This is a genomic window from Mycolicibacterium austroafricanum (assembly GCF_902705885.1).
GTDB classification, from domain to species: domain Bacteria; phylum Actinomycetota; class Actinomycetes; order Mycobacteriales; family Mycobacteriaceae; genus Mycobacterium; species Mycobacterium vanbaalenii_A.
Genome location: NZ_CACSIP010000034.1, coordinates 171,931 through 286,195 on the forward strand (window position 1 = coordinate 171,931; position 114,265 = coordinate 286,195).

General features: G+C 67.1%; 101 protein-coding genes, 1 other RNA gene and 2 pseudogenes (2 of these 104 running past the window's edge). 41 read left to right on the forward strand and 63 right to left on the reverse strand.

Annotated elements, in window-relative coordinates:
• The 3 genes in view from BEMPMBAN_RS21575 to BEMPMBAN_RS21585 are tightly spaced (at most 56 nt apart) and all read right to left on the reverse strand, a layout consistent with a single transcriptional unit that may run on beyond the window.
• Nucleotides 1–1,337: the 5' portion of an FAD-binding and (Fe-S)-binding domain-containing protein gene (locus BEMPMBAN_RS21575; RefSeq protein WP_159233417.1), read on the reverse strand. Its footprint begins 1,564 nt before the window's first position; only the first 1,337 of its 2,901 coding nucleotides appear in the window; it begins with the start codon at nt 1,335–1,337; the stop codon falls past the left edge of the window.
• Nucleotides 1,338–1,393: 56 nt separating this feature from the next.
• Nucleotides 1,394–2,713 (reverse strand): aspartate aminotransferase family protein, encoded by a 1,320-nt coding sequence (locus BEMPMBAN_RS21580; RefSeq protein WP_159233418.1) that lies wholly within the window; start codon nt 2,711–2,713, stop codon nt 1,394–1,396.
• 38 nt (nt 2,714–2,751) lie between these two features.
• Complete coding sequence (locus BEMPMBAN_RS21585; protein ID WP_159233289.1) at nt 2,752–3,840, reverse strand: phosphotransferase; 1,089 nt, start codon at nt 3,838–3,840, stop codon at nt 2,752–2,754.
• Nucleotides 3,841–4,111: 271 nt separating this feature from the next.
• Here BEMPMBAN_RS21585 and BEMPMBAN_RS21590 point away from each other — a divergent pair, with 271 nt between their 5' ends.
• The 7 genes from BEMPMBAN_RS21590 to BEMPMBAN_RS21620 all read left to right on the forward strand — a co-directional run bounded on the left by BEMPMBAN_RS21590 (nt 4,112) and on the right by BEMPMBAN_RS21620 (nt 12,294).
• Nucleotides 4,112–4,789 (forward strand): GntR family transcriptional regulator, encoded by a 678-nt coding sequence (locus tag BEMPMBAN_RS21590; protein WP_159233290.1) that lies wholly within the window; start codon nt 4,112–4,114, stop codon nt 4,787–4,789.
• Nucleotides 4,790–4,867: 78 nt separating this feature from the next.
• Nucleotides 4,868–6,505 (forward strand): gamma-aminobutyraldehyde dehydrogenase, encoded by a 1,638-nt coding sequence (locus tag BEMPMBAN_RS21595; protein WP_234897631.1) that lies wholly within the window; start codon nt 4,868–4,870, stop codon nt 6,503–6,505.
• Between the two features lie 38 nt (nt 6,506–6,543).
• On the forward strand, nt 6,544–6,888 hold the full coding sequence (locus BEMPMBAN_RS21600; RefSeq protein ID WP_159233291.1) for a RedY/HapK family protein: 345 nt from the start codon (nt 6,544–6,546) through the stop codon (nt 6,886–6,888).
• Complete coding sequence (locus BEMPMBAN_RS21605; protein ID WP_159233292.1) at nt 6,885–8,615, forward strand: phytoene desaturase family protein; 1,731 nt, start codon at nt 6,885–6,887, stop codon at nt 8,613–8,615. The genes BEMPMBAN_RS21600 and BEMPMBAN_RS21605 overlap by 4 nt, the downstream gene beginning before the upstream one ends.
• A gap of 20 nt (nt 8,616–8,635) precedes the next feature.
• Nucleotides 8,636–10,120: an APC family permease gene (locus BEMPMBAN_RS21610; RefSeq protein ID WP_159233293.1), complete on the forward strand. Its 1,485-nt coding sequence runs from the start codon at nt 8,636–8,638 to the stop codon at nt 10,118–10,120.
• A 443-nt stretch (nt 10,121–10,563) separates the two neighbouring features.
• Nucleotides 10,564–11,913 (forward strand): NAD-dependent succinate-semialdehyde dehydrogenase, encoded by a 1,350-nt coding sequence (locus BEMPMBAN_RS21615; RefSeq protein WP_159233294.1) that lies wholly within the window; start codon nt 10,564–10,566, stop codon nt 11,911–11,913.
• A gap of 27 nt (nt 11,914–11,940) precedes the next feature.
• Nucleotides 11,941–12,294 (forward strand): Fe-S protein, encoded by a 354-nt coding sequence (locus tag BEMPMBAN_RS21620; RefSeq protein WP_159233295.1) that lies wholly within the window; start codon nt 11,941–11,943, stop codon nt 12,292–12,294.
• Between the two features lie 9 nt (nt 12,295–12,303).
• Here BEMPMBAN_RS21620 and BEMPMBAN_RS21625 read toward each other — a convergent pair whose 3' ends face one another.
• A complete protein-coding gene (locus BEMPMBAN_RS21625) occupies nt 12,304–13,101 on the reverse strand; it encodes an SDR family NAD(P)-dependent oxidoreductase (protein ID WP_159233296.1) in 798 nt (265 codons plus the stop codon).
• A 116-nt stretch (nt 13,102–13,217) separates the two neighbouring features.
• On the opposite strand from BEMPMBAN_RS21625, the gene BEMPMBAN_RS21630 reads away from it, so the two are divergent.
• The 3 genes from BEMPMBAN_RS21630 to BEMPMBAN_RS21640 are packed head-to-tail and all read left to right on the forward strand — an operon-like array spanning nt 13,218 to nt 16,901.
• Nucleotides 13,218–14,102 (forward strand): alpha/beta fold hydrolase, encoded by an 885-nt coding sequence (locus BEMPMBAN_RS21630; RefSeq protein ID WP_159233297.1) that lies wholly within the window; start codon nt 13,218–13,220, stop codon nt 14,100–14,102.
• A gap of 34 nt (nt 14,103–14,136) precedes the next feature.
• A complete protein-coding gene (locus BEMPMBAN_RS21635; RefSeq protein ID WP_159233298.1) occupies nt 14,137–16,104 on the forward strand; it encodes a flavin-containing monooxygenase in 1,968 nt (655 codons plus the stop codon).
• A gap of 14 nt (nt 16,105–16,118) precedes the next feature.
• Nucleotides 16,119–16,901 (forward strand): glucose 1-dehydrogenase, encoded by a 783-nt coding sequence (locus BEMPMBAN_RS21640; RefSeq protein ID WP_159233299.1) that lies wholly within the window; start codon nt 16,119–16,121, stop codon nt 16,899–16,901.
• Here the strand turns inward: BEMPMBAN_RS21640 and BEMPMBAN_RS21645 are convergent.
• The gene (locus BEMPMBAN_RS21645) at nt 16,898–19,666 is read right to left on the reverse strand and encodes a helix-turn-helix transcriptional regulator (RefSeq protein ID WP_234897632.1); all 2,769 of its coding nucleotides are present in this window, start codon (nt 19,664–19,666) and stop codon (nt 16,898–16,900) included. The genes BEMPMBAN_RS21640 and BEMPMBAN_RS21645 overlap by 4 nt on opposite strands.
• Nucleotides 19,667–19,730: 64 nt before the next feature.
• A complete protein-coding gene (locus BEMPMBAN_RS21650; protein ID WP_159233301.1) occupies nt 19,731–20,714 on the reverse strand; it encodes an NADPH:quinone oxidoreductase family protein in 984 nt (327 codons plus the stop codon).
• Between the two features lie 95 nt (nt 20,715–20,809).
• Here BEMPMBAN_RS21650 and BEMPMBAN_RS21655 point away from each other — a divergent pair, with 95 nt between their 5' ends.
• Complete coding sequence (locus tag BEMPMBAN_RS21655; protein ID WP_159233302.1) at nt 20,810–21,883, forward strand: alpha/beta fold hydrolase; 1,074 nt, start codon at nt 20,810–20,812, stop codon at nt 21,881–21,883.
• Here BEMPMBAN_RS21655 and BEMPMBAN_RS21660 read toward each other — a convergent pair.
• Entirely contained in the window at nt 21,859–23,202 is a 1,344-nt protein-coding gene (locus BEMPMBAN_RS21660) for a flavin monoamine oxidase family protein (protein ID WP_159233303.1), read from the reverse strand. The genes BEMPMBAN_RS21655 and BEMPMBAN_RS21660 overlap by 25 nt on opposite strands.
• Before the next feature lie 135 nt (nt 23,203–23,337).
• Here BEMPMBAN_RS21660 and BEMPMBAN_RS21665 point away from each other — a divergent pair, with 135 nt between their 5' ends.
• Entirely contained in the window at nt 23,338–24,825 is a 1,488-nt protein-coding gene (locus tag BEMPMBAN_RS21665) for a flavin-containing monooxygenase (protein WP_159233304.1), read from the forward strand.
• 91 nt (nt 24,826–24,916) lie between these two features.
• Here BEMPMBAN_RS21665 and BEMPMBAN_RS21670 read toward each other — a convergent pair whose 3' ends face one another.
• Both BEMPMBAN_RS21670 and BEMPMBAN_RS21675 read right to left on the reverse strand, forming a co-directional pair.
• Nucleotides 24,917–26,032, reverse strand: a complete 1,116-nt coding sequence (locus tag BEMPMBAN_RS21670; RefSeq protein WP_159233305.1) for an Rv3169 family protein — start codon at nt 26,030–26,032, stop codon at nt 24,917–24,919.
• Nucleotides 26,032–27,168: a phosphotransferase family protein gene (locus BEMPMBAN_RS21675; RefSeq protein WP_159233306.1), complete on the reverse strand. Its 1,137-nt coding sequence runs from the start codon at nt 27,166–27,168 to the stop codon at nt 26,032–26,034. Before BEMPMBAN_RS21675 ends, BEMPMBAN_RS21670 begins: the two co-directional genes overlap by 1 nt.
• A 44-nt stretch (nt 27,169–27,212) precedes the next feature.
• Between BEMPMBAN_RS21675 and BEMPMBAN_RS21680 the strand changes: the two genes are divergently transcribed.
• Nucleotides 27,213–27,815, forward strand: coding sequence for a TetR/AcrR family transcriptional regulator C-terminal ligand-binding domain-containing protein (locus tag BEMPMBAN_RS21680; protein ID WP_159233307.1), 603 nt, complete (start codon nt 27,213–27,215; stop codon nt 27,813–27,815).
• Between the two features lie 74 nt (nt 27,816–27,889).
• On the opposite strand, the gene BEMPMBAN_RS21685 is transcribed toward BEMPMBAN_RS21680, so the two are convergent.
• From BEMPMBAN_RS21685 to BEMPMBAN_RS21765, 17 genes and pseudogenes are all read right to left on the reverse strand, one after another.
• The gene (locus BEMPMBAN_RS21685) at nt 27,890–28,666 is read right to left on the reverse strand and encodes an enoyl-CoA hydratase (RefSeq protein WP_159233308.1); all 777 of its coding nucleotides are present in this window, start codon (nt 28,664–28,666) and stop codon (nt 27,890–27,892) included.
• A gap of 17 nt (nt 28,667–28,683) precedes the next feature.
• Nucleotides 28,684–30,285 (reverse strand): NADH-quinone oxidoreductase subunit NuoN, encoded by a 1,602-nt coding sequence (nuoN, locus tag BEMPMBAN_RS21690; protein ID WP_159233309.1) that lies wholly within the window; start codon nt 30,283–30,285, stop codon nt 28,684–28,686.
• The gene (locus tag BEMPMBAN_RS21695; protein ID WP_159233310.1) at nt 30,282–31,862 is read right to left on the reverse strand and encodes an NADH-quinone oxidoreductase subunit M; all 1,581 of its coding nucleotides are present in this window, start codon (nt 31,860–31,862) and stop codon (nt 30,282–30,284) included. Before BEMPMBAN_RS21695 ends, nuoN begins: the two co-directional genes overlap by 4 nt.
• On the reverse strand, nt 31,856–33,736 hold the full coding sequence (nuoL, locus tag BEMPMBAN_RS21700) for an NADH-quinone oxidoreductase subunit L (RefSeq protein ID WP_159233311.1): 1,881 nt from the start codon (nt 33,734–33,736) through the stop codon (nt 31,856–31,858). The genes BEMPMBAN_RS21695 and nuoL overlap by 7 nt, the downstream gene beginning before the upstream one ends.
• The gene (gene nuoK / locus BEMPMBAN_RS21705; protein ID WP_159233312.1) at nt 33,736–34,035 is read right to left on the reverse strand and encodes an NADH-quinone oxidoreductase subunit NuoK; all 300 of its coding nucleotides are present in this window, start codon (nt 34,033–34,035) and stop codon (nt 33,736–33,738) included. Before nuoK ends, nuoL begins: the two co-directional genes overlap by 1 nt.
• Nucleotides 34,032–34,814 carry an NADH-quinone oxidoreductase subunit J gene (locus BEMPMBAN_RS21710; RefSeq protein ID WP_159233313.1) on the reverse strand — a complete coding sequence of 261 codons (783 nt, stop codon included), beginning with the start codon at nt 34,812–34,814 and terminating at the stop codon, nt 34,032–34,034. Before BEMPMBAN_RS21710 ends, nuoK begins: the two co-directional genes overlap by 4 nt.
• Nucleotides 34,811–35,442 (reverse strand): annotated as a pseudogene (gene nuoI / locus BEMPMBAN_RS21715) (NADH-quinone oxidoreductase subunit NuoI). The gene BEMPMBAN_RS21710 and the pseudogene nuoI overlap by 4 nt, the downstream one beginning before the upstream one ends.
• A pseudogene (gene nuoH, locus BEMPMBAN_RS21720) lies at nt 35,334–36,557 on the reverse strand (NADH-quinone oxidoreductase subunit NuoH); the annotation flags it as partial. The pseudogenes nuoI and nuoH, both read right to left, overlap by 109 nt.
• On the reverse strand, nt 36,554–38,950 hold the full coding sequence (locus BEMPMBAN_RS21725; RefSeq protein WP_159233316.1) for an NADH-quinone oxidoreductase subunit G: 2,397 nt from the start codon (nt 38,948–38,950) through the stop codon (nt 36,554–36,556). The gene BEMPMBAN_RS21725 and the pseudogene nuoH, both read right to left, overlap by 4 nt.
• 99 nt (nt 38,951–39,049) lie before the next feature.
• The gene (nuoF, locus tag BEMPMBAN_RS21730) at nt 39,050–40,366 is read right to left on the reverse strand and encodes an NADH-quinone oxidoreductase subunit NuoF (protein ID WP_159233317.1); all 1,317 of its coding nucleotides are present in this window, start codon (nt 40,364–40,366) and stop codon (nt 39,050–39,052) included.
• Nucleotides 40,367–41,254, reverse strand: a complete 888-nt coding sequence (gene nuoE / locus BEMPMBAN_RS21735; RefSeq protein WP_159233318.1) for an NADH-quinone oxidoreductase subunit NuoE — start codon at nt 41,252–41,254, stop codon at nt 40,367–40,369.
• Entirely contained in the window at nt 41,251–42,588 is a 1,338-nt protein-coding gene (gene nuoD / locus BEMPMBAN_RS21740; protein ID WP_159233319.1) for an NADH dehydrogenase (quinone) subunit D, read from the reverse strand. The genes nuoE and nuoD overlap by 4 nt, the downstream gene beginning before the upstream one ends.
• The gene (locus BEMPMBAN_RS21745) at nt 42,588–43,268 is read right to left on the reverse strand and encodes an NADH-quinone oxidoreductase subunit C (protein WP_159233320.1); all 681 of its coding nucleotides are present in this window, start codon (nt 43,266–43,268) and stop codon (nt 42,588–42,590) included. Before BEMPMBAN_RS21745 ends, nuoD begins: the two co-directional genes overlap by 1 nt.
• Entirely contained in the window at nt 43,265–43,822 is a 558-nt protein-coding gene (locus BEMPMBAN_RS21750) for a NuoB/complex I 20 kDa subunit family protein (protein WP_159233321.1), read from the reverse strand. The genes BEMPMBAN_RS21745 and BEMPMBAN_RS21750 overlap by 4 nt, the downstream gene beginning before the upstream one ends.
• Complete coding sequence (locus BEMPMBAN_RS21755; RefSeq protein ID WP_159233322.1) at nt 43,813–44,187, reverse strand: NADH-quinone oxidoreductase subunit A; 375 nt, start codon at nt 44,185–44,187, stop codon at nt 43,813–43,815. Before BEMPMBAN_RS21755 ends, BEMPMBAN_RS21750 begins: the two co-directional genes overlap by 10 nt.
• Nucleotides 44,188–44,353: 166 nt before the next feature.
• Nucleotides 44,354–44,752 carry an Rv3143 family two-component system response regulator gene (locus BEMPMBAN_RS21760; protein WP_159233323.1) on the reverse strand — a complete coding sequence of 133 codons (399 nt, stop codon included), beginning with the start codon at nt 44,750–44,752 and terminating at the stop codon, nt 44,354–44,356.
• Between the two features lie 68 nt (nt 44,753–44,820).
• A complete protein-coding gene (locus BEMPMBAN_RS21765; protein ID WP_159233324.1) occupies nt 44,821–45,219 on the reverse strand; it encodes a nuclear transport factor 2 family protein in 399 nt (132 codons plus the stop codon).
• A 42-nt stretch (nt 45,220–45,261) separates the two neighbouring features.
• Between BEMPMBAN_RS21765 and BEMPMBAN_RS21770 the strand changes: the two genes are divergently transcribed.
• Nucleotides 45,262–45,891: a class I SAM-dependent methyltransferase gene (locus tag BEMPMBAN_RS21770; RefSeq protein WP_159233325.1), complete on the forward strand. Its 630-nt coding sequence runs from the start codon at nt 45,262–45,264 to the stop codon at nt 45,889–45,891.
• A 33-nt stretch (nt 45,892–45,924) separates the two neighbouring features.
• On the opposite strand, the gene BEMPMBAN_RS32795 is transcribed toward BEMPMBAN_RS21770, so the two are convergent.
• From BEMPMBAN_RS32795 to BEMPMBAN_RS21825, 12 genes are all read right to left on the reverse strand, one after another.
• Entirely contained in the window at nt 45,925–46,266 is a 342-nt protein-coding gene (locus BEMPMBAN_RS32795) for a DUF6285 domain-containing protein (protein ID WP_159233326.1), read from the reverse strand.
• A complete protein-coding gene (locus BEMPMBAN_RS21775) occupies nt 46,263–47,234 on the reverse strand; it encodes a phosphotransferase family protein (RefSeq protein ID WP_234897633.1) in 972 nt (323 codons plus the stop codon). Before BEMPMBAN_RS21775 ends, BEMPMBAN_RS32795 begins: the two co-directional genes overlap by 4 nt.
• Nucleotides 47,231–48,469, reverse strand: coding sequence for an acyl-CoA dehydrogenase family protein (locus BEMPMBAN_RS21780; protein WP_159233327.1), 1,239 nt, complete (start codon nt 48,467–48,469; stop codon nt 47,231–47,233). The genes BEMPMBAN_RS21775 and BEMPMBAN_RS21780 overlap by 4 nt, the downstream gene beginning before the upstream one ends.
• Nucleotides 48,470–48,505: 36 nt before the next feature.
• Complete coding sequence (locus BEMPMBAN_RS21785) at nt 48,506–49,126, reverse strand: TetR/AcrR family transcriptional regulator (protein ID WP_159233328.1); 621 nt, start codon at nt 49,124–49,126, stop codon at nt 48,506–48,508.
• 5 nt (nt 49,127–49,131) lie between these two features.
• Complete coding sequence (locus BEMPMBAN_RS21790; RefSeq protein WP_159233329.1) at nt 49,132–50,037, reverse strand: hydroxymethylglutaryl-CoA lyase; 906 nt, start codon at nt 50,035–50,037, stop codon at nt 49,132–49,134.
• Complete coding sequence (locus BEMPMBAN_RS21795; protein WP_159233330.1) at nt 50,034–51,242, reverse strand: CaiB/BaiF CoA transferase family protein; 1,209 nt, start codon at nt 51,240–51,242, stop codon at nt 50,034–50,036. Before BEMPMBAN_RS21795 ends, BEMPMBAN_RS21790 begins: the two co-directional genes overlap by 4 nt.
• Nucleotides 51,239–52,435, reverse strand: a complete 1,197-nt coding sequence (locus tag BEMPMBAN_RS21800) for an alpha/beta hydrolase (protein WP_159233331.1) — start codon at nt 52,433–52,435, stop codon at nt 51,239–51,241. Before BEMPMBAN_RS21800 ends, BEMPMBAN_RS21795 begins: the two co-directional genes overlap by 4 nt.
• Nucleotides 52,435–53,526 carry a homogentisate 1,2-dioxygenase gene (locus tag BEMPMBAN_RS21805; RefSeq protein ID WP_159233332.1) on the reverse strand — a complete coding sequence of 364 codons (1,092 nt, stop codon included), beginning with the start codon at nt 53,524–53,526 and terminating at the stop codon, nt 52,435–52,437. The genes BEMPMBAN_RS21800 and BEMPMBAN_RS21805 overlap by 1 nt, the downstream gene beginning before the upstream one ends.
• Before the next feature lie 179 nt (nt 53,527–53,705).
• Entirely contained in the window at nt 53,706–55,847 is a 2,142-nt protein-coding gene (locus BEMPMBAN_RS21810) for a hypothetical protein (RefSeq protein WP_159233333.1), read from the reverse strand.
• Nucleotides 55,848–56,112: 265 nt separating this feature from the next.
• A complete protein-coding gene (locus BEMPMBAN_RS21815) occupies nt 56,113–56,499 on the reverse strand; it encodes a nitroreductase/quinone reductase family protein (RefSeq protein WP_159233334.1) in 387 nt (128 codons plus the stop codon).
• Between the two features lie 20 nt (nt 56,500–56,519).
• Nucleotides 56,520–57,695 (reverse strand): acyl-CoA dehydrogenase family protein, encoded by a 1,176-nt coding sequence (locus tag BEMPMBAN_RS21820; RefSeq protein WP_159233335.1) that lies wholly within the window; start codon nt 57,693–57,695, stop codon nt 56,520–56,522.
• 40 nt (nt 57,696–57,735) lie between these two features.
• A complete protein-coding gene (locus BEMPMBAN_RS21825; RefSeq protein ID WP_159233336.1) occupies nt 57,736–58,296 on the reverse strand; it encodes a TetR/AcrR family transcriptional regulator in 561 nt (186 codons plus the stop codon).
• Between the two features lie 402 nt (nt 58,297–58,698).
• On the opposite strand from BEMPMBAN_RS21825, the gene BEMPMBAN_RS21830 reads away from it, so the two are divergent.
• Nucleotides 58,699–59,676, forward strand: coding sequence for an esterase family protein (locus BEMPMBAN_RS21830; protein ID WP_159233337.1), 978 nt, complete (start codon nt 58,699–58,701; stop codon nt 59,674–59,676).
• Nucleotides 59,677–59,759: 83 nt separating this feature from the next.
• Complete coding sequence (locus BEMPMBAN_RS21835; protein ID WP_159233338.1) at nt 59,760–60,758, forward strand: MDR family oxidoreductase; 999 nt, start codon at nt 59,760–59,762, stop codon at nt 60,756–60,758.
• Nucleotides 60,759–60,854: 96 nt separating this feature from the next.
• Here the strand turns inward: BEMPMBAN_RS21835 and BEMPMBAN_RS21840 are convergent, their stop codons facing one another.
• From BEMPMBAN_RS21840 to hisN, 3 genes are all read right to left on the reverse strand, one after another.
• Nucleotides 60,855–62,066, reverse strand: coding sequence for an acyl-CoA dehydrogenase family protein (locus BEMPMBAN_RS21840; protein ID WP_159233339.1), 1,212 nt, complete (start codon nt 62,064–62,066; stop codon nt 60,855–60,857).
• 30 nt (nt 62,067–62,096) lie between these two features.
• A complete protein-coding gene (locus tag BEMPMBAN_RS21845) occupies nt 62,097–63,470 on the reverse strand; it encodes an acyl-CoA dehydrogenase family protein (protein WP_159233340.1) in 1,374 nt (457 codons plus the stop codon).
• Between the two features lie 108 nt (nt 63,471–63,578).
• Entirely contained in the window at nt 63,579–64,358 is a 780-nt protein-coding gene (gene hisN, locus BEMPMBAN_RS21850) for a histidinol-phosphatase (protein ID WP_159233341.1), read from the reverse strand.
• 23 nt (nt 64,359–64,381) lie between these two features.
• On the opposite strand from hisN, the gene BEMPMBAN_RS21855 reads away from it, so the two are divergent.
• Nucleotides 64,382–64,726: a hypothetical protein gene (locus BEMPMBAN_RS21855; protein ID WP_159233342.1), complete on the forward strand. Its 345-nt coding sequence runs from the start codon at nt 64,382–64,384 to the stop codon at nt 64,724–64,726.
• A 146-nt stretch (nt 64,727–64,872) separates the two neighbouring features.
• On the opposite strand, the gene BEMPMBAN_RS21860 is transcribed toward BEMPMBAN_RS21855, so the two are convergent.
• Nucleotides 64,873–66,249, reverse strand: a complete 1,377-nt coding sequence (locus BEMPMBAN_RS21860; RefSeq protein ID WP_159233343.1) for an FAD-dependent oxidoreductase — start codon at nt 66,247–66,249, stop codon at nt 64,873–64,875.
• A gap of 198 nt (nt 66,250–66,447) precedes the next feature.
• Between BEMPMBAN_RS21860 and prfB the strand changes: the two genes are divergently transcribed.
• The 10 genes from prfB to ssrA all read left to right on the forward strand — a co-directional run bounded on the left by prfB (nt 66,448) and on the right by ssrA (nt 75,833).
• Nucleotides 66,448–67,563, forward strand: coding sequence for a peptide chain release factor 2 (gene prfB / locus BEMPMBAN_RS21865; protein ID WP_159233344.1), 1,116 nt, complete (start codon nt 66,448–66,450; stop codon nt 67,561–67,563).
• Nucleotides 67,553–68,509, forward strand: a complete 957-nt coding sequence (locus tag BEMPMBAN_RS21870; RefSeq protein ID WP_159233345.1) for a mechanosensitive ion channel family protein — start codon at nt 67,553–67,555, stop codon at nt 68,507–68,509. Before prfB ends, BEMPMBAN_RS21870 begins: the two co-directional genes overlap by 11 nt.
• Complete coding sequence (locus BEMPMBAN_RS21875) at nt 68,506–69,015, forward strand: Rv3103c family proline-rich protein (RefSeq protein WP_159233346.1); 510 nt, start codon at nt 68,506–68,508, stop codon at nt 69,013–69,015. The genes BEMPMBAN_RS21870 and BEMPMBAN_RS21875 overlap by 4 nt, the downstream gene beginning before the upstream one ends.
• Nucleotides 69,016–69,059: 44 nt before the next feature.
• The gene (gene ftsE, locus BEMPMBAN_RS21880) at nt 69,060–69,749 is read left to right on the forward strand and encodes a cell division ATP-binding protein FtsE (RefSeq protein ID WP_159233421.1); all 690 of its coding nucleotides are present in this window, start codon (nt 69,060–69,062) and stop codon (nt 69,747–69,749) included.
• Nucleotides 69,750–70,643 (forward strand): permease-like cell division protein FtsX, encoded by an 894-nt coding sequence (gene ftsX, locus BEMPMBAN_RS21885; protein WP_159233347.1) that lies wholly within the window; start codon nt 69,750–69,752, stop codon nt 70,641–70,643.
• 2 nt (nt 70,644–70,645) lie between these two features.
• Nucleotides 70,646–71,143, forward strand: a complete 498-nt coding sequence (gene smpB / locus BEMPMBAN_RS21890; RefSeq protein ID WP_159233348.1) for an SsrA-binding protein SmpB — start codon at nt 70,646–70,648, stop codon at nt 71,141–71,143.
• On the forward strand, nt 71,140–71,985 hold the full coding sequence (locus BEMPMBAN_RS21895; protein ID WP_200846080.1) for a DMT family transporter: 846 nt from the start codon (nt 71,140–71,142) through the stop codon (nt 71,983–71,985). Before smpB ends, BEMPMBAN_RS21895 begins: the two co-directional genes overlap by 4 nt.
• A gap of 103 nt (nt 71,986–72,088) precedes the next feature.
• Nucleotides 72,089–74,329: a putative bifunctional diguanylate cyclase/phosphodiesterase gene (locus BEMPMBAN_RS21900; protein WP_425295002.1), complete on the forward strand. Its 2,241-nt coding sequence runs from the start codon at nt 72,089–72,091 to the stop codon at nt 74,327–74,329.
• A 98-nt stretch (nt 74,330–74,427) separates the two neighbouring features.
• Nucleotides 74,428–75,279, forward strand: coding sequence for a maleylpyruvate isomerase family mycothiol-dependent enzyme (locus tag BEMPMBAN_RS21905; protein WP_159233349.1), 852 nt, complete (start codon nt 74,428–74,430; stop codon nt 75,277–75,279).
• 185 nt (nt 75,280–75,464) lie between these two features.
• Nucleotides 75,465–75,833: a transfer-messenger RNA gene (gene ssrA, locus BEMPMBAN_RS21910) on the forward strand.
• 1,042 nt (nt 75,834–76,875) lie between these two features.
• Here ssrA and BEMPMBAN_RS21915 read toward each other — a convergent pair.
• A complete protein-coding gene (locus BEMPMBAN_RS21915) occupies nt 76,876–77,991 on the reverse strand; it encodes a hypothetical protein (protein WP_159233350.1) in 1,116 nt (371 codons plus the stop codon).
• 1,295 nt (nt 77,992–79,286) lie between these two features.
• Between BEMPMBAN_RS21915 and BEMPMBAN_RS21920 the strand changes: the two genes are divergently transcribed.
• Complete coding sequence (locus tag BEMPMBAN_RS21920; RefSeq protein WP_159233352.1) at nt 79,287–79,967, forward strand: sensor domain-containing protein; 681 nt, start codon at nt 79,287–79,289, stop codon at nt 79,965–79,967.
• A 7-nt stretch (nt 79,968–79,974) separates the two neighbouring features.
• On the opposite strand, the gene BEMPMBAN_RS21925 is transcribed toward BEMPMBAN_RS21920, so the two are convergent.
• On the reverse strand, nt 79,975–80,649 hold the full coding sequence (locus tag BEMPMBAN_RS21925; RefSeq protein WP_159233353.1) for an alpha/beta hydrolase family protein: 675 nt from the start codon (nt 80,647–80,649) through the stop codon (nt 79,975–79,977).
• A gap of 33 nt (nt 80,650–80,682) precedes the next feature.
• Nucleotides 80,683–81,849 (reverse strand): LLM class flavin-dependent oxidoreductase, encoded by a 1,167-nt coding sequence (locus tag BEMPMBAN_RS21930; RefSeq protein ID WP_159233354.1) that lies wholly within the window; start codon nt 81,847–81,849, stop codon nt 80,683–80,685.
• A 220-nt stretch (nt 81,850–82,069) separates the two neighbouring features.
• Here BEMPMBAN_RS21930 and treS point away from each other — a divergent pair, with 220 nt between their 5' ends.
• Nucleotides 82,070–84,310 carry a maltose alpha-D-glucosyltransferase gene (gene treS / locus BEMPMBAN_RS21935; protein WP_159233355.1) on the forward strand — a complete coding sequence of 747 codons (2,241 nt, stop codon included), beginning with the start codon at nt 82,070–82,072 and terminating at the stop codon, nt 84,308–84,310.
• On the opposite strand, the gene BEMPMBAN_RS21940 is transcribed toward treS, so the two are convergent.
• Entirely contained in the window at nt 84,307–84,861 is a 555-nt protein-coding gene (locus BEMPMBAN_RS21940) for a nuclear transport factor 2 family protein (RefSeq protein WP_159233356.1), read from the reverse strand. The genes treS and BEMPMBAN_RS21940 overlap by 4 nt on opposite strands.
• Before the next feature lie 30 nt (nt 84,862–84,891).
• On the reverse strand, nt 84,892–85,848 hold the full coding sequence (locus BEMPMBAN_RS21945; protein ID WP_159233357.1) for an NYN domain-containing protein: 957 nt from the start codon (nt 85,846–85,848) through the stop codon (nt 84,892–84,894).
• 90 nt (nt 85,849–85,938) lie between these two features.
• On the opposite strand from BEMPMBAN_RS21945, the gene BEMPMBAN_RS21950 reads away from it, so the two are divergent.
• Nucleotides 85,939–87,378: a DUF2252 domain-containing protein gene (locus BEMPMBAN_RS21950; protein ID WP_159233424.1), complete on the forward strand. Its 1,440-nt coding sequence runs from the start codon at nt 85,939–85,941 to the stop codon at nt 87,376–87,378.
• Nucleotides 87,379–87,566: 188 nt separating this feature from the next.
• Nucleotides 87,567–88,502, forward strand: coding sequence for a glycosyltransferase family 4 protein (locus BEMPMBAN_RS21955; RefSeq protein ID WP_234897635.1), 936 nt, complete (start codon nt 87,567–87,569; stop codon nt 88,500–88,502).
• Between the two features lie 34 nt (nt 88,503–88,536).
• Here BEMPMBAN_RS21955 and BEMPMBAN_RS21960 read toward each other — a convergent pair whose 3' ends face one another.
• Entirely contained in the window at nt 88,537–88,896 is a 360-nt protein-coding gene (locus tag BEMPMBAN_RS21960) for an Rv2640c family ArsR-like transcriptional regulator (RefSeq protein WP_159233358.1), read from the reverse strand.
• 97 nt (nt 88,897–88,993) lie between these two features.
• On the opposite strand from BEMPMBAN_RS21960, the gene BEMPMBAN_RS21965 reads away from it, so the two are divergent.
• The 3 genes from BEMPMBAN_RS21965 (at nt 88,994) to BEMPMBAN_RS21975 (ending at nt 92,115) form a co-directional block, all read left to right on the forward strand.
• Nucleotides 88,994–89,461, forward strand: a complete 468-nt coding sequence (locus BEMPMBAN_RS21965) for an ArsI/CadI family heavy metal resistance metalloenzyme (protein WP_159233359.1) — start codon at nt 88,994–88,996, stop codon at nt 89,459–89,461.
• Between the two features lie 155 nt (nt 89,462–89,616).
• Nucleotides 89,617–90,669: a phosphotransferase gene (locus tag BEMPMBAN_RS21970; protein ID WP_159233360.1), complete on the forward strand. Its 1,053-nt coding sequence runs from the start codon at nt 89,617–89,619 to the stop codon at nt 90,667–90,669.
• Between the two features lie 21 nt (nt 90,670–90,690).
• Nucleotides 90,691–92,115: an SDR family NAD(P)-dependent oxidoreductase gene (locus tag BEMPMBAN_RS21975; protein WP_159233361.1), complete on the forward strand. Its 1,425-nt coding sequence runs from the start codon at nt 90,691–90,693 to the stop codon at nt 92,113–92,115.
• Nucleotides 92,116–92,144: 29 nt separating this feature from the next.
• Here the strand turns inward: BEMPMBAN_RS21975 and BEMPMBAN_RS21980 are convergent, their stop codons facing one another.
• The 6 genes from BEMPMBAN_RS21980 to BEMPMBAN_RS22005 all read right to left on the reverse strand — a co-directional run bounded on the left by BEMPMBAN_RS21980 (nt 92,145) and on the right by BEMPMBAN_RS22005 (nt 97,692).
• Nucleotides 92,145–93,188, reverse strand: coding sequence for a cupin domain-containing protein (locus tag BEMPMBAN_RS21980; RefSeq protein WP_159233362.1), 1,044 nt, complete (start codon nt 93,186–93,188; stop codon nt 92,145–92,147).
• 141 nt (nt 93,189–93,329) lie between these two features.
• Nucleotides 93,330–93,485, reverse strand: coding sequence for a hypothetical protein (locus tag BEMPMBAN_RS21985; protein WP_159233363.1), 156 nt, complete (start codon nt 93,483–93,485; stop codon nt 93,330–93,332).
• Nucleotides 93,486–93,624: 139 nt separating this feature from the next.
• Nucleotides 93,625–94,101, reverse strand: a complete 477-nt coding sequence (locus BEMPMBAN_RS21990; protein ID WP_159233364.1) for an acyl-CoA thioesterase — start codon at nt 94,099–94,101, stop codon at nt 93,625–93,627.
• On the reverse strand, nt 94,077–95,624 hold the full coding sequence (gene mhpA, locus BEMPMBAN_RS21995) for a bifunctional 3-(3-hydroxy-phenyl)propionate/3-hydroxycinnamic acid hydroxylase MhpA (RefSeq protein WP_159233365.1): 1,548 nt from the start codon (nt 95,622–95,624) through the stop codon (nt 94,077–94,079). The genes BEMPMBAN_RS21990 and mhpA overlap by 25 nt, the downstream gene beginning before the upstream one ends.
• Nucleotides 95,621–96,559 carry a fumarylacetoacetate hydrolase family protein gene (locus BEMPMBAN_RS22000; RefSeq protein ID WP_159233366.1) on the reverse strand — a complete coding sequence of 313 codons (939 nt, stop codon included), beginning with the start codon at nt 96,557–96,559 and terminating at the stop codon, nt 95,621–95,623. The genes mhpA and BEMPMBAN_RS22000 overlap by 4 nt, the downstream gene beginning before the upstream one ends.
• Complete coding sequence (locus BEMPMBAN_RS22005) at nt 96,556–97,692, reverse strand: VOC family protein (protein ID WP_159233367.1); 1,137 nt, start codon at nt 97,690–97,692, stop codon at nt 96,556–96,558. The genes BEMPMBAN_RS22000 and BEMPMBAN_RS22005 overlap by 4 nt, the downstream gene beginning before the upstream one ends.
• 127 nt (nt 97,693–97,819) lie before the next feature.
• On the opposite strand from BEMPMBAN_RS22005, the gene BEMPMBAN_RS22010 reads away from it, so the two are divergent.
• Both BEMPMBAN_RS22010 and BEMPMBAN_RS22015 read left to right on the forward strand, forming a co-directional pair.
• Nucleotides 97,820–98,479, forward strand: coding sequence for a TetR/AcrR family transcriptional regulator (locus BEMPMBAN_RS22010; RefSeq protein WP_159233426.1), 660 nt, complete (start codon nt 97,820–97,822; stop codon nt 98,477–98,479).
• A gap of 66 nt (nt 98,480–98,545) precedes the next feature.
• Nucleotides 98,546–99,517: an LmeA family phospholipid-binding protein gene (locus BEMPMBAN_RS22015; RefSeq protein ID WP_159233368.1), complete on the forward strand. Its 972-nt coding sequence runs from the start codon at nt 98,546–98,548 to the stop codon at nt 99,515–99,517.
• Nucleotides 99,518–99,605: 88 nt separating this feature from the next.
• Here the strand turns inward: BEMPMBAN_RS22015 and BEMPMBAN_RS22020 are convergent, their stop codons facing one another.
• Nucleotides 99,606–100,079 carry an Lrp/AsnC family transcriptional regulator gene (locus BEMPMBAN_RS22020; RefSeq protein WP_159233369.1) on the reverse strand — a complete coding sequence of 158 codons (474 nt, stop codon included), beginning with the start codon at nt 100,077–100,079 and terminating at the stop codon, nt 99,606–99,608.
• Between the two features lie 139 nt (nt 100,080–100,218).
• Here BEMPMBAN_RS22020 and BEMPMBAN_RS22025 point away from each other — a divergent pair, with 139 nt between their 5' ends.
• A complete protein-coding gene (locus BEMPMBAN_RS22025; protein ID WP_159233370.1) occupies nt 100,219–103,695 on the forward strand; it encodes an indolepyruvate ferredoxin oxidoreductase family protein in 3,477 nt (1,158 codons plus the stop codon).
• Here the strand turns inward: BEMPMBAN_RS22025 and BEMPMBAN_RS22030 are convergent.
• Both BEMPMBAN_RS22030 and BEMPMBAN_RS22035 read right to left on the reverse strand, forming a co-directional pair.
• Nucleotides 103,678–104,328, reverse strand: coding sequence for a cutinase family protein (locus tag BEMPMBAN_RS22030; RefSeq protein WP_234897640.1), 651 nt, complete (start codon nt 104,326–104,328; stop codon nt 103,678–103,680). The two genes, BEMPMBAN_RS22025 and BEMPMBAN_RS22030, sit on opposite strands and share 18 nt — an antisense overlap.
• A gap of 114 nt (nt 104,329–104,442) precedes the next feature.
• Nucleotides 104,443–104,664 (reverse strand): hypothetical protein, encoded by a 222-nt coding sequence (locus tag BEMPMBAN_RS22035; protein WP_159233372.1) that lies wholly within the window; start codon nt 104,662–104,664, stop codon nt 104,443–104,445.
• Between the two features lie 235 nt (nt 104,665–104,899).
• On the opposite strand from BEMPMBAN_RS22035, the gene BEMPMBAN_RS22040 reads away from it, so the two are divergent.
• Together BEMPMBAN_RS22040 and BEMPMBAN_RS22045 are read left to right on the forward strand one after the other, a co-directional pair.
• Nucleotides 104,900–105,787 carry a universal stress protein gene (locus BEMPMBAN_RS22040; protein ID WP_159233373.1) on the forward strand — a complete coding sequence of 296 codons (888 nt, stop codon included), beginning with the start codon at nt 104,900–104,902 and terminating at the stop codon, nt 105,785–105,787.
• Complete coding sequence (locus BEMPMBAN_RS22045) at nt 105,787–106,665, forward strand: universal stress protein (RefSeq protein WP_159233374.1); 879 nt, start codon at nt 105,787–105,789, stop codon at nt 106,663–106,665. Before BEMPMBAN_RS22040 ends, BEMPMBAN_RS22045 begins: the two co-directional genes overlap by 1 nt.
• 12 nt (nt 106,666–106,677) lie before the next feature.
• Here BEMPMBAN_RS22045 and dosR read toward each other — a convergent pair whose 3' ends face one another.
• Both dosR and BEMPMBAN_RS22055 read right to left on the reverse strand, forming a co-directional pair.
• Nucleotides 106,678–107,325 (reverse strand): hypoxia response regulator transcription factor DosR/DevR, encoded by a 648-nt coding sequence (gene dosR / locus BEMPMBAN_RS22050; protein WP_159233375.1) that lies wholly within the window; start codon nt 107,323–107,325, stop codon nt 106,678–106,680.
• 90 nt (nt 107,326–107,415) lie between these two features.
• The gene (locus BEMPMBAN_RS22055) at nt 107,416–108,411 is read right to left on the reverse strand and encodes an Acg family FMN-binding oxidoreductase (protein WP_159233376.1); all 996 of its coding nucleotides are present in this window, start codon (nt 108,409–108,411) and stop codon (nt 107,416–107,418) included.
• Nucleotides 108,412–108,535: 124 nt separating this feature from the next.
• Between BEMPMBAN_RS22055 and BEMPMBAN_RS22060 the strand changes: the two genes are divergently transcribed.
• Together BEMPMBAN_RS22060 and BEMPMBAN_RS22065 are read left to right on the forward strand one after the other, a co-directional pair.
• Nucleotides 108,536–110,053 (forward strand): bifunctional aminoglycoside phosphotransferase/ATP-binding protein, encoded by a 1,518-nt coding sequence (locus tag BEMPMBAN_RS22060; RefSeq protein WP_159233377.1) that lies wholly within the window; start codon nt 108,536–108,538, stop codon nt 110,051–110,053.
• A 46-nt stretch (nt 110,054–110,099) separates the two neighbouring features.
• Complete coding sequence (locus BEMPMBAN_RS22065; RefSeq protein WP_159233378.1) at nt 110,100–110,900, forward strand: sigma 54 modulation/S30EA ribosomal C-terminal domain-containing protein; 801 nt, start codon at nt 110,100–110,102, stop codon at nt 110,898–110,900.
• A 19-nt stretch (nt 110,901–110,919) separates the two neighbouring features.
• Here the strand turns inward: BEMPMBAN_RS22065 and BEMPMBAN_RS22070 are convergent, their stop codons facing one another.
• The 4 genes from BEMPMBAN_RS22070 to BEMPMBAN_RS22085 form a co-directional block, all read right to left on the reverse strand.
• Nucleotides 110,920–111,795 (reverse strand): universal stress protein, encoded by an 876-nt coding sequence (locus tag BEMPMBAN_RS22070; RefSeq protein ID WP_159233379.1) that lies wholly within the window; start codon nt 111,793–111,795, stop codon nt 110,920–110,922.
• Nucleotides 111,796–111,884: 89 nt separating this feature from the next.
• Complete coding sequence (locus BEMPMBAN_RS22075) at nt 111,885–112,133, reverse strand: acyl carrier protein (RefSeq protein ID WP_159233380.1); 249 nt, start codon at nt 112,131–112,133, stop codon at nt 111,885–111,887.
• A gap of 9 nt (nt 112,134–112,142) precedes the next feature.
• Entirely contained in the window at nt 112,143–113,324 is a 1,182-nt protein-coding gene (locus tag BEMPMBAN_RS22080; protein WP_159233381.1) for a dihydrolipoamide acetyltransferase family protein, read from the reverse strand.
• A protein-coding gene (locus tag BEMPMBAN_RS22085) for an alpha-ketoacid dehydrogenase subunit beta (protein WP_159233382.1) crosses the window boundary here: on the reverse strand, nt 113,321–114,265 show its 3' portion. 33 nt of this gene lie beyond the right edge of the window; the window shows 945 of its 978 coding nt (coding positions 34–978); the start codon falls outside the window, past its right edge; it ends in the stop codon at nt 113,321–113,323. The genes BEMPMBAN_RS22080 and BEMPMBAN_RS22085 overlap by 4 nt, the downstream gene beginning before the upstream one ends.

Consider the following 114,265-nt stretch of genomic DNA (forward strand, 5'->3'; position numbering starts at 1 on the left):
AATGTGATTCGGATGTGCATGCAGCCGGCCCCGAAATGGCCGTACATCACACCGACGAGATGAAACTGATCGAGTAGGAGCCGAAAGTCGGCAAGGTAATCGGCGAGGTCTTTCGGGGCAACCGCTGAGTCCTCCCAGCCCGGCCACGAGGTGACGGTAGACCCGTCGGGCAATTTCAGCTGCGACGAGAGCCCGGCTCCGTCCTCGCGAACGCGCCACAGTTTCTTACGCTCGGCGGGGTCGCGGACTTCGCGGCAGTCCAGCGCCCGCCCGTTGGCCCGAAGATCACCCAGGAGTTTCTTCGCTTGTGCCGCAACGACGATGTCGTCCTCTCCGTCGAGGTCGACGTACAGCCAGGCGCGCCCGGCGGGCAGCTCGGAGACCGAGTCCTGACCGCGCCGAGCCTTCATGGTCGCCACGATCCGCTCGTCGATGCCTTCGATCGCGGCGGGCGAGTACTGCAGTATCGTCATCACGTCCCGCGCGGCATCCACGATGTCGTCATACGCCACGATGAGCAGCAACGCTGACGACGGCACCTCAACCAGCCGCATGGTGGCACCCACCACGATCGCGCACGTTCCCTCGCTGCCGACGAGTGCGCGTGCGACGTTGAAGTCGTTCTCCGGTAGAAGATTCGCTAGGTGAAAGCCTGACACCTGCCGGGGTATTCGACCCAGTTCAAGACGAAACTGCGACATGTAGTCAGCGGCCAGCGTCTTCAGACCAGCAGACAACTGGTTGGCTCGCACGGCAGCGGCCTCGTCCCCGGGATCGGTGGCCCTCAGCGCGGCTTGGGTAGCGGTCAGTCGGGTACCGTCGGCGAGAACGACGTCGAGGGACACCACATGGTCGCCGGTGCGGCCGTGGCGAACGGAGTGATTGCCGCAGGCGTCGTTGCCGATTGATCCTCCGACGGTGGCCCGGCTTCTGCTCGACGGGTCCGGCGCAAAGGTCAGCACGTTGCCCGTGTCTTGCTGGACGGCGTCGGCGAGGTCGGTCAGGATGACCCCCGGCTCGACGACGGCGGCCCGGCTTGCGGCGTCGATCGACACGATTCGATTCATGTATCGCGACAGGTCGACCACGACTCCGCTGCCGATCGCGTTGCCGGCCATCGACGTTCCGCCGCCTCGTGGGGTGACGGGAACACCCGCATGATGGCATGTCGCCACGAGGCGGCTGACTTCATCGGGATCGCGGGGAAATGCGACGGCCAGCGGCGCGACGCGGTAATTCGATGCGTCGTAACTGTACTCGGCGATGCGTCTGCTGGTCGTGTCGATCTCAATCCCACTGGTAGCGAGCAGTTCGATGACCTCAACATCGTGTCGCACCGCTGTCGTCGGGCTTCGCCGCCTGGGCGAGGCGGTGTGGAACCGGCCTTCGTCGCTCAATGAAGTTCCTCGTTGAGAACAACGGCGAGACTCTCCAACATTCGGTCAGCATCGCTGATCGAGAATGGAAGTGGCGGACGGACTTTGAGAACGCTGCCTCGAGGTCCTGAAGCGGAGATCAGAACGCGTCGACGGCGCATGTGGTTGACTACCCGCAGTGCCGCTTGCCCATCTGGAGTGTTGGAGTCTCTGTCGGTCACGATGTCCACGCCGACAAACAATCCCGCACCTCTCACCTCAGCGATCTGTTCGTAACCGGCTGCCAGTTTGGAGATCTCAGACTGAATGTAGTTGCCGACATTGTCGGCGTTGCCGACGAGGCCTTCGTCGTTGATCACGTCCAAAACCGCTTGGGCGGCCGCGATGGATACCGAGTTCCCACCAAAGGTGTTGAAATATCGGATGTTGCGACCGAACTCGACAAGCAGTTCCGGACGGAAAGCTGCCGCGGCGATGGGAATGCCGTTGCCCATCGGCTTGCCGGTCGTCACGATGTCGGGAACCAAACCGTGTCGCTGAAATCCCCACCAGTGCTGGCCGGTCCGCCCGAATCCCGGTTGCACCTCGTCGGCGATGAAGAGTCCGCCAACGTTGTGGACCTCTTCGAGAATTGGCTGCAGGAATCCCGCAGGATGGGCATAGATGCCGTCGGAGGAGAAGATCATGTCGGCGATGAACGCCGCGACCCCGAAACCGTGGCGTTCCAGATCGGAGATAGCTTCTCGGATCTCACGACGCATGACGTCAGCCACGTTCTCCTCGCCGCCGTGCCGAAGACTATCGGGTGCGCTGATCGTACGCACGTGCGCTCCCAGCGGGACACCGGCGCCCAGCGACGGCGAGAATGTCGACACGTCCGAGGTGAGGCCATGGTAAGCACCGGCCGTGACGATGATCCCTTGCTTGCCGGTGTAGTACCGGGCTACCCGCATCGCGAGATCGTTGGCCTCCGAACCGGTGCAGGTGAACATGACATGCCCGATTTCGGCGGGCATGGTGCCCAGGAACTGCTCGCTGTAGCTGAGGATCGACTGTTGGATGTACCGGGTGTTGGTGTTCAACGTCGCGAGTTGTCGATGAATCGCCTCGACGACGTAGGGATGGCAATGGCCGACGCTTGCGACATTGTTGTAGACGTCGAGGTAGTCGTTGCCGTCGGCGTCGTAGAGCAGCGTGCCCGCGGCGCGGACGATTTCGACCGGGTCTTGGTAGAACAGTCGGTATCCGGGTCCGAGAAGGCGTTCCCGCGCGTCAACCTGTTCGCGGGTCCGAGGTGGCAACTCGTCGATGCGTGACTTGTCGAAACCGTTCACCATGGGGTCGGACGCCTTAGGTCTACGAGGCTTGGTCATTGTCAGTCCTTTTCTGCCGGAGACGTTGTCGCACCGGTCTTCGCCAGCAGCGCTTCAACCGTGGGTGTGGCCACCGACAGTGCGCAGCGCAGCCTGGCCCAATCGAGCGCCGAATGTGACAGTCCGTAGTTACGGCTGTCAGGATGGACGTCTGCGCGCCAGCCGAAGACCAAGGCGCGCAGAAGGAGCCGTGCAGGGGCGGCGATCGCCAGCAGCATGATGTCGCGGTCGGCCAACGGCCGCACAGACCGATACCCACGCACGATGTGCAGAGCGCTGCTCCACGGCCGCTGCTCGTCGACGCCGATCTGATTGGCCACCGCGACAGCCAGTTCGAATATCAGGGGGCTACGCACCACGTCACCGAAGTCGATGATCCCCGTCACGAACTCCTTGGAGATCGGATCGACAACGACATTGAAGGGACTGAAATCGCCGTGAATCATCTGGGTTTCGAGCGCGTGGAATCGGGGTGCGACAACGGCTTCGAACTGGTCGAATATCCACGTAGCCATAGTTACGTCGTCCCGGTCGGTGACCAACTCCAGCAGGGGCCGCAGGTGCAAGAAGTTCTTGAGGTCCCAGATGAGCAGCCGCGACTCATCCAGATGCCGAAAGTCGGTCAGTGCGGAGTCCAATCGGGCCAACATTGCACCGACACTGGCGAACTGAGCAGACGTCGGCTTCGCTTTGGCGAGAAGGACCCCTTCGAGGAAGCTCAGCACACGCAGGATACGGACATTGCCGCGGGGGTCGACGACGGCAGACTCGACCTGGCCGTGCGTGCCGCGAATCAGCCGCTGGGCCGGGATCGCCTGGGACGAGCTCTCGAGATGCAGCATGACCGCACACTGAAGGTTGACAAGCTGGGCACTCTCCGTGGTAGGAGCGATCTTGACGAGGTATTGCCCGCTGGCCGTGGCGAGATGGAATGTGTCGTCCTTCTCCGTGGGAATGCGGGTCAGCTCACCCGTCAGGTCGTACAAGCGGCGAAGTTCGGCCGCGACCTGCTGTTCGGGGAACTTCTCGGCGATCGACTCCAGCGCGCTCTCCTTGGCGATCTGCGCGAGTTCGTCCGAACCGTTGATCACGGCGCCGACGCCTGCATTAGTTCGGCCCGCGTGGAGCGACGCCTCGCTGCGACACAGCTATCGACGGGGTTCGGCATCCGTGATCTGTTTCCTTTGTGATCGCGGGACGCGCCACCGCTGGCGATGCGCGCTCCCGAGCCAACACTCGATCGGTCATCCGGGCCGCTGCCCGGTCGGAGCAACTGTAGAACATTAGGGCAGAATAGCCAAGGCGCAGCTCCGTCGCCGCGTCTTAGCCCTGCATGCTGTTTAACAGTTGTACGCTGTAGCTATGTCTGTGGCAGATCGCATCCGAATCGTCGGGCGCAGCAGTGCGCAACAGATCGCCGACGGGTTGATGGATATGATCCTCGAGGGAGAGCTGAAGCCCGGCGAGCGCATTCGGGAAAGTGTTATCGCCGATCAGCTGGGAATTTCGCGCAATACGGTTCGTGAAGCCGTGCGGCTTCTGCAGGGGACGGGGCTGGTTCGGTACGTTTTCAATCGCGGCCTGGCGGTATGGGACCCCTCCGACGAGGAAGTCCTGGACATCTATCGCGCGAGACTTCATCTAGAGACGGCTGCCGCGGCATCAGTGGGATACGACACCGACCTGACGAAGCTCGCGACCGCCATGGAAGCCCTGAAGGTGGCGATGTCGACCGAGGATCCGCGCACGATCGTGGAGAAAGACCTGGACATTCACCGCGCGATCGTGGGGTTGATGAATAGTCCACGGCTGAACAAGTTCTATGACGAGCTACTTGGCGATCTCCGATACTTCCTTCTCATTCTGTCCTTGGATCACCACGAGTACGAGAGCGACTCGACTCTCGAAGAGGAACATCAGCGGATTGTGACAGCCTTCGCTTCCCGTGACCCCGAGCTGGCGCGCACCACAATCGCCGAGATCATCACGGAGAACCGCGACAAGGTGCGCAAGATCCTGGCCATTCGTTCGGCCGGCTGACCACGCCCATCCCGGCAGTCAGCACTCACTGAAGTCACATGACTTCGCTGTTCGCAGAACGCATCTCGGAGGAGCTGAGTGCACCCGCCGGGGGTATGCGGTAGGTCGCGCGACAAAACCGGCACGGCCGGTATTCACTCTCGGGGGTCCGCATCTGGCGAAAGCTTCACGCTGTTGTCTTGCACACCCCGTCCGCCTGTGCTTAAGTCAATAGCGCAACTGTTCAACACTAGGACACGGCCGGTTATTCAGGTCGTCGGAGCCAGTTTGGAGACATCTCACATGGCGGACGGCCATCTCATGTACGTTGCGGGCGAGCATGTTCCCGCCGCGAGCGGCGCGACCGAAGCGGTCATCAACCCTGCCACCAACGAGCAGATCGCGACCGTTCCCCTCGGCGACGCGACCGACGTGGATCGCGCAGTAGCCGCGGCGGAGGAGGCGTTCGATGACTGGGCGGCCACCACCCCCGGTAGGCGGGCCGAATTGCTGCTGAAGCTCGCCGATCGGCTGGAAGCTCATGCCGAGGAGTTCGCCCAACTAGAGTCGCAGAACGTCGGCAAGCCCGTCGCGGTGGCGCGCGACGAGGTTCCTTTCGGAGTGGACAACATGCGCTTCTTCGCCGGCGCCGCCCGCGTGCTGGAGGGCCGTGCCGCCGGCGAATACTCTGCCACCCACACCAGCATCATCCGTCGAGACCCGCTCGGCGTCGTGGGCAGCGTTGCACCGTGGAATTTCCCCCTCGTCATGGCGATCTGGAAGATCTGCCCGGCGCTGATGACCGGAAATACGTTGGTGCTCAAGCCAAGCGAGCAGACGCCACTGTCCACACTGCGGTTGGCCGAACTCGCGGCGGATCTCTTCCCACCCGGCGTCTTGAATGTTGTCACCGGCCATGGCGACACCGTCGGCGCGGCTTTGACCTCGCACCCACGGGTGCGGATGAGCTCGCTGACCGGCGACACCGCAACCGGCAAGGTGGTCGCCCGCGCCGGCGCCGATAATCTCAAGCGTCTGCATCTCGAATTGGGCGGTAAAGCACCGGTATTGGTGTTTGATGACTGCGATGCAGAACTAGCCATAACCAAGATCTGCGAAGGCGGGTACGGGAACTCCGGCCAGGACTGCATGGCTGCCTCCCGGGTGTACATCGCCGATGGAATCTACGACGAATTCGTCACCGAACTCACCCGAGCCGTATCGAAGGTCGCCATGGGCCAGCCCGAACTCGAGTCCACCGAGATGGGCCCGGTGATCTCCGAACGCCAGCGCGACCGCGTAGCGGGCTTCGTGGACCGTGCGACCGCCACCGGACCGGCCACGCTCGCCGTCGGCGGACTCGGTACCGGACCCGGCTTCTGGTACAAGCCTTCGCTGGTCATCGACGCCGCCCAAGACTCCGAGATCGTGCAGAAGGAAGTCTTCGGCCCAGTCGTCACCACCACCCGATTCAGTGACGAGGTACAGGCCTTTGCCTGGGCCAACGATGTCGAATACGGCTTGGCGGCATCAGTGTTCACGAAGGACGTCGGCCGCGCGATGCGTGCCGCCCGCAAACTCCAGTTCGGCACGGTGTGGATCAATGACCACCTTCCGATCGTGTCGGAAATGCCGCACGGGGGATTCAAGCAGTCCGGCCACGGCAACGACATGTCGATCTACTCCGTCGAGGAGTACACAGAAATCAAGCACATCATGATCAACCTCGAGTCTTGATCGCAGAACCGGTCTCACAACACTTCTGGAGCCATTTGATGACTGCCCCCAACCGCGCCGTAGTAGCGGTCAATCTGTTCTCGATGCTGCCCGGCGTGGACCCTGCCGACTTCGAACGCTTCTCCACCGAGGTCGACCGGCCGACGTGCCTGGCCCACAACGACATCGTTCGGCGGTTCGAAGCGTTTCGGGTCGACGAGGCACCCGATGGAGCTCCCGCGGACATCCTCGAAGTCATGGAGGTCAATGACTGGGCAGCATGGGAACGGCTGCGAGACACCCACCCCACCATGAAGCCCGTCACCGACGGCTTCAACGAACTCGTCGATCCCGCCACTGTTCGCACCTACTTCGCCCACGTCATTCCGGGAGAACTTCAATGAGCAACACCACCTACGACGCAATCATCATCGGTGCCGGGCACAACGGCCTGATCGCTGCCGGATACCTGGCCCGAGCGGGTAAGAAGGTTCTCGTCGTCGAGGCTCGCGACGTCGTCGGCGGTGCGTGCACCAGCGAAGAACTGATTCCCGGTGCCACCTGGTCGTCATGTGCATTCATCGCCAGCCTGCTACGACCCGAGATCATCACCGACCTGGAACTCGAACGGTACGGCCTGGAGATGTACCAGACCGATGCCAACGAAGTCAGCATCTTTCCCGACGGCAGCCATCTGTTCGTGTGGAAGGACATGGACAAGACGCTCAAGGAGATCGAGAAGTTCTCCAAGAGTGACGCCGGTGCGTTCCTGGACTTCGGCCTGCGGGTGAAAAGGTTTGCCTCCATCCTCACGCCGTTCCTGATGTCCCCTGCGCCGAGCCGTTCGCAGGTGCTGGCCGCGTTCGAGGCGGCCGGCGCTGAAGATCTGTTCAATGAAATGGTTCTGCTCTCCACCAAAGACCTGTTGGACCGATACTTCGAGAACGAGCACATCAAGGGCCTTTTCACTTTTTTCGGGATGATCTCGGTCTGGGGCGGGCCGTCGACACCGGGCACCGGGTACGTCTACGGGCACCACTCCGTCGGCGAGTTCAAGGGCACGCTCGGGCAATGGGGCTTCGTTAAGGGAGGCATGGGCGGTATCACCCAGGCGATGGCCCGTAGCGCAGAGGCCCACGGCGCTGAGATCCGGCTCAGTTCGCCAGTCGAGCAGGTGGTGGTCGCCAAGGGGCAAGCGTCCGGTGTGAGGCTGGCCAACGGTGAGATCATCTCCGCGCGAACGGTTGTCTCCAACGCTGACCCGCAGCGCTCCATGCTGCAGCTACTGCCGGTGGGCGCCATCGATGCCAAGCTCACACAAAAACTTGAGGACTACGACGTCCGCGGCTCGATGGCTCGCATCCACCTCCTGATCGACGAACTGCCCGACTACATCGGATTCCCTGCCGGCGTGCAGGGCCCACAACACCAGGCGCAGGCGATCATGGGCGCCTCCATCGAGAACTTCGAGCGCGCTTGGGAGGCGGAGCGCCGCGGGGAGATCCCCGACGACTTCGTCATCGAAGCCGTCATCCAGTCCACGCACGATCCTTCTTTGGCGCCCACCGGCAAACACACCATGACCCTTGGCGTGCAACAGCTTCCGTTTGAACTCAAGGGGACCGACTGGGACGCCATCCGCGACGACTGGGCCGACAAGGTGCTCGAAGTGCTCTTCCGTTATGCGCCCAACCTGCGCGAACATATCCAGGAGCGAGTCATCATCACCCCCAAAGACCTCGAGCGTGACTACGGCCTGACCGGGGGCAACATTTTTCACGGATCGATGTTCTTCGACCAGCTATTCAACAATCGACCGACCCCAGAGTTGGCCGACTACCGCACCACAGTTGGCAACTACTACCTGTGTGGCTCGGGCACCCACCCCGGCGGCGGTGTGATGGGGGCCAACGGCCATAACGCGGCTCAGGTCGTCATCGCCGACCTCAATGGCACGCCTGCCCCGACTGCAGAACGCGTCGGGCCGCCATCGAAAGCCGGTGTCATCGACCGAGCCATGGAAACAGTAATGGACACCAAGGTCGGCAAGAAGCTCGGATACACCGTTGCGACCAGTCCCGCACTACGCAAGGTCGTCAAATTCGCTGCCCGTAGCAAAACCACCCGTTAACTCAAGGCAAAGGACCCGCCATGCTTGATCAGGATCGCCCTCAACCGCAGGCAACCGCCAAAGACTCGCCCGATGGCTCAGCAAGCCTGGCGCGCAACCAGGTTGGTGTGCTCGGCATCGTTTTCTTCGTCGTCGCCGCAGCATCCCCACTGACGGTGGTCGTGGCACTGTTCCCGGTGATCATCGGGTCGGGAAACGGTGTCGGCATCGCCGGCGCGTTCGTGCTGGTAGCGATGGTCCTCACCGTCTTCGCGGTGGGCTACGTCGCGATGAGTAAGCACATCACCAACGCCGGAGCCTTTTACGCCTTCATCACCCGGGGCCTCGGTAGACCGATGGGCCTGGGCTCAGCTTCGCTGGCGATCTTCGGCTATAACGCCATCCAACTCGGTGTGATCGGCGGATTCGGTTACTACGCATCCGAATTTGTCAGCAGGCACACCGGAGTTGTCATCCCGTGGTGGGTGTTCTCGTTCCTGGTCATGGGCGCATCGCTGTTCCTGGGGATTCGGCAAATCCATGTCGGTACCCGAGTGCTCGCCGTACTGCTCACGTTGGAGACCGGCATAATTGCACTGCTCAACATCGGCATCCTGTTCAATTCACCGACTCCGATCAGTGACTTCTCGTTACAGCCGCTCCTCCCTTCTGCCGTCTTCGCAGGCGCGCTGGGTGTCGCGCTGATGTTCGCGCACGCCTCGTTCATCGGATTCGAGGGCACCGCCATCTACGGGGAGGAGGCGAAAGACCCCAAACGCACCGTGCCCAGGGCCACATACGGCTCGGTGATCTTCATGGGGGCGTTCTACTCCATCACCGCATTTCTGATTGTCAACGCCGTCGGCGTGGACAATGCCGTCGGCCTCGCCGAGACCGAGGGGGGCAACCTGGTTTTCGCTGTCAGCGACAGTGTGCTTGGCAGCGTCGGCACCGAAGCATTTCAGCTGCTGATCATCACAGCCCTGTTCGCTGCCATTCTCACCTTCCACAACAACGTCGCCAGGTATCTCTTCTCGCTGGGCCGCCAGGGCGTCCTCTGGTCCCGTCTGGGCACCACCCACCCAACCCGCCGGTCGCCGGCGATTGCGTGCTACGTCCAGATCGGAATGGTCGCCGTGGTGGTGGCGATCTTCGCTGCCTTCGGCCTCGACCCCTACGCCACTCTGTTCACCTGGTGGACCGGCGTCGGTGCAGCAGCCATCATCCTGCTGCAGACCCTCGCCAGCGTCGCGATCTTCGTGTTCTTCCGCCGCTCCAATGTGGACAAGCGACCCTGGAACACCTTCATCGCACCTCTGCTCGGTATCGCCGGTCTACTGCCGTTCCTCTGGTACGCAGTAACGGGAATGGACGTGCTGCTCGGTGGCGGCGGCTGGCTACAGATCTCCTTCACCGTGATGCTGTTCGCCTCGCTGGCCGTGGGCGTCATCGGCGCATACATCATCAAAGCCAGGTCGCCGCAACGGTATGAGCAGCTGAACTCGACACTAGGCGACCGCGTCTAGACGACTCGAATGGTGAGCCCGGCGGGTGCTGCGGCACTCGCCGGGTTCACCTTTTGGTCGGTAGATCTCCCTACGCCGGCCGCTGCGACGTAGACCCCTGCGGCACTGGTCAATCCGGCCGGGAGGGCGGCGGCGGGCCAGGTCGCGGGAGCGGGGGCCGGGGATGTCGGTGCGGACCCGTCGCGTCTGCCGCAGCTCGGGACCTCCGACCGGAGTGGCTGTCATGCCGCGAGCCTAAGGACACCGACCCGATCGGCTCAGGTCCACAGTGGACAACGTTCCCGGTGCAGATGTCCAGACCGGCGATTGTCTCGATCGGGTTCGGCCAACAGTCTGGTCCGTTGAACGCGGGACCGTGGTGATTCGGGACCGTAGTGTTGAAGCCGAGCGCGAGACCGAAACAGACCTGGCCCGCGGGGCCAGGAGACCAAGGAGTGGACACGATGAGCACATCTGCGTACGCGGTGGTCGACCCGTCGACAGGCGAGCTGATCCGGGAGTACCCGACTGCGACCGACGAGCAGGTCGAGCAGGCTGTCGCAGCGGCGGCGAAGGCCTTCAAGGAATGGTCCCGTGGGTCGACGGTGGCCGAGCGCGCCGCTCTGCTCCGCAAGGTCGCCGAACTGCACACCCAGCGCAAGAGTGAGCTGGCCAAGATCATCCAGCGCGAGATGGGCAAGCCGCTGGATCAGTCCGAAGGCGAGGTCGACTTCAGCGCTGCGATCTACGAGTACTACGCCGACAACGCCGAGAAGTTCCTGTCCGACGAGCCGATCGAGCTGCTCGAAGGCGAAGGCTCCGCGCTGATCCGCCGCAGCGCGGTCGGGGTACTGCTCGGGATCATGCCGTGGAACTACCCGTACTACCAGGTCGCCCGGTTCGCGGGCCCGAACCTGGTGCTGGGGAACACCATTGTGCTCAAGCATGCCCCGCAGTGTCCCGAGTCGGCGGCGGCGTTGCAGCAGATCTTCCTCGACGCCGGCTACCCGGAGGGCGCCTACGTCAACGTCTACGCCACCAACGAGCAGATCGCCGAGGTGATCGCCGACCCACGCGTGCAAGGGGTTTCGCTGACGGGATCGGAGCGCGCCGGTGCCGCCGTCGCGGAGATCGCGGGCCGCAACCTGAAGAAGGTGGTGCTGGAACTCGGCGGCTCGGATCCGTTCATCCTACTCAGCACCGACGACCTGGACTCGGCGGTGGAGGCGGCGATCGACGGACGCTTCGAGAACACCGGGCAGGCCTGCAACGCCGCCAAGCGGATCATCGTCGCCGACGACGTCTACGACGAGTTCCTGGACAAGTTCACCAAAAAGGTGCTCGGAAAGGCAGACGGCCTGGCCCCGCTGTCGTCGGTGGCCGCCGCCGAGCGGCTCGACGAGCAGGTCAAGCGCGCCGTGGACGACGGCGCGACGCTGGTGTCGGAGGGCGCGCGCAACGGCGCCTTCTACCCGCCCGGCGTGCTGACCGGCGTCTCGCCGGATTCGCCGAGCTACCGCGAGGAGCTCTTCGGCCCCGTCGCCACCGTGTTCAAGGCGACCTCCGAGGAGCAGGCGGTGGAGATCGCGAACGACACCCCGTTCGGGTTGGGGTCCTACGTCTTCACCACCGACGACGAGCAGGCCCGCCGGGTCGCCGACAGGATCGAGGCCGGCATGGTCTTCGTCAACGCCGTCGGGGCCGAAGGCGCCGAGCTTCCGTTCGGCGGCGTCAAGCGGTCAGGCTTCGGTAGAGAGCTCGGACGCTTCGGCATCGACGAGTTCGTCAACAAGAAGCTGATCCGCATCAGCTGAACGAGGTGTGGGTTGTAACCTCACACCATGGAAGTACTACGTGACGTAGTTGTACTGCTGCACCTCGTCGGCTTCGCGGTGACGTTCGGCGCCTGGGTGGCCGAAGCCGCGGCCCGTCGGTTCCGCACCACCCGGGTGATGGACTACGGGTTGCTGCTGTCGCTGCTCACCGGGCTGGCGCTGGCCGCACCGTGGCCGGCGGGAATCGAACTGAACTACCCCAAGATCGGGGTCAAGCTGGTGCTCCTGGTGGTCCTCGGCGGACTGCTGGGGATGGGCAACGCGCGGCAACGCCGCACCGGGGACGCAGTGCCGCGCCCGATCTTCGTCGGTGTCGGGGTGCTGGCGTTCCTGGCGACGGCGATCGCAGTCCTCTGGTGACGGGGCCGGCTACTGCTCGCCGAGGCCGATCAACTCGGTGACGTGGTGGTCGCGGCCGGCGGTATAACCACCGTCCACGGCGATGGCCTGGCCGCTGACGAAGCTGGCGTCGGCCGACAGCAGGAACGCCGCCACGGCGGCGACCTCCTCCGGGCGGCCGAACCGGCGCAGCTTGTGCTCGTGGCGTAGCCCCTCACGCGGCACGTCCATGCCGGGAAGCCCCATGACGGAGTCGAACAACGGGGTCCGGATGAAGCCCGGGCAGATGGCGTTGGCGCGGATGCCACTGGGGCCGTAGTCGATTGCGGCGTTCTTGGTCAGCAGCACCACCCCGCCCTTGGACGCGTTGTATGCGCTGCCGCCGGCCGTCCCCTCGAGGCCTTCGACGCTGGACAGTGTCACGATCGCGCCGCGTTCCCCGTCCACCCGGTCTTGGGTCGTCATCTGGGCCAGCGCGGCGCGCATCACCACAAACGTGCCCTTGAGGTTGACGTCGACGACACGATCCCATTCCTCGTCGGGCAGCAGGTGGATCGGGCCGCCCCCGCCCACTCCCGCCGAATGGACCACGCCGTCGAGCCGTCCCGCGGCGTCGACCACCGCGGCGACGGCGCGCTGCATCGCCCCGGCGTCGAGCACATCGGCGCGCTGATAGCCGAACCCGTTCGAAAGTCCCTCCGGCGCCTCGGGATTGAGATCCACCCCGATCACCGTGGCGCCCTCGTCGAGCAGCGTCCTGACAGTGGCCTCGCCGATGCCCGATGCCGCGCCGGTCACCAGAACGCCTTTGCCCGCAAGCCTGTGCATCGGCACAGTATTGTCTACCTCGCGGCTGGCGAGCGCGCGCTGTTGTCCGCGACTCGCCGCGCCAAGGCGGGCAGACACGCGCGCTCGACGGGCGAGGCACCTTCTACGATCCGAGGATGACGACCACGCCCTCGAAGCCGGAACCCTTCCTCACCGACGGGCACGGCGGCGTCCGGATCGCCGCCGACCGGCAGGGCGCCCCCGGTGCCCGGGCAGTCGTATTCCTGCACGGAGGCGGACAGACCCGCCGTTCGTGGAGTAGGGCGGCCACGACGGTGGCGGACCGTGGCTGGCAGGCCGTCACCGTCGACATGCGGGGTCACGGCGAATCGGAGTGGTCATCCGACGGCGATTACCGGGTGTCCAGCTTCGCTGCCGACGTGCGGGAGATCCTGTCTCAGTTGCCCCCGCGACCGGTGCTGGTCGGCGCCTCGCTGGGCGGGCTCACATCGATGCTGCTGGCCGGCGAGCTTGCCCGCGGCATCGCCGGCGCGGTGGTGCTCGTCGACATCGTCCCTGACATGGACCCGATCGGTGCCGAACGGATCCACGCCTTCATGGCCGACAAGGTCGTCGACGGGTTCGGCTCACTCGACGAGGTCGCCGACGTGATCGCCGAGTTCAACCCGCACCGACCGCGACCCGCCGACCTGGACGGCTTGCGCAACAACCTGCGCCGTAGGGGAGATCGCTGGTACTGGCACTGGGACCCGCAGTTCATCGACGGCACCGCCACCCGGCCGCCGCTCGAGGTGGCCGACACCGACCGACTGCACGCCGCCGTCGCCGCGATCCTCGCCGACGACGTGCCCATGCTGTTGGTGCGCGGGCAGGTCAGCGATCTGGTCAGCCGGGAGCGCGCCACGGCCTTCCTCGAGCGCTTCCCACAGATCGAGTTCGTCGACGTCGAGGGCGCCGGGCACATGGTGGCCGGCGACCGTAACGATCTGTTCGCAGACGCCGTCCTCGGCTTCCTCGACCGCCACGACTCCGAAGGCTGATCATCCACAGATCGCCATATGTATGGTGTGGTGCATGCCACACGTCACAGGTGCCGCGGTGCGCGATCCGGAGCTGGCACGGCTGACCGGTCTGCCCTTCGACGACCCCGACGAGGTGATCCGCGCAGCGATCGCCGAGGCCAGTGTGCCCGCGCTGCTGATGTCAATGGTGCACATGACCGGAGACCTCGCGATCCTCGACGAGCTGCCGGGCCCGTACATGCTCATCGCGATGGACCTGCAGGGCGCGATGAGCGAACCGGACAAACAGGTGGTGCGCGACCGGGCATTCGAGGTCGCCCGTGACTACCGCGACCGGGGATGCCCGCCACCGTTCATCCCCGACGAGCACCAGCTGCGGGTGATGCTCGACGTGATGTCCGCCGGGCAGGTCACCGAGGAGTTCGTCGACTACATCGCCGCCGACCTGCGGTTCACCGACAAGGACCAGGCCGGGCCGGTGCTCTCCTCGACCGCAGAGCAACGCGCCGGCTTCCCGGTGGTCGTCATCGGCTGCGGGGAGTCGGGGCTGCTGGCGGGCATCAAGCTCAAACAGGCCGGCATCCCGTTCACGATCATCGACAAGCAGTCCGGGGTGGGCGGCACATGGCTGGCCAACCGCTATCCGGGATGTCGTGTCGACATCGCCAGCCAGTACTACACGTATTCGTTCGAGCCGATCGACCACTGGCAGCACCACTACGCCACCCAGCCCGAGATCCTGCAGTACCTGGGCGACGTGATGGATCGATACCAGATCGGCGAGCACATCCGGTTCGAGACCGAGGTGATCGGCGCCGCGTGGGACGAGGCGACCTCGACATGGCAGGTGCAGATCAGGGACGCCGCCGGTGTCTGCGAGACGCTCACCGCCCGGGGGCTGATCTGCGCTGTCGGCCAGTTCAGCAACCCGGTGATCCCGGACATCAAGGGCGCCAAGGGCTTCGACTGTCCCTCATTTCACACCGCCGACTGGGACGACAGCGTCGACCTCGCCGGCAAGCGGGTGGCTGTCATCGGTGCCGGCGCCAGTGGATTCCAGTTGGTCCCCGCGATCGCCGAGACCACCGCACACGTCGACGTCTACCAGCGCACCGCGCAGTGGATGGCGCCCAACGTCAACTATCACGCACCCGTCGGTGACGGCGCCCGGTGGGCCACAAGGCATCTGCCGTACTACGGCAGATGGCTGCGGTTCGTGACATGGTGGCCGATCGCCGACGCGCTCAACGAGCAGATCACCATCGACCCGGAGTGGGACAACGGCGGGCTGTCGGTCAGCGCGGGCAACCACACGATCCGGGAGGTGTTCGTCGCGTGGATGCAGGCGTTCACCACCGATGAGGAACTGCTGGCCAAAGTCACGCCGAAGTACCCGCCGATGGGCAAGCGCACCCTGCAGGACGACGGGACCTGGCTGACCACGCTGCAGCGCGACGACGTCGAACTGATCACCGACGGCGTCGCCGAGATCACCCCGGACGGGGTCACCGACGGCGCCGGTGTGCACCGGCCCGCCGATGTGTTGTTGTGGGCCACCGGTTTCGATGTCAACCACCAACTCGGGCCCGTCGACATCCGCGGGGTGGGCGGCGTCGGACTGAACGACGCGTGGGGTGACGCCGCCTATGCCTACCTCGGTATCACGGTCAACGACTTCCCGAACTTCTTCTGCATGTTCGGCCCAGGCACCAACGCCGTCAACGGCGCAAGCCTGATCTACAACTCCGAATGCCAGATGCGGTACATCCTCGGGTGCATCGACATGGTGCTGACCTCGGGCGCCGCATCGGCGATGCCCAGGGCCGAGGTGTGCACCGATTACGACCGGCGCAGCCAGGCGCGCCTGAAAACCATGGTGTACTCGCACCCCGCCGTCACGAGCAGCTATTACAAGAACTCGGCCGGTGAACTGCCGACGCTGTTCGCGTGGCGCATCGTCGATTACTGGAAGTGGACACATCGCCCGAACCCGGACGACTACGAACTCGACAAGCCTTGACACCAGGAGGATTGATGACAGGACGGTTGGCCGGAAAGGTCGCCCTGATCAGCGGGGGCGCCCGGGGGATGGGCGCGTCGCATGCCCGTGAGATGGTGGCCCAGGGCGCGAAGGTGGTCTGCGGCGACATCTTGGACGGCGACGGCGAGTTGGTGGCCAAGGAACTCGGCGAGGATGCGCGCTACGTGCATCTCGACGTCACCCGCACCGAGGACTGGCAGGCCGCGGTCGCCCACACCGTCACCGAGTTCGGCGGGCTGGACGTGCTGGTGAACAACGCCGGCATCCTCAACATCGGCACCGTCGAGGATTTTGAGCTCTCGGAGTGGCATCGCATCCTCGACATCAACCTCACCGGTGTCTTCCTGGGCATCCGCGCCGTGACGCCGACGATGAAAGACGCCGGACACGGATCGATCATCAACATCTCGTCGATCGAAGGCATGGCCGGCACGATCGCCAGCCACGGCTACACTGCGACGAAGTTCGCGGTCCGCGGCCTGACCAAGTCAGTCGCTCTGGAGTTGGGACAGTTCGGGATTCGGGTGAATTCGGTGCACCCGGGTCTGGTGAAGACCCCGATGGCCGACTGGGTGCCCGAGGACATCTTCTCCAGCGCGCTGGGGCGGATCGCCCAGCCCAGGGAGGTCAGCAACATGGTGGTCTATCTGGCCAGCGACGAGTCGAGTTTCTCGACCGGTTCGGAGTTCGTCGTCGACGGCGGGGTGCTGGCCGGTCTGGCCCACAAGGACTTCTCCGCCGTCGACGTCGAGCAGCAACCCGACTGGATCACTTAGAGCGTGTTGCTGCGGGCCCGGTCCATCCGCCGGCCCAATTCCGCGCGGGAGCCGATGCCGAGCTTGCGGTAGATCTTCGTGAGGTTGTGTTCGACGGTCTTGGTGCTGATGAACATCGACGCGGCGATGTCCTTGTTGGTGGCGCCGGAGGCCGCCATCTCGGCGACCTGTTGCTCTGACGGGGTCAGCTGGCTGAGGTCGTCATTGGGCGTCACCACGGCGCGGGCCAGTTCGGCTTGGGCCCGTCGCGCCCACAACGGTGTGCCCAGCTGCTCGAACTGCTGCAGCGCCTCGGTCAGATTGGCTGCCGCCGTGTGCTTCTGACGCAGCCGGCGCTGCAGTTGGCCCAGGATCAGCTGGGTCCGGGCCCGTTCGAACGGCATCGGCAGGCCCTCGTGTTCGGCCATGGCCTGATGCGCCATCGTCTCGGCCGCGGTGACGTCTCCGTGCGCGGCCAGCAGCATCGCCCGGCAACGCGCTCCCACCGCCTTCATCCAGGTCCGTCCGTGCTCGAGGCCGTTGTGCTCGAGTGCGGCGGTGAGGAACTCGGCGTCGTCGAGCCGGCCCACACCGACCATCGCCTCGATCACGTCGGGCAGATGCCAGGCGTACATCAGCTCGGTGACCGGCGGGCGGCCGGTGGACAGAAACGTGCTGTCCAGCGCATCGAGCGCCTCGCGGTGATTGCCCAGCGATTCCTCCAGGAAGCACAGCGTCATCCCCGGCCAGTCGGCGACGTGCGATGAGCTGCGGTTCTTCATCGCGACCAGGACCCATCGGGCATCGGCACGAGCCTCGTCGACCCGGCCGGCGTACGCCGCCACGGCCGCTCGCACCGTCATCGGGATGATCAGCACGTCGTCGCCACCGAGTTGTTCGGCCCGTTCGACGGCTTCGGCGGCCTCCGCGGCGGCCTCGGCGAGCTGTCCGCGCCACACATGGTTGATCGCCAGGAAACCGGCGATGGCCATCATGTCGCTCTCGGCGCCCCGCTCGATGCAGATCTCCCGTGCCGCCGTCAGCTCCCGGTGGGCCTGCTCGAGCCGACCGGTCCAGGACAACGCGAGTGCGTGGACGAACGGCGCCCGGAAGATGATCGGGACGTCGAGGGTGCTGTCGTAGAGCTCACGGGCCCGATCCAATGCGGCGTGGTCCAGGCCGCGTCCGCACTGGAAGTTCACATGGACCGACCAGGACAGCGCGGCACTGGTCAGCCCCGGAATCCCGAGCTCCTCGGCGAGCTTGACGGCATCGCGGACATGCCTGCGGGCATCGTCGAGCTCGCCGGAGCTGTTGAGCGCGAAGGACAATCGCAGCAATACCGTCACGGTGATGGCCGGGTTGCCCACGGCGTCGTCGAGCGCCTTACGGAGCAGCTCGACAGCGCTGTCGTGCTCGTTCTGGTACATCCGGACCATCGCGAGCTGGCTGAACGCCATCGCCCGCAGAATCCCCGGCTCCATCGTCTCCGCGGCGGCGCTGACGATCGCTCCCGCCTGCGCGGTGTCACCGGCCAGGAAGTGGTTCTCCGCGGCTTTGATGCGCCGCAGCGGGTTGTCGCCGCCCAGCCCGATCGCCAGGTCGACCAGTTCGGCGGCAGCGGCAGGAGCACCCCGGGCCCGTGCCGCGTCGGCGGCCCGGTCGAGGGCGGTGAAGATCTCGTCGTCGGCATTCGCCGCGCCGAGCGCCAGGTGCCGGGCCTTGAGCTCCGGCTGGGTCTCCACAGCGCTCAGTCTGCGGTGCATGGCCCGCCGCACGGTCGGCCCGGCGTCGGCGTAGACGCCGCTGGCCAACAGGGGATGGGTGAAGCGGACCCGGTTCCCTTCCAGCGTGACGATGCCGTCGGCTTCGATCTGTTCGACCAGCCGGACCAGTTCCGCGGTGCTGATGCCGTTCGCATCGGCCAACAGCTCGACGGTGGGTTCGGCCACGCAGGCCACGCTGAGCAGCAGCGACCGGACCTCATCGTCGAGCAGGCCGATCCGGTGGCGGACCACCTCGGCCAGGGTGGCGGGCAGCGGCTGGTCGGCAGCGGCCGGCCCGTCGCCGATCGCGCGGGCCAGTTCGATCGCGAAAAACGGATTGCCGCCGGAGATCTCGGCGATCCGGAGCACTGTCGGGCGGGAGAACGTCCGGCCGAGCCGTTCGGAGAGCACGCCGTGCAGCTGCCGGATGGTCAAGGGGCGCACCGTGACACGGTGGAGGCCGTCCGGACGATCCAGGTGCATCCAGCCGGCGGCGGTGCCTTCGCCCGGTTCGCACCGCTCGGTGATCAGAACGCCGAACGCTCCCTTGAGTCGGCGTACGGCGAACTCGATCGCGGCGCGGCTGGAGCCGTCCAGCCACTGAGCGTCGTCGATCGCGACGAGCACCGGCGCGCCGTCGGCCAGCGTGTGCAACACGTTGAGGAATCCCGCGGCCACCACGCGCTGATCGGTCGCGGGCCCGTCGGCCCCCGCACGCAGCAGGACCCGGTCCAACGCCAACAACTGCAGCGACGGCAGCCGCGCGAAGCGCGCCGGTTCGAGGTCGCCGAGCAGGTCCGCCAGCGCCGCGAACGCCATCACCGATTCCGCCTGGCCGACGCGCGCCGTCAACACCCGGAATCCGCGGTCGCGGGCCTGCTCCAGCAGCGACATCCACAGCGTGGTTTTGCCGATCCCGGCCTGGCCCTCGATGACCAGCCCGGTGGGCCGTGACGTTGCGGCAGCAAGGAATCCAGCAACCTGCCGATCCTCGACCGATGACCCGCTAGCGCTGGACATGGGGTCCATCATCGCAGTGGGCAAAGACAAGCGCATGACTTCGGGCGGTTCCGTGGGTCCGCGGTCACCGCAGCACCACGACGACCTTGCCTTTCGCGGTCCGGTCCTCCAGCGAGGCGATCGCCTCGGCGGCCCGCTCGAGCGGATACACCACCGGCTCCGGCGCGGACACGGCGCCCGAGGCCAGCAGCGGCTCCAACTCCGCCCACTGCTCCTGCAGGTAACCGGGATGGCTCAGCGTCCACGCTCCCCAGCCGACACCGACGGCGTCGACGTTGTTGAGCAGCAGCCGGTTCACCTTGATCGTGGGGATCTCCCCGCCGGTGAACCCGACGACGAGCAATCGTCCGCCGGGAGCCAGCGAACGCAGCGAGTCGGTGAACCGGTCCCCGCCCACCGGGTCGACGACGATGTCCACCCCGCGCCCGCCGGTGAGTTCCTTGACGGCGTCCTTGAAACCGTCGGCCAGCACCACGTCGGTTGCCCCCGCCGCGCGGGCGACATCGACCTTGTCCTCGTTGCTGACCACGGCGATCACCCGGGACGCGCCGAACGGGGGCGCCAGTCGCAGGGTGGAGGTGCCGATACCGCCGGCGGCGCCGTGTACGAGCACGGTCTCACCGTCGCGGAGTCTGCCGCGGGTGCGCAGCGCGAAGTGCACCGTCAGGTCGTTGAACAGCAGCCCGGCGCCCGCCTCGAACGACACCGAGTCCGGCAGTTTGAACAACCTTTCCGGTTGCAGCGCAACGACTTCGGCCATCGCGCCGAAGAGCATCGTCAGACCGGCCACCCGGTCGCCCGGCGCCACGGGTGCGCCATCGGGTGCGCTGCGCACCACCCCGGCGATCTCGGCTCCGGGGGTGTAGGGCAACGGCGGCTTGTACTGATAGAGCCCGCGGGACTGCAGTGCGTCGGGAAACGCCACCCCCGCGGCGTGGACGTCGACGATGACCGTGTCGTCCCCGGCGGCGGTTGCGGCGGGTTCGTCGATCTCCACCACCTTGGCGGCCTGCGGTCCCTCGAGTTCGGCGATCTGAATGGCGCGCATCAGACCATTTAACTGCACCGTCGCCGGCCACCCCGGCCGGTACAGTCACCTCACCGGCAAAGTCGCCGGATCCAGGGAGTGCACAGGGAGCGCGGATGGCACGAGGCGGTAGCGCCCGGTTGCGGCGCGCGTTCGCCCCAGCCCAGGAACTGCCCCGGGGCCGTGTCGTCGACGTCCGGTCCAGGGACGGCGTGCGGCTGCACACCGAGGTGTTCGGACCCGAGGACGGATATCCGATCGTGCTGGCGCACGGCATCACCTGCGCCATCCGGGTCTGGGCCTATCAGATCGCCGACCTGGCCCAGCACTACCGGGTGATCGCCTATGACCACCGCGGCCACGGCCGCAGTGCGGTGCCGCCGCGCCGGGGCGGGTACAGCCTGGACCACCTGGCCGCCGATCTGGATGCCGTGCTCGACGCGACCCTGGCGCCGGAGGAGCGCGCCGTCATCGCCGGCCACTCCATGGGCGGGATCGCGATCAGCTCGTGGTCGGAACGGTATCCGCACCGTGTGGCGCAGCGCGCGGACGCGGTGGCGCTGATCAACACGACCACCGGTGACCTGCTGCGCAACGTCAACCTGCTGCCCGTGCCTGCGACGCTGGCAGAGGCCCGGGTACGGGCGGCGGGTTCCCTGCTCAAGACGTTCGGGGCGGCGCCGCTGCTGCGCGCCGCCGACCGTCCGAGTCGCCGTTTCGTGTCGACGATCGCGGTGGGCCGCGATGCCGACCCGGCGGTCGTGGACTTCGTCTTCGAGCTGTTCAACCGCACCGCGTCGGCCGGACGCGGAGGGTGGGCGCGGGTGCTGGTCGACCACCTCGGTCCGAGGCACATCGCGCTGACGAACCTCACGGTGCCGACGCTGGTCATCGGCAGTCAGCAGGACCGGCTGCTGCCCATGGTGTCGTCGCGCCGGATCGCGGCCACCGCGCCGAACCTGGCCCGCTTCGTCGAGCTCGCCGGCGGGCACTGCGCGATTCTGGAGCGACCGGACGACGTCAACGAACACCTGCGGTGGCTGGTGGAGGAGGCGACGGGGGAAAGTCAAGCTGGGGCGAGCGAAGCGACGGGGGAAAGTCAAGCTGGGGCGAGCGAAGCGACGGGAGAGGTTCAAGCTGGGGCGAGCGAAGCGACGGGAGAGATTCAGGAGCGGCGGATCAGCTCCTGATGCGCCTCGGCGGCCGCCCGCATGCCGGAGCGCACCGCCCCGTCCAGAAAGCCCGTCCACTCGTCGGCGGTCTCGGTGCCCGCCCAGAAGATGGCGTCCACCGGGGCGCGCAACCACCGCCCGTGTCTGGTCCACGAGCCGGGCGGGACCGCCGCGGTCGGCCCACCGGGCGCGAACTGTTCGGTGCCCCAGCAGTGGTCGAGGTAGTCCAGCGGATGCGCCGCGGCGTCGCCGAACAGCGCGGCGAACCCGGCGAGGGCGACCTCGCGCCGCTTCTCGCCGGGCAGTGAGTCGAAGACGTTGGCATCGGTGAAACCCAGCAGGATTCCGGGGCCCGCGGGGCCGGGGCTGACGTCGAAGGTGATGAACACCGGCCCCTCGTCGGACAGCGCCTCACCCGAGTGGCCGTGGTCCCGCCAGAACGGGGTCTGGTAGGCCGCGTAGGCCTTGCTCAGGCGTCCCTGCGGCCAGTGCCGCGCCAGCTCGCGGTGCTCGGGCGGGAGTGCGGGCTCGAACTCGATACCGGCGCGGTGGGCCGGTGGGATCGCGACGACGACCGCGCGGCCGCTGAACTCACCGCCTGCGGTCGCGACGGTCAGGGTGCTGTCGGGGCGGCGTTCGATGCGCTGCACCGGTGCGCCGAGCACGACACGGTCGCCGAGTTCGTCGGCCATCCGGACCGCGATCTGCTGAGTTCCCGCCGGGAAGCGGTCCTGTTGGGCGCCGCCCTCGACGTCGAGCATGCGACCCAGACCGCCCGCGGCCTTGACGTAGCGCACCGCATGCAGCAGGGAGACCGCGCGGGGTTCACAGCCCCACGTCACCCGCGCCATGATCGCCATCAGGTCACGTGTCGAGGCCCCGGCGTGCACCGAGCGCAGCCAGTCATCGAGGGAGATGGCGTCGAGATCCGCGGCGATCGGCGAGGCCCACGGCTCGGCGACCGGGACCTTCTTGCTGATCCGGTCGAACCGCCACTGGATCCGCGACACGTCGAGCAGTTCGATGATCGACAGCCGGGGGATGGTGCTGCGATAGGACCGCACCCGGCCACGCCAGCGGATCAGGTTCTTGCCGCGGCCGTAGGTGGGGACCGACTCGCAACCCAGCTCGGCGGCCAGCGCGAGCACCGCGTCCTGCGTCGGCCCGACGAACGTCGCACCGAGGTCGACGGGCACCCCGGCCAGGTCGGCGGTGTAGGACCGGCCGCCGACACGGTCGCGACCTTCGAGGACCACGACGTCGTGCCCGAGCCGGGTGAGCTCACGTGCCGCGGACAGTCCCGCGAAACCCGCTCCCACGACAACGACGTCGGCCATCTCCCCATCGTTGCGGATTCGGCGTGGAAACGTGCGCGTAGCGGCGATTCGCACGCCGAAATCGACCTGAATTCATCGACGCGGCGAGGGGTTGACCCATATCGTGGTACGTGACCGGACCAAAGGAGCTTGCGGATGCACGGGAATCATGGCGACCCGGACTACACCGATGTGCTGATCATCGGCGCGGGGATCTCCGGGATCGGGGCTGCCTACCGCATCAAGGAGCGCAATCCGGCGATGAGTTACCGGATCCTCGAGCGGCGGTCGCGCATCGGCGGCACCTGGGACCTGTTCCGTTATCCGGGCATCCGGTCCGACAGCGACATCTTCACGCTATCGTTCCCGTGGGAGCCCTGGACGCGCCCGGAGAACGTCGCCGACGGTGAGTACATCCGCGAGTACCTGACGTCGACGGCGCACAAGCACGGGATCGACCAGCACATGCAGTTCGACACGTATGTGAAATCGGCCGAATGGGACTCCGCGACCGACACCTGGACGCTGCACGCCGAGCAGGATGGCCAGGAGCGGGTATTCCGGTCGCGCTTCGTGTTCTTCGGCACCGGCTACTACAGCTACGACGACCCCTACACGCCCGAGTTTCTCGGAATCGACCGGTTCCGGGGCGAGGTGGTGCACCCGCAGTTCTGGCCCGACGACCTCGACTACTCGGGCAAGCGGGTGGTGGTGATCGGCAGCGGAGCCACTGCGATCAGCCTGATCCCTGCCCTGACGGAGAAGGCCGCACACGTGACGATGCTGCAGCGGTCGCCGACGTACATGATGTCGATGGCGCGCATCGACCCGATGGTGGACTTCATCCGCAGGGTGCTGCCGCGGAAGTTGTCGCACTCGGTGGTGCGGGTCCGCAACGCCGCCTTCCACATCCTGACCTATTTCATGTTCCGCAAGGCGCCGAAGTTCGGGCGCAAGCTGATCCGTAGCCGCGCCAAGGCCGCGCTGCCCGCCGGCTACGACGTCGACGTGCATTTCAAGCCGAAGTACGACCCGTGGGACCAGCGCATGTGTCTGATCCTCGACGACGATCTGTTCAACCGGATCAAAGACGGTCGCGCCGAGGTGGTCACCGACAACATCGACCACGTCGACGAGAACGGCATCGTGCTGAAATCGGGCGGCCGGGTGGATGCCGACGTGATCGTCACCGCGACCGGGCTGCAACTGCAGGCCCTCGGTGGCATCCGGATCGTCCTCGACGACACCGAGATCAAGATCACCGACCGATTCGTCTACAAGGAGTACCTGCTCGAGGATGTGCCGAACATGGCGTGGTGCATCGGCTACACCAACGCGTCGTGGACGCTCCGCGCGGACATGACGGCCAAGGCGTTCGCAAAGCTGCTGGCGTACATGGATTCTCGCGGCTACACCCACGCCTATCCGCATCGTGGTGACGCCCCGATCGCCGAGAAGCCGGCCTTCGACCTGCAGGCCGGCTACATCAAGCGGGCGCCGCACGCACTGCCGAGGTCGGGCACCCGCCGGCCGTGGAACGTGCGGCACAACTATGTGCTCGATGTCATCGACCACCGGTTCGACCGCATCGAGGAGTCGATGGTGTTCGGCCGCGCCCCGGTCCGCGAACCCCGCCCCGCCTGACGCACGCCCTCCCCGCCGGAACGGTATTCCAGCAGGGCTTTTGGCAGTGTAGGCCTGCTGGAATACCGTTCCGGCGGGAAGTCTCCAGGGGCTACGGGGCTAGGGTGAGCCAGTCGGCGAAGCCCGACGGGTCGTGGCGGCCCAGCGCTCCATGCTCGAACAGCCCCCAACCCTCGCGTTCGGTGCCGTCGGCGTCGCGGCACACCGCGCGGCCGACATGATCGATCACGCCGAACCCGGCCCGGCCGACGATCGCCGGGTCGGTCATGTCGTAGGTCAGGCGTTCGGTGAAGTTCGCGCCCTTCCACATTCCGTGGATCCAGTCGGAGTCGCCGCCGTAGCCGCCGCCGACGTGAATCGGCACCGCCAGCTTGGACTCGACATCAAAATGCACGGGGCTGCCGTCGAATGCGGTCGCGTCGACGGTCGCCCCGGTGGGGATACGGGTGCCGGAACGGTAGTGGATCTTCACCCGGGGCCACCCCAGCTGCTCCACCCGACCGTCCTTCCAGATCCGCGTGCAGTCGTTGAGCGACCGGAAACCACGGGGATCCTCCTGGATGATCATCACGATCCCGAAGTCGTCGAACGCCATCGGGATGTAGAGCCACCACATGCCCTCGAACGGCGGGTCATCGGGCCTGCCCGCGGGTTCGGCCTCGCCGACGGGCCGAATGCCCCAGGACCGGTCGCGGGTGCCGATCCAGCGGGCCGGGTCGATCGTGATGTCCTCACCGTCGATCGACAGCTGACCACTCCAGGTGCCGACCTGAGCGAACCGCTGGGCGTCGAGCGTGACCCGGGTGCCCCGCCGCATGATGTGCGGCTGCTCCTGGACTACGTCGAACAGGCCCTCCCAGGTGAGATCGGCAGCGATTCCGTCGGTTTCGCCGAGCACGATCCGCAGTTTGCGCAGCGGTTCGACGACCTCGACGCGGTAGTCGCCGACATGCTGGTTGAGCCGGTCCTGGTCGATCGCGTCCGACAGGTGCACCGCGGTCTGGGTGTCACCGCGCCTCACGAGCAGAAACGCGTCCTTGACACCCAGGTTCGGGTAGTAACCGATCCCGGTGATGACGAAGATGTCGCCGGTGCGGTCGTGGGCGTTGTAGTAGGACCGGTCGTAGAAGTTGCGGTCCGAGGAAGCGGGCCACGCGATCGGCTGGGGTACCTGGTGCACCGGGTATTCGTCCATCGGTCCGAGCATCAGTGGGCTTCTCCGATCAGTCTTTTCAGCAGCGACGCGTGGTAGAAGAGGCTTTCGACGTCGTCGGGCTTCTCGACCTCCCCGAAGCGCACCCGGCGCGCGCCGGTGCGCATGAACACGCAGCACCAGATGACCCCGGAGAACACGTAGAACCAGTCGAGGTCGCCGACCTCGATCCCGGTCAGGTCGCGGTAGGTGGCGCGCACATCCTCCTCGCGCATGAAGTCGGGCATGCCGGGCAACCCGGCCAGCTGGGTCAGCTCCTGGAAAACCATGTGCGCGAACCCGATCCACGCCACGTCGAACTCCCGCGGGCCGACGGTGGCCATCTCCCAGTCCAGCACGGCGACCGGGGTGAAGTCACGGTAGATGACGTTGCCGATGCGGGCGTCACCCCACACCAGCACCGGTTCGTCCGCGGCCACGTCGGCGGGGAAGCGGTCTTCCAGCCAGGCCAGCGCCCGTTCGACCAGCGGGGAGCGGCCGATGTCCGGGACGCTGAACTCATACCAGCCCTTCAGCCATCCGAAGTGGCGGTGCAGTGCGGTCTCGCCGGGTGGATCGACATCCTGCAGAAAGCCGAAGACCTGCTGTGCGTTGGGGATCGAATGCAGTGTGGCCAGCACCTCGACGGTGGTGTCCTGCAGCCGGCGTTGTTGGTCGGCGGGGGCGTCGTGGAGCCAGTTGTCCCCGAAGGTGTACGGCATGACGTCCGGTGGGACGAGTCCGTCGACCCGATCCATCAAGAAGAACGGCCGACCCAGCACGTCGCCGGTGGTTTCGAGCCAGCGGACCCGTGGCACTGCGACGTCGGTCAGCTCGCTGACCAGTCGCATCACCTCGTGCTGGTGGTCGAGGCGGTAGTGCTCGAACACCGGCACGTCGGCCTCGGTGGGCGCCACCCGGGCCACCCATTTCTGTTCGACCAGGTTGCCGGCCTGCTGCCAGCGCCCGGATACCAGGATCGTCTCCGATGACATGCCGTTGGAGTCGACACCGCTTTCCACGGTGATGTCGGGTGAGGCGTCACCCAGCACCGTGGACAGCCATTTCGACAGCGCAGCAGGAACATCCGCCATGTCGCGGCTGGAACGCTGAAGCCGCCCCACTTCCTCGACGGCTGGTTCATTCGTCACGAACAGGTCCTTCCCGCCACCGTTACGCTACCGTGGGTAGCGTTATGAAAGCAGAGCCGTTACCGGTTGACAAGGCCCCGGGCGCTGGGCGGCCCCGGGATCCGCGTATCGACGCTGCCATATTGCGCGCCACCGCGGATCTGCTTGTCGAAATCGGATATCCGAACGTCACGATGGCCGCTGTCGCCGAACGCGCCGGGACCACCAAGACCGCGTTGTACCGCCGGTGGTCGAGCAAGACCGAACTCGTCCACGAGGCCGCGTTCCCGGCCGCTCCCACGGCGATCCAGGCCCCGCCGGGGGATATCGCCGCCGATCTGCGCGCCATGATCGAAGCGGCCCGCGACGTGTTCACCAGCCCGGTGGTGCGCGCCGCGCTGCCCGGGCTGATCGCCGACATGTCGGTCGACCCCGAGCTCAGCGGACGGGTCAGCGCGCGGTTCACCGACCTGTTCGGCGCGGTGCGCGCCCGGCTGCACGACGCGGTGGACCGCGGTGAGGTGCGTCCCGGGGTGGACCCCGACAGACTGGTCGGGCTGATCGGTGGAGCCACGCTGCTGGCGCTCCTGCAAGCCCCTCACGAACTCGCAGGCGCCGCGTGGGTGGACAACACCGCGGCGATCCTGCTGCACGGTGTGGTGGCATGACCTTGTGCCGCGAGCGCGCATGTCTGTACGCCGCCGCGCCGCAAACTGTGGAATTTCGCGCGCGCTCCCGGCGATCAATCGGGACGGATCTGCTCCCGGTTGCGCCGCGACACCGCCTCGAACGCGACATCGAGGGTGTCGAGATCGCGGTGCTGGGCGAAGGCGATCTTCTCCTCGGCTGCCAGCGCCGGACCGGTGACCGCCGAGGCGCCGGTGGTGTAGATCTGCTTGAGGCCACGCATCGTCGCGCGTGGCACATCGGCGATCTGGGAGGCGATCTCGACGGCTCGCTCGAGCAGCAGGTGATGCGCCACCACCTCGGTGACCAGCCCGATGCGCTCGGCGCGTGCGGCGTCGACGACCTCACCGGTCATCGACAGCCGCCGGGCCATCGCCGCGCCGACCACTTGGGGGAGCCGGGCGGTCATCCCGCCGCCGGGCAGGACCCCCACCCGGGCGTGGGTGTCGGCGAACACCGCCCGCTCCGAGGCGATCAGGAAGTCACACCCCAGTGCCATCTCCAGACCCCCGGTGAAGGTGGCGCCGTTGATCGCGCCGACGACCGGGGTGCGCATCTTCGCGACAGCCGCGATGCAACTCTGTGATCTGAACTCTTCGAAGTACGACAACCCGTCGCGCGCCGCTTCTTTGAGGTCGACGCCGGCGCAGAATGCCGGGTCGGTCCCGGTCAGCACCACCGCGCGCACCGACTCGTCCTCGTCGGCGGTCGTCAGCGCGGCGTAGGTCGCCCGAATCAGATCCCGGCTCAGGGCGTTCCGGGCCGCGGGACGGTTCAGGGTCACCACCCGAACCGCGTCCCGGTCGAGGGTCAGCACCAGCTGCTCGGTCATCACGTCCTCATTGGGTGTCAAAAGAACCGATCCGCCGAATTGGCCAGGTCCAGCAGGGGCTGCGGCAGCGCGCCGAGTGCGAACGTGACCGCCGCGGTGACCGTGACGACGGCCGTCGTCAGCGCGCTGGGCAGCACCACCACGGGGGCGTCGTCGGGCCGCTCGGTGAAGAACATCAACACGATCACCCGGACATAGAAGTACGCCGCGATGGCGCTGGCGACCACGCCGACCACCACAAGCGGGATGGCGCCGCCCTCACCGGCAGCCTTGAACACCGCGAACTTGCTGACGAACCCACTGGTCAACGGGATCCCGGCGAAGGCAAGGAGGAACAGCGAAAAGACCACCCCGACAACGGGATACCGTTTGCCCAGGCCCGCCCAGCGCGACATCGCGGTGTCCTCCTCACCCGCGGCGTCACGGACCAGGCTGACCACGGCGAACGCCCCCACGGTGGAGAAGCCGTAGGCGAACAGATAGAACAGCGTGGACGACAACCCGGCTTCGTTGCCGGCGATCACGCCGGTCAGGATGAACCCGGTGTGCGCCACCGCCGAATAGCCGAGCATCCGTTTCACGTCGGTCTGGGTGACCGCGGTGATCGTGCCGACCACCATCGTCAGGATCGCGATCGCCCACAGCACAGGCCGCCAGTCGGCGTGCAACTCGGGCAGCGCCACGTAGAACAGCCGCAGCATCGCACCGAACGCGGCGATCTTGGTGGCCGCGGCCATGAACGCCGTGATCGGGGTCGGCGCCCCCTGGTACACGTCGGGGATCCACGAATGGAACGGCACGGCGCCGACTTTGAACAGCACGCCGACCAACACCAACCCGGTCCCGACGAGGGCCAGCGACGGTTTGCCGGCGCCGGAGGACACTGCCTCGGCGATGCCGTCGAGCGACATCGTGCCCGCGTACCCGTACAGCATCGCCGCGCCGTAGAGAAAGAAGGCCGACGAGAAAGCGCCCAGCAGAAAGTACTTCAGCGCCGATTCCTGCGAGAGCAGACGTCGGCGTCGCGCCAGGCCGCACAGCAGATACAGCGGAAGCGACAGCACTTCCAATGCGATGAACATCGTCAGTAGATCGTTGGCCGCGGGGAACAGCATCATGCCGCCCACCGCGAACAGCGTCAGCGGGAACACCTCGGTCTGGGTGATGCCCGCCCGGGTCGCCAGCTTTTCGTCGACACTTCCCGCGATCGCCGAGGCCTGTGGGGTGAACGCGTCCAACCCGCGGGAATCCGCTGTGCCCGCTGGGTCCGCTGCGCGCGCGGTGTCGTCAGCGGTGTGCCCGATCTGCCGTTCGCCGATCAGCAGCACCCCCAGCACGCCGACCAGCAGGATCGTGCCCTGCAGGAACAACGCGGGCCTGTCGACCGCGACAGAGCCCATCATCGCGGTGAACCCGTTGCCGCCGTCGAGGTCCCGCGCCACCATGACGACAGCGACGAACGCCGCGACCAGCGCAGCCAGGCTCAGGATCACCTGGGCGCCGTAGCGCTGCCGACGGGGCAGGAATGCCTCGACGAGAACACCGACGACGGCCGCGCCGAGAACGATGAGCATGGGGGACAGCAGCCAGTACTCGATGCTGGGGGTGGGGACGTTCATCGCGCCGGGCCTTCCGCCATCCGAGGTGCCGGGTCGGGCTGATCGATGGTCGTCAGCGTGTGGGTCACGGCGGGATTGATGACGTCGAGCGCCGGCTTGGGATACACCCCGAGCACCAGCAGCAGCGCGATCAGCGGAGCCACGACGACGATCTCCCGCGGCATCAGATCATGCAGCTTGCCCTCACCCTGCGCCAGTTCGTCGGGCACCGGCCCGGTCATCATCCGCTGGTACATCCACAGGATGTAGATCGCGGACAACACCAGCGCGCTGGCCGCGAGCACGGCGAACACCGGGTATCGGGTGAAGGTGCCGATCAGCACCAGGAACTCACTGATGAACGGCGCCAACCCGGGCAGCGACAGGGTGGCGAGCCCGGCCACCAGGAAGGTCCCGGCCAGCACCGGCGCCACCTTCTGCACTCCGCCGTAGTCGCTGATCAGGCGAGACCCGCGCTGGGACACCAGGAATCCCGCGATCAGGAACAGCGCTGCCGTCGAGATGCCGTGGTTGACCATGTACAGCGTCGACCCGGACTGACCCTGGCTGGTCATCACGAAGATGCCGAGGATGATGAAGCCGAAGTGTGAGATGGACGTGTAGGCGATCAGTCGCATCACGTCGGTCTGGCCGATGGCCAGCACCGCGCCGTAGACGATGCCGATGACCGCGAGGGTGATGATCAGTGGGCTGAAGAAGGCCGCCGAGTCGGGAAACAGCGGCAAGCAGTACCGGATCATGCCGAACGTGCCGACCTTGTCCATGATCGCCATCATCAGCACCGCACTGGCCGGGGTAGCTTCGACCGCCGAGTCGGGCAGCCAGCGGTGCAGCGGCCACAGCGGTGCCTTGACCGCGAACGCGAACATGAACCCGCCGAACAGCAGGTGCATCACCATCGGGTTGACCACGAACTCGCCGTCGGCCATCGCCGCGACGATCTCGCGGAAGTCGAACGTCCCCGCGGCGAACGCGTCGCTCTGCGCGGTCACCACGTACAGGCCGACGACCGCCGCCAGCATGATCAGACCACCGAACAGGTTGTACAGCAAGAACTTCACCGCGGCGGCGCTGCGGTTCGCACCGCCGAACCCGCCGATCAGGAAGTACATCGGGATCAGCATGGCCTCGAAGAACACGTAGAACAGCAGGATGTCCAGCGACACCAGCGAGATCAACACCATGCCCTCGACGGCAAGTGTCAACGCGAAGTAGATGTGCACCGAGCGGCCGCCCCAGCTGAGCCGATCGCGTGCGTCGTTCCAGCCGGCGATGATCAGCAGGGGCACCAGCACCGCGGTGAGCACCACCAGGGCCAACGCGATGCCGTCGACGCCCAGGATGTAGCCGGTGCCGAAAGACGGTATCCACTGGTGGGATTCGACGAACTGGTACTGCTCGCCGGCGGGGTCGAACCCGACGACCACCACCGCCGTGACGGCCAGCACCGCCAACGACACCGCCAGCGCGGTCCATTTCGCGAGCGCGCGCTGGCCCGATGGCAGCAGCATCACCAACGCCGCGCCCACCATGGGAACCGCCCACAGCACCGTCAGCCACGGCAACGAGCTCACCACAGGTTCACCGCCAGGATCGTCGCGACGACGAGGACCGTGCCGGCGAGCATCGACAGGGCGTAGGACCGGGCGAACCCGGTCTGCAGCCGCCGCAGACCATCGGACACGCGACCCACGACGGCCCCCAGTCCGCTGCCCGCCCCGTCGACCGCCTCGTCATCGATCTCAACCAGCCCCGCCGTGATGACCGCCCCCGGACCCATCAGCACCTTCTCGTTGAACACATCGCCGTAAAGATCCTGTCGTGCCGCCACCGTCAGCGCCGAGCCGGCCGGAACCGCTTCGGGCACCGGCCGTGAGCCGTACATGCGGTAGGCGATGATGATCCCGACTGCGACCACCGACAGCACGATCACCGTGACCACCCAGACCGGCAGCACATGGTGGATCTCTCCGGAGCCGACGACCGGCGCCAGCCAGTGCTCCAGCGTGCCACCGATGGCCAGAGCTGCGCCCGCGGTGACCGAGCCGACCGCCAGCAGGATCATCGGCACCGTCATCACCGCGGGAGATTCATGCGGGTGGATTTGCGGGTTCCAGCGTTTCGGGCCGAAGAACGTCATCAGCATCACCCGGGTCATGTAGAACGCGGTGATGCCGGCGCCCAGAATCGTTGCCCCACCGAGGATCACACCCTTGACACCGCCCGCCCCGAGCGCCACCTCGATGATGCCGTCCTTGGAGAAGAACCCGGCCAGCGGGGGGATGCCGATGATGGCGAGGTAGCCGAGCCCGAACGTCACGAACGTGATCGGCAGTGCTTTGCGCAGTCCGCCGTAGCGGCGCATGTTCACCTCGTCGTCCATCGCGTGCATGACCGAACCGGCGCCCAGGAACAGTCCGGCCTTGAAGAATCCATGGGTCAGCAGGTGCATGATCGCGAACGCATAGCCGACCGGGCCCAGGCCGGCGGCGAGCACCATGTAGCCGATCTGGCTCATCGTCGACGCGGCCAACGCCTTCTTGATGTCGTCTTTCGCGCAGCCGATGACGGCGCCGAACAACAGCGTCACCGCGCCGACGACCACGACGGCGGTCTGCGCATGCGGGGCCAGGTCGAAGACCGGGCCCGAGCGCACGATCAGATACACACCCGCGGTGACCATGGTGGCCGCGTGGATCAGCGCCGACACCGGCGTCGGACCCTCCATCGCGTCGCCGAGCCAGGACTGCAGCGGGACCTGCGCGGACTTGCCGCACGCGGCCAACAGCAGCATCAGCCCGATGGCGGTCAGCGTGCCCTCGGTGAGCACCGGCGCGGCGTCGAACACGGCGCCGAACGACACCGAGCCGACGGCGGTGAACATCACCATCAGCGCGATCGCCAGCCCGATGTCACCGACCCGGTTGACGACGAACGCCTTCTTGGCCGCGGTCGCGGCCGACGGCTTGTGCGACCAGAACCCGATGAGCAGGTACGACGCCAGACCCACACCCTCCCAGCCCATGTAGAGGCCCAGGTAGTTGTCGGCCAGCACCAGCAGCAACATCGCGGCCAGGAACAGGTTGAGATAGCCGAAGAACTTTCGGCGCCCGGCGTCCTCTTTCATATAGCCGATCGAGTAGATGTGGATCAGCGAACCGACGCCGGTGATCAGCAACACGAAGCACATCGACAGCTGGTCGAGTTGCAGGCCGAAGTCGACGCGCAGTTCGCCGACCGGGACCCAGGAGAACAGCGATTCGTGGGTCGTCCTGGTCTCGGCGTCGCGGCCGAGCATGTCGACGAACAGCACTGCCGCACAAGCGAAGGAGGCCACCGCGGCCAACGTGCCCAGCAGGTGACCCCACCGGTCGGAGCGCCGGCCGGACAACAGCAGCACCGCCGCGCCCATCAGTGGGAGCGCGATGACGAGCCACACAGGAACCGTCATCAGTTCCTCAGCAGGCTTGCATCGTCGACGCTGGCCGAGCGTCGGGACCGGAAGATGGTCATGATGATCGCCAGGCCGATCACGACCTCGCACGCGGCGACCACCATCGTGAAGAACGCCACCACCTGACCGTCGAAGTGCCCGTGCATCCGGGAGAACGCGACGAACGCCAGGTTCGCGGCGTTGAGCATCAGTTCCACGCACATGAACATGACGAGCGCGTTGCGGCGCAGCAGGACTCCGGAGGCGCCGATGGTGAACAGCACCACCGACAGGTAGAGGTAGTTCTCGGGATTCACCGGCGGTCACCGCCGCGTGCGCCGTCCTCGCCGTCCGGATCGCCGGGCACTTCGCGCAACTGCAGGATCGCGCTGACCGACAGCTCCGACGCTGACCCGTCGGGCAGCCGGGCGGGCACATCGACGGCGTTGTGGCGCGCGTAGACGCCCGGGTTGGGCAGCGTTGTCGGATGACCGCCGGGTGCGAACCGCTCGGCGGCCCGTTCGCGCTGGGTCTTGCGTCGCTCCAACCGCTCCCGATGTGCCAGCAGCATCGCCCCCAGCGTGGCGGTGATCAGCAGTACCCCGGTCAGCTCGAACGCCCACAGGTAGCGGGTGAAGATCAGCGCTGCCAACCCTTCGACGTTGCCGTAGCTGTTCGCCTCGGCCAGGCCGGCGAAGCCGCTCACCGAGAAGCTGCCGATGCCGGCGATCAACAGGATGCCGAAGCCCACGCCGCTGCCGATCGCGGCAAGGCGTTGGCCACGTAGGGTTTCCACCAGCGAATCCGAGGAGTCGACACCGATCAGCATCAGCACGAACAGGAACAGCATCATCACCGCGCCGGTGTACACGACCACCTGGACCACGCCGAGAAATGGTGCGTCCTGGGCGATGTAGAGCACCGCGAGCGCGATCATCGTGATAGCCAGCGCGATCGCCGAGTACACCGCCTTGGGCGCGGCCACCACGCCGAGCGCGCCTGCCACCGACACCACTGCGAGCACCCAGAACAGCACGGCCTCGCCGGTGGTGGTGTTGCCGGATTCGGTGATGGCAGCCAGGATCTCTGTGCTCAACGCACCTCCTCGGACGGGCTGATGTTGCCGAGGTAGTAGTCCTCGTCGGTGCTGCCGGGCGCCATCTGGTGGGGCGGCTGTTCCATGCCCGGCTGCAGCGGTGCCAGCAACTTGTCCTTGCCCAGGATCAGGTCGGCGCGGTTGTCGTCGGCCATCTCGTAGTCGGTGGTCATCGTCAGCGCCCGGGTGGGGCAGGCCTCGATGCACAACCCGCACCCGATGCAGCGAAGGTAGTTGATCTGGTACACGCGGCCGTAGCGCTCGCCCGGCGAGAACCGCTCGTCCTCGGTGTTGTCGGCGCCCTCGACGAAGATCGCGTCGGCGGGGCAGGCCCAGGCGCACAGCTCGCACCCGATGCACTTCTCCAACCCGTCGGGATACCGGTTGAGTTGATGACGGCCGTGGTACCGCGGGGCCACGGGTCCGGGTTCCTCCGGGTACTCCTCGGTGACCGGCTTCTTGAACATCGAACCGAACGTGACGCCGAAACCTGCGACGGCATCAAGGAACTTAGGCATCTGCGGACTCCTTCGCCGGCATCGGCGGCACCGGGTAGGCGCCGTCGTCGACCGATCGGACGGGTGGTGCGGGGGTCCTGCGTAGATTCCTGGCGCGCACCGCCCGCCATCCAGCGAGCAGCAGAGCGATCGTCGCCACGGCGCCCACCCCGATCAGCCCGGTGGCCCAGGCCTGGTAGCCGGAATCACGCAGAGTACGGGTCGCCGCGACGATCATCGTCCATCCGAGCGCCACCGGGATCAGGATCTTCCAGCCCAGCGCCATGAACTGGTCGTAGCGCATCCGGGGCAGGGTGGCGCGCAACCACATGAACACGAACAGGAACAGCCAGACCTTCGCCGTGAACCACAACAGCGGCCACCAACCGGTGTTGGCGCCATCCCAGATGCTGATCGGCCACGGCGCGTGCCAGCCGCCGAGGAACAGCGTGGTGGCCAGCGCCGACACCGTGGTCATGTTGACGTACTCGGCGAGCATGAACATCGCGAACTTCAACGACGAGTACTCGGTGTGGAACCCGCCGACGAGTTCGCCCTCGGCCTCGGGCAGATCGAATGGCGCCCGGTTGGTTTCGCCGACCATCGAGGTCAAATAGACCAGGAACGACGGCAGGAGCAGGAAGATGAACCACACGTCGTTCTGCGCCGCGACGATCCCCGAGGTCGACATGGTCCCCGCGTAGATGAACACCGTGACGAACGACAGCGCCATCGCGATCTCGTAGGAGACCACCTGCGCTGAGGACCTCAGTCCGCCCAGCAGCGGGTACACCGAGCCCGACGCCCAGCCGGCCAGTACGATGCCGTACACCCCGATCGACGTGACTGCGAGGATGTAGAGCACCGCGACGGGCAGGTCGGTCAGCTGCAGGGCGGTCCGGTGGCCGAACACCGACACCTCGCCGCCCATCGGGATGACGGCGAACGCCATGAACGCCGGGATCACCGCGATGACCGGCGCGGCCAGGTAGATCCACTTGTCCACCCCGGCCGGGATCAGCCCCTCTTTGAGGGCGAGCTTCACGCCGTCGGCCAGCGACTGCAGCAGCCCGGCCGGGCCGACCCGGTTGGGCCCGAGACGCAACTGCATGCGGCCCAGGATCTTTCGCTCGATCAGGATGGCCGACAATACGGTGAGCAGTAAGAAGACGAAGATGCCCAGGGCCTTCGCCAGGATCAGCCACCAGGGGTCGTGGCCGAACAGTGTCGGATCGGGATAGGTCACACCGGTCCCCGTCCGATCGACACCACAGCTCCCAGCGGCACCCCGAGGGTGCGGTGCACCGTACTGCCGGGGGAGTTCAGCGGCAGCCACACCACGCGGTCGTCCATGTCGGTGATCTCCAGTGGAAGCGTGATGGCGCCGCGATCGGTACGCACGGTCACCGGTTCGCCGTCTGCGGCGCCGATCTCGGCGGCCGTCGCCGCCGACAGCCGTACCTGCGGCGGGCGGGCGGTACCGGCGAGGTGGGGTTCACCGTCCTGAAGACGCCCGGCGTCGAGCAGCATTCGCCAGCCCGTCAGCACCGCCTGTCCGCTCTCCGGGTGCGGCGGCGCGCCACCGCACTGCGGCGGCTCGTGGCGGGTGCCCGCCCACAAACCGAGTTCGGCCCGTTCGTCTGCGGCCGCGGCGGGCGTGCGCAGACCCAGATCGACACCGATCTCGTCGGCCAGGAAGTTCAGCACCCGAAGGTCCGGTACCGCGCTGGTGTGCAGCGACGGCTCGAAGGGCCGCAGGCGTCCCTCCCAGTCGACAAACGATCCGGCCTTCTCCACCACCGGCGCAATCGGGAACACTACGTCGGCACGCTCGGTGACCGCACTGGTGCGCAGTTCCAGGCTCACCACGAACGGGGCTGCCTCGATCGCGGCCAGCGCGGCGGCGGGGTCGGGCAGGTCGTCGAGTTCGACGCCGCCGACCAGCAGGGCGCCCAGCTCGCCGTGGCGCGCGGCGTGCAGGATCGCGGCGGTGTCGCGACCCGGGACGTCGGGCAGGGCGTCGACGTTCCAGGCGGTGGCCATCTGTTCGCGGGCCGCCGCATCGGCCACCGGACGCCCGCCGGGCAACAGGTTCGGCAACGCACCGGCCTCCACGGCGCCCCGCTCACCGGCGCGCCGTGGCACCCAGGCGAGGCGCGCTCCGGTGGCCTTCGCAAGGCGGGCCGCGGCCGACAGTGCGCCCGGGCTGGCCGCCAGCCGTTCACCGACCAGGATCAGCGCCCCGGGCATCGTCAGCGATTCGTCGTCGGTCAACCCGTCCAGCGCGGCCGCCTCGCCCGCCGGGCCGGTCCTGATCAGTTGGCCCGACAACTTCGTCAGGCCGAGGCTGGCGAACGGCGCGATCGAGCGCACGCCGAGACCGTACTTGCGCACCGCCTTACGCAGCCGCAGGAAGATGATCGGCGACTCCTCCTCGGGTTCCAGCCCGGCCAACAACACCGTCGGCGCGTCCTCCAGGTCCGAATAGGTCACCGTCATCGGCCGGCCGGCGACGTGGGCGGCGAGGAAGTCGGCCTCCTCGGCGCTGTGCTGCCTGGCGCGGAAGTCGACGTCGTTGGTCCCCAGCACTATTCGGGCGAACTTGGCGTAGGCGTAGGCGTCCTCGGCGGTCGCCCGGCCGCCGACGAGCACCCCGGCCCTGCCGTGCGCGGCCGCCAGGCCCGCCCCGGCGACCGCAAGCGCTTCGGACCACGACGCCGGGCGCAACGACCCGTCCGTTGAACCGGGGTCACGCACCAGTGGCGTGGTGATCCGGTCGCCGACCGTCGCGTAGGTGAAGGCCCACCGGCCCTTGTCGCAGTTCCATTCCTCGTTCACCGCAGGGTCGTCACCGGCCAGGCGCCGCAGCACCTTTCCGCGCCGATGGTCGGTGCGCTGGGCGCAGCCCGACGCGCAGTGTTCGCAGACGCTCGGGCTCGACACCAGGTCGAAGGGCCTTGCCCGGAACCGGTAGGCCGCGCCGGTCAGCGCCCCCACCGGGCAGATCTGCACGGTGTTGCCGGAGAAGTACGACTGGAACGGTTCACCCGGGGCGATCCCGACCTGCTGCATCGCGCCCCGTTCCATCAGCTCGATGAACGGGTCGCCGGCGATCTGATCGGAGAACCGGGTGCACCGGGCGCACAGCACACAGCGCTCGCGGTCCAACAACACCTGCGACGAGACGTTGATCGGCTTCGGGAAGGTGCGTTTGACGTCCTCGAAGCGGGTTTCGGGGCGTCCGTTGGACATCGCCTGGTTCTGCAGCGGGCATTCACCACCCTTGTCGCAGACCGGGCAGTCCAGCGGATGGTTGATGAGCAGCAACTCCATCACGCCGTGCTGCGCCTTGTCGGCGGCCTCGGAGGTGAACTGGGTGCGCACCACCATGTCCGGGGTGCAGGTGATCGTGCAGGACGCCATCGGCTTGCGCTGTCCCTCGACCTCGACCAGGCACTGCCGGCACGCGCCGACCGGGTCGAGCAGCGGGTGGTCGCAGAACCGGGGGATCTGGACCCCCATCAGCTCGGCGGCGCGGATCACCAGGGTGCCCTTGGGGACGCTGACCTGCGTCCCGTCGATGGTCAACGTCACCATCTCGACGGGCGGTGCGTCGTGGCTGTGCTCAGCGAGTGTCATGCGCCCACCCCCGATCCCCTCCGCGAGCAGACACAAAGTCGCACACATTCGACCCGATCGGTGCGAGTTTGTGTCTGCTCGCCGGGGACAAACACACTGTCATGCGCCCACCCTTTCCGGAGCGGCCAGCATCGACGCGTACGGATCGAAAGGGCATCCACCGTGGAGGTGTGCCTCGTACTCGTCGCGAAAGTACTTGATGGACGACAGGATCGGGCTGGCCGCGCCGTCGCCGAGGGCGCAGAACGACTTGCCGAGGATGCTGTCGGAGATGTCGAGGAGCTTGTCGATGTCGGCCGGGGTGCCGGTGCCGTCTTCGAGGCGCTGGTAGATCTGTGCCAGCCAATAGGTGCCCTCGCGGCACGGGGTGCACTTGCCGCACGATTCGTGGGCGTAGAATTGGGTCCAACGCCGCACCGCCCGCACCACACAGGTGGTTTCGTCGAAGATCTGCAGTGCCTTGGTGCCGAGCATCGAACCGACGCCGGTCATCCCCTCGTAATCCAGTGGCGCGTCGAGGTGTTCGGCCGTCAGCAGCGGCGTCGAGGATCCGCCCGGGGTCCAGAACTTCAGCGAATGCCCGGCTCTGACACCTCCGGCATACCCGAGCAGTTCGCGCAGCGTGATCCCCAGCGGCGCCTCGTACTGGCCGGGGGTGGTGACATGGCCCGACAGCGAGTACAGCGTGAAACCGGGCGACTTCTCCGAACCCATCGAGCGGAACCAGTCGATCCCGTTGACCAGGATGGGCGGCACGCTCGCGATCGACTCCACGTTGTTGACCACCGTCGGGCACGCGTAGAGGCCCGCCACCGCCGGGAACGGCGGTCGCAGCCTCGGCTGGCCGCGCCTGCCCTCCAGCGAGTCCAGCAGTGCGGTCTCCTCGCCGCAGATGTAGGCACCCGCACCGGCGTGCACGATGAGGTCGAGATCGAACCCGGAACCGTGGATGTCGTTCCCCAGATGCCCTGCGGCATAGGCTTCGGCGACCGCGGCCTGCAGCCGCCGCAGCACCGGCAGGACCTCACCCCGCAGGTAGATGAACGCGTGGTGCGCGCGGATCGCGTAGGCCGCGATGATCGCCCCCTCGATCAGGAAGTGCGGGGTCGTCATCATCAGCGGAATGTCTTTGCACGTCCCGGGTTCGGACTCGTCGGCGTTGATCACCAGGTAGTGCGGCTTGGCCGCGGCACCCTCATCGCCTTGGGGGATGAACGACCACTTGGTGCCGGTGGGGAACCCGGCGCCGCCGCGGCCCCGCAGCCCGGAATCCTTGACCATGGTGATCACGTCGTCGGGACTCATGGCCAGTGCCCGGTCCAAGCCCTGGTAACCGTCATGGCGGCAGTAGGTGTCCAGCGACCAGGGTTGCGGCTCGTCCCAGAAGCGGCTGAGCACGGGAGTCAGTGGCGTCATTTACGAATCCGTCGCCTTCGGGTCGGTTTCGGGCGTCGACGCGCCGGCCGGGACGTCGGCCGACGGCCCCGGTGCGGGTTCGTCCTTGGCGGACTCGGCTGCGTGGGCTTCGTCGTCGCCCGCGGACTGCCCTTCGCGGGTGGTGACCGCCTCCGATCCGGACGAGTCCGGCGCCGGAGCGGCCATGTCGTGGCGGTGCGCGAACCGCAACCCGGCGAGGCTGGCGTCGCCGGGCAGTGACTGGTCTTCCTCGTGGGCGGCGGCCGGCAGTCCGGCAAGAACTCTCGCGGTGTCGCGGAACGTGCACAACGACGCTCCGCGTGTGGGTTTCGGTAGCTCGCCGGCGCGCAGCGCGTCAACGAGATCGCGTGCTGTGGAAGGGGTCTGGTTGTCGAAGAACTCCCAGTTGACCATCACGACCGGCGCGTAGTCGCAGGCGGCGTTGCATTCGATGTGTTCGAGGGTGACCTTGCCGTCGGCGGTCGTGGAACCCGCGTCCACCCCGAGGTGCTCCTGCAGGGTGTCGAGGATGGCATCGCCGCCCATGATCGCGCACAGGGTGTTCGTGCAGACGCCGACCAGGTAGTCACCGGTGGGGGTACGTCGGTACATGGAGTAGAACGTCGCCACCGCGGTGACTTCGGCGGGAGACAGGTCCAATTGCCGGGCACAGAAAGCGATTCCAGCCGGGGTCAGACACCCGTCCTCGGATTGTGTCAGGTGCAGCAGCGGAAGCAGGGCCGAGCGCGGCTGAGGGTAGCGCGCGATGATCACCGCGGCGTCGGCCGCGAGCCGGGCCGCGACGTCGGCGGGATAGCTGGCCGTCCCGTGGATCGGGGGTCCGGGTTCGTCGGGCCGCTGCCCGAGCTCGAGGAAGACGCCCGTCACCGATCCACCCCGCCCATCACCGGGTCGATCGACGCCACCGCGGCGATGGCGTCGGCGACCATGCCGCCCTCGCACATCGCAGCCACCGCTTGCAGATTCGTGAACGACGGATCGCGGTAGTGCACCCGGTACGGGCGGGTGCCACCGTCGGAAACCATGTGCACCCCCAGTTCTCCACGGGGTGATTCGACCGCGACGTAGACCTGGCCGGCAGGCACCCGGATTCCTTCGGTCACCAACTTGAAGTGGTGGATCAGGCCCTCCATCGAGTGGCCCATGATCTTGGCGATGTGCTCGGGGGAGTTGCCCTGGCCGTCGGGTCCCACCGTCAGATCCGCGGGCCAGGCGAGCTTCTTGTCCTCGATCATCACGGGTTGGCCGTCGAGTTTCTCCAACCTCTCGACACACTGTTCGGCAATCTTGAGTGACTCACGCATCTCCTTGACCCGGATCAGATAGCGGCCGTAGGAGTCGCAGCGGTCGTCGGTGATGACGTCGAAGTCGTATGTCTCATAACCGCAATAGGGCTGCGTCTTGCGCAGGTCGTGCGGAAGACCGGTGGAGCGCAGCACCGGGCCGGTGATCCCCAGCGCCATGCAGCCGGTCAGATCCAGATAGCCGATGCCCTGGGTGCGGGCCTTCCAGATGTAGTTCTCGTTGAGGAGATCCTCGAGATCGCGAAGCCGTGTCGGCAGCAACTCGAGCAGGTCTCTGACCTGAGTGAGTCCGTCGTCGGGCAGGTCGACGGCGACACCTCCGGGCCGGACGTACGCGTGGTTCATCCGCAGTCCCGTGATGGACTCGAACACCGACAGGATCAGTTCGCGTTCCCGGAAGCCGAGGAACATCGCGGACATCGCCCCGAGTTCCATGCCGCCGGTGGCCAGGGCGACCAGGTGGCTGGAGATCCGGTTGAGTTCCATCAGCATCACCCGGATCGCCGAGGCGCGCTCGGGGATCGCGTCGGTGACATCGAGCAGCTTCTCCACGCCGAGGCAGTAGGCCGTCTCGTTGAAAAACGGTGACAGGTAATCCATCCGGGTCACGAACGTCACGCCCTGGGTCCAGTTCCGGAACTCGAGGTTCTTCTCGATGCCGGTGTGCAGGTAGCCGATCCCGCAACGCGCCTCGACGATGGTCTCGCCTTCGATCTCGAGGATGAGGCGCAGCACCCCGTGCGTCGACGGGTGCTGCGGGCCCATGTTGACGACGATGCGCTCTCCGGCGTGCTCGGCGGCGTTCTGCCTCGCCGCCGTGACGACCTCGTCCCAATCCTGGCCGCCGACGACGACCACCCGTTCAGCCGGGCCGGGAGCGCTCTGTGATGTGGTCATCAGCGGTAGGCCCTCCGTTCGTCGGGCGGCGGTATCTGGGCGCCGTGGTACTCGACCGGGATCCCGCCGAGCGGGTAGTCCTTGCGCTGCGGGTGGCCGACCCAGTCGTCGGGCATCTCGATCCGGGTCAGCGACGGGTGACCGTCGAAGATGATGCCGAAGAAGTCGTAGGTCTCGCGTTCATGCCAGTCGGTGGTCGGATACACCCGGAACAGCGACGGGATGTGTGGGTCGGCGTCGGGGGCCGCCACCTCGACGCAGATGCGCCGGTTGTGGGTGATCGACATCAGTGGATAGACCGCATGCAGCTCGCGGCCGGTGTCCTCGGGGTAGTGCACCCCGCTGACGCCGAGACACAGCTCGAACCGCAGACCGGGGTCGTCGCGCAGCGCCGCAGCCACCGCGGGCAAGTGCTCACGTCGGACCTCCAGGGTCAGCTGGTCACGGAACACCACCACCCGTTCGATCGCGGCGGCGAACGCCTCGTCCCCGAGCGTGGTGACCAACGTGTCGACGACGTCGTCGAAGTAGCCACCGTAGGGCCGCGGTGAACCGCCGGGCAGTGCCACCGAGCGCACCAGGCGGCCGTAGCCGGAGGTGTCGCCGGTGCCCTCGGCGCCGAACATGCCGCGGCGCACCCCGATGACCTCGGGTTGCGAGTCCCCGTCTTCGGCGATCATGACCGCAGCAGACCCTTCAGCTCGATCGTCGGCTGGACCGCCAGCGCGGCCTTTTCGGCTTCCCGAATTGCCTCCTCCCGGTTCACCCCGAGCGGCATCTGCTGGATCTTGTCGTGCAGCTTGAGAATCGCGTGCAGCAGCATCTCCGGTCGCGGTGGGCACCCGGGCAGGTAGATATCGACCGGAACCACATGGTCCACGCCCTGGACCACCGCGTAGTTGTTGAACATCCCGCCGGACGACGCGCACACCCCCATCGCCAGCACCCACTTCGGCTCGGCCATCTGGTCGTAGATCTGCCGGAGCACCGGCGCCATCTTCTGGCTGACACGTCCGGCGACGATCATCAGGTCGGCCTGGCGCGGCGTCGCCGAGAACCGCTCCATGCCGAAACGTGAGATGTCGAAGCGTGGCCCGGCGGTGGCCATCATCTCGATCGCGCAGCACGCCAGACCGAAGGTGGCGGGCCACAGTGACCCCTTCCGCACGTAGCCGGCAACCTTCTCCACCGTGGAAAGCAGGATCCCACCCGGTAGCCGCTCCTCTAGTCCCACGCCAGACCTCCCCGTCGCCATTCGTACGCGTATGCCACCGACACGTTGAACAAAAAGAGCCCCACCGCGATGACCCCGAAGGCGCCCAGGCTGTCGAACGCCACCGCCCACGGGTAGAGAAACACGATCTCGATGTCGAACACGATGAACAGCATCGCCGTCAGGTAGTACTTGATCGGGAAACGTTGAGCGGTCGCGGCCACAGCCGGATCGGACACGTCCATCGGTTCGATCCCGCACTCGTAGGCCTCGAGCTTGGAGTGGTTGTAGCGCCTCGGTCCGATCAGCAGCGCGATGCCCACCGAGCCGACCGCGAACACGGCAGCGATCGCGCCAAGCACCAGGATCGGCGTGTACAGATTCATACGGCGCAGGCGCTCCTCGGGGGCTGTCGATGTGAGCTGCCCCACAGCCTAACCATGTTTTGGATGCAAGCCACACATTTTGGTTAGTATCGCTACTGGCGCCGGCCGGCGATCTCGCTTTGCCACGAAAATGCAAGCGCGACAAGTAATTCCGTGCCGCGTGCGATCACACGGTGGTGCGGAGCAGGGATATCACCGCGTCGCCCAGCCGGATCGGGTCGATCGGATGGGGGACCGCAGCTTCGGCGCGCGACCAGCGAGCCAGCCACGCATCGTCGGGCCGGCCTGTCAGCACCAGGACCGGCGGGCACGGATCGATCTCGTCCTTGAGTTGTTTGGCGATACCCATGCCGCCGACAGGACTGGCCTCGCCGTCGAGGATCACCAGATCGAAGCCACCCTCGTCCATCTGCCTGATCACCGTCGCGGCGGTGGCGACCTCGAGGTAGCTGAGTTCCGGAAGGTCGGGGTGCACGCGCTTGCCCAGTGCCAGGCGTACCTGCTCCCTGGTCCTCGGGTTGTCGCTGTAGACCAGGATGCGCAGGGTAGACGGAGGCGCAGCCATGCTCGCGATGGTAGCCCCGCGGGGGATCGACGGCACCGAAAACGTCTGCCTGGTCGGTGTGTCGGCTCTCAACGGCCGGCTGCCAACAGTGGGGCGATCCCGGCAGGGTCCAGGTACTCGTCGACGCTGCTGATCAGGCCGTCGGAGTCCAGTTTGATCACGATGCACACCCGCACGGCGAGCAACACGTCCGTGCGGCCGGTGGCGTGCAGGACATGCTGTTGGACGAAGCCGCCGTCGAAGAACTGGCGATCGAGGATCTCGTATCGCCGCTCGAGGGTGGCGTTGATGAACCAGGCGATGATCCGTACCGACCGGGCGCGGTCGCTGGGGCGCTCGTCGCCGGTCTTCCACACGGCCACCGCAGGGCTGAACAGCTGCTCCACCGTTGTGATGTCGCCGCGTTCGATGGCGTCGAACAGTCGGTCGGCGACGCCGGCGGTAGTGCGCAACTCGGTTTCAGACATCCTGTTGACCTCAACTCCGGTTCAGGTTGAACACTGGGGTGCATGGAACAGACGCCAACACTCTCCCGATTCGACGAGTTCTACAAGAACCAGACCCCGCCGTGGGTGATCGGCGAGCCGCAACCGGTGATCGTCGACCTTGCCACCGCCGGCGCCATCACCGGCCGGGTGCTCGATGCCGGCTGCGGCACGGGGGAGCACACCATCCTGCTGGCCCGCCGCGGCGTCGACGTGCTCGGCATCGACGGTGCGCCCACAGCTGTCGAGCAGGCCAGGCGCAACGCCGCGGACCAGGGTGTCGACGCCCGATTCGAGGTCGCCGACGCGCTGCACCTCGGAGATTCGCCCGGCTACGACACCATCATCGACAGCGCCCTGTTCCACATCTTCGACGACGGTGACCGCGCCACGTACGTCCGCAGCCTGCACACCGCGACCCAGCCCGGCGCGACCGTGTTCGTGCTGGCGTTGTCCGACGCCGGACGCGGCTTCGGGCCCGAGGTCAGCGAGACGACGATCCGGGACGCGTTCGGTGCGGGGTGGGAGATCGAGGACCTCTCCGCGACGACCTACCGCGGCGTCGTCACCGAGCTGCACGCCGAACAGTTGGGGTTGGCCGTCGGCAGCCGGGTCGACGAGCCCGCCTGGCTGGCCCGGATCCGCAGGCGCTGACACCGCGGTCATCCGGGGTACGGGTCCACGGATCTAGCGCTGGGAATCGTATCCGGGATGGGCGATGGACAAGCGGTGTCGCACAAGTAGGCGCAGTACTGCCATCACCTCGTCGCTCCGGTCATCCAACTCGCCTCTCCGGATGGCGTCGGACAGCGCGGACTCGTCGGGGAATCCGAGATCCGCCAACGCCTCACGCACCTCATCCGCCGTCTCGTCGAGCAGTTCACGCTCGACGATCCGCAGCACGTTGGCCGCGACGCGGGCGTGGAAACCGACCTGCCCGTCACACGCGTTGCGGACCTCGTGGTCGAGGAAGTCGGCGACGGCCGCGACGAGTTCGGCGGTGGTGGGCCGCCCGGACAGTGCACTCATCGCGGTCCTCCTCCGGACAGCAGATCCAAGATGTCCCATTCGGTTTCGCTGACCCGACGGCCGATGGCCGCGAGCTCGACCGAACGCTGCTCGCCGGAGAGGTGTCGCTCGGCCTGGTGCCTGCAGATGACGCCCCACCGCAGTGTCGCCACGGTCAGCCACCACCGGAACGCGTCGCGGTCCACCGCTGTCCCCGACGCTTGTTCATAGGCCTGCAGGAACGTCTCGACACTGCCGAGACCACCGGCGCCCAGCGTCTCCGGCGCGCCGAACCGCCACGCCCGGATACAGAACCACGCCAGATCCTCGTACACCTCACCGATATGGGTCAGCTCCCAATCCAGCACCGCGGCCAGTCCTGAACCGTCGACGATCAGGTTGCCCATCCGGAAGTCGCCGTGCACCAACCGCATCGGCGACGGATCGGGGCGCCGGTCGGCGAGCCGACGAAACGCCCACTCGAAAGTGGCGGTGGTGTCGCCGATCTCGTCGAGTCGGCTGCGCCAATCCGCGAGGTCGTCGGGCGCGGTCAGCCCGATCCCGTCCGGATCGGCGCGGTGGATCGCCGCCAATGCCGCGGCGCACTGTCCGAGCATCCGTGACCTGCCGGCGTCGTCGAGTCCGCGCAGGATGCGCCGCACGATGGTCTCGCCGGCCACCGCGTCGCAGATCAGGTACGGGTTGCCCAGGGCGGCAGGCGAGTTGTCGGCCGTCAGGATGTGGGGGACCGGTGCGCCCGCCGCGGCGGCCCGCTGCTGCGCCAAGGCCTCCAGTTCCATGCCTGCGTGGATGTCGTCACCGGCGCCGGTGCGCAAGATGAGGGCACGCCGTCCGTCGGCGTGCGCAGCGGTGAACGCCCAGGTGATCCTGCTCGCGCCGCCGGTGAGCGGTTGCAGGTCCTCGACGCTCACCTCACCCAGGACCGGCGCAAGCACCTGTTCGAGAGCCCGCGCCAGGGTGTCGCTCACTTCCGCCCGAACCCGAACAGTCGCTGCGCCACCCGGCGGATCTGGATCTCCTCGGCGCCCTCGGTGATCCGGTAGCGGCGGTGGTGCCGGTAGATGTGCTCGAACGGTTCATGCCTGCTGTATCCCACGCCGCCGAACACCTGCATCGCCCGGTCGGCGGCCTCGCACACCAGCCGGTTGGCGCGGTAGTTGGCCATCGACACCTTGTCCGAGACCTCCATGTGGTGGTTGCGGTCGAGTTCGGACGCGGCAAACCGCACCAGCAGCCGCACCATCTGAGCCTCGGTCTGCAACTCGACCAGCGGCCACTGCACCGCCTGGTTGACCGCGAGCGGCTTGCCGAACACTGTGCGTTCGCCGGCGTACGCGACCGCACGATCGATGCAGTGCTGGGCAGCCCCGAGACTGCTCGCCGCCTGACGAATCCGGTTCTCGTGCAGGAAGGTCTGTCCGACCTCCAGGCCGCGGTCCACCTCGCCGAGGATCGACTCGGCGGGGACCCGGACGTTCTCCAGCACCACCTCGCCGTGATCGGTGGGCATGTTGAACGTCCACCAGTAGTACGGCACCGAGAACCCCGGGGCGTCGGTCGGCACCAGGAACGCGCTGATGCCCCGGGCCTGACCCGGATCGCCCGACGTGCGGGCGAACACCAGGTCATGGGTGGCGCGATGCACGCCGGTGTTGAACCGCTTGGCGCCGTTGATGATCCACTCGTCGCCATCCTGCACGGCGGTGGTCTCGAGCCAGGTGGCGTCAGATCCGTGGTTGGGCTCGGTGAGCCCGAAGGCCATCGACCGCTCGCCGGTGATCAGGGCATCGGTCCACTCCTTCTTCTGCGTGTCGGTGCCGAACCGGTCCATCATGATCACCTGGGGGAAGTTGCCGACGATCGAGGACTCGTCCTGCAGGTCGTTGTGCAGCCCGAGCCCCTTGTGGGCCAGATGTTCACGGATCACCGCCATGTCGATGTTGCTGCCGTCCCGACCGCCGAACCGGGACGGCAGCCCGTACCGCAGCCAGCCCGCCTTGTCGGCACGCCTGCGCATCTCGCCGAGCAGATCTTCCCACTCCCGCCGCGGGATGCCGCCGTTGTCCCAGTCGGTGCGGGCATGTTCCCGGCGGTGGTCGAAGTACTGGATATGTTCGCGTTCCAGCGGTTTGATCTCCGCCTCGATGAACGCGTCCATCTCGTCGAGCAGCCCGGGAAGATGGTCCGGCAGGCTGAAATCCACAGTGCTCTCCTTTGGCGGCCTTCGTTGGCGGTCCTGTCAGAACCCGTACAGCGTCTTCTTCCAGATGCGTGACAGCGTGGTGATGGCGTCCTCGTCGCCGATGTCGATGCCCAGGCCCGAGGTGCCGACGAAGACGGTGGTGAAGTTCTCGAACAGCAGCGCGATCGCCGCGGCGGTGTATTCGGGGTTCAGCTCACCGCCGTAACCCTGGTCCTGGGCGCGCCGTACCGACGCGGCGACGATGTCGACTCCGAAGCGACGGAACTCGTTCTGGACGGCGGCGAAGCGTGGTTGGGTGGTCGCGAGCTGGGCCACCGCGATCATGATCCCGATGTTCTGTTTGAACATCGTCCAGTATCCGGTCACCACCGCGGTGAAGAAGGCGTCGTCGTCGGGGGAGTCCGGCAGCTGCAGGCTCAACCCCGACGGTGTCACGACCTCGCGCAGGAACGACTGGGCGAGTGCCGCCAGCAGATCCTCTTTGTCGGTGAAGTACCGGTAGAACGCGGCGGGTGACTTGCCCGCAGCGGAGGTGATGTCACCGAGCGTGGTGCCGTGAAAGCCCCGTTCGGCGAACAGTTTCCGCGCCGCCTGCTCGATGGCCAGCCGCGTCTGCTGACCTTTCGCGCTCAGCGTTGCGGAAGGGAGGGCGGGCACGTTCGCTAACCCAGGATCCGGTCACCGGCGCGCAACAGCGCGCCGGGCAGTTCGTGCCTCACGGCATCCTGGGCGATGCGGGCTGCGGCGATCGCTGCCTGCAGATCAACATCGACGTGAACTCCGCTGTCCCGCAACAGGTACACCAGGTCTTCGGTCGCGATGTTGCCGCTGGCACCCGGCGCGAACGGGCAGCCGCCGAGCCCTCCGACAGAGGCGTCCAGCCGGGTGACACCGGCGCTGACCGCGGCGTATGCGCTGGCCAGGCCGGTGCCACGGGTGTTGTGGAAGTGTGCGCCCAAGGGTAGATCACCGATTCTCGGACGGACGAGGTCGATCAGCTCGCCGACCCGCAGAGGTGTGGCGGTGCCGATGGTGTCGGCGATCGCGAGCCGGTCGACCCCGGCGTCGGTGGCGGCGGTGACGATGTCGACGACCCGTTGCGGCGGTGTCGGTCCGTCGAACGGACAGTCCCAGGCGGTGGCGACGATGACCTCGACGCTCACCCCGCTGTCATGGGCGATCGCCACGATCTCGGCGATCTGGGCGGTCGCTTCCGCCGACGTGCGGCCCACATTGGCACGGCTGTGCCCGTCTGCTGCGGAAACCACGAACTCGAGGGAGCGCAGCCCCGCGGCGACGGCGCGCTTGGCCCCGTTCGGACTGGCCACCAGTGCGGAGAACTCGATGCCGGGGAAGTTGGGCAGTTCGGCGGCGAGCTCGGCGGCGTCGGCCAGTGCAGGCACCTTCGAGGGGGAGACGAAGGCCGTCGCCTCCATCTCGCGAACCCCGGTGGCGGCGATCGCGGCGAGGAGGTCGAGCTTGGCCGACAACGGAATCGGGTCCTCGATCTGCAACCCGTCCCGCAGCGAAACGTCACGGATGTCGACGTGGACGGCTGGCCTGGTCACAGGATCCCCTCCGAACGCAGTGCCGCGATCTCGGCTTCGCTCCTGCCGAGCAGGCCGCGGTAGATCTCGTCGTTGTGCTGCCCCGGGCGCGCCGACCCGGCATGGCGGATGGTGCCCGGGGTCTCGGACAGCACGGGAACCACACCGGGCCCCTTGACATTCCGTCCGATCCGTTCGTCCCAGTGGTCGGCGATCATGCCGCGGGCCTGCAACTGGGGATCCTCGACGACTTCGGCGACGGTGTTGATGGGGCCGCTGATCACCCCGGCCTCCGAGAGGGTCGCGATGATGTCGGCTGGTTGGCGTTCAGCGGCCCACGATCCGATGATCTTGTCGAGTTCGTCCTGGTTGCGTCCTCGCGCCAGATGATTGGCGAAGCGTTCGTCGGCGGCGAGCTCGGGCTGGCCCATGGCCCCGCACAACCGCCGGAACACGGTGTCCTGGTTCGCCGCGATCACCACCCAACTGCCGTCGGCGCTCGGGTAGATGTTCGACGGGGCGATGCCCTCCAGGCGGGTACCGGACGGGCCCCGCACCACCCCGCCGACGTCGTAGTCGGGGATCGTGGATTCCTGCACCGCCAGGCAGGATTCGGTGAGCGCGGCGTCGACCACCTGGCCGTGTCCGGTCACCGAGCGGCGGTACAGCGCGGCCAGCGCCCCCTGCGCGGCGAACATTCCGGCCAGGCTGTCACCCAGTGACAGCGCCAGCCGCGGGGGCGGGCCGCCGGGGAACCCGTTCATGTGCCGCAGGCCGCTGGCGGCCTCGGCGACCGACGCGTAGCCGGCCCTGTGCGCTTCCGGGCCGGTCTGGCCGTATCCGGAAACCCGCACCAGGATGATGCCGCGATTGCGTTCGCGGAGCACGTCGTAGCCGAGCCCCCATTTCTCCAGGGTGCCCGGCCGGAAGTTCTCGACGATGACGTCGCTGCGTTCGACGAGGTCGAGGAAGAGGTCGCGCCCCTTGCCTTCACGCAGGTTGAGGGTGACGGCTTTCTTGTTGCGCGCATGAACCGTCCAGAAGAAGTGGTGCCCGTCGAGCTCGGCCTGTCCCCAGGTCCGCAGCGGGTCCGGTGACCCGGGGGGTTCGACCTTGATGACCTCGGCACCCATATCGCCGAGGAGACGACCGGCGAAGGGCCCGGAAATCAGCGTCCCGACCTCGATGACCCGGATTCCGTCGAGCGGCCCCGTCGTTGTCGTCATCGGGCTGCCGCGAAGTCGTGGCGGACCAGCCAGTCGGTGACGATGCCGACGGCCCCGCGCAGCTTGTCGCGCTGGTCGGCGCCGGCGTAATAGTGATTCGCGCCGGGGATCTCGTGCATCTCCTTGTCGGGATGCCCGATCGCCTCGAAGATCCGGCGGGTGTGGCTCGGTGTGCAGGCGTCGTCGGCGAGGTTCCCGATGACCAGCGCGGGCACCGCGATGTCGGGTCCACACTTCACGGCGTCGCCGTTGGCGTCGTCGTAGCTCCACTGCGATAGCCAGCTGCGCAGTGTGCAGAACCGCGCGAGGCCCACCGGGCTCATGTTCACCACCTGAGGATCGCCCAGATAACAGGTTCCCGGGGTGCGTTCGTTGGGATCGACGGACGGATCCAGCCACCGCGGGTCCGCCATCGTGCCGTGCACGACGAACGCGAACTCGTCATCGGGCCTGCCTGCCGTCTTGAGTTCATCGAGTTTGTCTTTGACCCACTTGGTGATTCGTCGGTTCCGCGCGATCTGCGCCTGGTGATAGCGATCGAGGAATTCCGGCGGGTACGGCGGCTGGTTGGGGTTGTCGGGGTTGTAGAGATCCAGCTCTGGATCCCGATTGCCGGGATCGTTCTCATCGAGGATCGAGGCGTCCATCCACTCGGTCATGGTGCCGTGCCTGCTGATGTGGGCGGCCAGCAGCATGATGCCGTCGGCGGGGATCAGCCCGAGCCCGGTCAGGTCAGGTCCGTCGCCGGACGGGCTCGAGGTCACCGTGGGATGCTGGGCCTGCTGCTGGTAGAAGACCGACAGCGAGCCGCCGCCGCTCCAGCCGGCGAGCACGACTTTCGAGTAGCCGAGCCGGTTCTTGGCGTCCTTGATGCATTCGCCGAGGTCCTCGACGACCTTCTCCATCAGCAGCGCCGAGTCGGTGCCACGGAAGCGGCTGTTGCAGTAGATGACGTGGTGGCCGGCGCGGGCCAGCGCGTTGATCATCGGCAGGTAGGCGCCGCCGCCGATCGGGTGCATGAACACCAGCACGGTGTCGGACGGCACCGTCTTCGGTTTGAGTAGGTAGCTTTCCAGCACCACCAACTCGGCTACGCCGCCGTAGACGTCACGGACTGCCGAATTGTTCTGATAGGCAACCAGATAGGGAATGCGATCGTACTCGTACCGGACCGGTGTCTGCTGGTGCGGCATCAGTGCTGCCCGAGGTCGTTGGCCAGGATCTCCGCCGAGGGGACCAGCCGGCGACGGGTGTCGATCGCGATCACCCGCCAGTCCACGGAGTGGAAGTCGTCGAACTTGCGGCGTGCTCGCTCGCGGGCCTTCTCCGGCGCACCGTGGTGGACCCCCTGGGGTGCGTGGGAGATGAGACCCGGCGGCATCGGGATACCGTAGAGCGAACCACCGTGGAAGAACGCGATCTCGTCGAAGTCGACGTTGCGGTGATACCACGGCGTGCGTTCGGTGCCCGGCACCCCTTCGGCGGGCTTGGGCAGGAAGTTCATCACGTACACCCCGGTGGCCTGCATGAACAGGTGCACCGTCGGAGGCAGGTGCACGCTGTCGGAGGTCACCACGTTGTAGTCGGCGATGTTGAAGGTGAACGGGAAGTTGTCGCCGCGCCAGCCTTCGACGTCGAGTGGATGATGTTGGTAGTACAGGGTTGTCGGGCCGCCGTCATGCACCAGCCGTACCTCGTACTCGTCGCGGCCGTCGTCGTCGTACGGATGCGGTTCCGGGATGACGGCCTGCGACGGGTCGAAGGGGAAGTGGCGGCCGAGTGGTCCGGGCGGCGGCACCCGGAACTCATCGGTGGCCTGGATCATCAGCCACGTGCACTGGTCGTCCGGAACGTGCCGCCACGTGCAGGCCTTCGGCAGATACAGCCAGTCACCCTGCCGGTAACGCAATGGACCGAATTCGGTCTCGACGAGGCCCGCGCCCTCGTGCACAAAACACAGCAGGTCTCCGTCGATGTGACGCGTGAAGTGCGGCATCGGCGCAGCGCGCCGGGATAGCAGCACCTCGCAGTCGGAGTTGGAGAACATCAGCAGGGGACCACCGTGTGCATCGGTGGCATCCGCGGGTTTGAGCTCGCTCGACAGCACATCCAGTGGCCGCAGCGGGCCGACGGTGCGGTACGCCGTGGGGTCGTGGCGCCGGTAGAGGTTGGCAGTGCGGCCGGTGAAGCCGCCGCGGCCGAGTTCATCGTCTTTGAGTCCGTCGAGGTCGGCGTGCAGCCGTCGGGGGGTGACCCCTTTTCGCAGATGCACGAACGATTCCATGGAGGCCCTTCCGACGACTGAAAGTAAAACTGACTTTAGTTTTAGCTTTGACGGGCGTCAATAGTGGAGGTGATCCTCGAGAAGCGGTCAATTTCGGCCGCCGGTGACTCAGGCGGCGCCGGGTTCGCGGTTGGTCATTCCAATGCGCGCAAGATCGGCGACGCGTCGCTCAGTCTTCGTCAGCTGGAGATGTACTGGGTGATGGCGTTCATGGCCTTGTCGGCGAGCTGGGCCTTGAGAACCGTCACCCTCGCGGTCACCTCGAAGATGGCTGTCTGCAACGCCGCTCCACCACTGCCATCGGTAGCCAAATCGCTGACTACGGAACCGTCGGTGGCCGCCGCCTCGGCGAGGTTGTCGTCACCGAGGACCAGGCTGCTGGCCCAGGCGTCGTCGCTGGTGGCCAGGGCAGCGCTGCGGTTTCCGACGACGACGGCTTTGGCCAGTCCGTGGTCGGTGGTGGCTTGGGCGGCGTTGCCCTCGCCGAGGAGGAAGCCGCGGCTGTGGCCACCGTTCTCCGCCTCGCTGGCGATCACGCTGTCCGCGCCGATCATCTTGGCCGACGCCACGCTGCCAGATCCCTCGGCCTGCGCGACAAGGGTCGAAGCGTCGCCGCCCACGACGTGGGCGAGCGCACCGTTCTCGGCGGCCGCGCTTCCCGAACTGGAGTCGGCGACGGCGACGGTGGACCAACTGTGATTCTGTGCAAACGCGAGGCCGTTCGAGTTCTCGCGCACCCGCGCGGTGGCCCAACTGTGATCGATCGTGACGGCGTTGCTGATACTGCTGTCGCGGGCGACGGAGCTGGCCACGCTGGCTTCCGCGGCGAAAGCGGTGGCGGCGCTGGAGTCTCGGGCCACCGCGCGGGCCGTGCCGCCGTCGAAGGAGACCGCGGTGGCAACACTGCTGTCGCTGGCAGAGGCACTGGCCCGGCCGGTCTCGCTGGTGGCTTCGGCGGCGCTGTCGCCGTCGGCGAAAGCGTTGGCCAGGCCGCGGTCAGCGCCGGCGGCGGCGACGCTGGAACCGGCAGCGCTGGCGACGGCGACGCTGGAACCGGTGGCGGAGGCAGTGGCGAGGCTGGAGTCGTAGGCAGCAGCTCTGGCCAGGCCGCGGTCGGCGGAGGCAACCGCGGTGCTCTCCGTGCCGGCGATGGCTCTGGCCGCACCGTTTACCGCGTTGGCTTCGGCTTGCGCGCCAGTGCCGTTGCTGTGGGCGCGGGCACTGCTGAACCATCCTCGGGCGGTGGCGTCGCTGTTGGTGCCGTAGGCGTGGGCTTTGTTGAAGTTGCCGTCATCGGCGGTGGCGGTGGAGTCTTCGCCGGTGCTGATGGCGGCGTTGAACCAGCCGTCGGCGATGGCGACTGTGTTGGCGCCGTACGCGATCGCTAGGGAGCCGAAACCAGAGGAGGTGGCTGTCGCAGAACCGTTCTGAACGAGTTGCACACCGCTGAAGGACACACTGAAGTCGTCGAAAGACACCCCGACCTGCTGGCCGATCCAGCTGAGCGCGCCCACCAGCCCCGAAACCTGAGCCGATGCAGGTGCGGGGGTGGTCAGTGCGTTGACCTGCTGGGCGACCAGAGTGCTCGCCACCTGGGTGAAAGCACCGGGCGCGTATTGGAACGCCGCCGCCGGCGCAGGCGGGGCCTCAGCGCTCTCGTCCACCACCGTCGCCGCAGGCTGCGCCGTCGCTGCGGCGGGGGCCAGCGCTGAACGCCGCGACTCGGAGGCCACCATTACCGGCAGCACAGGGCTTTCGGTGAGTGCCTGTGGGTCGGGGACCTGCTCGGTGTCCGCGACACCGTCGAGGACATCCACTTCGGCGAGGTCGCTGTTGGCCTTGTCGTCGAGTTCGGTGTCGTCGAGTTCGGAGTCCAGGTCCGCGTCGTCAGCGGCGAGATCCTCGGCTTCGGCATCGAGATCGTCAGCCTCGGCGTCCCGGTCCTCGTCCTCGTCCGCGCCCTCGGTGTCGGCGTCGGTGTCAGCCGAGGCGCCCGCACCCGACGACCTTGTGTCGGAGGAACCGGAACCATCGGATCTGCTACTCGACGACGAGGACGACCCGGACCCCGAGGGAGAGGAGGTTGCGGAGCTGGCGCCGCTGTCGGTCGACGACGAGGAGGACGACCTGGTCTTCGAGGAGGAGTCGTCGGCGTCGGCGGCGGCCGTCCAGGGTGCGGCGAACAGAAACGCGCCCACCCCCAGTGCGGCGGCGAGCCCGCCGATCCGGCCGATGTGCTGTCCACCGCTTCCGCGGCTCGGCACCCGACGGCGGGCCTCCTCACGGTGTGTGTGCAGCCGGTGTCTGCCCGTCGAACCCATCTGTGATCCCCTCGAATGGCACGCGGGAAGGCGGCCTGAAAAGTTCTGCTGGAGGCTAGTTCCGGGGGGACGTTAACAGGATTGGGGCCTGTGGCGATGTAGGGATTTCCCTATCCCGGACCCTCGCGAACATGGCCAGAACCCGCCGCTGCGCGCCCAACCACCGACCCCCTCAGCGCAACTGGGCGTGTTGCACGGCGGGCCGAACGCTGCGCCTCATCCGCGCAGTGGATCGCGCTACTGGCCCGTGACCGCGGTGATTCTTTCAGTCGATGAGATCGACGCGGACGGTCAGCAGGTTCGTTCCGAACGTGCGGACTCCCATGCTGTTGACCTGTGGCAGTGACCGCAGCCGAGCGCGAGCGTCGTCCTCTGGCAGTAGATGCGCTGTGCCGCGGTGCCAGCGCCCCTTCAACCGCACCCGCACGTGCGGGTTGGCTTTGATGTTGAGCACGTACTGCGACTTCTCGCCGAACTCCGAGACGAACCAGAACTCGTCGCCGACCCGGCGGCCGCCCAGCGGCGTGCGCCGGGGTTCGCCGGACTTTCTGCCGGTCGTCTCCAACAGGGTCTGGAACGGCATCCGTCCCATCACCTGGTTGCCGACGTATTTCTGCATGAACTTGGTGACACTGTCGCGGACGCTGGTCATCGGAACTCCGTTCGCCGGTTTCACACCATGGCGGTGCGCGGGACCGCCATCCCCATTGTCAGCGCTGCGGCGAGTTCACGGCTGGTGTCGTAGTCGAAAACCACATGACCGCCGATGACGTCGACGTCGCGCTTGATGCGCTGCAGCGGGTTGTCCAGGAAATGGGCGCTCGCGCCCGACGCGCTGAGCAGATCGCCGATCACCGCGCGCGACTCGTGGACGATGTGTGCCGCGGCGAGCCTGGCCTGACCGCGTACTGGACGCTCTACCGGGTCTCCCGCGGCAACGATGGCTTCGATCTCGCCCACGGTGTCGGCCAGTAGTCCGCGCAGGGAGCGCAACCGCACAAGTGCTTGCCCGAGGTGCACGGAGGCGACGGGCTTGTCCTTCTGCATCACGCCCTCGTACGCCAGGAACCGCTGAGAGAGCCGCTCGGTGTAGATCTGCGCGGCTCGTTCGGCGCTGCCGAGTGCGGGCATCGCGGCCAGCAGGGCGAGTGCGGGGACCATCGGCCATCGATAGGTGTCGGCGTCGTGCACCGCGGCCCCGGGTGCGGTGCCCGTGTAGATGTCGGAGACGGCCACCAGCCGATGCTCCGGCACGAAGGCGTCGTCGATGACGATGTCGTTGGAACCCGTCGCTCGCATGCCGTCGGTGTGCCAGACGTCCTCGATGCCCACCTCGTCGATCGGCAGCAGCGCCAGCACCGGGTAGATGCTCGTCGGATCGCCCGGCACCCGTTCGCGCAGCGCGCCCACGATGATCCAGTTGCCGTCCATCACACCCGTCGCCCATGACCACCGCCCGGACAGTCGGATCCCGCCGTCGCATCCGACGCCGCGGCCCGTGGGTGCCAGCGGTGCCGGGGCCAGGAACGGGCGCGATGCGAATGCCTCGCGCTGAGCCTGCTCGCTGAACAGCGCGAGCATCCAGTTGTGCAGCGCATAGAACCCGAGCGTCCACGCGCTGGATGCGCAGCCGTGTGCCATCAGCCGGACAGGGTCGAAGATGGCCGGTAGCGGGGCCTGGCGGCCGCTATAGCGGGCCGGCACCAGCAGGTCGATGAACTCCGACGTCGCGGGGTCGGCCAACGTGGCCGCCGGTAGGCGGCGCTGACGCTCCGCCTCGGGCGCTCGCTCCGACAACCGCGTGACGTATTCGGGGGTGACGGTGATGGCGGCGACCGTGGCGAGCATGGCCGCGACCGTACCATACCGTTTGGTATGGACTGCTGAATCAGCGTTTGATCATCAGGTCGAGGAACCGTTCCCGCTGCCGGGCCGTCCCGGCGGTCGGCGGGGCATTCGACAGGTGCAGAAAGCCGATGCCCGCGGCGAACGTGGCGTTCGCGCGCATGACAGCGTCCTCGGCGTCGAAGCCGGCATCCTCGAACGCCCGGCGGACCGCGCTCAGGACCCGCTGGTCGGCGGCATGCACGCTCTCGGCGACGGCGGGGTCGGTGCGCGCCCACTCCCGCATCGCCCGCTCCAGGGCCCACTGCCGCTCGCCGAGCATTGACGCCATCATCTGCGCGAGTCGCTCCCGGGGCGGGAGATGCCCCAGGTCGCCGAAGTGACTGCGGTCCCGGTCGTGCAATCGGGCCCAGGCTTCGACGACGGCGACGCGATAGCTCGCCATGTCCTTGAAATGCCAGTAGAAGCTGCCTTTGGTGACGCCGAGGCGGCCGCAGAGCCGATCGATCTTGAGGGCATCGAGTCCGTCGTCGGCCAGGAGGGCGTAACCGGCCTGGATCCAGTCCTCGGCCGTCAGCCTGCCTGCGCCGGGACCACTCACCATCCGCCGGAGCCTACTGAAGGTCGCCGGGTGTGAGCGCGGTCACCATGACGGAGGCATTACATTATTGAGGTCGAGCGTGGCCGGCAGAAGCTCGCCGATGTCGAGCGCACCGGGCGATTTCGCTGGCGCCGGGCCGGATATTGGCCGCGGCGTCAGTTTTGTTTTCCCGCAGGAAGTGGGCTGTTCGGCGTGGCCGGGCTTCCTCACATGCTGGTCACATGCTTTACTGCAACCGCTACAACTGAAGATTTCTCGGCCCGACTTGTGCCGCCGATCGGCTGTGCGCAACAGGGGGCAGCGCGGTCAAGGCAACGCTGTGTTGGTAACGGTTTTGCCGCCCCGCCCGAAAAATCTTGGGACAAGCCGCGTCACGCGGTAACCAGAGATGGATGGATTGACGGTATGAGACTTCTTGACAGGATTCGCGGCCCGTGGGCGCGTCGGATCGGCGTTGCGACCATGACGGCGGCACTGCTGCCCGCGCTGGTCGGCCTCACCGGAGGGTCGGCGACTGCCGGAGCATTCTCCCGGCCGGGTCTGCCGGTCGAGTACCTGATGGTGCCGTCGCCGTCGATGGGACGCGACATCAAGGTGCAGTTCCAGAGCGGCGGCGAGAACTCGCCCGCGGTCTACCTGCTCGACGGCCTGCGCGCGCAGGAGGACTTCAACGGCTGGGACATCAACACCCAGGCGTTCGAGTGGTACCTGGACTCCGGTCTGTCGATCGTGATGCCCGTCGGCGGCCAGTCCAGCTTCTACACCGACTGGTACCAGCCGGCCACCAACAAGGGGCCGACCGTCACCTACAAGTGGGAGACGTTCCTGACCCAGGAGCTGCCCGGCTTCCTGGCCTCGCAGCGGGCGGTCAAGCCCACCGGCAGCGCTGCGGTCGGCCTGTCGATGGCGGGCTCGGCCTCGCTGATCCTGTCGGTGTACCACCCCCAGCAGTTCACCTACGCCAGCTCGATGTCGGGCTTTTTGAACCCGTCGGAGGGGTGGTGGCCCTTCCTGATCAACATCTCCATGAGTGACGCCGGCGGCTTCGACGCCAACGAGATGTGGGGCAGGACGGAAGATCCGAACAGCGCCTGGGAGCGCAACGACCCCATGGTGCAGATCCCGAAGATCGTCGCCAACGGCACCCGGATCTGGATCTACTGCGGTAACGGCCAACCCAACGAGCTCGGCGGCGGCGACCTGCCCGCGACCTTCCTGGAGGGCCTGACCATCCGCACCAACGAGACCTTCCGCGACAACTACATCGCCGCGGGCGGCAGCAACGGTGTGTTCAACTTCCCTGCCAACGGAACGCACAACTGGGCGTACTGGGGCCGGGAGCTGCAGGCCATGAAGCCCGACCTGCAGGCGCACCTCCTCTGATTCGGTACTGACGAACAAAGCCCCCGATCGACCGGTCGGGGGCTTTGTCGTTCCGCGCCCCCGTCGTGGCTAGGGTGGCCGTCATGACGGAAATCAATGCGATGGTCGCGCACGAGGACGCCGAAGGCGCGATCGTGCTGCGCCACGAGGTGGTCGACGAATCGTTCCTGCCCGAGGGCGACGTGGAAATCCGGGTCGGGTATTCGAGCGTGAACTACAAGGACGCCTTGGCGGTCACCCCGAAAGGTGGAGTGGCGCGCGGCTATCCGTTGATCCCGGGAATCGATGTCGCGGGCACGGTCACCGCGAGCACCTCCCCGGACTTTGCCGTCGGTGACACCGTGATCGCCCACGGGCAGGACATCGGCACCGCCCGCCACGGTGGCTATGCACAGGTAGCGCGGTACCCCGCCGAGTTCCTGGTCAAGCTGACGTCGTTGAGCGCGGCCGACGCGGCGGCCATCGGCACGGCCGGCTTCACCGCCGCGATGAGCGTGAACGCCGTGCGCGCGCACGGCGTCGACCCGTCCGACGGGCCGGTACTGGTCACGGGAGCCACCGGCGGGGTGGGCAGTGTCAGCGTCGACCTGCTCGCCGGACTGGGCTACGAGGTGGTGGCGTCGACAGGGAAGGCCGAAGCACACGATCTGCTGCGTGAGCTGGGGGCCGCGGAGGTCATCGATCGGGTTCCCGGCCCGGAGGACAAGGTGCGCCCACTGGGCAAGTCGCACTGGGCCGCCGTCGTCGACTGTGTCGGCGGCAAGACCCTGGCCTACGCATTGAGCACGTTGAATTACGCTGGTGTGGCTGCAATCTCGGGACTCGCCGGGTCAGCGGACCTGCCGACCACCGTGCTGCCGTTCATCCTGCGCGGGGTGACGCTGGCAGGCATCGACTCGGTGCTGCTGCCCATCGAGGCGCGCCGAGACGTCTGGGGTCAGATCGAGGCGGGACTGAAGCCACGCCACCTGGCCCGCATCACCCGCGACGTCCCGGTGCGTGACGTCGTCGACGTCCTCGGCAACATCGTCGGTGGCGGCGTCACCGGACGCACCCGGGTCGTCGTGGACGACGGCTTCTGAGCCGCGTGCACTCGGCCGCACCGGGTAGCGGGCCCTCGCGCAACGGACAGGTGATGCGGTGCTGCACGAGCGCACCGTAACAAGTGGTGCCCGAGGTTACTTCAGTTCAGCAGATGACAGGCCCAGCAGGCGGCGCGCGACCACCAGCTGCTGGATCTGCTGGGTGCCCTCGAAGATGTCGAGGATCTTCGAGTCGCGGGCCCACTTCTCCAGCAGAGCCTCCTCGGAGTAGCCGGTGGTGCCGGCCAGTTCCACTGTCTTGAGCGTGATGTCGCTGGCGACGCGGGCAGCCTTGGCCTTGCCCATCGACGCCTCCTTCGAGTTCGGGATCCTGTTGTCCGCCTGCCACGCCGAACGGAGGGTGAGCAGATAGCCGGACTCCCAGTCGGCCTCCATGCGCAGGAACTCCGCGGCCGCAGCACTCTGGGCATGCGCCGGTTTGTCGTACGAGATCTCGATGCCTGCTGCGGTCAGGATCTTGCGAAGTTCCTCGAGCGCGGCGCGTCCGATGCCCACGGCCATGCCGGCGACAACGGGCCGGGTGTTGTCGAAGGTCTCCATGACCCCGGCAAAACCCTTCTCCACGTTGATATCCGGGCTTCCTAGGAGGTAATCCTTGGGAATGCGGGCATTCTCGAACCGGATCACCGCGGTGTCGGAGGCTTTGATGCCGAGCTTGTGTTCGAGGCGCTCGACGGTGACGCCGGGGTGCTCGCGGGGCACGATGAAGGATTTGATCGCCGCCCGGCCCTTGGTCTTGTCGAGGGTCGCCCAGACCACGATGTGCGTCGCACGCGAGCCGGCGGTGACGAAGATCTTCTCGCCGTTGATCACGTACTCGTCGCCGTCGAGTTTCGCGGTGGTCGACACCGCGGCCGAGTCGGAGCCGAAATCGGGTTCGGTGATCGCCATCGCGGCCCACACCTTGCCGAGCCGCTCGAGTTGCTCGTCGGTCGCGACCCCGGAGATCGCTGCGTTGCCGAGTCCCTGGAAGGGGATCGACAGCACCAGCGCGACGTCGCCCCAGCTGACCTCGATGATGTTGAGGACAGCGGACATGTTGCCGCCGTTGATGTTGCCCTTGGGTCCGTCGTCTCCGTCGCGGAACGCCTCGGCGCCGGCGAACGAGATGGTCTTGGCCTCCGAGATGCCCTCGAACAGGGTCGCGACGGTGTCCAGCTCAACGGGGTAGGCATGTTCCCTCGCGTCGTACTTGCGCGAGATCGGACGCAGAATCTCGGCCGCGCCCTGATGTCCCTTCTCGACGACCGCCTGCAGCTTCTTCGGCAGTTCCAGATTTATCGCCATGTCAGTCTCTTCTCGTCAGGCCGGTGGGAATCAAAGGACCACAACACCTTCGGCGACGCCGATGGCCCGCAGATCGCGGTACCAGCGCTCGACCGGGTGTTCTTTGGTGAAGCCGTGGCCGCCGAGCAGCTGGACGCCGTCGAGACCGATCTGCATCCCCTTGTCGGCGCCGAGCTTCTTGGCCAGGGCCGCCTCGCGGGCGAATGACAGGCCCTGTTCTGCGCGTGCTGCTCCCCGCAAGGTGATCAGCCGCAACCCGTCGAGCTCGATCGCGATGTTGGCGCACATGAACGCCACCGACTGCCTGCGGGCGATCGGTTCGCCGAAGGCTTCGCGCTCCTTGACGTAGGGGACGACGTAGTCGAGCACCGCGTGCGAGGTCCCGACGGCCAGGGCCGCCCAGCCCAGCCGCGACAGTGCGATGGCCTCGGAGTAGTCCTGGTCGGTGGCGCCGTCCTCGCCCAGCCGCGCGCTGAGCGGCACCGTGACCTTGTCGAGCTCGACCCGGCCGAGCGCGGCAGCGCGGATCCCCATGCTCGGGTCCGCGGTGACCGTCAGTCCCCGGGTTGACGCCTCGACGAGAAACAGCGCCGGCTTTCCGTTGAGCTGGGCGGCGATGATGAGCACTTCGGCGTCGGCGGCGGCCGGGACCAGCGACTTGACCCCGTCGAGCCGGTATCCGCTCGGGGTGCGCACGGCCGTGGTCTTCAGCGCGGTGGGGTCGAACAGCGGGTGCGGCTCGGCGATCGCCAGGCAGGCCTGGGGCACGTTCTCACCGGCGAACTCCTTCAGATATGTGGCCTGCTGGTCGGCGCTGCCCCAGTGGCTGAGCGCGGCCGCGACGCCACCGGGCGCCAGGATCGGCAGCGCCAATCCCATGTCGCCGTAGGCCAGTGCTTCGGCGACGAGCGCGTTGGTGACGGTGCTGCGGTGCTCGGCGATGCCGTCGAAGTCCTCCGGGATGTTGATCGCGGTGATGCCCAGTTCGGCAGCCTTGGCGATCAGATCCGCCGGGTAGGCGGCGGCGTCGTCGGCGTCGTGGGCGGCAGGCCGCAGGATCTCTTCGGCGAACTCGTTGACCGTCTCGACGATCATCTTCTGGTCGTCATCGGGGGTCAGGTCGAAGTAGTCGGACCCGCTGGACTTGAGCCGGGTGGCCGGCTTGCCCAGGCCTTGGATCCGCTTGAACTGTCGCGTCGTGGCGCCCGCAGCGGAGAAGCCGTGCTTCACGCCGTACTTGATCCCGCGGTTGAGCGGGTCCCGCAGGTTGTACTTGTCCAGGAACTCCTGGCCCATGAGCGGGGTGAGCAGCGCCATCCCCACGTCGATCACAGTCCGCTTGTGCTTCTGGAGGCCGACGGCGCTCTCGTGGCCGCTCCGGTTGGGAGGCAGGGTGTTCGTCATTGGCAGCTGCCCTCGTGTGGTGGTTCGGGATGCGCGATCACGCAACTGACTCCACAGTAAGGTACTAGAACTGACTCCCGAGTAAGGTTCATCGACTTGTAATGGACCTCACACCGCGAGTCGGGCCAGAACCGCGTCGTGCAGCAGCCCATTGGTCGCCACCGCGCTGCCGCCGTGGGGTCCCGGTTCGGCGGCCAGATTCGTGAACCGGCCACCGGCCTCACGCACCAGGATGTCCAGCGGTGCGAGATCCCAGACCTTGACCTCCGGTTCCACGGCGATGTCGACGGCCCCCTCGGCGACCAGGCAGTACGACCAGAAGTCGCCGTAGCCCCGGGTGCGCCACACGGCGTCGGTGAGATCAACGAACCGCGAGCGGCCCGCGTCCCATCCGGTGGTCATGTCGGAGAACGACAGGCTCGCCGCGTCGAGTGCGCTGACCCCCGAGACCGAGATCTGCCGCGTCGCGCCGCCGAAGGAGGTGAACGCACCCCGACCCTCGCCGGCCCACCAGCGTCGTCCCAGGGCAGGCGCGCTCGCCACCCCCACCGCCGGCACGCCGTCGACGAGCAGCGCGATCAACGTCGCCCACACCGGCACCCCGCGGACGAAGTTCTTGGTGCCGTCGATCGGGTCGATCACCCACTGCCGGCCGCTGAACTCCCTGGTGCCGCCGAACTCCTCACCGAACACCGAGTCCTCGGGCCGTTGTTGCGCCAGCCGGTCGCGCAGCAGTGTCTCGGCGTCGAGATCGGCATCGGTCGCCGGCGTCATGTCGGGTTTGGTCTGCACCCGCAGGTCCACCGCCCCGAAGCGCCGCATCGTCAACGAGTCGGCCTCGTCGGCCAACTCCAGCGCCAACGCCATGTCATCCAGCAGGGTGTTCATACCTGCCGTCCTACCATGTGGGGGTGGCCGAACTCGCAATCCTGCTCCTGCTCGTCGGCGCGCTGGCGCTGCTCCTCGCGCCGTGGATCAGACGAAGACGCGGTGTCGGCAACGACTGGGTGCCGGGAACCATGGTGGTGACCGGGGTCAGCCCGCGACCCGACGTGGAGGGTGAGCAGTACGTCACCATCACCGGCGTCCTCAACGGCGCCACCGTCAACGAGTACACGGTCTACACCCGGATGGCCGTGGACGTGAACAACTGGCCGACGATGGGCCAGTTGTTCGAGGTGGTGTACTCGCCGGGCAACCCCGAGAAGTGGGCGTTCGCGCCGCAGCCCGCGCCGCCGCCACCGCCGAATCCCTGACTTCTCACGGGCTCGTCCCTCACCCGCTTCGTCGTCAGCGGGGTTGGATGGGCTGATTCCTCACGGGCTCGTCCCTCACCCGCTTCGTCGTCAGCGGGGTTGGATGGGCTGATTCCTCACGGGCTCGTCCCTCACCCGCTTCGTCTTCAGCCGTGCCCGATGCGTAGCAGATCCGCCACGCTCGTCAGCTTCACCCTGGGCCGCCCGGACCCAACGCCTGCCGAGCGTTCGTGGTCGTCGATCAGCTTCCAGTGGTCGTCGGTCACCACCTTCGGCTGCCGCTCCACCAGCCACCTCGCCAGTTGATCGGCGTGGTCGGCGCCGAAGTCCGCCAGCTCGGCGGTGCTCAAGTCCTCGAGCAGGGTGTTGACGGTGGCCTGGGAGTCCTTCTTGTTGGTGCCGATCACCCCGCTGGGGCCGCGCTTGATCCAGCCCGCGACGTATTCGTTGCGGCTGCCCGCAATCCTGCCGTCGACATGCGGGATGGTTCCGGTGCGCTCGTCGAACGGCAACCCCGGCGTGGGCATCCCCCGGTAACCGACCGCACGCACCACCAGCTGTGCGGACACCTCGTCGCGTTCACCGGTGTCCTTGGCGGTCACCCGGCCGTCGGCGCCGCTGACCAGTTCGTTGCGGCCGAGCACGATCGACTCGACCCTGTCGGCGCCTCTGATCTCGATCGGTGAGGTGCAGAACCGGAATACGATGCGACGTGTCGCGCCGCTGGGCGTGTTCTCGGCGTAGCCACGCAACACCTTGACGTTGTTGCGCACCGTCTTACCCGCGGCCTCGAGATCGTCGTCGGTGATGTCGGCGAGGTCGGCGGGGTCGACGACGATGTCGACGTCGCCGAGCGCCTCCAGTTCACCGAGCTCCCGCAGCTCCAACGTGGTGAAAGGCGCCTGCAGCGGACCGCGCCTGCCCACGACCAGCACCTCTTCCACGCCGCGGCCGTGCAGCGACTCCAGTGCGTGGTCGGCGATGTCGGTGGCCGCGAGCACGTCGGGGTCACTGACGAGGATGCGCGCCACGTCCAGCGCGACGTTGCCGTTGCCGATCACCACGGCGCGTCCGGCCGTCAGGTCCGGCGCGATCTCCCCGAAGTGCGGGTGCGCGTTGTACCACCCGACGAAGTCGACCGCCGCCACGCTTCCCGGAAGGTCTTCCCCCGGGATTCCCAGGGACCGATCGGATTGCGCACCGATGGCGTAGACGACGGCGTCGTACCGTTCGGCCAGCTCGGCGGGATGCACGTGATCACCGACGACGACATTGCCGAAGAAGCGGAATCGCGGATCCATCGCCGTCTTCTCGAACTGGGCGCTGACCGACTTGATCTTCGGATGATCGGGGGCCACACCCGAGCGCACCAACCCGAACGGGGTCGGGAGCATCTCCAGCATGTCGACCTGTACGTCGCGGTCACCGTCGGAGTCGGCGAACTTCAGCAGGGACGCGGCGGCAAAGTACCCCGAGGGTCCTGAGCCGATGATGGCCACGTGATAGGGCCGCATTTCGGGCATGTAGGGGCTGCCTTCTGTCGCTGCCCGGTCACGCGCAAGGGGCTGTCGCGACGCGGCCGGGCGAGGTTCCCTCCCGATGCTAGAGCGCGAGCAACGCAGGACGCGGCATTCCGCGAGGGTGGTGCGAAATCGGGCGGGTTTTTCGGAGAAGACGCCGATGAGCGGTTGCCGGCAGCGCGGTGAGTACCCTGAACTCCCGTGGATCCTGACCGTCAAGCCGACATCGCCAACCTCGACACCACGCTCACCACGGTGGAGCGGGTTCTCGATGTGGAGGCGCTTCGCGGTCGCATCGAGATGCTCGAGCAACAGGCGTCCGACCCGAACCTGTGGGACGACCAGGCGCACGCCCAGAAGGTGACCAGCGAGTTGTCACACGCCCAGGGCGAGTTGCGGCGTGTCGAGGAGCTGCGCGGGCGGCTCGACGACCTGCCGGTGCTCTACGAGCTGGCCGGCGAGGAGGCGGGGGCGGAGGGTGACTCTGCGCTCGTCGAGGCCGACGCAGAGCTCGCTCAGCTGCGCGAGGACATCGCGGCGATGGAGGTGCGCACCCTGCTCTCCGGTGAGTACGACGAGCGCGAAGCGCTGGTCAACATCCGTTCCGGGGCCGGCGGCGTGGACGCCGCCGACTGGGCCGAGATGCTGATGCGGATGTACATCCGGTGGGCCGAGCAGCACAAGTACCCGGTCGAGGTGTTCGACACGTCCTACGCCGAAGAGGCGGGCATCAAGAGCGCCACGTTCGCCGTGCACGCCCCATTCGCCTACGGCACGCTCTCGGTCGAGCAGGGCACCCACCGGCTGGTGCGGATCAGCCCGTTCGACAACCAGGGCCGCCGCCAGACCTCGTTCGCCGAAGTCGAGGTGCTGCCGGTCACCGAGACCACTGACCACATCGACATTCCCGACGCCGACGTCCGGGTGGACGTCTACCGCTCCAGCGGTCCCGGCGGCCAGTCGGTGAACACCACCGATTCGGCCGTTCGACTCACCCACGTCCCGACCGGTATCGTCGTCACCTGTCAGAACGAGAAGTCGCAGTTGCAGAACAAAGTGTCGGCGATGCGCGTGCTTCAGGCAAAGTTATTGGAACGCAAGCGCATAGAAGAGCGGGCCGAGATGGACGCCCTCAAGAGCGACGGCGGCAGCTCCTGGGGTAACCAGATGCGTTCCTACGTGTTGCACCCCTACCAGATGGTGAAGGACCTGCGCACCGAATACGAGGTCGGAAATCCAGCCGCCGTGCTGGACGGAGACATCGACGGCTTCCTGGAAGCCGGAATTCGATGGCGTAACAGAAAAGATGACGACTAGCACCTATCAAGCCATCGACTTCGCCGAGGGCTGGCACAGTTTCTGGCATGGCGAAATCGGCACATGGCTGCTGACGCAGGGACTGCATATCGCCCTGCTGGTCATCGGCGCGCTGCTGGCTGCCCGGTTCATCAACTGGGTCGCACGCCGAGTGACGCGGCGCATCGACGCCGAGTATCAGGAAAGCAACCAGCTGGTGCGCTCGGAGAGCGCCAAGCACCGCCAGGCGGTGGCGTCGGTGATCTCGTGGGTGTCGATCGCGATCCTGTTCGTCGTCGTCGCGGTCGAGATCACCGACGTGGTCAACGTTCCGGTGGGCTCCCTGGTGGCACCGGCGGCGGTGCTCGGCGCGGCGCTCGGTTTCGGCGCGCAGAAGCTGGTGCAGGATCTGCTGGCCGGGTTCTTCATCATCACCGAACGCCAGTACGGTTTCGGCGACCTGGTGCAGGTGAACATGCTCGGCGCGCCCAACGAGGCTGAGGGCACCGTCGAGGAGGTCACCCTGCGGGTGACCAAACTGCGCACCAGCGAAGGCGAGGTGTGGACCGTCCCGAACGGCAACATCGTCCGCTCCCTGAACATGTCGAAGGACTGGGCCCGCGCCGTCGTCGACATCCCGGTGCCCACCACCGCTGATCTCAACCGGGTCAACGAACTGCTGCACGCCGTCGGCGTGGACGCGATGGAGGACGAGGGGCTCAGTGCACTTCTGCTGGACACCCCGCAGTTGATGGGCGTAGAGAGCATCGAGTTGGACACCGTGAACCTGCGGATGGTGGCCCGGACGCTGCCCGGCAAGCAGTACGAGGTCGGCCGGCGACTGCGCATCCGGATCATCGCGGCGCTCAACCGCGCCGGGATCGCCACCAGCGAGCACCCGCCGACCTTCGACACCATCGCCGGCCAGAGTGAGCAAGCCCAGAGCCGCGCGGAGGCCAAGAAATGAACCTCGGGGAGAGGCTGCGCCACTGGCGCCGGGAAGATCGCGGCTGGCCGCGATACATGCCGGGTGGGCGGATACGCACGTCGACGGCCGGGCTCATCGTCGCCTTCATTCTGTTGTCCTGGGTCGCCCAGGTCTACGAGCCGCCCGCCCGACCGCCGGCGGTGCCGGAATCGGCGATCGTGCCTCCCGGCTTCGTGCCGGACCCGAACTACACCTGGGTGCCGCGGACCAACGTGCGCACCCGCGAACCCGAGGTCACCACCACGACCCCGACGACCACCACGACGAGCCCAACGTCGACGACCACCACGACGGAACCGCCCGTGCCCGGGGCGCCGACGACACCGACCGATCCCGAGGGTCCGACGACCACCGTGATCGACCCCGACGGCACCGGGCCGGGCAGCCCGGAGACCTTCACGCAGGCACCGCCCCAGCCGCCTGCGCAGGCCCCGACCCCTGCGCCGACGGGCCCGGTACCTCCCACCACGGTGCCTCCGCAGTAGTGCCGAGGTAATCCGATGTCTGCCCGCTACACTGGCGTGCCGTGATGATCACCCTCGACCATGTGTCAAAGCAGTACAAGTCGTCGGCACGTCCAGCGCTCGACAACATCTCGGTCAAGATCGAGAAGGGTGAGTTCGTCTTCCTCATCGGACCGTCCGGATCCGGCAAGTCCACGTTCATGCGGCTGCTGCTGGCCGAGGACCAGCCGTCGTCCGGAGACATCCACGTCTCCAAGTTCCACGTCAACAAGCTGTCCGGCCGCCACATCCCCGGTCTGCGGCAGGTCATGGGGTGTGTGTTCCAGGACTTCCGGCTGCTGCAGCAGAAGACGGTGTTCGAGAACGTCGCGTTCGCCCTCGAGGTGATCGGCAAGCGCGCCGACACCATCAACCGGGTGGTTCCCGACGTGCTGGAGATGGTGGGTCTGTCCGGTAAGGCCAACAGGCTGCCCGCGGAGTTGTCCGGTGGTGAGCAGCAACGGGTCGCCATCGCGCGGGCGTTCGTGAACCGGCCGCTGGTGCTGCTGGCCGACGAGCCGACCGGCAACCTGGACCCCGAGACCAGCAAGGACATCATGGACCTGCTCGAGCGGATCAACCGCACGGGCACCACAGTGCTGATGGCCACCCACGACCACCACATCGTCGACTCGATGCGTCAGCGGGTCGTCGAACTCGAACTCGGCCGGCTGATTCGCGACGAACAGCGCGGCGTCTACGGAATGGACCGTTAAGTGCGCTTCGGCTTCCTGATCAACGAGGTCATCACCGGGCTTCGCCGCAACGTGACGATGACGGTCGCGATGATCCTCACCACCGCGATCTCCATCGGACTGCTCGGCGGCGGGCTGCTGGTGGTGCGCCTGGCCGACCAGTCGCGCGACATCTACCTCGACAGGGTGGAGAGCCAGGTCTTCCTCACCAACGACGTCTCGGCCAACGACCCGAACTGCGATGCCGACCCGTGTGTGGCGCTGCGGCAGACGATCGAGGACCGCGACGACGTGCGGTCGGTGCGCTTCCTGAACCGCGACCAGGCCTACGACGACGCGATTCAGAAGTTCCCCCAGTACAAGGATGTCGCGGGCCGCGATGCGTTCCCGGCGTCGTTTGTCGTCAGGCTCGAAGACCCCGAGCAGCACCAGGACTTCGACGAGGCGATGGTGGGCCAGCCGGGCGTGCTCAATGTCTTGAACCAGAAGGACCTGATCGACCGGTTGTTCGCGGTGCTCGACGGCCTGTCCAACGCGGCGTTCGCGGTGGCGCTGGTCCAGGCGATCGGGGCGGTGCTGTTGATCGCCAACATGGTTCAAGTCGCCGCCTACACCCGCCGCACCGAGATCGGCATCATGCGACTGGTCGGTGCGAGCCGCTGGTACACCCAGCTGCCGTTCCTGGTCGAGGCGATGCTGGCCGCGCTGATCGGCGTGCTGATCTCGATCGCGGGCCTCATCGCGGTGCGGGCACTGTTCCTGGAGAACGCTCTCGACCAGTTCTATCAAGCCAATCTCATCGCCCGGATCGACTACGCCGACATCCTCTATATCTCGCCGATCCTGCTGTTGGTAGGTGTGGCGATGGCCGGGGTGACGGCGTATGCGACGTTGCGACTGTACGTACGAAGGTAGCCGTGGCGAAGAAGGGCAAGACGGCCAAGGACAGCAACAACCAGGTGGTGGCCACCAACCGCAAGGCCAGGCACAACTATTCGATTCTCGAGACGTTCGAGGCCGGGGTTGCGCTGGTGGGCACCGAGGTCAAGAGCCTGCGCGAGGGGCAGGCGTCGCTGGCCGACGCGTTCGCCACCGTCGACGACGGCGAGATCTGGCTGCGCAACCTGCACATCCCGGAGTATCACCACGGCAGCTGGACCAATCACGCACCGCGGCGCAACCGCAAGCTGCTGCTGCACCGCCGCGAGATCGACAACCTGGTCGGCAAGGTCCGCGACGGCAACCTGACCCTGGTGCCGCTGTCGCTGTACTTCACGGGCGGCCGGGTCAAGGTGGAGTTGGCGCTCGCGCGCGGCAAGCAGGCGCACGACAAACGGCAGGATCTGGCCCGTCGCGACGCCGAGCGTGAGGTCACCCGGGAGCTGGGGCGACGCGTCAAGGGCATGACCTCCTGACCGGCATCCTCAGTGCGCTGATCGCGGCGCTGGGATACGGCGTCAGCGACTTCGTCGGCGGCATCGCGTCGCGACGGGTCGCCGCACTGCGGGTGGTGCTGGTGTCCTATCCGGTGGCGCTGGTGCTGTTGACCGTCATCGCGGTGCCGTTCGGGGGGCACATCGATACCCCCGCCGTGGTGTGGGGCCTGCTGTCCGGGGTGGCCCAGGCGTTCGGTGTGTGGTGGTTCTACGCCGCACTGGGATCGGGACCGATCTCGGTGGTGTCGCCGCTGACGGCGATCCTGGTTGCCGGCATCCCGGTGGGTTTCGGTCTGGCGCTCGGCGAGCGTCCCGGGGTGATCGCCCTCGTCGGTGTGCTGCTGGCACTCGCCGCGGTGGTTCTGGTCAGCCGCGAGGCGACCGACGAGGACATCAAACCGCACCGCTTCACCGTGAAGGTGGCGTGGTTGACCGTCGGTGCCGGGGTGGCATTCGGGATGAACTTCGTCGTGCTCGATCAGGTACCGCCCGAGGCCGAACTGTGGCCGTTGGTGTTCGGGCGGATCGCGGCCATGGGGATCGTGGCGCTGGCCGCCGTCGTCACGGCCAACCTGGTGCTCGAGCGGGGTATTCCGTTGCGGCTGGCGGTGTTCGCCGGCGTGTTGGACACCATCGCCAACGTCGCCACCTTGCTGGCCCTGCAGTCGGCGATGTTGTCGCTGGCCGGTGTGCTGATCGCGCTTTATCCGGCCGCGACCGTTTTGTTGGCGATCATGGTCCTCCGGGAGCGGGTGACACGTTGGCAGGCGATCGGCATGGTGCTGGCTCTGGCATCTGTCGGAATGATCGCCTCCGGTTAGCTACGGTCAGAGTTCGAGCCCGAACGGGGGGCACCGCGCTAGCGGAGGGAGGGGGCCGGTCAAGGCAAACCAGCTGCGCATCGTCCTTTTTGCCATCGTCACGCTGCTGGTGTTGGTCAATGCAGCGGCGCCCTGGGAGGACGCGGCGGCGCAGCGCGGAGAAGTCATCCTCCAGTTGGCTGTGGGGCTGGGGGCGGTGGTTTGCGGCCTGGTCGTCTCGGCGCGGGTGAGCGGCATGGCGCGCTGGTGGCGACTGCTCTACGTCGCAGCTCTTGTGGGGTGGCTGGTCGGCCAGGGGCTTTGGTGGTCTGACGGAGAGGGGTCTGCTGGTCGGTCCGCATCACCGGCGGTGCTCGCCGCATATCTGGTGGTTCCGGTGTTCGCGCTGGCGTCTGTGGTGGTACTGGTCCGGGTCAGCGGCGGCCTCAGGTGGCATCCCTTGGACGCGGGACGGGATTCGGTGGCCACCACCCTGCTCGACGGGCTGGTGGCGGCGACCTCGTTCATGATCCTGACAGTCATGGGTGACTTCGGCGCGCACTCGACAGGATCGTTGCCGAGGTCGGGTATTCCGGCGGTCGAGATCACGTATTCACTGCTCGAGTTGCTGGTCGTGGTCGCCGTGATGGTGATGGCGATGCTGTACCGCCCGGGTCAGCCGTATCGGGCGAACTACCTGCTACTGGCCGGGGGCCTGGTGACGATGGCGGCATCCGACAGGGTGGCCGCGTACCTGGACCGTGTGGGGCTGGAACAGGGCAACTCATTGGGCGGAATCGGGTTCGTGATAGGTCCACTGCTCATTGCCTACGCGATGCTCGAGTATCCAGCGCCGGGCACCGACGCAGACAGGCGCGCAGACCTGGGGATGGATGCGGCCCAGCTGATTCTGCCCTATGTCGGATTTCTCGGTATCGCAATGCTGTTCGCGTTTCACGTCCTGACCGGGCGGCCGTTGAACGGCTTCGTGGTGTGGGCGACGGTGGCGATGGTGCTGCTGGTCGTCATCCGCCAGATAGTGGCGAGGCGCGCCCAACACCTACTGACACAGCGGCTGTACTGGGCCCAGCGGGGGTTGGCCTATCAGGTGCACCACGATGCGTTGACCGGGTTACCCAACCGCCTGCTGTTCGGCCAACGGCTCGAGGAGGCGATGCGCAACGGCCGATTCGTGCTGATCTTCATCGATCTCGATGACTTCAAGGAGGTCAACGATCGGTTCGGTCACGCCGCCGGCGACGACCTGCTGCGCGCGGTGGGGGAGCGTCTCAAACGCTGCATCACCGACGCCGATACGTTGGCCCGCATCGGCGGTGACGAGTTCGCGATCCTGATCGACGGTGAAGCAGACGAGCCGCAGATCGTCGCCGATCGGCTGCGGGTGGCCCTGCGGGACCCCTTTCCGGTGCAGGGCTCGTCGCTGCGGGTGCGGGCCAGTATGGGCCTGGTTCGCCCCGACGCCGATCAGTTGGACCAGACGTCGGATGACCTGCTGCGGCGAGCCGACATCTCGATGTACGCGGGTAAGCGCCTCGGCAAGGACACCGCGGTGGTCTATCAACCGTCCACCGGCGTCCAGGAGGATTTCCCGACTGCGCTGCGGCGGGCGGGCGGTGGTGTCCCCGCCGGGTTCACCCTCGCCTACCAGCCGGTCGTGCGACTTCCCGGCCGGACCCCGGTCGCGGTCGAAGCCCTGGCGCGGTGGACCGCGCCGAGTGGAATCGACATCGCACCGCAGACATTCGTCGCATCCGCCGAAGCGGCGGGGCTCGGTGCCGAACTCGATGCGCTGGTGCTCGAGCTGGCGTGCCGCGAGGTCCAGGCGGCCGGTCTGGACCTCGCCATCCACGTCAACATCGGGGCGGCGCGGCTGGGTAACCCAGCCTTCGAACACCATGTCCGTCGAGCGCTTACCCGCCATGATGTAGAACCGAACCGGCTCGTCGTGGAGATCACCGAGACCGTGCCGATCGTCGACCTCGCCGACGCCGCCGCGCAGATCGACCGGCTGCAGTCATCGGGTGTCAGGGTGGCGCTGGACGATTTCGGCGCGGGGTTCAACTCGCTGATGTACCTGCACGCGCTGCCGGTGCAGATCGTCAAGCTCGACCGCAGTTTCGCCGCGGGCACCGATCCTGAACGGAACCTCACGATGTACCGGTCGGTGATCAGGCTGTGCAGCGAGCTGGGACTGTCTGTGATCGTGGAAGGCATCGAGCTCCCTCCCCAGGCGGAGACCGTGTACATCGCCGGCTGCCGGCTGGCCCAGGGCCACCTGTTCGGCAGTGCGGTCCCGATCTCCCAGCTCAGCCCCGGCCCCCAGACACACGGCGCGCCGGTCTGACCCCACGCCCCGCGAGCGGGCGCGTCTGCTCGCCGACACGCCGGGCGCAACCGGCATTTCACGCACGCTCGTGGCCCGAACGCACTACGTTCTGCCGGGTGAACAGCCCCTCTCGCCCCGTCACCCCGCTCGACAAGTCCGACGTGCTCGATGGTCTATTTGCGTCGTGGTGCAACATCGATGCGTTGTTGCAGACGGTGCCTCCCGAGGACTGGACGGCGCCGACGTCGCTGCCCGGGTGGACGGTGCACGACGTCGTCGCCCACATGGTGGGCACGGAATCGATGCTGCAGGGTGTGCCGACGCCGCAGGCGGACATCGACGTCTCGGCCCTCGAGCACGTACGCAACGACATCGGGGTGTTGAACGAGCACTGGGTGTGGAAACTTCGCGACCTCGGCCACACCGAGTTGCACGGCGAGTTCCGCAACGTGACCGCCCAGCGCCAGGTGGCGCTCTCCGCCCTGCCCGTCGAGGAGTGGAACACCGTCACCGCGACGCCCGCCGGGCCCGACACATACGGGCGGTTCATGCGCGTCCGGGTCTTCGACTGCTGGATGCACGAACTCGACATCCGCGACGCGGTCGGGCGGCCTGCCGACAGCGACGATCTGGTGGGTCCGGCATCGAGGCAGGCGCTGGACGAGATGGCCGCCAGCATGGGTTTTGTGGTGGGCAAGCGCGGCGGCGCGCCCGACGGCGCCCGGGTCAGGATCGAGCTGACGGGGCCGCTGGCGCGAGAGATCAACGTCGCGGTGGACGGCCGCGGGCATGTGGTCCCGGACTTCGGAGGCGAGGAGCCGACCACGACGATCACGCTGGACGCGCTGCTGTTCGCCCGCATAGCGGGTGGCCGAGTCGCACCCGCGGCACTCGGCACGGAGATCGGCTACGGCGGCGACGAGGCGGTTGGCCGGCGGATCGTCGACCACCTGAACTACGTGATCTGACACCCGCGGACTGGCTGCTTGGACGGTTGCCGAACGTGCACTCACAGTCGTTCTCGACGCCTGTTCACAGCCGTGGCCGCACCCTCGCGGCTGGGTTGATCCCGTCTTGGAACTATTTATTCGCTGGCTGGTGTTGAACGGAGCGGTAGTATGGATATTCCTGCCGGAGGTCGGCAGGGGTGCGAGGGGCTGAACGGTTTCGACTTCGCGCATCGAATCAAGGGAAGCGTGCCGGTGCAGGCAACTGACCACCGTAAGCGTCGTTGCAACCAATTAAGCGCCGATTCCAATCAGCGCGACTTCGCCCTCGCTGCTTAAGCGACGGTGAGTCTGTCAGACCGGGAGCGCCCTCGGCCCGGACCCTGGCATCAGCTAGAGGGACAAACCGATACGTCCGGTCGCGGGAGGTATCGGGACATCAAACAGCGACTGGGATCGTCATCCTGACTTGTTCGCGTGAGCAGGAGATCCGAGTAGAGACATAGCGAACTGCGCACGGAGAAGCCTTGAGGGAATGCCGTAGGACCCGGGTTCAATTCCCGGCAGCTCCACAATTGAATAGCAGGTCAGGGACATAGTCCCTGGCCTGCTTTCTTTTCACATCGATATCCCATCAACATTCGGTTCTTGTAGTCGCCGCCATGGCATCGCTCAGATCCCCTCGCTCGAAAGGACGGCACCACCGTCATCCAGGTCTTCTTCAGGCACGACGGCAAGCAGACCTCGACCAGCTTCGAGGGCTTGTCGAGAAGTTCGGAGCCGAGCAAGCACTGTCGACTGTGGGGATAGATCCCGCGATGTCGACAATGACAGTCCGGGAGTGGATCGAGCGCCACATCGCGCACCTCACCGGTCTTCGGAAGACCACGCTGTGGGACTATGAGAACTATCTGGAGAAGCCCACCGGACCGGCGCTCGGTGAGCTGCCAGCGACTGCCAACGACCCAGCGCGCCGAGATGATCTGCCTCAGCGACGAGTACCTCGCACGTTTGCTCGCCAACGTCACCGATCACTGGAAGCCCCTTGTTGGGTTCCTCGTCGCCTCCGGCTGTCGGTGGGGAGAGGCAGCTGCGCTGAAGCCGTCGGACATTGATCTCAGGACCAACCGTGCGCATCACCCGGTCGATGTAGCGGACCTATGGCCGGGGTGGTTACGAGGTAGGCCCCGCCGAAGACGAAGCGATCGATCCGCACCATCAACGTCCCGGCGGCGACGCTGGCGACGCTCGACCTGACGGGAGAATCGGTCTTCGTCAGTAAGGCAGGCAGCTTCGTGAAGCGGTCCAGCGATGGGTTCGGGGTCTGGTGCGTGGGAGATGGTGCGCTCGCTGATGAGAATCCCATGTGGGCTGTGTACCAGCCGTAGGCGCTGCGTCACGTTGAGCGCCGCATCGGACATCGCCCCCGGTCGCGAAGGCACAGGCCTCCGATTTGTTCGACGACCCCCAGAAGCAGACCGGGCGCGGCGACTGAGCATGGCCGGTTTCGGCTGCGGCACAACGGGAGTTCGCGCCCCATGGAGGTCAAGTCCGACGACGGCGACGACTGGGCGTTCCTCGACGACACGGAGGGCTCATCGAGCTGACGCCAACCCTCTAGTCGTTGGCCTCGGTGCCGGGGTTGTTCGCCTCGTCGGTCGGAGCGGGTGACGACGGCTCGTCGTCTGCGAGTTCCGTATCGGGAAGAGCCTGTTCCTGCGCGGGTGCGGGTTCTTCCTCGACGAGGTCGTCGGCTTCCTCGGCGAAGTCTTCCCCGAGCATGTCTTCTTCGGACACTTCTTCCCCGAGTACGTCTTCTTCGGACACGTCTTCCCCGGGTACATCGGGCGTCGTCAGGTCGAGTTCCTCGGCCACTGGGCCCTTCTCCTCCAGCACGGCCTCGTCCTCAGTTGGTAACTGCTCTTGCACCGCAACAAGTTCCGTCTCCGGGTCGGTACTCAACATCATGGTCTGCGCTTCGGGACCGGACCACTCGTTGATCGCCGCCGGACCTTGCGCCGCGATCGCCTCGCCCACGTACTGGTCCAGAAAAATCGCCTGGGAAATGAGCCCGGGGGGTAAGGAAGTCTCCTCCGGAGTCAACAGCGCGGGTACGTAGTAACCGCCGAACAAGAAGTCCTCCGGCACACCGTTGAGCACGCCGTCGATGATGCGGGCCGGGATGTTGATGACGGCATTGACGACCCCGATGACGTCGAATGTGGTGATCGCCTCGAACACGTCGGCGATCGCGAGACCCGTTGCGGCGACGCCGTTCAACAGTGGGCTGAACGCGATGTTGAACAGATACTGGGGGCCGCCCGGCTGATCAAGGACGAGACCGAGATATGACACGACCTGCCCGATGCTCTGCCCGACGCTCTTCAACGGTTGCAGGACGATATCGGCCGCGGCGGCGAAGAATTCGTCGAACCTGCCGATCTGCAATGCGAGGACGGCCTCCTCGAACGCCGCCGCCTGGTTCTCGAGGGTCGCTCTGATGATCGGGAATGGGTCGGAGAAATACTGCTCTAGCAAGGCTCCCGTATTGAGGAGCGATTTGACGAACACTTGCGGATAGAGCTGCAAGGGACTCGGGATCGCAGCGAGTTGCACCGCATAGCTCGCCGGCGCTTTCTCCAGCGGGGCGGGGCTGATGGGTGTGACGGCGATGACGCTGGCCCCCACCAGTGCGATGCCCGCGCTCAGACACGGCCGTACAGCTGTCAACACTAGGTCCTCCCTCGGCGGCGACCCAGTGACGCCTCCCAACCACTGGAAAGTAACTGGCGGACGCAACCCGGAGCAATCAGGGGATTCCCTTGACATCACCCCTCCGAGCCGGTGACCCGCTCTCGCTGGTCGACGGGGACCGAGGACTGGACCGTCAGGGCCCCGGCACGCGCAGCGCGCGATGCCTGAATGGATTGTTGCGCTTCCTGGTCTTCTGTACTTCCCCCATCTGCCAGACGGCACCGGCCCAGTACGCCAATCGACCGGTGTCTCGGGGGCCGGGATAGCAGCCTCCTGGCGGAAGCTGATGGGGACGCGTCGGGCGAGTGTTGATCGTGTTGATGCCATCAACTTCCCCGGCGTATCCGCAGGTCACACCGCGCCCTTTTTGGGTGCTTTCCCGTGGTGGAAGCCGACGTTTTCGCAGGTCAAGTGTATTTCCGTGCCGGTTTCGATTTCCGGCAGCTCCACCGAATAGAAGCAGGTCAGAGCATTAAGCTCTGACCTGCTTCTGCTGACTAGCGGTGAAGTTGTGCGGGACGCCGCGCCGGCGCCGACATCGAAGCCGCACAATCCGGCCGGTTGGGGGCCTCGTCGGCAGCATTGCAGGCCAAGCTTGTGGAGTGGCAGACCGCTACGGCGGCGCTCAGCAGCGCCGTCGAGGACCACGGTGTCGCATCCCGGGCCGCAGCAGGGTTACACCACCACCGACACCATTACATGGGCTCGCTCGACGCTCAGATTTGATGCTGATGCGCTTCACGCGCACCGCCTCGGGGATCGTGGTGACGCGCCACCGCATCGCTGCTGACGGCCTCGGGGTGACGGTCCGCGACGTTGTGCGGCAGCGCGGGAAAAGTGTAAGGATTCTTCGCCGCCGATGCTCCTACCGGTGAGTGCGACCATCGCCATCGTTTCCTCGCCTCCGACGACGCCTCCTTCATCACCGGCGCCGCGCTGTCCGTCGACGGGGGATACCGGGCGCAGGAGCGACGATCCGGCCGCTCCACTCCAGCCATGCTCAAGCGACCCTGCGACGGGTATGTCGTCGCTCGAGTTCGACGGGCTCGGTGCGGAGCTGTACATGGTGGCGCGGGTCGCCGATCGCCGCGCGACGCCGTGACGCCGGGGCTGCCACCCGATCGTTACCAATAAGGGCCGCTCATCGTGACCACGAAACACCGCACCGGATTCCGCCGGTGTCGGGCACGGTGCCGCACCATTTTGGCAGTGCCGCGCTCGGGGGATGTCGCGCCACAGTCAACGTTGGTCCCGGCTCGAAGGGGGAGCGGTATATGCGCCGATCGACGGCCTCGCTGGCAGCAGCCATCTGTGTACTCACCGCGGGGTGCACCAGCACCGGGCACGCCGAGTCCACCACACCGACGCGGACGTTGATTCCGCGTCCGCTCGTCGAGCGGGAACTGGCCAGCTTGCTGCTGAGCCCCGAAGAGGTCGACGTGGCCATGGGAACACGCGGAATGGCCGTCACCCAGAGCCAGTCCGCGATGAGCGACCACAGCGCCACCATGTCCCCGCCGGAATGCCTGGCCGTCGACGGCGCGGCCGAGGCTCTGGTCTACGCCGACAGCGGTTACCGGGCCGAACGCGATGAAAGCCTCAACAACGGCGACGACTTCACCCACTACCTCAAGCAAGCGGTCGTGTTGTTCCCGACCGTGGACATGGCGGCGGCGTTCTTCGACGCCTCGGCGGCGCAGTGGCCGGGCTGCATCGAGTACACCCACACGCAGAGCGGAACCCAGTGGTCGCCGGGGCAAATCACCAACGCAGACAGGATCCTGAGTACCGTTGCGACCCAACAGGATGCGGCGGCCCCGGGCTGGGCCTGTGGCCGTGCCCTGGCGCTGCGGAACAACATCATCGTCGACATCAACACGTGCAGCGCCGACCCCGCCGACTCGGCCGTGACGATCGCCGGCCAGATCGCCGACGACGTGACGTCGCGGTGGTGAGCGCGGCTCAGCGCCCGAGCACCGCAGCGATGCGCGCGGCCACGTCGGCGGCCACCGCGAGCGTCGGCGCGTCCGAGGCGGGGACGTAGCGGTCGGCGGCCGCGTCGTAGCGCGCCCCGGCGATGGCGCCGTGATCGGCGTCGAGCTCGGCGAGTGTCACCGGCCAACCCGCCCGCCGCAGCTCCGCGGCGAACTCCCGGCTCGCCGTGACCGGGACGACGTCGTCACCCACCCCGTGCAGCAACGTGAACGGGGCGCCGACGTCCGCTGAGCGCAGGCCGTCGGACAGGGACGCACCGGAGATCGGGTCCCGCGCGGTGAACGCGCCGCCGAGGCAGACGGTGTGCACCAGTGTGACGTCGAAGTCCGATGCGTGCAGGGTCAGTCCCGCTGCTGCGGCAGCTCCCATCGACCAGCCCACCAGCAGCAGGCCCTCGGCAGCGCCGGGCAGCGACCGGGCGAAGGCGACGGAGTTCACCAGGTCCGCGCGTCCGCCGTCGTCGGCGTGCGAGTTCCAGTCGGGCGCGACCACGCCGAGGCGATGGCCGGCCAGCTTCTCGGCGAGTGGTCCGACGGCGGCGCGGGCGTCGGTCTGCATGCCGTGCCACAGCAGCACCGTGGGATCCGACCTGTCCCCATACAGGTCGACCTGTCGTCCCGGGGCGTACTGCGCTGTCTCCATCCGGCACGTGTTCCCCGAAACGGTGACCGGCACTCAACCCGGCTGCGGGCTCTTCTTGGCGGCCTGCTCGGCGGCGTGGTCCTCGATCGCCTTGCCGATCGCGTGTGCGGCGCGGTCGACGAACTCGGTCCCGCTGCCGGTCACCCAGTCACACGATGCGGCCGGCGCCGCGAGTTGACCGGTGAAGTGCGGCATGACGTGTTGGGCGAACAGTTCGTAACTGTGCAGTTTCGCGGCCGGCGGGGCCCAGTCATGGTCGAAGAGCAGGAAGGCGCCGAACCCGCCGTTGCTGGCCTCGACGAGCTCTTCGATCTTGGCGACCGCGTCGGCCGGCGTGCCGATGACCGCGAACCCGGATTCCCGGTTGTTCGCGATGATCTCGGCGGCCGTGTCTCCCTGCACCGGGCCGGCGGGCAGAATGTGGGTGAAATAGCGGGAGAATTCGGCGATTCCGTATTCGACGTCGCGCTCAGCCTGCTCGCGCGTCTCGGCGAGGTGCATCGGCCCGACAAGACGCCACTTCGAGCGGTCGGCGACGTGGCCGTGCTCGAGCGCGACCTCCTCCCAAGTCGCCCAGTGTTGGGCGAGCAGGTCCATTCCCTGCTTGGCGGTGGCGGCGATCGACAGCATGCCGATGCCGTGCTTTCCCGCGCCGCGCGGTCCGGTGGGGGAGAAGGACGCCGCGACCGCGACGTCGAAGCAGGGATCGCTGTAGGGCTTGAGCTGTAGTCGCGCGTCCTGCAGCGTGAACCCGTCGGTGTGCATGGTGACGGTCTCGCCGCGCAGCAGGCGCATCATCGCGTCCAGGCACTGCTCCATGCGCGGCCGCTGCTGGTCGGCCGGAATGCCGAGCATGTGAGCATCGGAGGTCAGCTGGCCTGGTCCGCAGCCCAGCATGGCCCGGCCCCGGGTGAGGTGGTCGAGCAGCACCATCCGGTCGGCGAGCATCAACGGATGGTGGTAGGGCAGTGAACTCACGCCGGTGCCGAGCTTGATGTGCTTGGTGCGTTCGGCGGCGACGGCGATGACGACCTCCGGCGACGCGATGATCTCGTATCCCGCGGAGTGGTGCTCACCGATCCACGCTTCCGAGAAACCGAGGCGGTCCATCAGCACGATCAGGTCGAGGTCTCGCTCGATGGCAAGGGTCGGGTTCTGTCCGACAGGGTGGAAGGGGGCCATGAAGTTTCCGAAGCGCATCCGCCCATTGTGTCCGGGTGAGTGCTCTGGATGTCGCCGTTTCATCCCGGATCATCGGCCCGTCGCCGACTGGACGGCGTACGGACCCGAGGAGTCCTCTACTTTGGAGATGATCGTCTCGGAGGTCGGCGGCGTTTCCGTCTGCGGCCAGATGGCAATACGGCCGTGATCGCGTTGCGGCCGCTCCCGCGCGCATGTTCGGACTGAGGAGGAGAGGCCCATGTCGGAGTTGGAGGAGTTCGGTGACGAGCATGCTCCCGAACCGGTAGAGCCGACCTATGCCGAGCACCTCCACCCCGCCCGCCCCCGGACGTTGCGGTTCCGGCCCCGCGTCAAGGCTCCTTTCGCGCGCCGGTCGATCGCCCAGGACGGGTCGGCCAACGGCAACAACCCCGCGTACGTCGAGTGGTTGCGCGCACAGTCGATGCTCGCCGACGCCAACGAGATCAGCCAGCAGTTCTCCGGCCAGGGATCGATGTGGCAGAACCCGTACGCCACCCCGAATCCGCGCGCCGCGGTGGACACCGCGTCGGTCTGGTTCACCGCCTACCCGCTGTCGTTGATCACCCGGCCCGCCGAGTCGTTCCTCAAGGCCATGGCCAACGACGAGATGTGGCAGGCCTTCGCCGAGATCGGCATCGAGGCGATCCACACCGGTCCGGTGAAGCGGGCGGGCGGCATCTCGGGCTGGCAGTACACCCCGAGTGTGGACGGCCACTTCGACCGGATCAGCACCCAGATCGATCCCGCCTTCGGGACCGAGGACGAGTTCCGTCAGATGTGTGCCACCGCAACCTGGTACGGCGGCACCATCATCGACGACATCGTGCCCGGCCACACCGGTAAGGGAGCGGACTTCCGGCTGGCCGAGATGAAGTACGCGGATTACCCGGGCATCTACCACATGGTGGAGATCGATCCGCGGGACTGGCATGAGCTGCCGAAGGTGCCCGCCGGTGCGGACTCGGTCAACATCGACGCCGCCACCGAGGAGTGGCTTGCCAAGGCGGGCTACATCATTGGGCGTCTCCAACGGGTCATCTTCTACGCGGAGGGCGTCAAGGAGACGAACTGGAGCGTCACCCGGCCGGTCACGGGCATCGACGGGGTCGAGCGTCGCTGGGTCTACCTGCACTACTTCAAAGACGGTCAGCCGTCCATCAACTGGCTGGACCCGTCGTTCGCCGGCATGCGGATGGTCATCGGCGACGCCCTGCACTCACTGGCCGACCTCGGCACCGGGGCACTGCGTCTGGACGCCAACGGTTTCCTGGGAGTCGAGAAGGCCGCGTCCGAAGGCAGCAGCGCATGGTCGGAAGGCCATCCGCTGTCCGAGGCGGCCAACCACCTCATCGCGAGCATGGTGCGCAAGGTCGGCGGGTTCACCTTCCAGGAACTCAATCTCACCATCGACGACATCCGCCAGATCGGCGAGGCGGGTGCGGACCTGTCCTACGACTTCGTGAATCGGCCCGCCTACCACCATGCGCTGGCCACCGCGGACACCGAATTCCTCCGGCTGACGCTGCGCACCACCCTCGAGTTGGGCGTCGACCCGGCGTCGCTGGTGCATGCGTTGCAGAACCACGACGAACTCACCTACGAACTGCTGCACTGGGAGAACGGTCACCGCGACGACATCTACACCTACAAGGCGGCCGAACTCACGGGTGAAGAGATCGCCCACGCGGTGCGCAGCGATCTGATCGAGCGTCTGACGGGCCCCGACGCGCCGTACAACAGCCTGTTCACCACGAACGGGATCGCGTGCACGACGGCGACGGTGGTGGCTGCGGCGCTCGACATCCGCGAACTCGACGCGATCGAGGACATCGACCTCATCCGGCGCGCGCACCTGCTGCTGGCGATGTTCAACGCGCTGCAGCCGGGGGTGTTCGCGCTGTCCGGGTGGGATCTGTGCGGAATGCTGACGCTGCCGATCAGCAAAGTGCCCGAACTCGTTTCCGGCGGCGACACCCGGTGGATCAACCGGGCGGCTCACGATCTGATGGGTATCAACCCGCACGCGCATCAGTCGACCGCCGGCATGCCGCGGGGCCGCAGCCTCTACGGAACGCTGCCCGAACAGCTCGCCGACGACACCAGCTTCGTGCGTCAGTTGCAGGCGATCCTCAAGGTGCGATCGCACTACGGGGTGGCGACCAGCCGCCAGCTCGACATCCCGGAGGTGTCCCACCGCGGGATGCTGGTTCTGGTTCACGAGCTCGACGGGGAGGGACGCCTGCAGCTGACCGTGCTGAACTTCGCCAACGAGCCGATCGCCGGGACGGTGCGCTCGGAGCACCTACCCCCGGGGGCGCGGGTGTCGGACATGTTCACCGGCCACGAACTGGCAGCCGTCGACGATCTGCACAGCTTCGCTGTCGAGTTGACCCCGCTGCACGGGATGTCGCTGTTGGTGGAAAGCCAGGGCGAGGACGATCCCGTCCAGCTGGCCTAGCGCGCGGGTTGCCCGCCGGGGCGGTTCAACAGCGAGAAGAACTGGTGGGAAGGGTCGTTCGCGTCCGGGGTACCCCGCGGAGTCCCGCTGCTGATCGGGTGGCTGAAGTCGACGGTCGAGGGGTCGTTCACCTGGCTCCAGTCGGTGACGATCTTGCGCTCGACGAATTTCCATGTCCCGTCGTGGTTCTCGTACTTGTCGAGGTAGCGCCCGCCGACGATGACGTCGACGTCGTGGTCGCCGCCGTTGAGGGTGTGGGTGGCGACGGAGTAGACCTCACCTTCAGCGGTCGTGCCGCTGATGGCGAAGTTCACCGTCGTGACGTGATGTTGCATGGACCGGATGTAGGGCCGAGCGGCGGCGAGCTCGGCGAGGAACGCCTCGGTCGACCCCGCGGAGAAGGCACCGTGGTCGTCTGTGGCGTCGTGATGGTAGAGGCTGCGTAGTTCCGCGAGGTCACCCCGATCGACGGCACGGCAGTAGCTGTGGACGAGCTTGCGCAACTGGTACTCGTCGAGCATCTCCTGCAGCAGCGCTTCCGATGGTGCCATCGCGACTCAGCCTAACCGGGTGGCAGGCCGTCAGGACTTGTCGCGTAGCCGCACCAGCCGCGTGGTGGAGCTCTCGTCCAACTCCACGACCTCGGCGCGCGATCGCAGGAAATCGCTGAAGGACTTGAACCCCAACGACTTCTCGCTGAACGACGGGTCCATGCGCTTCATCTGGGCCTTCACCGCGGAGTTGTGCAGCCAGTCAACGTCGTCCTTCTCCAGTCCGATGCGCAGCGCACGGGTCAGCAGCCCGGTGGCCGTGACCTGCGGATCCGGCTCATCCTGTGTGTCGGAGCCGTCGGAGCCGTCCGTGGCATCCGAAGACCCCGAAGAATCCGAGGAGCCCGAGGACCCCGAGGACTTGGACCGCCCGGACCGTCGTCTCGGTGCCGGCTTGTCACCGGCCGTGTCGGCCGGGGCGGAACTGGGTTCGATCGCCGGTACTCCGGGCAGCGTGTCGTAGGTGACGAACTCGTCGCAGGCCGCCGCGAGCATCCGACTCGACGACCCGGCCACCCCGATACCGACCACATAGCGGCCGAGGCGCTTGCACCGCTGGGCCAGCGCGATGTAGTCGGAGTCGCCGGCGACGATCACCACATGTGTCAGGTCGGGCAGCCGGAACATGTCCTCGACCGCGTCGACGGCCAGCCTGATGTCGGCCCCGTTCTTCCCGTAGGCCGCCGCGGGGAACAGTTGCACCAGCTCGACCGCGCGTCCCACCAGTTGACCGCGGTAACCCGCGTTGATCTCGGCCGACCAGTCGGCATAAGCCCGGGTCAGCACCAGGGTTCCGAAGGAGGACGCGAAATCGATGATCGCGCCGACGTCGACGGTGGCCCGCGCGAGCCGGCTCGGGTCGTCGTCCAGCCCCTTGGCCTTGTCGCGCTGAAAGGAGTTGCGGCCGTTGACCTGGTCGTACCGCGAGATCACGATGTTGTCGAAGTCGAGGTACACCGCAACGCGGGCCGCGCCGGATTCCGTCATGGCCCCAGTGTGCTCGATGAACCGCCGGGGTAGTCCATGACCCGTGAGGATTCACTCAAGACACCCCCGCAACGCGGCTCATCGCGCACCATGAGAATGGTGAGCAGCACCGCGACGGCTCCTGAGCCGACCCGACACACCGTGCTGGCCGAGGCCGACAGCGGTGCCTACCACTCGCTGCGGCAGCGGCCCGTGACCCGAGCCGAGCGTTATGCGCTGGGCAAGAGCCTGCGCAAGCGGGTGCCCCGGCGATCGATGGCCGACTGGAGTCCACCGGCGGGCCGCCCCGACCCGATCGAGCTGATCGATGCCAACCATCGAGGTCGGCTGGAACGGCTGATCCCGGTCCGGGTGGGGCGCATGGTCGCCTCGCCGTACGGATTTCTGCGCGGCACCGCGGTGGTGATGGCCGACGACGTGGCCAGGCTGCCGTCGACCGGCATCAGGCCGGTGGTCTGCGGCGATTCGCACCTGGGCAACTTCGGCTTCTACGCATCGCCGGAACGCGACCTGGTGATCGACCTCAACGACTTCGACGAGGCGCACCCGGGTGGCTGGGAGTGGGACCTGCGTCGCCTGGTGGCCAGCATCTGGGTGGCCGGTCGCCACAACGGCGCCTCCGAGGACGACTGCGGCTCCGCGGTGCGCTCCTGCGTCTCGGCGTACCGGCGGGAACTGCGCCGACTGTCCGACGAGCCACTGTTCTCGCGCTCCTTCACCCGGCTGGACGTCGACCAGTTGGAGGGCGAGGCAGCCGGTCCGCTGGCCGATGAGGTACGGCGGTCGGCCAAACGGGCGCGCAACCGCACCAGCGACCGTGCGCTGCCGCGATTCACCGAGGAGGTCGACGGTGTCCGCAAGATCGTCGAAGAGCCGCCGCTGATCACCCGGCTACCGCAGCGCGAGGCCGACGCGCTGGCCGAGGCGCTCGACGAATACCTGCCCACTCTGTCCACGCACTGGCGGCGCGTGCTGGGCGGCTACACGCTGCTCGACGTCGCGCAGAAGGTCGTCGGGGTGGGCAGCGTCGGCCTGCGCGCCTATGTCGCCCTGCTGGAGGGCTCCTCGCCGGAGGACGTGGTCTTCCTGCAGCTCAAACAGGCCCGCCGCTCGGTGCTGGCGCGCCACGTGCACGGCGAATCCGCCCTGCACGCCCACCAGGGCCAACGCGTGGTGGAGTACCAGCAGGCGCTGCAGACGGTCAGCGATCCGCTGCTGGGCTGGACCACCGTGGACGGCCTGCAGTACTACGTGCGGCAATTCCGCAACATGAAGGGGACCATCCCGCTGGACGCGATGGACTCCAAGGCGCTCATCGACTACACGGGTGTGGTGGGTCAGCTGCTGGCCAAGGGGCACGCCCGCACCAGCGGCGCCTCGATGATCGCGGGCTACCTGGGGCACTCGAAGAAGGTGGACGACGCGCTGGCCACCTTCGCCCGAAGGTACGCCGACCAGACCGAAGCCGACCACGCCGCGCTGGTGGCCGCCGTGGACCGGGGGCGGTTGCCGGTCGAGCGGGGTGTCTAGTTTTCGACGAGGCGGCGCAGGTTGTCGAGGCTGGCCGACAGCGCCGACCCGCCAGACGTAACGGCGGGTAGCCTGAGGCCATCCCCATCCCGAGTGCGCCCACCGGCCCGATCCGCGTCGCGCTGCTCGCACCGATTGCGTGGCGGACGCCGCCACGTCACTACGGGCCGTGGGAGCAGTTCGCCTCGTTGCTCACCGAAGGTCTGGTGGCGGCCGGCCACCACGTCACCCTGTTCGCGACCGCGGACTCGATCACCACCGCCGCGCTGCACGCGACGGCACCGGCCGGATGGTCCGAGGACGTGACGATCGACGCCAAGGTCGCCGAATGTCTGCACATCGCGTCGGTCTTCGAACGCGCCGACGATTTCGACGTCATCCACAACGGGTTCGACTTCCTGCCACTCACCTACAGCGCCCTGATCGCGACGCCGGTCGTCACGACGATCCACGGCTTCTCGTCGCCACGGATCGTTCCGGTCTACGAGCGCTACGACGGCAGCACCGCCTACGTGTCGATCAGCGATGCCGACCGACACCCGAATCTGACCTATGCCGCCACCATCCACCACGGCATCGACACCGGCGGGTTCACCACCCACCCCGATCCCGGCGAGCATCTGTTGTTCTTCGGGCGGATCCACCCCGACAAGGGCACCGCGGATGCGATCGAGGTCGCCCGCCGGTCCGGCCGGCGTCTCGACATCGCCGGAATAATCCAGGACGAGAGGTACTTTCGTGATCAGGTCGCTCCACACATCGATGGCGACCGGGTGCGTTACCTCGGCGCCGTCGACGCGGCCGGGCGTGCCGAGGTTCTCGGTGGCGCGCACGCACTGCTGCACCTGATCGACTTCGATGAACCCTTCGGCTACAGCGTGGTGGAGGCGATGGCCTGCGGCACACCGGTGATCGCGAATGCGCGAGGTTCGATGAGTGAGCTGATCACCCCTGGCGTCACCGGCTCATTGGTCATCGACATCGACTCCGCGGTTGCCGCCGTCGCCGCCGTCACGGATCTGGACCGCAGCCGGATCGCCGAGATCGCCGACGAGCGCTTCGCGGTCGAGACGATGGTCGAGAAGTACGTCGACGTGTATCGCGCAATCATCGATCGGTCGTGAAACCCTCTCTGAGGCAACATGAATCGGGTGCCGTTCAGGCGCAGCAGTCGGGGTTGAGCACCGCGCACAAGGCGCCGACCGCGTCGCTCGCGACTCGGTGGTAGACGCGCATGCCCCGCCGGTCGGATTCGACGAAGCCGGCGCGCCGAAGTTGTGCCAGGTGATGGCTGACGGTGGATTCGCTGAGCCCGAGGACGTCGGCGAGCTCTCCGCTGTTCTGCGCGCCGGAGGCCGAACTGTAGAGCAGCGACATGATCTTCACCCTCGCCGGGTCCGCCAGCGCCTTCAGGCGCAGCGCCACCTGAAGCGCATCGTCGTCGCTCATCGGCCCGGCCGCGACGGGTGCGCAGCACACCGGTGCGGAGATGTCGACGGTCGGCAGTGTCTTGGGCACGGTTCGATTCTGCCAGAGGATTGACATATATCAAAAAGGTGGCAGGGTGGCGGTAGCGCGCTAATTCGATATAAGTCTCACAGGTATGGAGGTTCTCATGTCCCGAGTTCAACTCGCCCTCAACGTCGACGACCTCGACGCGGCGATCACGTTCTACTCCAAGCTGTTCAACACCGCACCCGCCAAGATCAAGGACGGGTACGCCAACTTCGCGGTCGCCGAACCGCCGCTCAAACTGGTTCTCATCGAGAACCCGGGCAAAGGCGGTTCGCTCAACCACCTCGGCGTCGAGGTATCGACGAGCGAGGCCGTGCACACCGAGATCGGCCGGCTCAGCGCGGAGGGTCTCTTCACCGAGGAGGAGATGAACACCACCTGCTGTTTCGCCACCCAGGACAAGGTGTGGGTCGCCGGGCCGGCAGGGGAGAAGTGGGAGGTCTACACCGTGTTGTCGGACTCCGACGTGTTCGGCACCAGCCCGCAGCACACCGAGGGCGGTACCGCTGAGACCGACGTGTGCTGCGGCGCCGATGTGGGGGAAAAGGCGGAAAACGCCTGCTGCTGACGAATACCGTGATCTGCTGCGGTCCAGACGACGGCTCCATAGATTGGTAGCGAGATCGGCCACCCACGCGCCGACGCGTCAGAGGTGCAGGGTGTGATGTCGAGGATCAAGAGGCAGATGAGGCCGGCCGGAATGCGGCCGCTGCCGCCTCCGCCATGACCGTGCCGATTCGTCCCGACGACATCACCACCGAGGTGTTCCGGTCGTTGACCGGCCTGTCCGGCGTCACCGGTGTGCACCTCCTCGGTGCCGATCACGGCACCGCCGTGCGGGCGCGTCTGGAGGTGACGGGTCCGCCCGGCACGCCGCGGCGGGTGTTCGCCAAGTTGACGCCCACCCGGCCGGTGGAACGGCTGTTCGACAACGTGATGCGGTTGGGACGCAACGAGGTCGAGGTCTACCGGCGACTGGGCCCAGATCTCGGTGACGTGGCACCGGCGGTCTACGGTGCGGCCTCGGGCGGGGGCAGGTCTGTGCTGTTGATGGAGGACCTGGCGCCGGCAGGCGCGCGCTTCGGCGACGTCGCCGGGTCGTGCACGCCGGACGAGGCCGTCGCGGTGGCCAGGGCGCTCGCCGGGTTCCACGCGATGTTCTGGCAGTCGGCCCGGTTCACGGCGGATCTGGCGGCGTTCACTCCACCCGCAGCCAGGTCGGTGTCGTGGGGCCCGCAGACCTGGCGGCTGGTGGCGCTGCTGCCCCGCCGCTACCACGACGTCGTCCCGCCCGCGGTCCGCGCCGACGCCGCCATCGTGCGCACCCGGCGAAGGGCCGTCGCTGCGGCGCTTCGCGATTTTCCGCTGACGTTCCTGCACGGTGACACCCACCGGGGCAACATCTGTTTCCTCGGCGCCCGTCCTGTCCTGTTCGACTGGCAGGTCGCCGCGCAGGGCCCCGGCCTCAAGGACCTCGCCTACTTCGCCGTCACGTCGCTGGACCCCGACCTGCGGCGCAGCATCGAACGCGAACTACTCACCGAGTACCTCGACGCACTGTCCGCGCGATCCGGGCCACGGCTGCCGTTCGAACAGGCCTGGGACGACTACCGGATGCTCGCGGTGACCGCCTACATCGCCGCCGCAGTCACCGCCGCTTTCAGTGGGCGGCTGCAGGGGGAGGACGTGACCCGCGCCGGGCTCGACCGCGGCGCGCAGGCCGTGCAGGACCTCGATTCGTTCGCCGAGCTCCGGCGGCGCATCGGCGAGCGGTGAAAAGACCCGTACTCTTCCACCGTGACCGCGATCGATCCGGAGAAGCTCAGCACGTGTCTTCAGGTGCTGGCCGACATCGAGTCGTTGCCGCCCGAGCACCCCGACGCCGTCGCCGTTAGACGGGCCACCGCGGCCATCTTCAAGTCGGTGAAGAAGGCCCGCCGGCACGCCAAGCGGGACGCGGTGGCCGCTGCTGACCGCGCCGTGATCGCTGCCACCGCCACCGGTGCACCCGGGCGCATCGACGACGAGACCGCCGGCCTTCCGCTGGTGTCCACCGCGGCCGGGGCCACCGCGGGAACCCTGCTGCGGTCGCGGGCCTGCTACATCTGCAAGAACCACCACACCGTCGTCGACGCGTTCTACCACCAGCTCTGCCCCGCGTGCGCCACGCTCAACCGGGCCAAGCGCGACGCCCGCACCGACCTCACCGGCAAGAGGGCCCTGCTCACCGGCGGCCGCGCCAAGATCGGGATGTACATCGCGCTGAGGCTGCTGCGCGACGGCGCCCACACGACGATCACCACCCGCTTCCCGAACGATGCGGTACGCCGCTTTGCCGCGATGGACGACAGCGCCGACTGGTTGCACCGGCTGCGCATCGTGGGCATCGACCTGCGCGACCCGGCTCAGGTGGTCGCGCTGGCCGACAACGTGGCTGCGCAGGGCCCGCTGGACATCCTGATCAACAACGCCGCCCAGACCGTGCGCCGTGCGCCGGGCTCGTACGCGGCGCTGGTCGAGGCGGAGCGCACGCCGCCGGCCGAACTCGCGGACGTGGACGTGGTCACCTTCGACCGGGTCAGCGACGCGCACCCGGCGGCGCTGGCCGGGAGCCTGGCCGAGCACCCGGATCCGCACGCCGTCACCGAACTCGCACTCACCGCGCGAAGCGCTTCCCCCGAGCGGATCGCGGCGGGCACCGCCATCGACGCGGGTGGCCTGCTGCCCGACACCGCCGCGGTGAACAGCTGGACCCAGCGGGTGCACGAGGTGGATCCGATGGAGCTGCTCGAGGTGCAGCTGTGCAACCAGACCGCACCGTTCATCCTGGTGAGCCGACTGCGCCCGGTGATGGCGGCGTCACCGGCGCGCCGCACCTACGTGGTCAACGTGTCGGCGATGGAGGGCCAGTTCAGCCGCGCCTACAAGGGCCCGGGGCATCCGCACACCAATATGGCCAAGGCCGCGCTGAACATGCTCACCCGCACCAGCGCCGCCGAGATGCTGGAGCAGGACGGCATTCTGATGACCGCCGTGGACACCGGCTGGATCACCGACGAGCGTCCGCACCCGACCAAGCTGCGGCTCGCCGACGAAGGTTTCCACGCTCCGCTGGATCTGGCCGACGGTGCCGCCCGCGTTTACGACCCGATCGTCCGTGGGGAGGCCGGCGAAGATCTGCACGGCTGCTTCCTCAAGGACTACGCACCGGCCAACTGGTAGCCGTCGCGTGGCCCTGCTTGCCGGGGCGGTCAGTCGACGGGGTTGGTGCGCTTGACGATCAGCGGATCGGCCGGCGTGAAGGGGAAGTTCGGCAGGTCGTCGATGTGGGTGTTGAAGGCGGCGGCCAACACCTCGCGCGAGTACGCGCTCGCAGAGGCGCGGTAACCGATGTCGGCGGGAAAGGGCTGGTCGAAGAAGATCAGGAAATGCCACTCGTCGGTGCCGAGGTTCTCGATGTGGTGCGGGTAGGCGCGTGGAATGAAGTACATGTCCCCGGTGGTCATGGTCCAGGTATCCAGCGTCCCGTCGGGATTCATGACGGTCATGCGCGCATCGCCGTGCTGGACGTAACCCATCTCCGCGGTCACCGGATGCCAATGCGGTTCGCGCATCCCGTCTTCGGCGACGCGCAGCGAGTACATCGACATGTCCTCGAGCACCGGCCAGTACTGGTCGCGGGCGAAGCGGGCGCTGCCGCTGACGTAGTTCAGTCCGGGGGCCTGGACTTCGACGTCGAACTTGTGCGGGTCGTTGAAGTACGCGTTGGCTGGGATCTCGGGATCACCGGTGCGGGCAGCCAGTCTGCGGTCGGTGGTGTCGCGGCGGATCCTGGCCAGGTCGGAGGAGGGCAGGTCGTAGGTGTTGCCCAGCACCGCGTCGGAGAAGGCGCCCAGCGTGGCTCCGAATCCGAAGTCCTCGGGGCGTTCGTTGCGGAACGCGATGATGAACTCGGCGACGTTGTCGCCGATGTTCTCGATGTGGTGCAGCGAACCGGAGGCGGCATAGAACATCTGCCCGGTGGTGATGACGAACGTCGAGAACCTGCTGCCGTCGTCGAGGATGGACACCAGCGCGGTGCCGGAGACGCAGTAGGTGAGCTCGTTGGCGTTGGCATGCCAGTGTGGGGTGCGCATCGCCCCCGGATTGATGAGCACCCGTTTGATCGACAGGCCTTTCAGGATCGGCAGGTTGTCGGCGGTGATGCGCCGGATCGAGCCGAGATCGGATTCCTCCACGATCTCGCCGTCGTGCAGTGAGGCGGTGTGGCTGCTGCGGGTGCTGGACGTCGTCATGGAGACGACTCTGCTATGCCGCGGGCCCGCTGTCATGGTGTCGGCCTAGCTCGTCGCGCCCCGCTAGGCCCCGCGAGCAGACACAAACTCGTACGATAACCGGGATATTTGCGCGAGTTTGTGTCTGCTCGCGAAAAGGAGCTAGCCGAGCAGTGGCCGCCGGTTTTCGGTCATCTCGTCGAGGGCGTCCCGCATGGCCGCGCGGATGCGTTCGGCGTAGGCGTCGGCCTGCTCGGCGGACGTCGGTCTCATCGGCGCCAGCACCCGGGTGCACAACTTGGTCGGCAGCGGGAACATTCGAGGAGTCTCCGTCTGCGCCATCCTGAATCGCGGCGAGCAGCGCGTCGGCGAGACTCTCGACGTCGGACTGGTCCCGGTTGTCTGCATCGTCGGCCATGCACGGATGGTAGGGAAACGTCGGGTGCTGCGGCCGTCCTCAGTCCACCAGCAGTTGCTGCGATTCCAGGCGGTCCCGTGCGTCGTCGGGGATCGGCGTCGGACCGTTGTCGTCCAACAGCACCAGCACCGTGTCGCACAGGCTGATGCACGCATCGCTGTGGAAGAGCGCTGTGGAGGCGACAAACGATGTCCGTCCGACGTGGCCGATGCCGATGGCGGTGTCGATCGCCGCGGGCCAGGGGGCCTCGCGCAGATAGTGGACGACGATCGTGGAGGTCACGATCCGTAGCCTCCGGCCTGCGCGGTCGTACACCTCGGGGAAGATCTGCCGGTTGAGGGTGGCTCGGGTGTTCTCGTGCAGCGATTCGAGGGCGACGTTGTTGAGGTGACCGTTGGCGTCCATGTCGCCGAACCTGGCGTCGATCAACTGGTGAACCGGATAGGACGTCGCATCCAGTCGTGCCGGGTGGGGCCGTGGCACCGTGCTGATCAGCGGTGGCGTCCGAGGTTCCATGGGGACAAACTAGCGCCTGGCCCCGGCAGGGTCTCGCACACTGCGGCGAGGTCCCGGCCCGCGTGCATCACGGTCCGGTCAGGCCGGATCACCGCGGCTGCCGCCCGGCCGCGGTGAAGCCATTGCGCGAGTGCGGAGTTCGCAGGGGCGAGGTACACGGCGGCTCCGCGCTGCTCGATCAGGGCCGACTGGGCGGGATCGGGCGTCTCGGTGGTGACGACGGCGAAACCGGGCCCCAATAGCGTGTCGAGTCGGGTTGCCCCGGCGATGACCGGGTTCGGACACAGCCGCCCCGCGAGCTGTCGTGGTCTGCGTGCCTTGTGTACCAGGGCCGAACGGCGCAACGGCGGGGTCTCCCCGTCGAGGACCTTGGCGCTGACCCCCGGGAGCCGTTGCAGTGCCGGCAGGGCCAATCGCCGGGTCAGGCTGCCGAACTCGCCGCCTGCTGTCATGCAGCGCCCGATTCCCAGCGCCAACCGGATCATGGCCCGGGCATGTGGCTTTCGTTCCTGCTCGTAGGTGTCGAGGATGTCAGCCGCCAGCGTGTTGTCGAGTACGCCGGCCAGCTTCCACGCCAGGTTCATCGCGTCACGCAATCCCGCCCCCATACCCTGTCCGATGAACGGCGGGGTGAGGTGCGCGGCATCGCCCAGAAGAAAGACCCGACCGCGGCGCCAGTGGTCCGCCAGCTGGGCGCGGAAGGTGTACTCGGTGACGCGCACCAGGGAAAGGGAATCGACCGGCACGCCGTCGACCCACGCACGCAGCAGCGGCAACAGCGCCTCGAGGGTCGCGTAGTCCTGTGCCGTCTCGGAGTCGAGAAGCCGGAACTCCCAACGGTAACGGGTCTCGCCGATGCGCATATAGGTGGCGGCGCGGTGTGGATCGCAGACCTGGTGGACCCCTTCCCATTGATCGAGATCGGCCGACGTCGCGACATCGACGACCAGCCATCGTTGTTCGAATCCGAGGTCGTGCATGCCGATGCCGATCCGGCGGCGGGTGACGCTGTTGGCGCCGTCGCACCCGAGGACGCAGTCGGCGTCGATATGGTGTTCGGCGCCGTCGGAGCGGTCGCAGTAGGTCACCCGGACCCGGTCCCGAGTCGGGTGGCTGATGTCGGTGACCTCGACGTCACCCCGCAATTGCACCTGCGGATAGCGCCCGAGATTGGCACGCAGCAGGGTCTCGAACTCGGGTTGGTCGAACATGTTCGCTTGCGGAAATCCGTTGCAGCTCATCGCCGTATCACGACCGAACTCGGCCAGAACGTTCATCGAACCATCAAGCAGCCGAAGTCCGAGCGCTGGACGTGAGATCGCGGCGAACCCCTCGGCCAGACCCAGACGGGCGACGATCCGGCAGATCTCGTCGTCCAGGTGCACCGCGCGCGGTTGAGGGTATACCTGCGTCCATCGATCGAGGATCACGCAGCTGATGCCGTACTGCGCCAACAAGGTAGCCACGGTGATGCCGGTGGGGCCCGCCCCGATGACGACGACGGGGGCGTGCTCGACACTCACGCGTACCTGACCACCGCACGCTGGGTACCGAGGTCGATCGCCGCGTCATCGGTGGCGATGCCGGCCTCCACCACATCTCCGGCTTTCAGGTAGTCGGTGTTCCTGGACTGGCTCCTGAAGAACGCCTTCCATTTCAGGGCCGGCGGCAGCAGCGCGCCGATCATCTCGATCGGCTTGGGGGGAGCGCTGAGCGCCGTCCCGGCCGGGGTGCCGGTCAGCACCAGATCACCGACGTCGAGTCGCTGGAACCGGGTCAGTTCCTGCAGGGCACGCAGCGGGGGATAGATCATGTCGCCGCCGACGACGGCATCCTGGCGCAGCTCGCCGTTGACGCGCAGTTGCAGACGCAGGTCGCTGAAGCGTTTCAGCTCGTCGGCGTCCATCAGCACCAGCGCCGGTCCTACCGGGGTGAACGTGGGGTAGGACTTCGCCTCGTAGAACTGCGTTTTCGGAAGCTGGATGTCGCGGGCCGACACGTCGTTGGTGACGACGAGCCCGGCGACGTATGTCGAGAGGTCCGATTCGTTCACGGTGGTGCCAACGGGTAACTCCCGGCCGATGACGAGGCCGATCTCGACCTCGTAGTCCAGGAAGCGGACGTGTGCGGGCTTGACGATGTCGGCTGTGGGGCCGTTGATCGACCCGGACGTCTTTCGGAAGAACGTCAATGGCACGGTCGCCGGGTCCATACCCGAGTCCTTCACGTGCGACGCATAGTTCGTCATCTGCGCGACCACCCGGCACGGCGTGGTCACGGGGGACACCAGGTCCAGGGTGTCGACGGAGACCGCGGTGGCAGGGTCGGTCGCGGCGTCGATCGCGGACCGGTCGCGCAACAACTCTGCGGTGGTGGTTGCGGTGGTGTTGATCTCGATGGCGCCGTCGCCGATCTGGACATACCAGGCATCGGCGGTGCGGAGGACGGTCGTGGTCATGAACTGGCTACTTTCATCAGGCCGCGCAGGCGGGTCAGGGTGAACTCGTTGTCGCGGTCGCGCACTGCGCGCCACATCGCGCCCAGTTCCTCGACCGGTTCGCGTCCGGGGGCGATGCCGAGGAAGTCTTTCGTCACCGGCGGACCCCACTGCGCGAGACCGGTTGCGGTGAAGGCTGCCCACCCGGGTTCAAGGCTGTTGTCGAACATGTCGCCGTCGGCGAAGTGCTCGACGAGGAAGCCGTCGGGGTCACGCCAGTAGTCGAAGATCTGGCTGCCCTGGATGTGGCGGCCGATACCCCAGGAGCGCTGGTAACCGTGATCGCGCAGGTACTCACCGCCCGCGGCCAACGCATCCAGGTCGCTGACCTGATAGGCGGAGTGCACGTATCGATTTCGCGGTCCGAGCGCCAGCGCGAGGGTGTGGTGGTCGGCGGGCGTGTCGCCCCGGTCGCAGCGGATGAAGCTCATCGCCGGGCCGAGGTCACGCTGACCGGGGAAATAGAGGAAGTCGCTGACGATCATCCCGAGGTGATCGAGATACCAGTTCAGGGTCTCGAGGTATCGGGTGCTCTGCAGTACCACGTGGCCCAGCCGCTGAACCCGGGCAGGGATCCGCGGTGGCCGTTGAGTCGCGTTGGTTCGCAACAAGGTTTCACCGAAGTTCAGCACCGGCGGCACCTGCCGAGGCAGCGGCGCCGACTCATGGGTTCCGGCGACGACGTGTACCGGGACCCCGCTCGGGTCGATCAGGTCGACCGAGATCCCGCCGACTGACTCGGGCAACGGTCGTGCGGCCACGCCGGTGGCGTCGGCCAGGCGCAGCACGTCGGCCTCGTCCCCGGCGGTGAACGCCACCCCGACGAACCGCGAGCGTGTCCCGTTGCGCACGATCACGCACGGCGCACCGGGATCGGTGCCGCGCAACTGCACCTCGTCGTCGGTGCGCATCGCCGTGGAGAACCCGAATGCCTGCGCGAACGCCTCGGCCCGCAGCAGATCCGGCTTCTCGAACTCCAGCCACGCGATGTCCTGCACCTTGATCACCGGATTGCGCGACCGACCAGGGTGTTCACCCCTGCGGGCACCCTGTTCGCTGTGCAGGTCTTGATGTGCGCCGACTGCATCGCCCATCACAACCTCCTCGCTTTTCTGACGATATCGTCACATGCGACGCTATCATCAGTCAATCATGCCTGACGAAATCCTCAGAAATGAGGAGTCGGTTAACATGGGTCGTCTGCTGGAGGTGTCCGAGTTGATGTCGCATCCCGACGATGTGCCGAACCGCCTTGCGCGCCGCAAACAGAAGACGCGCTCCGCCTTGATCGCGGCCGCGCAGTCGTTCATCGCGGAAGGGAAGCTCAACGTCCCGGTGCTCGAGATCACCCAGGCCGCCGATGTCGGGATGGGGTCGTTCTACAACCACTTCACCAGCAAGGACGAGCTGTTCGACGCGGCGTTGACGGAGGTGCTGGACGCCCACGGCGCGCTGCTGGACGAACTCACCAAGTCGCTGGACGATCCGGCCGAGGCGTTCGCATGCAGTTTTCGCCTCACCGGTCGGCTCTTCCGCCACCGTCCGCAGGAGAGTCGAGTGCTGCTGTCGAGCGGATTGTCGTTGCTGTCGTCGAACCGTGGGGTGGCGCCGAGGGCCAGACGTGACATCACCGAGGCCGTCGCGGCGGGTCGCTTCCACGTCGACGATCTCAGCGTGGCGATGGCCGTCGTCGGCGGGGCGCTTCTGGGTCTGGGGCAACTGCTCCACGACGAACCCGAGCGCGACGTCGCCGACACGGCAGACCGGGTCACCGAGCATGTGCTCACCGTCCTCGGCATGTCAGCCGGCGAAGCGCACCGGCTCTGTCAGCTACCGCTGCCCGACATCGACACCCTGGGACAGTCGGGTTCGGCTGCGTAGCCCCGCTCGGTGTTGTGGGCGCCGAGATCGCCCGGCATCTCCGGCCGATGAGGCAGACTTGCGCAGGTGACGAACCCGCCGCACCGCCCCGGACAGCCTGGTTGGCGCGGCCGGGGTACGCCGCGCACCGACCCGGCGACCCATCGGTTGCCGCGGCCGGGTCGGCACGAGCAGCCGACGGAGAAGATCCGCGCGCGACCTCCGGATGCGGTGCCCACCGAGCAGTTCCGGCGGCCACCCCCACCAGCACCGCCGCCGGCACGGCCACCAGCACCGCCGCCTCCGCAGCAGCCCGCGGCCGCCGGGCGTGCCGGCGCCGGTTTCCGCAACCGGCAGACGGCCGTTCTGATCGCGGTCATCGCGGTCGCGCTGCTGGCCGGGGGATTGGCCGGCGGTGAGCTCTACGCCCGACACCGCGCCGACGGCATCCTGGTCGGCGTCGCCGAATGTGTCGTCGAGGACGGGGCCACGATCTCCTACGGCGTGAACCCGCCGTTCCTGTGGCAGCACCTCACCGGTCGCTACACCAACATCTCGGTGCGGACTGCGGGGGACCGGGTGCAGTCCGCCGAGGGGATGACCGCGGTGGTCACCCTCGAAGATGTGCGACTGCAGGAGTCCGGGGACTCCAAAGGCACCATCGGGTCGCTGGATGCCACGTTGACCTGGACATCAGCGGGAATCAAAGACACCGTCGCGGACACTCTCCCCGGCGTCGGCAGTCTCGTGACCGGCGTCGTGACCGACCCGGCGGCGGGCACCATCGTCCTGCAGGCGGGCGAGAACAGCGTCACCGCCAGGCCCGTGGTCACCGACGGAGATCTCGAGCTCGAGGTGCTCGATGTCGTCGGGCCGTTTCCGCGCGACGCCGTGCAGAGCGCACTCGACGACCTCACCACGCGGCTCAACACCAACTACCCGCTCGGAATCCAGGCCGACAGCGTCGCGGTGACCGATGCGGGGGTCGTCGGGGAGTTCTCCAGCCGCAACGCGTCGATTCCGCAAGAGGACGCCAACCCCTGCTTCGCGCGACTCTGAGCGCGCCCCCCAATCCCGCCGGAACGGTATTCCAGCAGAGAAATCCTGAGTGCCGGCGTGCTGGAATACCGTTCCGGCGGAGGGTGATTCACTGTCCGCGGGCCAGTCGTTCCAACAACGGCCGCGTCCGGTAGGCGACGACTTCGTGCATCGCCACCGACATCGTGGTGCGCTGCACGCCGGGCACCGCGAGCACCAGTCCGGCGAGCCGATACAGGTCGTCGGCATCGGTGGCCACCACCGCAATCAGCAGGTCGGCCGCCCCGGAAAGTCCCGTCACCTGGGTGACCTGCGCGAGGGTCTCCAGCGCCGCGAGGACGTCCTCCAACTGGTGCTGGTCGACGACGGCGGTGATGAACGCCTTGAGCGGATAACCGAGATCGCGTGGTGATACGCAGCGGTCGATCGGCGCGAGCACTTTCTCCTGCTCCCACCGCGCCAGCCGCGCCTGCACGGTGTTGCGTGCGAGGTTGAGCGTGGCCGCGAGTTGCACTCCGGTGGCCCGGGGTGCGTCACACAGCGCCAGCAGTAGTCGGGCATCGGTGCGGTCCAGCTTCGCCATGCCGCGCAGTATCGCACGTCACACTTCTCCAGAAATGGGCAACATGCTCAACTAGATCGACCTTGCTTGCTCATAGTGCATGCGACTGCCACCCTGGAGATAGCAACACACCCATCAAGTGCCGAGGTGGTGAGCCCCGTTGACCGATCTCGACATCCGCCGACCCGACCCGGGCCGTGACACGAGTGGGTACCGACTCGGTGACCGCTACCGCACCGGATCGGGCCGAGTGCTGCTGACCGGTGTGCAGGCCATCGCCCGGGCGCTGATCGAACAACACGAGCGCGACGCCCGCGCAGGCCTGCGGGTGGCGACGTTCGTGTCGGGTTACCAGGGCAGCCCGCTCGGTGGCGTCGACCGGATGCTGGCCGGGATGCCCGACGTGCTCCACGCGCACGACATCACCTTCGTGCCCGGCGTCAACGAGGAACTGGCCGCTACCGCGGTGTGGGGCAGCCAAGCCGAACTCGCCACCTTCTCCACGGGCAATGCAGCCTATGACGGCGTGGTGGGCGTCTGGTACGGCAAAGGCCCCGGTCTGGACCGGGCCACCGACGCCCTGCGACACGCGAACATGTACGGCACCAACAACCGTGGCGGAATGCTGCTCCTCGTCGGCGACGACCCGGCGTCGAAGTCCTCCACCGTCCCGTCGGCCAGCGAGCGGTCGTTGGCGGCGCTCGGCATCCCGGTTCTCTTCCCCCGCAACGCCCGTGAGACCGTCACGATGGCCATGCACGGTGTGGCGCTGTCACGGGCCTCGGGCTGTGTGGTCGCACTCAAGATCGTCGCCGATGTGGCCGACGGCGCCTGGTCTGTTGGTCCCGACGACGTCGATGTCGACATCGTCACGCCCGAGGTGCTGTGGCAGGGAAGGCCGTTCGTCTACCGGCAACGTCCGATGGCGGCACCCGCCGCCAGCCTCGATGCCGAAGCGGACCTGTACGGACCGCGGGCCGAGGTGGTACGTGCCTACGGCGCCGCCAACGGTCTGGACGTCATCGAGGTCGACCCACCGCACGCGCGGATCGGGATCGCCGCCTCCGGCACGACGTTCGACTCGGTGCGGCAGGCGCTGCGTGACCTCGGTGCCGACGACTTCGCGCTGCACCGGGCCGGCGTCAAGCTGCTTCGGATCGGCATGCCCACTCCGCTGGGCCCCGACACCGTCAGCGCCTTCGCTCGGGGCCTGGAGGAGATCCTCGTCGTCGAGGACAAGACCGCGTTCGTCGAGCTCCAGATGCGCGACATCCTGTACGGCCGTGCCGATGCCCCGCAGATCCTCGGCAAGCGGGACGGCTGCGGTCAGCCGCTGATTCCCGCAGGTGGTGAGCTGACCGCCGGACGGTTGTCGGCACCGCTGCGCCGGGTGCTGAAAGATCGGTTGGCGCTGAGCAAACCGCCGCCCCCGTCGCTGTCGCTGGAGGTGCTTCCCACCCAACGCACCGCGTACTTCTGCAGTGGTTGTCCGCACAACCGGTCGACCGTCGTGCCGGAAGGGTCGCTGGCCGGCGGCGGGATCGGTTGCCACACGATGGTGACCATGTCAGGCCGCACGGACACCGCCGTCACCGGACTCACGCAGATGGGCGGAGAAGGCAGTCAGTGGATCGGTCAGGCCCCGTTCGCCGACGTGCCACATATCTTCCAGAACATCGGTGACGGAACGTTTTTCCACTCCGGTCAGCTCGCCGTCCAGGCCTGTGTCGCCGCAGGCGTCAACATCACCTACAAGCTGCTGTGGAACGAGGTGGTGGCGATGACGGGCGCTCAACACGCCGAGGGCGCCCTCTCGGTGGCCGAGCTGACCCACAAATTGACCTCCGAGGGGATCAAGCAGATCATCATCTGCGCCGACGAACCGAAGCGGCACCACAAGAGTGCCTTCGCCGAGGGCACGCTGCTGTGGCACCGGGACCGCCTCGACGAGGCGCAGAAACGGCTCCGTGAGGTCAAAGGCGTCACCGTGTTGATCTATGACCAGCACTGTGCCGCCGATGCGCGCAGGCAGCGCAAACGCGGGACGCTGCCCGCCCGCACCACCCGGGTTCTGATCAACGAAGCGGTGTGCGAAGGCTGCGGAGACTGTGGTGTGAAGTCCAATTGCCTGTCGGTGCAACCGGTGGACACCGAGTACGGGCGCAAGACACGGATCGATCAGAGCTCCTGCAACACCGACTACAGCTGCCTGGACGGTGACTGCCCGTCGTTCGTCACCGTCGAGGTGAAGCCGACGCGGGCGACGCGCCCCGTCCGGTCTCGGCCCGCTCCGCCGGTGCTGCCCGACGTCGAGCTGGAGCCGGTGATCGGTACCCATAACGTTCTCTTCGCCGGGATCGGTGGCACGGGGATCGTCACGGTGAACCAGGTGCTCGCCACCGCGGCGCTGCGCGCCGGTTACGACGTGGCGAGCCTGGACCAGACCGGTCTGAGCCAGAAGGCCGGCCCCGTCGTATCCCACCTGCGGTTCGCCGCGGGCGCGCTCGATCCCGCGAACCGGCTCACCCCCGCCGGCGCGGACTGCATCGTGGGTTTTGATCTGCTGGTCGCCGCCGACGCCAAGAACGTCGCCTACGCTGATCCGGCCAGAACCGTCTACGTGGTGTCGACGAGCAAGACGCCCACCGGAGAGATGGTGTCCGACAAGACGATCGCGTACCCTGAAACGCCCTACCTGCTCCACCGTTTGGACCAGGTCGCACGCAGCGTGTACTCCTTCGACGCCCTGGCGGTCTCCCGTGCCCTGTTCGGTGACACGGCCCCCGCCAACTTCCTGCTGATCGGGGCCGCTCACCAGAGCGGTGCGCTGAGGATTGCGGCCGAGCACGTGGAGGAGGCCATCACGATCAACGGCGTTGCCGTTGAATCCAACATCGCTGCGTTTCGCTGGGGGCGGCTCGCGGTCGCGGACCCCGCGCAGTTCGCTGGCCTCGTCGCGCCGGTGCCCGGCCCTCCCAGGGCTGCGGTGGCCCCCCGTGTCCTGGACGGCACCACCTTCTTCGGGCACGTCGGTGATCTCATCGCGCGGCGGGCGGCAGACCTCGTCGGATACCAGAGCGAGAAGCTCGCCCGCCGTTATGTGGAGGTGCTCCAGACGATCTGGTCGGCAGAGCGCGCCCTCGGGGAGCGGACCGAGTTCAGCCAGACCGTCGCCGACGGTCTCTACAAGTTCACTGCCTACAAGGACGAGTACGAAGTGGCGCGGTTGCTGACCGACGCACAGTTCCTCTCGTCGGTGCACGCGCAGTTTCCGACCGGCGAAAAACTGACCTACAAGCTGCACCCGCCGGCGTTGCGGGCGATGGGTCTGCAGAAGAAGATCGGCCTCGGCCCGCGCAGCCACGTCGTCCTGCGTGTGCTGGCCAAGGGAAAACGCCTGCGGGGAACCAGGTTCGATCCCTTCGGCTATGCCCACGTGCGCAGGGTCGAGCGCGGTCTGCTCGCCGAGTACACCGCCGTGGTGACCCGGCTTGCCGCCGAACTGGAGCCGTCCAACTATGACCGGGCCGTGGAGATCGCCGGGCTGGCGGAGATGGTGCGGGGCTATGAGGACATCAAACTGGCCGGTGTGCAGGCTTATCACGACCGACTGTGCGAACTAGGAATTCGCCGTTGACGGCTGCTGCACGTGCCTGGTGATCCACTGCGCGGCGAGCTTGACCAGGCCGGACTGCGGGTAGCGACTGTGGGAGTCGAAATCGTCGCCACGCGAACAGATCGGGTCGTTGGTGTTGCACAGGTCGGCGGTGCGGGCACCGAAGTCGGGGCTCAGGACCGTCAACGGTCGACCGAGCCGTGCCGAGGGGTTGCCGAACACCGCGACGGCGGCGACGTGCGGGACCACCGAGGCAGGCAGCGGCGCGGTGTAGCCGAGCACTGCGACCGGAGACGTGGTGACCACGTCGATGACGGCGGCACCCTGCGAGTAGCCGCCGAGCACGATCTTGCTGTCGGGGCATGTCGCGGCGATGGACTGGATCCGCCTGCTGGCATCGTTGGCGCCCACGGCGACCTGAAGGAAGTCCCACGAGGCCGGGTACCTCACCGCGTAGGCCCCGATCGTCTGGTCCTTCACCATCGGTGTCAGCGTGTCCACCAGCGCTCTGCCCACGTTGCCCAGCCCGGCAGGCTCGTCGGTGCCCCGGGCGAACACGATCTCGATGTCGTGGCACTGCGGGGCCGCCGCCGCGGTCGCGGGGCTCAGGCCGCTGAGGCCGCTCAAGCAGAGAAGGGCAGCAAGGGCTGACAAGGCGGCGCGCTGGGTGGCGGGGCGGATTGCCACGGTCTCTCCTCGACCTGAAGCGGGGGACGATCGTCCGCCAGTATCTACCCAATTTTCACATCTGTCACACCTGCAACAGCGTCAGCGGAACAGCCTGACCCTGGCACCTAGCGCGAGGACGCGTCGCCGTCCTCGAACGAGGTCGCGTGCCAGAACCCCGCACAACACGCCCGCCACGAAGACCCTGCGGGTGCGTCGTCTCGGCCGGCGGGTCACAACGGCGGCGAAGAAACCGGACAGGCCGGCAAGCAGGGTGACCGCCAGCAACAGCGAGATCAACTGCGTGGTCCCGAGCGAGTCCATACCGCAACCTCCGGGCCGTGTTCGTGTCGTCGGCTCGCCCGATCCAACCACCCCCGCCGCCGGATCAGGCTCGATGGTCATCGTTCGTGACCGAAGTGAGCGACAACCGTTAGCACTGCCGGTCAGGGGGTGTTCGAGGGGCCTTTCGGCCTCTGCGGGCAGGACCAACGCCAGCAGACGTGTCGCAGTCGCCGAGATACCGTCGGGTCACGACGCACCGTCGAGGGGAGATGCCATGACCGAGAGTTCTTCGCACGACGGGATCGTGGTGGGCGTGGACGGCTCACCGCAGTCCGACGCCGCGGTCGCGTGGGCGGCCCGTGAAGCCGGGATGCGGGGCGCACGGCTGACCTTGGTGCACGCACTCACCGACCCGACCGCCGCGGCATGGCTGGACGTCCCGTTGCCCGCGGAGTACTGGGAGGCGCAGCGCACGCGGGCCGCAGTGCTGCTCGACGATGCGACACGAATCGCCCGGCAGGAACTTCCGACCGACAGCACCGTCTCGGTGGACCAACACGTCACATCAGACAATCCGCGTGCGGTCTTGGTGGACCTGTCGAAGGACGCTGACATGGTCGTCGTCGGCTGTCGTGGTTTCGGCGCCATCCAGCGGGCGTTGCTGGGTTCGGTCAGCTCGGGCCTGGTACGCCATGCCCATTGCCCCGTGGCCGTCATCCACGACGAAGACCCGACACGGGACCGTGCCGGTGACGCACCGGTAGTGGTCGGTATCGACGGCTCTCCGGCATCCGAGCGGGCGGTCCAGGTCGCGTTCGACGAAGCCTCGCGGCGAGGCGTCGACCTCGTCGCACTGCACACGTGGCTGGAGAGCACCGACGACTTCATCGACGTCGGCTGGCCGAATGTCAGTGAGCGGGCCGACGAGATACTCGGCGAACGGCTCGCAGGCTGGCAGGAGCGTTATCCGGATGTCACGGTGCGCCGGATGGTCAAGATGAACAACCCGGTGCACGAACTACTCGACCTGTCCGAATCCGCCCAACTGCTGGTGGTCGGTAGCCATGGCCGCGGCGGCATCGCCGGGCTGGTGCTCGGTTCGGTCAGCTCGGCGGTGGTGCAAGGAGCCCGGATCCCGGTGATCGTCGCGCGGCAGTCCTGATGCCTGCGAACGATCCGCCCATCGTCGTCGGCGTCGACGGTTCGGAAGGTTCGATCGCGGCGGCACGCTGGGCCGCTGCTGTTGCGGTCAAGCTCGACACCGCGTTGCACCTGCTGTACGCGCTACCCAGCATCGGACGCAACCTGACCGAGTCAGCAGCGGCCATCGCCGCCGCCGCGATGAGTTACCAGCACGACGCAGTCGCGATGCTTCTCCAAGAAGCAGCCGAGGCGGTGCGTGCCGATCACCCCGCGCTGTCTATCAGCACTGAGGCGCTTGACATTCCAGTCGACGAAGCGCTGATCGAAGCCAGTCGTGACGCGCGCCTGGTGGTGCTGGGCGGTGATGGGGTGACACCTGCGGTGGCCTTGCTGGTCGGATCGACCACGGTGTCCGTTGCCACCCATGCCCGCTGTCCGGTGGTGGTCTGGCGTGGCGAACAGATGCCCGACGACGGTCGGGCAGTGGTCGTCGGGTTCGACTTCACGCCGGCCGCGCAGAACGCTCTGAACAATGCCTTCATGGTGGCCGGGTGTCTCGGCGCACCGCTGCGCGTGGTGTATTCCTGGCCGATGCGCACGCCCGTGGCACCGGTCAGCATCCCGTTCCTGATCGACTGGGAAGCGCTGGAAGCCGCAGAGTGGGGTCGGCTGGCCGACGCCGTCAACCGCGCCAACAAGCGATATCCGGAGGTCAGCGCCGAATTTCGGATCGAACCGACCAGCCCGGCCAAGGCGCTGCTGGGTCGTCGGACGGATGCTCAGCTGCTGGTGGTCGGCACGCGCGGCCGCAACATCGTCACCAGTGCGTTACTGGGCTCCACGAGCATGAACCTGCTTCAACACAGCAGGGTTCCGGTGATGATCTGCGGGCCGTAGAACGCGAGGCCGTCACTCCGCCGGGTGGCGGGATTGGTCCAGTTTGGAGACGAATATCGCCGCCTGGGTGCGTCGTTCCATGCCCAGTTTCGCCAGAAGCTTGGAGACATAGTTCTTCACGGTCTTCTCGGCGAGGAACATCCTGGCCGCGATCTGCTTGTTGGTCAGCCCCTCGCCGAGGAGGTCCAGCAACACCCGCTCCTGATCACTGAGCCCGGACAGCGGATCGGAATGGTCGGCGTCGTGGCGGAGCTTGGCCATCAATGCCGCCGCCGCCCTGTTGTCGAGCAACGAACGACCGGCACCCACGTCCTTGATGGCGGCGGCCAGTTCCATGCCCTTGATGTCTTTGATGACATATCCGCTGGCGCCGGCGAGTATCGCGTCGAGCATCGCCTCGTCGGAGGTGAACGAGGTCAGCATCAGGCACCGCAGGTCTGGGAGCAGCGAGAGCAGGTCTCGGCACAGCTCGATTCCGTTGCCGTCGGGCAGCCGGACGTCGAGGACGGCGACGTCGGGCGCAAGTGCCGGTATCCGGGCCATCGCCTGTGACACCGAGCCGGCTTCGCCGATCACCTCGAGCTCGTCGTCGGCGCTGAGGAGGTCGACCAGCCCACGACGGACCACTTCGTGGTCGTCGACGAGAAAGACTTTCAACACCCGACGTCCTCCCCCTGCCGATCAGCCGCTACCCAGAGTACGTTCTGCAGTCGGCAGAGGGCACCGAACGGCGGGCTCGGTGAGGACAGGCTAATTCTGCGAGGCGACCCGCCGGACTTCGAACACCTCGCCGATCGGCCGGCGCGGGGTCGGAGGAGGGACGTCGGCGGTGGCCGGCGCGAGCCCTACCCGGACCAGGACTTGGGGCGTGTTCGACCCGCTGAGTTTCGCCACGATCTCCCGGGTGGCCGGCAACTCCATCAGATGGGTCACCGTGCAGGTGGCCAACCCTGCCATCGTGGCGTCGAGGAGAACCGCGGACAACGCTTCTCCACAACGCAACACACTGTCTCGGGCGTCGTCGAAGGTCGACAACACCACGATCTTGGAGTGGTCCTCACCGACTTCTCCGCGTCGGTGCGAATCGCCGGTGACCGGAAAGCTGCGCCCGACATCGACGCGGTCGCTTTCGGCCGCCGAGACCAGCGCACTCTGCGGGATGCCCTCGTCGTGGGCCACACCCGATGTCCACCAATGAATCTCCCGGTGATACGACGAGTCATACATGCGCAGCGACTCGACGAGATCGGAGGCCTGCGCGAGCTGTGGTCGATTCTGCTCCGCGATCACCGCAAGCGGCACTGCGTCCGCATCGAGTGTGGCGCGCAGTTCCGATTCGAACAATTCCCAATCCGGCGGCTCGGCGAACGGGAGCCTGTCGGTGCGACGACTCAGGATCGCCTCGGCGCGGCGGCGATGCCCTTCGGTGACGAACGTGTTCGCGCTGAAATCGATCGAGGCCAGGTGGTCGAGGTCGTTGGGGTTGGGGAAGCGGTCGACGTGGGCGGTCCAGCCGGATGCGGCCATGGCCACCCGGAAGTGGTCGAGGACGGCTCCGCAGCTGATCAACGCCTCCCGGCCGGAACTGTCGGTGGATGGGGCGGAATGCTCTGGATCGATGAACAGATGGACGGCATCACCGTCGAGGGTCCAGCGCCAGGGCTGGCTGTTGTGCACCGACGGCGCCCGGCAGGCCAGCTGCACTGCGGCTTTGATGATCTCGGCGTCCACCGTGAAGTCACGCATCGGCTACCTCCTAAGTCACCATCCATCGTCGGCCGGTGCTGGGGGTCAGGCCAGGGCCAATGGTCCTCTGTGCGGTGGCCTAGTGCTCTGGTGTCGTCGCTGACCACGGTCGAGCCTTGAGGGCATGAACGGTGACCTGGCCGCGCAGGTACGAGAGACACACACCGGCGTCGTCGTGCTACTCGGCGACAAGGCATACAAGGTCAAGAAGCCGCTGGTGACCGATTTCCTGGACTTCAGCACCACCGCTCATCGGGAACGCGCATGCCAGCATGAGCTCTCCCTGAACAGGCGACTCGCTCCCGGCAGCTACCTCGGAGTGGCCCATCTGAGCGATCCGCAGGGCGGCGACGCGGAGCCTGTGATCGTGATGCGGCGTCACTCGGATGCGGCCCGGCTGTCAACGTTGGTCAAGAGCGGCCGCCCGGTCGGGGACGAACTGCTCGCCATTGCGAATGTGCTGGCACGCTTTCATGCGTCGGCGGAGCGGGGACACACAATCGACGGCCAGGGCACCGTCGAGGCCGTCTGGGGGCGATGGCAGCAGAACCTGCGCGAACTGGCGGAGTTCCCCGAGGAGGTGTTGCCGCAGGACTCGATTCGGGAGGTGACGCGCCTGGCCGGTCAGTTCGTCGCAGGCCGTGACGAGTTGTTCACCCGCCGCATCGAGGAGGGCCATATCCTCGATGGACACGCCGACCTGCTGGCCGACGACATCTTCTGTCTGCCGGAGGGGCCGGCGCTGCTGGACTGCCTGGAGTTCGACGATCGGCTCCGGTACGTCGACGGCATCGACGACGCCGCATTCCTTGCGATGGACCTGGAATTCCTCGGTAGGCGTGACCTCGCCGACCACTTCCTCGATCGGTACACCCAGCTGGCCGCGGACTCGGCGCCGAGCTCGCTGGTCGACTTCTATGTCGCCTACCGGGCGCTCGTCCGCGCCAAGGTCGACTGTGTGCGGGTCTCGCAGGGACACCCCGAGGCAGCTGATGACGCCCGCCGGCATCTCGGCATCGCCGTGCAACGGCTGCGGGCGGGCACCGTTCGGCTCGTCATCGTCGGCGGCGGACCGGGGAGCGGAAAGACCACGCTGGCAACGGCTTTGGCTGCTCAGCTGGCAGCCCACGTCGTCTCGACCGACGTCGTGCGCCGGCGGTTGCAGGACCACGGCGTGGTCGGCGGCGCAGCCGGCGATCTCAACGCCGGACTGTACTCGCCGGAAAACGTCGCCGCGGTCTATGACGCGGTGCTGCGAGAGGCGCAGGTATGGTTGCGCGCCGGGCATTCGGTGATCCTGGACGGCACGTGGCGAGACGCCGGGCAACGCGACCGCGCACACGACCTGGCCGACCGCACCTCGGCAGCACTGGTCGAATTCACCTGCTCCGTACCGATCGCCGAGGCATCGGCCAGAATCGAGCACAGACCACGATCGAATTCGGACGCCACACCGGAGATCGCCGCTGCACTCGCCGATGCCGATTCTCACCGCAGCGGCGCCCATGACATCGACACCAGCCGGCCGCTGGCGGACTCGGTGAAGGAGGCCATAGAAATATGTTGCCGGACAACAGAGCTCGCCCGTCGAAACGACCGTGCCGGTGGGGCGGACGGCGACCGTGATGTCCGGCCGCGGTGACCTTTGGCCCTCCCCACAGAAGTGGTCGCGGCGTAGGAATTAGAGCATGAGCAACAAAGCCGACTCGCCGGATACCATCGACGTCACCGTGACGACCGACGGACGATTGCCCGGTGCCGCCGAATACGCCCGCAACAGGATCAGCGAAATCGCCAGGTTCACCGGCCGGCCGGTGCTGCACGCACGGGTCAGGCTCACCCGGCACACCGATCCGGCAGTGCGGCGACCCGTTGTCGCTCAAGCCAACCTCGACGTCGACGGCCGGCTCATCCGTGCCCAGGTGGATGCCGCCACCGCGCGCGAAGCCATCGATCGGCTCGAGGAACGGTTGCGGCGTCTGCTCGACAAGACGGCCGAGCACTGGGAGGCGCGGCGCGGCCGGCTGCCCGAATCGGCCCCGCACGAGTGGCGCCATCAATCCGAGCCCACCCAGCGGCCACACCATCATCCCCGGCCGGCAGAGGACCGCCAGATCATCCGCCGCAAGTCGTTCACCATGGCCGCCTGCACCATCGACGAAGCCGCACTCGAAATGGAGCTGCTGGACTACCAGTTCCACCTGTTCACCGAGAAGGGCAGCGGTATCGCCAGTGTGCTCTACCGCACCGGACCGACGGACTACCGGCTTGCCCAGGTGGTAGCGGTGTCGCCGGAGCAGCTGGCACCGTTCGAACTGCCGGTGACGTTCAGTTCGCAGCCGGCTCCCTGCATCACGGTCGAGGAAGCGACCGAGCGGCTCGGGATCCTCGACCTGCCGTTCCTGTTCTTCATCGACGCCGCTCAAGGCCGGGCCAACCTGCTCTACCACCGCTACGACGGCCACTACGGTCTGATCGCCCCGGCGTGACGATCGGTCGCCGGGATCCCTAGCCTCGGACGACTGTCACCGGCGCGTGCGCGGCTCGGGCGACCGCAGCGCTCACCGACCCCAGCAGCATCGAGGTGAACCCGCCGCGGCCGCGGCTGCCGACGACGACCAACCCCGCGCTCTGGGATTCGTCGATCAACCACCGGGCGGGCCGGTCGCACACGATTCGCCGGTGAACGTGGACGTCGGGATACTGTTCCTGCCAGCCGGCCAGACGTTCGGCCAGCGCTTCGTGGCCCTGGTCTTCGTACTGGTGCCAGTCCGCGCCGAGGATCGCGAAGACGCCGACGTCGCTCCACGCATGCAGCGCAACAAGATCCACGCCCCGGCGGGATGCCTCGTCGAAGGCGAACGCGGTGGCCGCCTCGGAGGCGGGCGAGCCGTCGATGCCCAGCAATACCGGCGACCCCGGATCTGACGGGCGGGTGTCGTCATGGACGATCGTCACCGGACAGTGCGCGTGGTGCAGCAATCCACCGCTGACCGAGCCCAGCACCGCACGGCCGACACCGCCGATGCCGCTGCTGCCCACGACGACCATCCAGGTGTCCTGTGTGGTGTCGACGAGGGCCGTGAGGGCCCCGGCGTATCGGATTTCGACGCGCACCGACAGTTCGCCCTCGGCTGCGCTGGCGGACAGGACCTTCTGTGACGCGGCGATGACCGCGCGTGCGGTGTCCTCCTGCCACTCGGCGATGCTCGCCTGGACCGGACCCATCGGCCAGCCCACGATGACGGGGGTGACGACGTGCATCAGTGTCAACGGCAGGTCGCGCAGCACCGCCTCCTGCGCTGCCCAACGGACGGCTGCATCTGACTGCGCCGACCCGTCGACTCCGACGACGATTCCGTGCCCGGCCGCAATCTCTGACATCGTGCCCCCAATGTTCGGCTGAGTGGAGACTAAAGGCTGGTCCCGGTGATGCCCAGGGCCGTTCGTCACCCTGACTGCCCCCGCCAGGCTCAGCCGTCCACACGCTGTGCGACGTATCGCACGATGTCGTCGAGCGTCCGCAACGACGCGTAGTCGGATTCGGGGATGTCGATGTCCAGTCGCTTGTGCAGACCGACCAGGAAGTTCAACCAATCCATCGAGTCGAGATCGACCTGATCGCGAAGCAGGACATCGTCACTGATGTCGTCGGGTTCGACTTCAGGGGCGATGGTGGTCAGCACGGACAGGACTTCGCCGCGGACGTCATGGTGCACCATGCTCGGGCCTCACTTCTCCAGTTCCTCTGGCTGCTGTAGCAGTTCGTTGATGGTGGCCAGGAACAACGCGCCCCGGTGGCCGTCGCTGGCGCGATGGTCGGCCGCGAGCGACGCCTGCACCGTGGTGGCGATCCGGATGCCCCCGTCGACTGCACACACCCGTTGCGCGGGCTTGCCGAAACCGACCAGGGCGACCTGCGGGGGATAGATCACCCCGAACACGGCGTCGACGCCCTTGTCGCCCAGGTTCGTGACCGTGATGGACGGATCCGACATCTCCGAGCTGCGCAGCGACCCGGCCCTGGCGCGGGCGACCAGATCGCTGAGGTCGGCCATCAACTGATCGAGGTTCTTCTCCGGGACATCATGGATGGCAGGCGCCACCAATCCGCCCCCGCGCAACGAGATCGCCACGCCGACATGCACCCCGGCGGCAACTTCGTAACCCTGCTCACGCCAGAAGCCGTTGAACTCGCCGTAGCGTGCCGCCGCGACGCCCACAGCTTTGAGTTGCAGCACGGCCGGCAGGACGCGTTCGGTGATCGGTCGCTGCGCATTGCGTTCGGTCAGCCAAGTCACTGCCCGGTCCATGAGGATCTCGTCGGCCAGGTAGTAGTGCGGGATCTCCCGCTTCGATCGGCTCATCGCGGCCGCGATGGATTTGCGCATCTGGGCGGCGCGGTCGGAAACCGCGGTGGCCTTTGGCTTCTCGATGGGCGCCGCCGCAGCGGCGTGTTCGACATCGCTGAGGGTCACCGCCCCCTGCGGGCCGGTGCCGGTCAGCGCGTCGACGTCGACGCTCAGCGATGCGGCGAGCCGGCGCGCAGCGGGGGACACCCAGCGACGCCGGTGCGACGCCCCGGGTGGGCTCGGCGGGAGTGTGACGGAAGGCTCCGCGACGGTTGGCGCCGCGGTCTCGACGCCCGGCTCCGGCCGGGCGTCACCGTCGGCGTCGTCGAGACCCACCAGGGTCGCCAGCGGCGTGCCCACCTGCACTGTGTCGCCGACCGGCACCAGCAGATCCTGAACCGTTCCGGCGTGCCAGCATTCGATCTCCACCGCAGCCTTGGTCGTCTCGACGACGGCGACCACCTGGCCGCGAGCCACCTCGTCACCCGGTTTGACGAGCCATTCCTGCAGGGTTCCCTCGTCCATGTCCGAGCCGAGGGCCGGCATTTTGAACTCGATCATGGCCGGCCCCCGAAGAGGCTCTTCACGGCCGCGACGATTTTGTCAGGTTGTGGCAGGGCCGCCTGCTCCAGGTGTTTGGCGTAGGGAATCGGCACCTCGGCGCTGCAGACCCTGGCGATCGGTGCGTCGAGTTCGAAGAACGCGTTCTCGACGATGCGGGCGCTGACCTCCGCCGCCAGACTGCCGGTGCGCCACGCCTCATCGACGATCACCGCACGGTGGGTCTTGCTCACCGAGGCGATGACGGTTTCCGTGTCCAGGGGGCGCAGCGACCGCAGATCGACGACTTCACAGTCGATTCCGGTCAGAGCCAGCTCGTTGGCCGCATCCAGGACCTTGGGTAGACAGCCGCCGTAGGTGATCACCGAGACGTCGGTTCCGGTGCGGCGGATGGCGGCACCGGACAGTTCGGTGGGTCCCAGCGTCTCGATGTCTGCGGCCATGTTGTAGAGCTGGACGTGCTCGAAGATGATGACCGGGTCCGGGTCGGCGAGCGCGGCGCCGAGCATTCCGTAGGCATCCTCCACGGTCGCCGGGGCCACCACCTTGATGCCGGGGATGTGCGCGTACCAGCCTTCGAGGCTGTGTGAGTGCTGCGCCGCGAGTTGCCGGCCGGCTCCGGTGGCCATCCGCACCACGAGCGGTACCGAGAACTGTCCGCCGGACATGTGTCGCAGTGCCGCAGCGGTGTTGACGATCTGATCGAGCGCCAGCAGGCTGAAGTTCACGGTCATCACTTCGACGATCGGGCGCAGCCCGCCCAAGGCGGCCCCGATGCCGATTCCCACGAAACCCAGTTCCGACAGTGGGGTGTCGCGCACCCGATCCGGGCCGAACTCGTCGAGCAGACCCTTGGACACAGCGTAGGTTCCCCCGTAGTGGCCGACGTCTTCCCCCAGTAGCACCACTCGGGTGTCCTCGCGCAGGGCGTCGCGAATCGC

Excerpts from the sequence above, each read along its gene's own strand:
- BEMPMBAN_RS21745 (WP_159233320.1), bottom strand. The coding sequence starts at position 43,268 with ATGATCGCCGAAGACGGGGACTCGCAACCCGAGGTCATCGGGGTGCGC.
- BEMPMBAN_RS21820 (WP_159233335.1), bottom strand. The coding sequence starts at position 57,695 with ATGCTCGCCACGGTCGCCGCCATCACCGTCACCCCCGAATACGTCACG.
- BEMPMBAN_RS32795 (WP_159233326.1), bottom strand. The coding sequence starts at position 46,266 with ATGAGTGCACTGTCCGGGCGGCCCACCACCGCCGAACTCGTCGCGGCC.
- BEMPMBAN_RS21980 (WP_159233362.1), bottom strand. The coding sequence starts at position 93,188 with ATGACGACGTCCAGCACCCGCAGCAGCCACACCGCCTCACTGCACGAC.
- BEMPMBAN_RS21840 (WP_159233339.1), bottom strand. The coding sequence starts at position 62,066 with ATGGCGATAAATCTGGAACTGCCGAAGAAGCTGCAGGCGGTCGTCGAG.
- BEMPMBAN_RS21930 (WP_159233354.1), bottom strand. The coding sequence starts at position 81,849 with ATGCGCTTCGGAAACTTCATGGCCCCCTTCCACCCTGTCGGACAGAAC.
- BEMPMBAN_RS21760 (WP_159233323.1), bottom strand. The coding sequence starts at position 44,752 with ATGGCTGCGCCTCCGTCTACCCTGCGCATCCTGGTCTACAGCGACAAC.
- BEMPMBAN_RS21875 (WP_159233346.1), top strand. The coding sequence starts at position 68,506 with ATGAACCTCGGGGAGAGGCTGCGCCACTGGCGCCGGGAAGATCGCGGC.
- BEMPMBAN_RS21655 (WP_159233302.1), top strand. The coding sequence starts at position 20,810 with ATGGCACGAGGCGGTAGCGCCCGGTTGCGGCGCGCGTTCGCCCCAGCC.
- BEMPMBAN_RS21640 (WP_159233299.1), top strand. The coding sequence starts at position 16,119 with ATGACAGGACGGTTGGCCGGAAAGGTCGCCCTGATCAGCGGGGGCGCC.
- BEMPMBAN_RS21630 (WP_159233297.1), top strand. The coding sequence starts at position 13,218 with ATGACGACCACGCCCTCGAAGCCGGAACCCTTCCTCACCGACGGGCAC.
- BEMPMBAN_RS21800 (WP_159233331.1), bottom strand. The coding sequence starts at position 52,435 with ATGCCGCACCAGCAGACACCGGTCCGGTACGAGTACGATCGCATTCCC.
- BEMPMBAN_RS21805 (WP_159233332.1), bottom strand. The coding sequence starts at position 53,526 with ATGGAATCGTTCGTGCATCTGCGAAAAGGGGTCACCCCCCGACGGCTG.
- BEMPMBAN_RS21765 (WP_159233324.1), bottom strand. The coding sequence starts at position 45,219 with ATGTCTGAAACCGAGTTGCGCACTACCGCCGGCGTCGCCGACCGACTG.
- BEMPMBAN_RS21945 (WP_159233357.1), bottom strand. The coding sequence starts at position 85,848 with ATGACGGAATCCGGCGCGGCCCGCGTTGCGGTGTACCTCGACTTCGAC.
- BEMPMBAN_RS22035 (WP_159233372.1), bottom strand. The coding sequence starts at position 104,664 with ATGGACTCGCTCGGGACCACGCAGTTGATCTCGCTGTTGCTGGCGGTC.
- nuoF (WP_159233317.1), bottom strand. The coding sequence starts at position 40,366 with ATGACGCCACTGACTCCCGTGCTCAGCCGCTTCTGGGACGAGCCGCAA.
- BEMPMBAN_RS21825 (WP_159233336.1), bottom strand. The coding sequence starts at position 58,296 with ATGGTGAGTGGTCCCGGCGCAGGCAGGCTGACGGCCGAGGACTGGATC.
- hisN (WP_159233341.1), bottom strand. The coding sequence starts at position 64,358 with ATGAACACCCTGCTGGATGACATGGCGTTGGCGCTGGAGTTGGCCGAC.
- BEMPMBAN_RS21815 (WP_159233334.1), bottom strand. The coding sequence starts at position 56,499 with ATGACCAGCGTCCGCGACAGTGTCACCAAGTTCATGCAGAAATACGTC.
- ftsE (WP_159233421.1), top strand. The coding sequence starts at position 69,060 with ATGATCACCCTCGACCATGTGTCAAAGCAGTACAAGTCGTCGGCACGT.
- BEMPMBAN_RS21645 (WP_234897632.1), bottom strand. The coding sequence starts at position 19,666 with ATGTCCAGCGCTAGCGGGTCATCGGTCGAGGATCGGCAGGTTGCTGGA.
- BEMPMBAN_RS22010 (WP_159233426.1), top strand. The coding sequence starts at position 97,820 with ATGTCGCATCCCGACGATGTGCCGAACCGCCTTGCGCGCCGCAAACAG.
- BEMPMBAN_RS21635 (WP_159233298.1), top strand. The coding sequence starts at position 14,137 with ATGCCACACGTCACAGGTGCCGCGGTGCGCGATCCGGAGCTGGCACGG.
- BEMPMBAN_RS21590 (WP_159233290.1), top strand. The coding sequence starts at position 4,112 with ATGTCTGTGGCAGATCGCATCCGAATCGTCGGGCGCAGCAGTGCGCAA.
- BEMPMBAN_RS21920 (WP_159233352.1), top strand. The coding sequence starts at position 79,287 with ATGCGCCGATCGACGGCCTCGCTGGCAGCAGCCATCTGTGTACTCACC.
- BEMPMBAN_RS21835 (WP_159233338.1), top strand. The coding sequence starts at position 59,760 with ATGACGGAAATCAATGCGATGGTCGCGCACGAGGACGCCGAAGGCGCG.
- BEMPMBAN_RS21650 (WP_159233301.1), bottom strand. The coding sequence starts at position 20,714 with ATGCGCGCCATTCAGATCGCCGAACTCGAGGGACCGCAGGCCGCCAAG.
- BEMPMBAN_RS21965 (WP_159233359.1), top strand. The coding sequence starts at position 88,994 with ATGTCCCGAGTTCAACTCGCCCTCAACGTCGACGACCTCGACGCGGCG.
- BEMPMBAN_RS21725 (WP_159233316.1), bottom strand. The coding sequence starts at position 38,950 with ATGACACTCGCTGAGCACAGCCACGACGCACCGCCCGTCGAGATGGTG.
- BEMPMBAN_RS21970 (WP_159233360.1), top strand. The coding sequence starts at position 89,617 with ATGACCGTGCCGATTCGTCCCGACGACATCACCACCGAGGTGTTCCGG.
- nuoN (WP_159233309.1), bottom strand. The coding sequence starts at position 30,285 with ATGAACGTCCCCACCCCCAGCATCGAGTACTGGCTGCTGTCCCCCATG.
- BEMPMBAN_RS21810 (WP_159233333.1), bottom strand. The coding sequence starts at position 55,847 with ATGGGTTCGACGGGCAGACACCGGCTGCACACACACCGTGAGGAGGCC.
- BEMPMBAN_RS22065 (WP_159233378.1), top strand. The coding sequence starts at position 110,100 with ATGAGCAACAAAGCCGACTCGCCGGATACCATCGACGTCACCGTGACG.
- BEMPMBAN_RS21600 (WP_159233291.1), top strand. The coding sequence starts at position 6,544 with ATGACTGCCCCCAACCGCGCCGTAGTAGCGGTCAATCTGTTCTCGATG.
- BEMPMBAN_RS21670 (WP_159233305.1), bottom strand. The coding sequence starts at position 26,032 with ATGCTCGGACCGATGGACGAATACCCGGTGCACCAGGTACCCCAGCCG.
- BEMPMBAN_RS21610 (WP_159233293.1), top strand. The coding sequence starts at position 8,636 with ATGCTTGATCAGGATCGCCCTCAACCGCAGGCAACCGCCAAAGACTCG.
- BEMPMBAN_RS21870 (WP_159233345.1), top strand. The coding sequence starts at position 67,553 with ATGACGACTAGCACCTATCAAGCCATCGACTTCGCCGAGGGCTGGCAC.
- BEMPMBAN_RS22000 (WP_159233366.1), bottom strand. The coding sequence starts at position 96,559 with ATGACCACGACCGTCCTCCGCACCGCCGATGCCTGGTATGTCCAGATC.
- BEMPMBAN_RS22080 (WP_159233381.1), bottom strand. The coding sequence starts at position 113,324 with ATGATCGAGTTCAAAATGCCGGCCCTCGGCTCGGACATGGACGAGGGA.
- BEMPMBAN_RS22045 (WP_159233374.1), top strand. The coding sequence starts at position 105,787 with ATGCCTGCGAACGATCCGCCCATCGTCGTCGGCGTCGACGGTTCGGAA.
- BEMPMBAN_RS21580 (WP_159233418.1), bottom strand. The coding sequence starts at position 2,713 with ATGGTGAACGGTTTCGACAAGTCACGCATCGACGAGTTGCCACCTCGG.
- BEMPMBAN_RS21615 (WP_159233294.1), top strand. The coding sequence starts at position 10,564 with ATGAGCACATCTGCGTACGCGGTGGTCGACCCGTCGACAGGCGAGCTG.
- BEMPMBAN_RS21665 (WP_159233304.1), top strand. The coding sequence starts at position 23,338 with ATGCACGGGAATCATGGCGACCCGGACTACACCGATGTGCTGATCATC.
- BEMPMBAN_RS21795 (WP_159233330.1), bottom strand. The coding sequence starts at position 51,242 with ATGACGACAACGACGGGGCCGCTCGACGGAATCCGGGTCATCGAGGTC.
- BEMPMBAN_RS21660 (WP_159233303.1), bottom strand. The coding sequence starts at position 23,202 with ATGGCCGACGTCGTTGTCGTGGGAGCGGGTTTCGCGGGACTGTCCGCG.
- nuoD (WP_159233319.1), bottom strand. The coding sequence starts at position 42,588 with ATGACCACATCACAGAGCGCTCCCGGCCCGGCTGAACGGGTGGTCGTC.
- BEMPMBAN_RS21925 (WP_159233353.1), bottom strand. The coding sequence starts at position 80,649 with ATGGAGACAGCGCAGTACGCCCCGGGACGACAGGTCGACCTGTATGGG.
- BEMPMBAN_RS21620 (WP_159233295.1), top strand. The coding sequence starts at position 11,941 with ATGGAAGTACTACGTGACGTAGTTGTACTGCTGCACCTCGTCGGCTTC.
- BEMPMBAN_RS22020 (WP_159233369.1), bottom strand. The coding sequence starts at position 100,079 with ATGGCGAAGCTGGACCGCACCGATGCCCGACTACTGCTGGCGCTGTGT.
- BEMPMBAN_RS22060 (WP_159233377.1), top strand. The coding sequence starts at position 108,536 with ATGAACGGTGACCTGGCCGCGCAGGTACGAGAGACACACACCGGCGTC.
- BEMPMBAN_RS21770 (WP_159233325.1), top strand. The coding sequence starts at position 45,262 with ATGGAACAGACGCCAACACTCTCCCGATTCGACGAGTTCTACAAGAAC.
- BEMPMBAN_RS21680 (WP_159233307.1), top strand. The coding sequence starts at position 27,213 with ATGAAAGCAGAGCCGTTACCGGTTGACAAGGCCCCGGGCGCTGGGCGG.
- BEMPMBAN_RS21685 (WP_159233308.1), bottom strand. The coding sequence starts at position 28,666 with ATGACCGAGCAGCTGGTGCTGACCCTCGACCGGGACGCGGTTCGGGTG.
- BEMPMBAN_RS21830 (WP_159233337.1), top strand. The coding sequence starts at position 58,699 with ATGAGACTTCTTGACAGGATTCGCGGCCCGTGGGCGCGTCGGATCGGC.
- BEMPMBAN_RS21755 (WP_159233322.1), bottom strand. The coding sequence starts at position 44,187 with ATGAATCTGTACACGCCGATCCTGGTGCTTGGCGCGATCGCTGCCGTG.
- BEMPMBAN_RS22040 (WP_159233373.1), top strand. The coding sequence starts at position 104,900 with ATGACCGAGAGTTCTTCGCACGACGGGATCGTGGTGGGCGTGGACGGC.
- BEMPMBAN_RS22005 (WP_159233367.1), bottom strand. The coding sequence starts at position 97,692 with ATGGGCGATGCAGTCGGCGCACATCAAGACCTGCACAGCGAACAGGGT.
- BEMPMBAN_RS21845 (WP_159233340.1), bottom strand. The coding sequence starts at position 63,470 with ATGACGAACACCCTGCCTCCCAACCGGAGCGGCCACGAGAGCGCCGTC.
- BEMPMBAN_RS21940 (WP_159233356.1), bottom strand. The coding sequence starts at position 84,861 with ATGGCACCATCGGAAGCGCTGCTGCAGGAGATGCTCGACGAGTACCAG.
- BEMPMBAN_RS21625 (WP_159233296.1), bottom strand. The coding sequence starts at position 13,101 with ATGCACAGGCTTGCGGGCAAAGGCGTTCTGGTGACCGGCGCGGCATCG.
- nuoL (WP_159233311.1), bottom strand. The coding sequence starts at position 33,736 with ATGACGGTTCCTGTGTGGCTCGTCATCGCGCTCCCACTGATGGGCGCG.
- BEMPMBAN_RS21605 (WP_159233292.1), top strand. The coding sequence starts at position 6,885 with ATGAGCAACACCACCTACGACGCAATCATCATCGGTGCCGGGCACAAC.
- BEMPMBAN_RS21985 (WP_159233363.1), bottom strand. The coding sequence starts at position 93,485 with ATGTTCCCGCTGCCGACCAAGTTGTGCACCCGGGTGCTGGCGCCGATG.
- BEMPMBAN_RS22075 (WP_159233380.1), bottom strand. The coding sequence starts at position 112,133 with ATGGTGCACCATGACGTCCGCGGCGAAGTCCTGTCCGTGCTGACCACC.
- BEMPMBAN_RS21860 (WP_159233343.1), bottom strand. The coding sequence starts at position 66,249 with ATGCCCGAAATGCGGCCCTATCACGTGGCCATCATCGGCTCAGGACCC.
- BEMPMBAN_RS22055 (WP_159233376.1), bottom strand. The coding sequence starts at position 108,411 with ATGCGTGACTTCACGGTGGACGCCGAGATCATCAAAGCCGCAGTGCAG.
- BEMPMBAN_RS21990 (WP_159233364.1), bottom strand. The coding sequence starts at position 94,101 with ATGGAACCTCGGACGCCACCGCTGATCAGCACGGTGCCACGGCCCCAC.
- BEMPMBAN_RS21950 (WP_159233424.1), top strand. The coding sequence starts at position 85,939 with ATGAGAATGGTGAGCAGCACCGCGACGGCTCCTGAGCCGACCCGACAC.
- BEMPMBAN_RS22070 (WP_159233379.1), bottom strand. The coding sequence starts at position 111,795 with ATGTCAGAGATTGCGGCCGGGCACGGAATCGTCGTCGGAGTCGACGGG.
- treS (WP_159233355.1), top strand. The coding sequence starts at position 82,070 with ATGTCGGAGTTGGAGGAGTTCGGTGACGAGCATGCTCCCGAACCGGTA.